The organism is Bradyrhizobium sp. TM233 (genome assembly GCF_036247965.1).
In the GTDB taxonomy this organism is placed as follows: Bacteria; Pseudomonadota; Alphaproteobacteria; order Rhizobiales; family Xanthobacteraceae; genus Bradyrhizobium; species Bradyrhizobium ottawaense.
This window is the reverse complement of sequence record NZ_BTIG01000004.1, coordinates 222,998-334,738: the sequence shown is the minus strand read 5'-3', so window position 1 is coordinate 334,738 and position 111,741 is coordinate 222,998. Positions and strand designations below refer to the sequence as shown.

The 111,741-nt window shown below is 65.4% G+C and carries 109 protein-coding genes (2 of these 109 only partly in view); 64 read left to right on the top strand and 45 right to left on the bottom strand.

The genetic code is table 11. The features are described 5' to 3' along the window. Positions 1–1,065: the 3' portion of a carbohydrate porin gene (locus tag AABA86_RS12780; RefSeq protein WP_338307033.1), read on the top strand. The gene continues 333 nt to the left of window position 1, outside the view; 1,065 of the gene's 1,398 nt are visible here — the last part of the coding sequence; its start codon lies beyond the left edge, outside the window; the stop codon is at positions 1,063–1,065. Here the strand turns inward: AABA86_RS12780 and AABA86_RS12775 are convergent. From AABA86_RS12775 to AABA86_RS12765, 3 genes are all read right to left on the bottom strand, one after another. Next, on the bottom strand, positions 1,062–2,357 hold the full coding sequence (locus AABA86_RS12775; protein WP_338307032.1) for an MFS transporter: 1,296 nt from the start codon (positions 2,355–2,357) through the stop codon (positions 1,062–1,064). The two genes, AABA86_RS12780 and AABA86_RS12775, sit on opposite strands and share 4 nt — an antisense overlap. Before the next feature lie 112 nt (positions 2,358–2,469). Next, a complete protein-coding gene (locus tag AABA86_RS12770; protein WP_338307030.1) occupies positions 2,470–3,666 on the bottom strand; it encodes an acetyl-CoA C-acyltransferase in 1,197 nt (398 codons plus the stop codon). A 265-nt stretch (positions 3,667–3,931) separates the two neighbouring features. Continuing rightward, positions 3,932–4,702: an enoyl-CoA hydratase gene (locus AABA86_RS12765; protein ID WP_338307029.1), complete on the bottom strand. Its 771-nt coding sequence runs from the start codon at positions 4,700–4,702 to the stop codon at positions 3,932–3,934. A 154-nt stretch (positions 4,703–4,856) separates the two neighbouring features. Between AABA86_RS12765 and AABA86_RS12760 the strand changes: the two genes are divergently transcribed. Together AABA86_RS12760 and AABA86_RS12755 are read left to right on the top strand one after the other, a co-directional pair. Continuing rightward, positions 4,857–5,390 (top strand): PaaI family thioesterase, encoded by a 534-nt coding sequence (locus AABA86_RS12760; RefSeq protein WP_212246410.1) that lies wholly within the window; start codon positions 4,857–4,859, stop codon positions 5,388–5,390. 64 nt (positions 5,391–5,454) lie between these two features. Continuing rightward, the gene (locus AABA86_RS12755) at positions 5,455–6,072 is read left to right on the top strand and encodes a TetR/AcrR family transcriptional regulator (RefSeq protein ID WP_212246409.1); all 618 of its coding nucleotides are present in this window, start codon (positions 5,455–5,457) and stop codon (positions 6,070–6,072) included. Between the two features lie 103 nt (positions 6,073–6,175). Here AABA86_RS12755 and AABA86_RS12750 read toward each other — a convergent pair whose 3' ends face one another. After that, positions 6,176–7,090, bottom strand: a complete 915-nt coding sequence (locus AABA86_RS12750) for a LysR family transcriptional regulator (RefSeq protein ID WP_338307026.1) — start codon at positions 7,088–7,090, stop codon at positions 6,176–6,178. 101 nt (positions 7,091–7,191) lie between these two features. Here AABA86_RS12750 and AABA86_RS12745 point away from each other — a divergent pair, with 101 nt between their 5' ends. From AABA86_RS12745 to AABA86_RS12710, 8 genes are all read left to right on the top strand, one after another. Further along, positions 7,192–8,688, top strand: a complete 1,497-nt coding sequence (locus AABA86_RS12745; RefSeq protein WP_094896561.1) for a CoA-acylating methylmalonate-semialdehyde dehydrogenase — start codon at positions 7,192–7,194, stop codon at positions 8,686–8,688. Positions 8,689–8,710: 22 nt separating this feature from the next. Further along, positions 8,711–9,856, top strand: coding sequence for an isobutyryl-CoA dehydrogenase (locus AABA86_RS12740; protein WP_212246405.1), 1,146 nt, complete (start codon positions 8,711–8,713; stop codon positions 9,854–9,856). Beyond that, positions 9,853–10,920 carry an enoyl-CoA hydratase/isomerase family protein gene (locus tag AABA86_RS12735; protein ID WP_212246403.1) on the top strand — a complete coding sequence of 356 codons (1,068 nt, stop codon included), beginning with the start codon at positions 9,853–9,855 and terminating at the stop codon, positions 10,918–10,920. The genes AABA86_RS12740 and AABA86_RS12735 overlap by 4 nt, the downstream gene beginning before the upstream one ends. Positions 10,921–10,926: 6 nt before the next feature. Beyond that, positions 10,927–11,835: a 3-hydroxyisobutyrate dehydrogenase gene (mmsB, locus tag AABA86_RS12730; RefSeq protein ID WP_338307191.1), complete on the top strand. Its 909-nt coding sequence runs from the start codon at positions 10,927–10,929 to the stop codon at positions 11,833–11,835. A gap of 128 nt (positions 11,836–11,963) precedes the next feature. Beyond that, positions 11,964–13,679: an AMP-binding protein gene (locus tag AABA86_RS12725; RefSeq protein ID WP_338307023.1), complete on the top strand. Its 1,716-nt coding sequence runs from the start codon at positions 11,964–11,966 to the stop codon at positions 13,677–13,679. Next, on the top strand, positions 13,680–14,156 hold the full coding sequence (locus AABA86_RS12720) for a MaoC family dehydratase (RefSeq protein WP_212246400.1): 477 nt from the start codon (positions 13,680–13,682) through the stop codon (positions 14,154–14,156). Positions 14,157–14,274: 118 nt separating this feature from the next. Continuing rightward, positions 14,275–15,192: an SDR family NAD(P)-dependent oxidoreductase gene (locus AABA86_RS12715; protein ID WP_338307022.1), complete on the top strand. Its 918-nt coding sequence runs from the start codon at positions 14,275–14,277 to the stop codon at positions 15,190–15,192. Beyond that, on the top strand, positions 15,189–16,409 hold the full coding sequence (locus AABA86_RS12710; protein WP_338307190.1) for an NAD(P)/FAD-dependent oxidoreductase: 1,221 nt from the start codon (positions 15,189–15,191) through the stop codon (positions 16,407–16,409). The genes AABA86_RS12715 and AABA86_RS12710 overlap by 4 nt, the downstream gene beginning before the upstream one ends. 166 nt (positions 16,410–16,575) lie before the next feature. Here the strand turns inward: AABA86_RS12710 and AABA86_RS12705 are convergent, their stop codons facing one another. The 3 genes from AABA86_RS12705 to AABA86_RS12695 all read right to left on the bottom strand — a co-directional run bounded on the left by AABA86_RS12705 (position 16,576) and on the right by AABA86_RS12695 (position 20,037). After that, positions 16,576–17,655 (bottom strand): D-TA family PLP-dependent enzyme, encoded by a 1,080-nt coding sequence (locus AABA86_RS12705; protein ID WP_212246395.1) that lies wholly within the window; start codon positions 17,653–17,655, stop codon positions 16,576–16,578. Positions 17,656–17,719: 64 nt separating this feature from the next. Then, the gene (locus tag AABA86_RS12700) at positions 17,720–19,531 is read right to left on the bottom strand and encodes an ABC-F family ATP-binding cassette domain-containing protein (protein WP_212246394.1); all 1,812 of its coding nucleotides are present in this window, start codon (positions 19,529–19,531) and stop codon (positions 17,720–17,722) included. A gap of 2 nt (positions 19,532–19,533) precedes the next feature. Beyond that, a complete protein-coding gene (locus AABA86_RS12695; protein WP_018319890.1) occupies positions 19,534–20,037 on the bottom strand; it encodes a YaiI/YqxD family protein in 504 nt (167 codons plus the stop codon). Positions 20,038–20,141: 104 nt separating this feature from the next. Between AABA86_RS12695 and AABA86_RS12690 the strand changes: the two genes are divergently transcribed. Further along, the gene (locus AABA86_RS12690) at positions 20,142–20,939 is read left to right on the top strand and encodes a hypothetical protein (protein WP_338307019.1); all 798 of its coding nucleotides are present in this window, start codon (positions 20,142–20,144) and stop codon (positions 20,937–20,939) included. 284 nt (positions 20,940–21,223) lie between these two features. On the opposite strand, the gene AABA86_RS12685 is transcribed toward AABA86_RS12690, so the two are convergent. Beyond that, entirely contained in the window at positions 21,224–23,596 is a 2,373-nt protein-coding gene (locus AABA86_RS12685; RefSeq protein WP_338307018.1) for a xanthine dehydrogenase family protein molybdopterin-binding subunit, read from the bottom strand. A 211-nt stretch (positions 23,597–23,807) separates the two neighbouring features. On the opposite strand from AABA86_RS12685, the gene AABA86_RS12680 reads away from it, so the two are divergent. Both AABA86_RS12680 and AABA86_RS12675 read left to right on the top strand, forming a co-directional pair. After that, positions 23,808–24,881, top strand: coding sequence for a Ppx/GppA phosphatase family protein (locus AABA86_RS12680; RefSeq protein ID WP_212246388.1), 1,074 nt, complete (start codon positions 23,808–23,810; stop codon positions 24,879–24,881). A 1-nt stretch (position 24,882) separates the two neighbouring features. Further along, positions 24,883–25,581: an RlmE family RNA methyltransferase gene (locus AABA86_RS12675; protein WP_212246386.1), complete on the top strand. Its 699-nt coding sequence runs from the start codon at positions 24,883–24,885 to the stop codon at positions 25,579–25,581. A gap of 127 nt (positions 25,582–25,708) precedes the next feature. On the opposite strand, the gene AABA86_RS12670 is transcribed toward AABA86_RS12675, so the two are convergent. Next, complete coding sequence (locus AABA86_RS12670; protein WP_338307017.1) at positions 25,709–27,199, bottom strand: MFS transporter; 1,491 nt, start codon at positions 27,197–27,199, stop codon at positions 25,709–25,711. Positions 27,200–27,657: 458 nt separating this feature from the next. On the opposite strand from AABA86_RS12670, the gene guaB reads away from it, so the two are divergent. The 3 genes from guaB (at position 27,658) to AABA86_RS12655 (ending at position 30,912) form a co-directional block, all read left to right on the top strand. Next, positions 27,658–29,148: an IMP dehydrogenase gene (gene guaB, locus AABA86_RS12665; protein WP_338307016.1), complete on the top strand. Its 1,491-nt coding sequence runs from the start codon at positions 27,658–27,660 to the stop codon at positions 29,146–29,148. A 271-nt stretch (positions 29,149–29,419) separates the two neighbouring features. Beyond that, entirely contained in the window at positions 29,420–30,442 is a 1,023-nt protein-coding gene (locus AABA86_RS12660) for an NADP-dependent oxidoreductase (RefSeq protein ID WP_338307015.1), read from the top strand. 170 nt (positions 30,443–30,612) lie between these two features. Next, the gene (locus AABA86_RS12655; protein ID WP_338307014.1) at positions 30,613–30,912 is read left to right on the top strand and encodes a hypothetical protein; all 300 of its coding nucleotides are present in this window, start codon (positions 30,613–30,615) and stop codon (positions 30,910–30,912) included. 15 nt (positions 30,913–30,927) lie between these two features. Here AABA86_RS12655 and AABA86_RS12650 read toward each other — a convergent pair whose 3' ends face one another. Continuing rightward, entirely contained in the window at positions 30,928–31,770 is an 843-nt protein-coding gene (locus AABA86_RS12650; protein WP_338307013.1) for a metallophosphoesterase family protein, read from the bottom strand. Between the two features lie 69 nt (positions 31,771–31,839). Further along, complete coding sequence (locus AABA86_RS12645) at positions 31,840–32,454, bottom strand: acriflavin resistance protein (protein ID WP_338307012.1); 615 nt, start codon at positions 32,452–32,454, stop codon at positions 31,840–31,842. 171 nt (positions 32,455–32,625) lie between these two features. On the opposite strand from AABA86_RS12645, the gene AABA86_RS12640 reads away from it, so the two are divergent. Both AABA86_RS12640 and AABA86_RS12635 read left to right on the top strand, forming a co-directional pair. Then, the gene (locus AABA86_RS12640; RefSeq protein WP_212246371.1) at positions 32,626–33,048 is read left to right on the top strand and encodes an MAPEG family protein; all 423 of its coding nucleotides are present in this window, start codon (positions 32,626–32,628) and stop codon (positions 33,046–33,048) included. Between the two features lie 37 nt (positions 33,049–33,085). After that, on the top strand, positions 33,086–34,387 hold the full coding sequence (locus tag AABA86_RS12635; protein ID WP_338307009.1) for an RsmB/NOP family class I SAM-dependent RNA methyltransferase: 1,302 nt from the start codon (positions 33,086–33,088) through the stop codon (positions 34,385–34,387). Positions 34,388–34,602: 215 nt separating this feature from the next. Here AABA86_RS12635 and AABA86_RS12630 read toward each other — a convergent pair whose 3' ends face one another. The 3 genes from AABA86_RS12630 to AABA86_RS12620 form a co-directional block, all read right to left on the bottom strand. Further along, positions 34,603–34,812: a cold-shock protein gene (locus AABA86_RS12630; RefSeq protein ID WP_008141931.1), complete on the bottom strand. Its 210-nt coding sequence runs from the start codon at positions 34,810–34,812 to the stop codon at positions 34,603–34,605. A gap of 265 nt (positions 34,813–35,077) precedes the next feature. Beyond that, positions 35,078–35,410: a DHCW motif cupin fold protein gene (locus AABA86_RS12625; RefSeq protein ID WP_338307007.1), complete on the bottom strand. Its 333-nt coding sequence runs from the start codon at positions 35,408–35,410 to the stop codon at positions 35,078–35,080. 163 nt (positions 35,411–35,573) lie between these two features. Beyond that, positions 35,574–35,945 (bottom strand): nuclear transport factor 2 family protein, encoded by a 372-nt coding sequence (locus AABA86_RS12620; protein WP_338307006.1) that lies wholly within the window; start codon positions 35,943–35,945, stop codon positions 35,574–35,576. A 150-nt stretch (positions 35,946–36,095) separates the two neighbouring features. Between AABA86_RS12620 and guaA the strand changes: the two genes are divergently transcribed. The 4 genes from guaA (at position 36,096) to AABA86_RS12600 (ending at position 39,835) form a co-directional block, all read left to right on the top strand. Continuing rightward, the gene (guaA, locus tag AABA86_RS12615; RefSeq protein WP_338307005.1) at positions 36,096–37,694 is read left to right on the top strand and encodes a glutamine-hydrolyzing GMP synthase; all 1,599 of its coding nucleotides are present in this window, start codon (positions 36,096–36,098) and stop codon (positions 37,692–37,694) included. A 67-nt stretch (positions 37,695–37,761) separates the two neighbouring features. Then, positions 37,762–38,664 (top strand): HNH endonuclease, encoded by a 903-nt coding sequence (locus tag AABA86_RS12610; protein ID WP_212246363.1) that lies wholly within the window; start codon positions 37,762–37,764, stop codon positions 38,662–38,664. Between the two features lie 146 nt (positions 38,665–38,810). After that, entirely contained in the window at positions 38,811–39,473 is a 663-nt protein-coding gene (locus tag AABA86_RS12605; RefSeq protein WP_212246359.1) for an SRPBCC family protein, read from the top strand. Beyond that, positions 39,473–39,835, top strand: a complete 363-nt coding sequence (locus AABA86_RS12600; RefSeq protein WP_104465384.1) for an ArsR/SmtB family transcription factor — start codon at positions 39,473–39,475, stop codon at positions 39,833–39,835. Before AABA86_RS12605 ends, AABA86_RS12600 begins: the two co-directional genes overlap by 1 nt. A 24-nt stretch (positions 39,836–39,859) precedes the next feature. Here the strand turns inward: AABA86_RS12600 and AABA86_RS12595 are convergent, their stop codons facing one another. After that, positions 39,860–40,210 (bottom strand): AraC family ligand binding domain-containing protein, encoded by a 351-nt coding sequence (locus AABA86_RS12595; protein WP_212246357.1) that lies wholly within the window; start codon positions 40,208–40,210, stop codon positions 39,860–39,862. Positions 40,211–40,734: 524 nt separating this feature from the next. On the opposite strand from AABA86_RS12595, the gene AABA86_RS12590 reads away from it, so the two are divergent. The 3 genes from AABA86_RS12590 to AABA86_RS12580 all read left to right on the top strand — a co-directional run bounded on the left by AABA86_RS12590 (position 40,735) and on the right by AABA86_RS12580 (position 45,221). Next, a complete protein-coding gene (locus AABA86_RS12590; RefSeq protein ID WP_338307001.1) occupies positions 40,735–42,738 on the top strand; it encodes a TonB-dependent siderophore receptor in 2,004 nt (667 codons plus the stop codon). Positions 42,739–42,856: 118 nt separating this feature from the next. Beyond that, positions 42,857–44,116: a serine hydrolase domain-containing protein gene (locus AABA86_RS12585; protein ID WP_338306999.1), complete on the top strand. Its 1,260-nt coding sequence runs from the start codon at positions 42,857–42,859 to the stop codon at positions 44,114–44,116. A gap of 223 nt (positions 44,117–44,339) precedes the next feature. After that, complete coding sequence (locus tag AABA86_RS12580) at positions 44,340–45,221, top strand: AraC family transcriptional regulator (protein WP_338306998.1); 882 nt, start codon at positions 44,340–44,342, stop codon at positions 45,219–45,221. Between the two features lie 57 nt (positions 45,222–45,278). Here AABA86_RS12580 and AABA86_RS12575 read toward each other — a convergent pair whose 3' ends face one another. Further along, entirely contained in the window at positions 45,279–45,779 is a 501-nt protein-coding gene (locus AABA86_RS12575) for a peptide deformylase (protein ID WP_338306997.1), read from the bottom strand. Between the two features lie 78 nt (positions 45,780–45,857). Here AABA86_RS12575 and AABA86_RS12570 point away from each other — a divergent pair, with 78 nt between their 5' ends. From AABA86_RS12570 to AABA86_RS12560, 3 genes are all read left to right on the top strand, one after another. Continuing rightward, entirely contained in the window at positions 45,858–46,442 is a 585-nt protein-coding gene (locus tag AABA86_RS12570) for a TetR/AcrR family transcriptional regulator (RefSeq protein WP_338306996.1), read from the top strand. Positions 46,443–46,530: 88 nt separating this feature from the next. Then, positions 46,531–47,109, top strand: coding sequence for a DUF308 domain-containing protein (locus AABA86_RS12565; protein WP_338306994.1), 579 nt, complete (start codon positions 46,531–46,533; stop codon positions 47,107–47,109). 305 nt (positions 47,110–47,414) lie between these two features. Beyond that, a complete protein-coding gene (locus AABA86_RS12560; RefSeq protein ID WP_338306992.1) occupies positions 47,415–48,635 on the top strand; it encodes an MFS transporter in 1,221 nt (406 codons plus the stop codon). A gap of 21 nt (positions 48,636–48,656) precedes the next feature. Here AABA86_RS12560 and AABA86_RS12555 read toward each other — a convergent pair whose 3' ends face one another. The 8 genes from AABA86_RS12555 to AABA86_RS12520 form a co-directional block, all read right to left on the bottom strand. Next, positions 48,657–49,043 carry an ester cyclase gene (locus AABA86_RS12555; RefSeq protein ID WP_338306990.1) on the bottom strand — a complete coding sequence of 129 codons (387 nt, stop codon included), beginning with the start codon at positions 49,041–49,043 and terminating at the stop codon, positions 48,657–48,659. A gap of 56 nt (positions 49,044–49,099) precedes the next feature. Then, on the bottom strand, positions 49,100–49,972 hold the full coding sequence (locus AABA86_RS12550) for a bifunctional helix-turn-helix transcriptional regulator/GNAT family N-acetyltransferase (RefSeq protein WP_338306988.1): 873 nt from the start codon (positions 49,970–49,972) through the stop codon (positions 49,100–49,102). 53 nt (positions 49,973–50,025) lie between these two features. Then, positions 50,026–51,207, bottom strand: coding sequence for a VWA domain-containing protein (locus AABA86_RS12545; protein WP_212246345.1), 1,182 nt, complete (start codon positions 51,205–51,207; stop codon positions 50,026–50,028). Then, positions 51,204–53,429 (bottom strand): DUF5682 family protein, encoded by a 2,226-nt coding sequence (locus AABA86_RS12540; protein WP_338306987.1) that lies wholly within the window; start codon positions 53,427–53,429, stop codon positions 51,204–51,206. The genes AABA86_RS12545 and AABA86_RS12540 overlap by 4 nt, the downstream gene beginning before the upstream one ends. A 16-nt stretch (positions 53,430–53,445) precedes the next feature. Then, complete coding sequence (locus AABA86_RS12535) at positions 53,446–54,522, bottom strand: ATP-binding protein (RefSeq protein WP_212246341.1); 1,077 nt, start codon at positions 54,520–54,522, stop codon at positions 53,446–53,448. Continuing rightward, the gene (locus AABA86_RS12530) at positions 54,519–55,949 is read right to left on the bottom strand and encodes a DUF5691 domain-containing protein (protein ID WP_338306984.1); all 1,431 of its coding nucleotides are present in this window, start codon (positions 55,947–55,949) and stop codon (positions 54,519–54,521) included. Before AABA86_RS12530 ends, AABA86_RS12535 begins: the two co-directional genes overlap by 4 nt. Further along, positions 55,942–57,330 carry an SWIM zinc finger family protein gene (locus AABA86_RS12525; RefSeq protein ID WP_338306982.1) on the bottom strand — a complete coding sequence of 463 codons (1,389 nt, stop codon included), beginning with the start codon at positions 57,328–57,330 and terminating at the stop codon, positions 55,942–55,944. Before AABA86_RS12525 ends, AABA86_RS12530 begins: the two co-directional genes overlap by 8 nt. Positions 57,331–57,412: 82 nt before the next feature. After that, the gene (locus AABA86_RS12520; protein ID WP_338306980.1) at positions 57,413–57,802 is read right to left on the bottom strand and encodes an MmcQ/YjbR family DNA-binding protein; all 390 of its coding nucleotides are present in this window, start codon (positions 57,800–57,802) and stop codon (positions 57,413–57,415) included. 195 nt (positions 57,803–57,997) lie between these two features. Here AABA86_RS12520 and AABA86_RS12515 point away from each other — a divergent pair, with 195 nt between their 5' ends. From AABA86_RS12515 to AABA86_RS12480, 8 genes are all read left to right on the top strand, one after another. Next, positions 57,998–59,662, top strand: a complete 1,665-nt coding sequence (locus AABA86_RS12515; RefSeq protein WP_338306979.1) for an acetolactate synthase large subunit — start codon at positions 57,998–58,000, stop codon at positions 59,660–59,662. A gap of 214 nt (positions 59,663–59,876) precedes the next feature. Next, positions 59,877–60,224, top strand: coding sequence for a Lin0512 family protein (locus AABA86_RS12510; RefSeq protein ID WP_026201886.1), 348 nt, complete (start codon positions 59,877–59,879; stop codon positions 60,222–60,224). A 4-nt stretch (positions 60,225–60,228) separates the two neighbouring features. Continuing rightward, positions 60,229–60,921, top strand: coding sequence for a GNAT family N-acetyltransferase (locus AABA86_RS12505; RefSeq protein ID WP_338306978.1), 693 nt, complete (start codon positions 60,229–60,231; stop codon positions 60,919–60,921). Positions 60,922–60,995: 74 nt separating this feature from the next. Further along, positions 60,996–62,180 (top strand): serine hydrolase domain-containing protein, encoded by a 1,185-nt coding sequence (locus tag AABA86_RS12500; protein ID WP_338306977.1) that lies wholly within the window; start codon positions 60,996–60,998, stop codon positions 62,178–62,180. A gap of 96 nt (positions 62,181–62,276) precedes the next feature. Then, the gene (locus AABA86_RS12495) at positions 62,277–62,486 is read left to right on the top strand and encodes a YgaP family membrane protein (protein WP_338306976.1); all 210 of its coding nucleotides are present in this window, start codon (positions 62,277–62,279) and stop codon (positions 62,484–62,486) included. Continuing rightward, complete coding sequence (locus AABA86_RS12490; RefSeq protein ID WP_338306974.1) at positions 62,483–63,004, top strand: RNA polymerase sigma factor; 522 nt, start codon at positions 62,483–62,485, stop codon at positions 63,002–63,004. Before AABA86_RS12495 ends, AABA86_RS12490 begins: the two co-directional genes overlap by 4 nt. A gap of 76 nt (positions 63,005–63,080) precedes the next feature. Further along, positions 63,081–63,746: a DUF429 domain-containing protein gene (locus tag AABA86_RS12485; RefSeq protein WP_338306972.1), complete on the top strand. Its 666-nt coding sequence runs from the start codon at positions 63,081–63,083 to the stop codon at positions 63,744–63,746. A gap of 360 nt (positions 63,747–64,106) precedes the next feature. Beyond that, on the top strand, positions 64,107–64,811 hold the full coding sequence (locus tag AABA86_RS12480; protein WP_212246320.1) for a glutathione S-transferase family protein: 705 nt from the start codon (positions 64,107–64,109) through the stop codon (positions 64,809–64,811). 2 nt (positions 64,812–64,813) lie between these two features. On the opposite strand, the gene AABA86_RS12475 is transcribed toward AABA86_RS12480, so the two are convergent. From AABA86_RS12475 to AABA86_RS12465, 3 genes are all read right to left on the bottom strand, one after another. Continuing rightward, on the bottom strand, positions 64,814–65,596 hold the full coding sequence (locus AABA86_RS12475) for a sulfite exporter TauE/SafE family protein (protein WP_338306970.1): 783 nt from the start codon (positions 65,594–65,596) through the stop codon (positions 64,814–64,816). 3 nt (positions 65,597–65,599) lie between these two features. Next, positions 65,600–66,232 (bottom strand): TetR/AcrR family transcriptional regulator, encoded by a 633-nt coding sequence (locus AABA86_RS12470; RefSeq protein WP_338306968.1) that lies wholly within the window; start codon positions 66,230–66,232, stop codon positions 65,600–65,602. 207 nt (positions 66,233–66,439) lie between these two features. Beyond that, the gene (locus AABA86_RS12465; RefSeq protein WP_212246315.1) at positions 66,440–66,811 is read right to left on the bottom strand and encodes a tRNA-binding protein; all 372 of its coding nucleotides are present in this window, start codon (positions 66,809–66,811) and stop codon (positions 66,440–66,442) included. Positions 66,812–66,915: 104 nt separating this feature from the next. Here AABA86_RS12465 and AABA86_RS12460 point away from each other — a divergent pair, with 104 nt between their 5' ends. Beyond that, entirely contained in the window at positions 66,916–67,275 is a 360-nt protein-coding gene (locus AABA86_RS12460) for an ArsC family reductase (RefSeq protein ID WP_338306967.1), read from the top strand. Between the two features lie 3 nt (positions 67,276–67,278). Here AABA86_RS12460 and AABA86_RS12455 read toward each other — a convergent pair whose 3' ends face one another. Further along, on the bottom strand, positions 67,279–67,926 hold the full coding sequence (locus tag AABA86_RS12455) for a hypothetical protein (protein ID WP_212246313.1): 648 nt from the start codon (positions 67,924–67,926) through the stop codon (positions 67,279–67,281). 342 nt (positions 67,927–68,268) lie between these two features. On the opposite strand from AABA86_RS12455, the gene AABA86_RS12450 reads away from it, so the two are divergent. The 7 genes from AABA86_RS12450 to AABA86_RS12420 all read left to right on the top strand — a co-directional run bounded on the left by AABA86_RS12450 (position 68,269) and on the right by AABA86_RS12420 (position 74,760). Then, a complete protein-coding gene (locus tag AABA86_RS12450) occupies positions 68,269–69,024 on the top strand; it encodes an ABC transporter ATP-binding protein (protein ID WP_018317619.1) in 756 nt (251 codons plus the stop codon). After that, on the top strand, positions 69,017–69,763 hold the full coding sequence (locus tag AABA86_RS12445; protein ID WP_212246312.1) for an ABC transporter ATP-binding protein: 747 nt from the start codon (positions 69,017–69,019) through the stop codon (positions 69,761–69,763). The genes AABA86_RS12450 and AABA86_RS12445 overlap by 8 nt, the downstream gene beginning before the upstream one ends. 58 nt (positions 69,764–69,821) lie before the next feature. Further along, complete coding sequence (locus AABA86_RS12440) at positions 69,822–71,042, top strand: ABC transporter substrate-binding protein (protein ID WP_212246307.1); 1,221 nt, start codon at positions 69,822–69,824, stop codon at positions 71,040–71,042. A gap of 63 nt (positions 71,043–71,105) precedes the next feature. Further along, positions 71,106–71,969: a branched-chain amino acid ABC transporter permease gene (locus tag AABA86_RS12435; RefSeq protein WP_212246305.1), complete on the top strand. Its 864-nt coding sequence runs from the start codon at positions 71,106–71,108 to the stop codon at positions 71,967–71,969. Between the two features lies 1 nt (position 71,970). Further along, on the top strand, positions 71,971–72,939 hold the full coding sequence (locus AABA86_RS12430) for a branched-chain amino acid ABC transporter permease (RefSeq protein WP_028145064.1): 969 nt from the start codon (positions 71,971–71,973) through the stop codon (positions 72,937–72,939). A 157-nt stretch (positions 72,940–73,096) separates the two neighbouring features. After that, positions 73,097–73,741 carry a DUF47 domain-containing protein gene (locus AABA86_RS12425; protein ID WP_014495845.1) on the top strand — a complete coding sequence of 215 codons (645 nt, stop codon included), beginning with the start codon at positions 73,097–73,099 and terminating at the stop codon, positions 73,739–73,741. A gap of 11 nt (positions 73,742–73,752) precedes the next feature. After that, positions 73,753–74,760: an inorganic phosphate transporter gene (locus AABA86_RS12420; protein ID WP_212246303.1), complete on the top strand. Its 1,008-nt coding sequence runs from the start codon at positions 73,753–73,755 to the stop codon at positions 74,758–74,760. Here AABA86_RS12420 and sugE read toward each other — a convergent pair. Further along, a complete protein-coding gene (gene sugE, locus AABA86_RS12415; protein WP_212246301.1) occupies positions 74,753–75,067 on the bottom strand; it encodes a quaternary ammonium compound efflux SMR transporter SugE in 315 nt (104 codons plus the stop codon). The two genes, AABA86_RS12420 and sugE, sit on opposite strands and share 8 nt — an antisense overlap. A 174-nt stretch (positions 75,068–75,241) precedes the next feature. On the opposite strand from sugE, the gene AABA86_RS12410 reads away from it, so the two are divergent. The 8 genes from AABA86_RS12410 to AABA86_RS12375 all read left to right on the top strand — a co-directional run bounded on the left by AABA86_RS12410 (position 75,242) and on the right by AABA86_RS12375 (position 83,954). Beyond that, positions 75,242–76,864 carry a peptide chain release factor 3 gene (locus tag AABA86_RS12410; RefSeq protein ID WP_338306963.1) on the top strand — a complete coding sequence of 541 codons (1,623 nt, stop codon included), beginning with the start codon at positions 75,242–75,244 and terminating at the stop codon, positions 76,862–76,864. Positions 76,865–76,961: 97 nt separating this feature from the next. Next, positions 76,962–77,540, top strand: coding sequence for a hypothetical protein (locus tag AABA86_RS12405; protein WP_212246297.1), 579 nt, complete (start codon positions 76,962–76,964; stop codon positions 77,538–77,540). 69 nt (positions 77,541–77,609) lie between these two features. Then, positions 77,610–78,194 carry an NnrU family protein gene (locus tag AABA86_RS12400; protein ID WP_028145059.1) on the top strand — a complete coding sequence of 195 codons (585 nt, stop codon included), beginning with the start codon at positions 77,610–77,612 and terminating at the stop codon, positions 78,192–78,194. Positions 78,195–78,266: 72 nt separating this feature from the next. After that, complete coding sequence (locus tag AABA86_RS12395) at positions 78,267–79,859, top strand: class I adenylate-forming enzyme family protein (protein ID WP_338306961.1); 1,593 nt, start codon at positions 78,267–78,269, stop codon at positions 79,857–79,859. 167 nt (positions 79,860–80,026) lie between these two features. Further along, positions 80,027–80,680: a tetratricopeptide repeat protein gene (locus tag AABA86_RS12390; RefSeq protein ID WP_212246295.1), complete on the top strand. Its 654-nt coding sequence runs from the start codon at positions 80,027–80,029 to the stop codon at positions 80,678–80,680. A 48-nt stretch (positions 80,681–80,728) separates the two neighbouring features. After that, positions 80,729–81,268 (top strand): hypothetical protein, encoded by a 540-nt coding sequence (locus AABA86_RS12385; protein WP_338306959.1) that lies wholly within the window; start codon positions 80,729–80,731, stop codon positions 81,266–81,268. A 50-nt stretch (positions 81,269–81,318) separates the two neighbouring features. Then, positions 81,319–82,701 carry a ribosome biogenesis GTPase Der gene (gene der / locus AABA86_RS12380; RefSeq protein ID WP_212246293.1) on the top strand — a complete coding sequence of 461 codons (1,383 nt, stop codon included), beginning with the start codon at positions 81,319–81,321 and terminating at the stop codon, positions 82,699–82,701. Next, the gene (locus AABA86_RS12375) at positions 82,698–83,954 is read left to right on the top strand and encodes a TCR/Tet family MFS transporter (RefSeq protein WP_338306957.1); all 1,257 of its coding nucleotides are present in this window, start codon (positions 82,698–82,700) and stop codon (positions 83,952–83,954) included. The genes der and AABA86_RS12375 overlap by 4 nt, the downstream gene beginning before the upstream one ends. A gap of 179 nt (positions 83,955–84,133) precedes the next feature. On the opposite strand, the gene AABA86_RS12370 is transcribed toward AABA86_RS12375, so the two are convergent. From AABA86_RS12370 to radA, 6 genes are all read right to left on the bottom strand, one after another. Further along, positions 84,134–85,360, bottom strand: a complete 1,227-nt coding sequence (locus AABA86_RS12370) for an ABC transporter substrate-binding protein (protein WP_212246291.1) — start codon at positions 85,358–85,360, stop codon at positions 84,134–84,136. A 166-nt stretch (positions 85,361–85,526) separates the two neighbouring features. Next, positions 85,527–86,663, bottom strand: a complete 1,137-nt coding sequence (locus tag AABA86_RS12365; RefSeq protein WP_338306955.1) for a hypothetical protein — start codon at positions 86,661–86,663, stop codon at positions 85,527–85,529. A gap of 91 nt (positions 86,664–86,754) precedes the next feature. Further along, complete coding sequence (locus AABA86_RS12360) at positions 86,755–87,495, bottom strand: SDR family NAD(P)-dependent oxidoreductase (protein ID WP_338306954.1); 741 nt, start codon at positions 87,493–87,495, stop codon at positions 86,755–86,757. A 183-nt stretch (positions 87,496–87,678) separates the two neighbouring features. Beyond that, positions 87,679–89,202 (bottom strand): amidophosphoribosyltransferase, encoded by a 1,524-nt coding sequence (gene purF, locus AABA86_RS12355; RefSeq protein ID WP_212246285.1) that lies wholly within the window; start codon positions 89,200–89,202, stop codon positions 87,679–87,681. Between the two features lie 27 nt (positions 89,203–89,229). Beyond that, entirely contained in the window at positions 89,230–89,859 is a 630-nt protein-coding gene (locus AABA86_RS12350) for a CvpA family protein (RefSeq protein WP_028145049.1), read from the bottom strand. A gap of 167 nt (positions 89,860–90,026) precedes the next feature. Next, on the bottom strand, positions 90,027–91,475 hold the full coding sequence (gene radA, locus AABA86_RS12345; protein ID WP_212246283.1) for a DNA repair protein RadA: 1,449 nt from the start codon (positions 91,473–91,475) through the stop codon (positions 90,027–90,029). Positions 91,476–91,664: 189 nt separating this feature from the next. Here radA and AABA86_RS12340 point away from each other — a divergent pair, with 189 nt between their 5' ends. Both AABA86_RS12340 and AABA86_RS12335 read left to right on the top strand, forming a co-directional pair. After that, positions 91,665–92,825, top strand: a complete 1,161-nt coding sequence (locus AABA86_RS12340) for an ABC transporter substrate-binding protein (RefSeq protein ID WP_212246279.1) — start codon at positions 91,665–91,667, stop codon at positions 92,823–92,825. After that, positions 92,825–94,891: a putative bifunctional diguanylate cyclase/phosphodiesterase gene (locus AABA86_RS12335; RefSeq protein WP_338306952.1), complete on the top strand. Its 2,067-nt coding sequence runs from the start codon at positions 92,825–92,827 to the stop codon at positions 94,889–94,891. Before AABA86_RS12340 ends, AABA86_RS12335 begins: the two co-directional genes overlap by 1 nt. Positions 94,892–94,901: 10 nt before the next feature. Here AABA86_RS12335 and AABA86_RS12330 read toward each other — a convergent pair whose 3' ends face one another. Beyond that, entirely contained in the window at positions 94,902–95,627 is a 726-nt protein-coding gene (locus AABA86_RS12330) for a sulfite exporter TauE/SafE family protein (RefSeq protein WP_338306950.1), read from the bottom strand. Between the two features lie 101 nt (positions 95,628–95,728). After that, positions 95,729–96,247, bottom strand: coding sequence for a hypothetical protein (locus tag AABA86_RS12325; RefSeq protein ID WP_338306948.1), 519 nt, complete (start codon positions 96,245–96,247; stop codon positions 95,729–95,731). Positions 96,248–96,462: 215 nt separating this feature from the next. Between AABA86_RS12325 and AABA86_RS12320 the strand changes: the two genes are divergently transcribed. The 3 genes from AABA86_RS12320 (at position 96,463) to AABA86_RS12310 (ending at position 98,741) form a co-directional block, all read left to right on the top strand. Continuing rightward, a complete protein-coding gene (locus AABA86_RS12320) occupies positions 96,463–97,224 on the top strand; it encodes a potassium channel family protein (protein WP_445083465.1) in 762 nt (253 codons plus the stop codon). 238 nt (positions 97,225–97,462) lie between these two features. Beyond that, positions 97,463–97,831 (top strand): GFA family protein, encoded by a 369-nt coding sequence (locus AABA86_RS12315; protein WP_338306946.1) that lies wholly within the window; start codon positions 97,463–97,465, stop codon positions 97,829–97,831. A gap of 94 nt (positions 97,832–97,925) precedes the next feature. Further along, a complete protein-coding gene (locus tag AABA86_RS12310) occupies positions 97,926–98,741 on the top strand; it encodes a DUF4886 domain-containing protein (RefSeq protein ID WP_338306944.1) in 816 nt (271 codons plus the stop codon). A gap of 104 nt (positions 98,742–98,845) precedes the next feature. Here the strand turns inward: AABA86_RS12310 and AABA86_RS12305 are convergent, their stop codons facing one another. Beyond that, a complete protein-coding gene (locus AABA86_RS12305) occupies positions 98,846–99,622 on the bottom strand; it encodes an exodeoxyribonuclease III (RefSeq protein ID WP_212246263.1) in 777 nt (258 codons plus the stop codon). A gap of 40 nt (positions 99,623–99,662) precedes the next feature. Here AABA86_RS12305 and AABA86_RS12300 point away from each other — a divergent pair, with 40 nt between their 5' ends. After that, positions 99,663–99,884: a cysteine rich repeat-containing protein gene (locus tag AABA86_RS12300; protein WP_338306942.1), complete on the top strand. Its 222-nt coding sequence runs from the start codon at positions 99,663–99,665 to the stop codon at positions 99,882–99,884. 130 nt (positions 99,885–100,014) lie between these two features. Here the strand turns inward: AABA86_RS12300 and alr are convergent, their stop codons facing one another. The 3 genes from alr to AABA86_RS12285 form a co-directional block, all read right to left on the bottom strand. Continuing rightward, positions 100,015–101,274 (bottom strand): alanine racemase, encoded by a 1,260-nt coding sequence (gene alr / locus AABA86_RS12295; protein ID WP_445083464.1) that lies wholly within the window; start codon positions 101,272–101,274, stop codon positions 100,015–100,017. A 64-nt stretch (positions 101,275–101,338) separates the two neighbouring features. Next, positions 101,339–102,847 (bottom strand): replicative DNA helicase, encoded by a 1,509-nt coding sequence (locus AABA86_RS12290; protein ID WP_212246260.1) that lies wholly within the window; start codon positions 102,845–102,847, stop codon positions 101,339–101,341. Positions 102,848–103,625: 778 nt separating this feature from the next. Continuing rightward, positions 103,626–104,876 carry an SAM-dependent methyltransferase gene (locus AABA86_RS12285; protein ID WP_338306938.1) on the bottom strand — a complete coding sequence of 417 codons (1,251 nt, stop codon included), beginning with the start codon at positions 104,874–104,876 and terminating at the stop codon, positions 103,626–103,628. A gap of 279 nt (positions 104,877–105,155) precedes the next feature. On the opposite strand from AABA86_RS12285, the gene AABA86_RS12280 reads away from it, so the two are divergent. The 3 genes from AABA86_RS12280 to AABA86_RS12270 all read left to right on the top strand — a co-directional run bounded on the left by AABA86_RS12280 (position 105,156) and on the right by AABA86_RS12270 (position 107,315). Continuing rightward, complete coding sequence (locus tag AABA86_RS12280) at positions 105,156–106,130, top strand: hypothetical protein (RefSeq protein ID WP_338306935.1); 975 nt, start codon at positions 105,156–105,158, stop codon at positions 106,128–106,130. A 109-nt stretch (positions 106,131–106,239) separates the two neighbouring features. Then, a complete protein-coding gene (locus AABA86_RS12275; RefSeq protein ID WP_212246254.1) occupies positions 106,240–106,836 on the top strand; it encodes a TetR/AcrR family transcriptional regulator in 597 nt (198 codons plus the stop codon). Between the two features lie 11 nt (positions 106,837–106,847). After that, complete coding sequence (locus AABA86_RS12270) at positions 106,848–107,315, top strand: PaaI family thioesterase (protein WP_338306933.1); 468 nt, start codon at positions 106,848–106,850, stop codon at positions 107,313–107,315. A gap of 36 nt (positions 107,316–107,351) precedes the next feature. Here the strand turns inward: AABA86_RS12270 and rplI are convergent, their stop codons facing one another. From rplI to rpsF, 4 genes are all read right to left on the bottom strand, one after another. Further along, positions 107,352–107,951: a 50S ribosomal protein L9 gene (gene rplI, locus AABA86_RS12265; protein ID WP_338306931.1), complete on the bottom strand. Its 600-nt coding sequence runs from the start codon at positions 107,949–107,951 to the stop codon at positions 107,352–107,354. A 51-nt stretch (positions 107,952–108,002) separates the two neighbouring features. Next, on the bottom strand, positions 108,003–108,989 hold the full coding sequence (locus tag AABA86_RS12260) for a hypothetical protein (RefSeq protein ID WP_212246249.1): 987 nt from the start codon (positions 108,987–108,989) through the stop codon (positions 108,003–108,005). Between the two features lie 127 nt (positions 108,990–109,116). Further along, on the bottom strand, positions 109,117–109,356 hold the full coding sequence (rpsR, locus tag AABA86_RS12255) for a 30S ribosomal protein S18 (RefSeq protein WP_007592020.1): 240 nt from the start codon (positions 109,354–109,356) through the stop codon (positions 109,117–109,119). A gap of 5 nt (positions 109,357–109,361) precedes the next feature. Continuing rightward, positions 109,362–109,871 (bottom strand): 30S ribosomal protein S6, encoded by a 510-nt coding sequence (gene rpsF / locus AABA86_RS12250; RefSeq protein WP_028145028.1) that lies wholly within the window; start codon positions 109,869–109,871, stop codon positions 109,362–109,364. Positions 109,872–110,208: 337 nt separating this feature from the next. Here rpsF and AABA86_RS12245 point away from each other — a divergent pair, with 337 nt between their 5' ends. Continuing rightward, positions 110,209–110,913: a TetR/AcrR family transcriptional regulator C-terminal domain-containing protein gene (locus AABA86_RS12245; protein WP_338306930.1), complete on the top strand. Its 705-nt coding sequence runs from the start codon at positions 110,209–110,211 to the stop codon at positions 110,911–110,913. Between the two features lie 3 nt (positions 110,914–110,916). Continuing rightward, on the top strand, positions 110,917–111,741 hold the 5' portion of the coding sequence (locus AABA86_RS12240; protein ID WP_212246247.1) for a fatty acid desaturase family protein. Its footprint extends 201 nt past the window's final position; the window shows 825 of its 1,026 coding nt (coding positions 1–825); its start codon is at positions 110,917–110,919; its stop codon lies beyond the right edge, outside the window.

The following is a 111,741-nucleotide window of genomic DNA, read 5'->3' as shown; positions in this document are numbered from 1 at the left end:
CAGGGCCTGTCCCGCAACTACGTCCAGAACCTCGCCACCATCAGCGAGATCGAAGCGCTGCCGGATCAGCGGCTCTACAACGCCTATTTCGAGCAGAGCTTTTTCAATGACCGCCTGAACATCCGAGCCGGCCAGCAGGCCGCCGATGTCGAGTTCTTCGACAGCCAGACCGACGACCTCTTCATCAACGGCACCTTCGGCTGGCCCGCGATCAAGGCGTCCAACCTTCCGGCCGGCGGCCCGGCGCCGCCGATCGCGGTGCCCGGCATTCGCATCAAGGCGGCACTGACCGACAGGATCACCGCCTACGGTGCGGTGTTCAACGGCGATCCGTCGGGGCCGGGCGATGTCGATCCGCAGCTGCGCGACCATCATGGCCTGGCATTCCGGGTCAACGATCCGCCGTGGCTGATCGGGCAGGTCCGCTTCAACTACGACATCGATATCGGCGGCCGTCCGCTCGCCGGCAATTTCACGCCGGGCGCGTGGAAGCATTACGGCTCGTTCGACAGCCAGCGCTTGACGGCGGAGGGGATGTCGATCGCCGATGCCGGCGGCAGCGGCATTCCCGCAAGGCTCAAAGGCAATTACGGCATCTTCGCCGTGATCGAGCAGGTGCTCTATCGCCCGCCTGAGGTCACCGAGAACAGCACCTCGGCTTCGCTGCCCGGCATCACCGCGTTCGGCCGCATCGCCTACAGCCCGCCGGACCGCAATCTGATCGACCTCTATCTGGACGGCGGCATCGGCTTCGTCGGCTTCACGCCGGGCCGTCCGCTCGACCGCTTCGGCGTGGCCATGGCCTACATGCGGATCTCGAACACCGCGCGCAATCTCGACGTTGATACGCAGGCCTTCACCGGCGTCCGAAGCCCGGTGCGCAGCAACGAGACGCTGATCGAGATGATCTACGAGGCGCACATCAAGCCGGGCTGGCTGATCGCGCCTTACTTTCAGTATGTGTTCCGTCCCTCGGGCGGCATCGCGAATCCGAACGATCCGAGCGGTATTTCGCGGATCGGTGACGCCGCGGTGTTCGGCGTCACCACCACGCTCCGGTACTAGGCCGAGGCCGTCGCCGGCTGTAGTTTCGGTTGCCGCGAGAGCGCCAGCACGATCAGCGAGGCGAACACGCAGAGCGCGCCGGCGATGAAGAACGCGGGCAAATAGCTCTCATAGACCGTCCGCGAGAGACCCGCACCGAACGCCGCAGCGCCGGCGCCGAGCTGATGGCCGGCAAAGATCCAGCCGAACACCAGATTGGCGCGCTCGGGTCCGAATTTCTGCGCGGTGAGACGCACCGTCGGCGGCACGGTTGCGATCCAGTCGAGCCCGTAGAACATCGCGAAGACGGAGAGGCCGTAGAACGAGAAATCGCTGAAGGGCAGGAAGATCAGCGAGAGCCCGCGCAGCCCGTAGTACCAGAACAAGAGATAGCGGTTGTCGTAGCGATCCGACAGCCAGCCCGACATGATGGTGCCGAAGAAGTCGAAGATGCCCATGGCAGCGAGCAGGCTCGCGGCCTGCACCTGCGGGATACCGAAATCGAGGCACATCGGGATCAGGTGCACCTGGACGAGACCATTGGTCGAGGCGCCGCAGACGAAGAAGGTCGCAAACAGGATCCAGAACGCGGATGATTTCGACGCGTCGCGCAGCGTGCCGAGCGCAACGCCGGTGATCGAGCCGTGGCTCACGGGCGGGGCGGGCAGGGGCTCGGTGCCCTCATCGCCGTACGGGCGCAGGCCGAGATCGCTCGGACGGTCGCGCATCGCGAGCAGGACGGCCAGCGCCGAGACGCCGAGCATGATGCAGACGAAGCCGAGCGCGAGCCGCCAGCCGTAGCGCTCGGTGAGGCTTGCGAGCAGCGGCAGGAACACGAGCTGACCAGTGGCGACGCTCGCGGTCATGATGCCGACGACGAGGCCGCGCCGTGCCGCGAACCAGCGCGTCGCGATGGTCGCGCCGAGCACCAGCGCGGTCATGCCGGTGCCGATGCCGATCACCACGCCCCACAGCGCGACGAGCTGCCAGACCTCGGTCATGCCGAGCGAGAGCACGAGCGCCGAGACGACGATGAGCTGTGCCGCCAGCGTGACGTTGCGCAGGCCGTAGCGGTTGAGCAGGGCGGCCGCGAAAGGCGCCATCAGCCCGAACAGGATGAAACGGATCGACAGCGCGGAGGAAATCTGCGCCGTGCTCCAGCCGAACTCCTTCTGAAGCGGAACGATGAACACGCCGGGCGCGCCGACCGTGCCGGCGCTGATCAGCGCGGCAAGGAAGGTCACGCCGACCATCACCCAGCCGTAATGGATGTTGCGGCGGGACAATGCTGCCGCGAGCCAGTTCGAGATCATTGGGCCTCAATGTGGGTTGGCGAGCCCGGTGGGACTCGCGTCATGGTTTCAGTCTGGCACGGGGAAGGGAAGTCTAAAATGACAGACTTCCCTCCATTTCGGACACCCGCGCTCAGCGCGCCGACCGCTCGACCGCGATCGCCGTGGCTTCGCCGCCGCCGATGCAGAGCGCGGCGATGCCGCGCTTGAGGTTGTTCGCCTCGAGCGCGTGCAGCAGGGTCACGATCAGCCGTGCGCCGGTGGCGCCGATGGGATGGCCGAGCGCGCAGGCGCCGCCATTGATGTTCAGTCTGTCGCGGGGAATGCCGAGATCACGCTGCGCCGCCATCGCCACCACGGCGAAGGCCTCGTTGATCTCGAACAGGTCGACGTCGGAGGCAGCCCAGCCGACCTTGTCGAGCAGCTTGCGGATCGCCGGGATCGGCGCCGTGGTGAACCATTGCGGCTCCTGGCTGTGGGTGGCGTGGCCCTTGATCTCGGCGAGGACGGGCAGGCCGCTCCGATCGGCCAGCGAGCGCTTGGTCAGCACGAGCGCAGCGGCGCCGTCGGCATTGGCGGAGGAGGCGGCCGGCGTGATGGTGCCGTTGGCGCGGAATGCCGGCTTCAGGCCCGGGATCTTCGCCGGATCGACCTTCAGCGGATGCTCATCATTGGCGACGATGCGGGGACCGGCCTTTTCCGCGAGCGTGATCGGCGCAATCTCGGCCTTGAACGCGCCGCCCTCGACCGCCTTGCGGGCGCGGCTCAGCGTCTCCATCGCGTAGGCGTCCTGGTCGTTGCGGGTGAACTGGTACGCCTCCGCGGTGGCCTCGCCGAAATCGCCCATGGAACGGCCGGTCTCGTAGGCATCCTCGAGGCCATCCATCATCATGTGGTCGATGATGCGGTCATGGCCAACGCGATAGCCGCCGCGGGCCTTGGCGAGGAGATACGGTGCGTTGCTCATGCTCTCCATGCCGCCGGAGACGACGATCTCGGCCGAGCCGGCGCGAATGATGTCGTGCGCCAGCATGGTCGCCTTCATGCCGGAACCGCAGACCTTGTTGACGGTGGTCGCGCCCGTGCCATCGGGCAGTCCGGCCGCGCGCGCCGCCTGGCGGGCGGGTGCCTGGCCCTGTCCGGCCGGCAGCACACAGCCCATGAAGACCTCGTCGACTTTCTCGGGTGCAAGTCTTGCGCGCTCCAGCGCCGCGCCGATCACGTGCGATCCGAGCTTGTGCGCGGGGAGAGGCGAGAGCTCGCCCATGAAGCGGCCGAGCGGGGTGCGGGCGGCGGAGACGATGACGACGGGATCGGCGGCTTCGGCCATGATGGGGCTCCCTGGCGGTGCTGTGTAGAATTACGATCATCATATGATGCGGCGCAAAAAATGCAACCGCGGCTGGGATGAGAAAATGTCGTGGGTCGGATGAGATTTGGTCGGTCGACCCTCGCTGTCATTGCCTGCGAAAGCGGGCAATCCAGTATATTCCAGAGGCCCGCGTTGGCGAACTCGCTCTTACCACTGCTGCTGCGGCGTACTGGATGCCCCGCCTTCGCGGGGCATGACACCGTTTTTGGGGTGGGCTTATCGCCTACCGTTTCCTGTTCACAAACGCCTGCATCAGCCGCGTCGGCTCGTCCGTCAGGAACGACTCGCCGAACACCTTGACGCTGAGGTTCACCGACTCCGTCAACGGCAGCTCCTCCCATTGCCGCAGCAGCGCCTTTTGCGACCTCAGCGCTTCGGGGCCGCATTCGAGCAGCGTGTTCACGAGATGCTCGACGGCGGCATCCAGTTCGCCCTCCGCCGCCACCTTGTCGACCAGTCCCCAGGCCAGCGCGGTCGGGGCGTCGATATTCTCCGCCGTCATCACCAGCCAGCGCGCGCGGGCCCAGCCGATCAGGCGGGGCAACAGCGCTGCGTGGATCACCGAGGGGATGCCGACGCGCACCTCCGGCATGCCGAAATGCGCATCATGCGCGGCAATCCGGAAATCGCAGGCGGCGGCGACCTCGAGGCCGCCGCCAAGGCACCAGCCGGGCATGCGCGCGATCACCGGGGCAGGGAAGGCGCGCACGGCCTCGCAGAGATCGCGCAGGCGGCTGATGAAGGCTTCGGCCGATCGTTGGTCGAGCTTGGCCATCTCCTTGATGTCGGCGCCGCCGATCATGCTCTTCTCGCTCTGGCCGCGCAGCACCACGACCCGGATGCTGCGGTCGGAGCTGAGCTGCTGCAGGCCTTCGCGCACGGCGTCGGTCACCGGCGAACCGAGAATATTGAGCGGGCCGGCGTTGCAGATCGCGACATGAACGACGCCGCGCGCATCGCGCGTCACGCCGCAGTGGTGGTTGAGCATTTCCATCGTGGCATCTCGAAGATTTCGTGGACCGGCGCGAGGCGCGCGGGTCGGTGCCACTTCCGGGCCGAAACGTCCTTATTGTCAAGCGGGCAGGGGGGCGAGTTGCAAGTGCGAAGTCCGCGGGATAGTATGACATGTATCATACAAAAGGAATCCCATGACTGAACCCGACCAACTCGATCTGTTTTCGTCCGCGCAGCGGCGCGAGCGCGTGGTGGATTGGCAGGTGCCGGCGCCGGTCGCGAAAGTGGCGATGGGCCTGTCGGGCATGGACGCCATGCTGGGCATTCGCGACGGCCGCCTGCCGCCGCCGCCTTTTGCAAAACTGATCGGCTTCACGGTGGGGGTGGTCGAGCCCGGCCGGATCGTCATGGAACTGGAGCCGCGCGAGGATCTCGAAAATACCATCGGCCTTATCCACGGCGCGACCGCAGCTGCGCTGCTCGATACCGCGATGGGATGCGCGATCTCGACCCGGTTGGAAGCGGGGCAGAGCTCCGTCACGCTCGACCTGAAAATGACCTTCCTGCGTCCGCTCTCGGTTCGCTCAGGCCTGATCTCGGCCGAAGGTAAGGTGATCAAGCTGGGGCGGCGGACCAGCTACGCCGAAGGCTTCGTCCGGGACGGCAGGGGCGCTCTTGCGGTGCATGCAACTGCAACGTTTTCCATGATCGGAAGCAACTTAACATGAATTAATGCACCCATTTCGTCATTTGCGTGTTATGAGATGACCCTCGACATCCAATGAGAACCGCATGCGCTACTCCCGGGAACACAAGCAGGAAACCCACGACCGCATCGTGAAAAAGGCCTCCGTGCGGCTGCGTGAAAAGGGTGCCCATGGCATCGGCGTGGCCGACCTCATGAAGGAGGCGGGCCTGACCCATGGCGGGTTCTACGCGCATTTCGATTCCCGTGAGGCGCTGGTGATCGAGGCATTCGGCTATGCGATGGACCGCTCGATGGACCACTGGCGCAAGATCACCGACGAGGTTTCGCCGGACAAGCGGCTGGCGCTGATCGCGGAGGCTTACCTCTCGGCGCTGCATCGCGACAACCCCGGCCATGGCTGCTCGATTCCCGCGCTCGGTGCCGAAATCGCCCGCGAGAGCCCGAAGGCGCGAAAGGCATTTGCCGGCAAGCTCGACGAGATGATCGAGCTGCTGGCCGACAACATCCCGAACGTGCCGCGCAAGGCCGCGCGCAAGCAGGCGGTTGCGACGCTGGCGACGATGGCCGGCACCATGCTGCTGGCGCGCATTGCCGGGTCGAGCGAGCTCTCGGACGAGGTGTTGAAGGTGGGCCGGGACAGTGCGCTGGAGGGCACGAAGCGCGAGCCGAAGGCGCCGGCGGTGAAGAAGGTGAAGACCTAGGCGAGGTGCCGTTGAATGCGTAGGGTGGATTAGCGAAGCGTAATCCACCTCTTCGATTTCCGCGGAGGCAGACGTGGTGGGTTACGCCTTCGGCTAACCCACCCTACGAAGTGCGCCCCGCGAACAACGCCCGCTCGCGCTCCACGATCTCGCCGATGTAATCGGCCACCGCCCTGATCCGTGCCAGATCCTTGCTGTCGGCGTGCATCAGCATCCAGAATGTCCGCGTGATCGAGATCTCCTCGGGCAGCACCGGAACGAGTTGCGGATAATCGCTCGCCATGAAATGCGGCAGCACCGCGATGCCGAAGCCGGACAGCGTGGCATTGAGCTGCGCGATCAGATTGGCGCTGCGGAAGCGCGCCGAGATCCGCGGCGACACCTGCGGCAGATAATCGAGCTCCGGCGTGAACAGGAGCTCCTCGATGTAGCCGACGAAGCGATGTTGCGGCAGATCCTGCCGCGAGGTGATCGCAGGGAAGCGATCGAGATAGCCAGGCGCGGCATAGAGGCCAAGGCCGTAGTCGAGCAGCTTGCGGCCGACGATGCGGCCTTCCTTCGGCATGGTCAGGCTGATGGCGATATCGGCCTCGCGCTTGGAGAGACTGAACAGCCGCGCGGTTGCCACAAGTTGCAGATCGAGATCGGGATACCGGTCCGCGAAGGGTGCCAGCCGCGGCGCCAGGAAAGCGGTGCCGAACCCGTCGGGCGCGCCGATCCGCACTGTTCCGGTCAGCCGCGCCACGGAGCCGCCGACCTGCTCCTGGTTGGCGACGATGGTCGATTCCATGGCTTCGGCGCTGTCGGCGACGCGCTGGCCGGCCTCGGTCAGCAGGTAGCCTGTCTTGCGCCGGTCGAACAGCTTTGCCGACAGGTACTTTTCCAGCCGGTCGACGCGGCGGATCACGGTGGCATGGTCGACGCCGAGCTGTTTTGCCGCAGCCGACACCGAGCCGCCCCGCACGATGGCCAGCACGAAGCGGAAGTCGTCCCAGTCGATGTGACCTTGATCCAGCATTTTCGCACATCTATGGTGCATTATCTCAGACTTGAATCCTATAAAATGCAGGTCGATAGGATTTGTCAAAGCGTTCAAGCTCGGCCTCAAGGAGATCATTCATGCGTTCAGTCGGACATTTCATCGGTGGCAAGGAGGTCAAGGGTACCTCGGGCCGCACCGCCGACGTTTTCGAGCCGATGACCGGTGACGTCCAGGCCAAGGTGGCGCTGGCGTCCAAGGCCGAGGTCCGTGCCGCCGTCGAGAATGCGCGCGCCGCCCAGCCGGAATGGGCCGCGACCAACCCGCAGCGCCGCGCCCGCGTCATGATGAAATTCGTCGAGCTGGTGCAGCGAGACTACGACAAGCTCGCCGAGCTGCTCGCGCGCGAGCACGGCAAGACCGTGCCGGACGCCAAGGGCGACATCCAGCGCGGCCTCGAGGTCGCCGAGTTCGCCTGCGGCATCCCGCATCTGATGAAGGGCGAATACACCGAAGGCGCCGGCCCCGGCATCGACATCTATTCCATGCGTCAGGCGCTCGGCGTCGTCGCCGGCATCACGCCGTTCAACTTCCCGGCGATGATCCCGATGTGGAAGTTCGCCCCCGCGATCGCCTGCGGCAATGCCTTCATCCTCAAGCCCTCGGAGCGCGATCCCGGCGTGCCGATGATGCTCGCCGAACTCATGATCGAGGCGGGCCTGCCGGCCGGCATCCTCAACGTCGTCAACGGCGACAAGGAAGCGGTCGACGCCATCCTCGACGATCCCGATATCAAGGCCGTCGGCTTCGTCGGCTCCACGCCGATCGCGCAGTACATCTATGAGCGCGCCGCCCAGACCGGCAAGCGCTGCCAGTGCTTTGGCGGTGCCAAGAACCACGCCATCATCATGCCTGACGCCGACATGGACCAGGCGGTCGATGCGCTGATCGGCGCGGGCTACGGCTCGGCCGGCGAGCGCTGCATGGCCGTCTCGGTCGCGGTCCCCGTCGGCAAGTCCACTGCCGACCGTCTCATGGAAAAGCTGATCCCGCGCGTCGAGTCGCTCAAGATCGGCACCTCGATCGATCCGTCGGCCGATTACGGTCCGCTGGTCACGCGCGAGGCGGTCGAGAAGGTCAAGGGCTACATCGACATCGGCATCAAGGAAGGCGCGACGCTCGCGGTCGACGGCCGCGGCTTCAAGATGCAGGGCTACGAGAACGGCTTCTATCTCGGCGGTTCGCTGTTCGACAACGTCACCAAGGACATGCGGATCTACAAGGAAGAGATTTTTGGCCCGGTGCTCTCGGTCGTCCGTGCGCACGACTACAAGGAAGCCCTGGCGCTGCCGTCCGAGCATGACTACGGCAACGGCGTTGCGATCTTCACCCGCGACGGCGACGCCGCGCGCGATTTCGCAGCCAAGGTGAATGTCGGCATGGTCGGCATCAACGTGCCGATCCCGGTGCCGATCGCCTATTATACCTTCGGCGGCTGGAAGAAGTCGGGTTTTGGCGATCTCAACCAGCACGGCCCGGATTCCGTCCGCTTCTACACCAAGACCAAGACGGTGACCTCGCGCTGGCCGTCCGGTGTCAAGGAAGGTGCGGAGTTCTCGATCCCGCTGATGAAGTGATCTCCTTGAGAGCGAGGCTCATATGCAGTTCGCTCTGAACGAGGATCAGATCGCGGTTCGCGACATGGCGTTGGCGTTTGCGGCGGAGAAGATCGCGCCGCACGCGCTGCGCTGGGACGAGGAGAAGCATTTCCCCGTCGACGTGATGCGCGAGGCGGCGACGCTCGGCATGGGCGGCATCTACATCCGCGAGGATGTCGGGGGCTCCGCCATGACGCGGTTCGACGCGGCGCTGATCTTCGAGGCGCTGGCGACGGGCTGCCCGACCACGTCCGCCTTCATCTCCATCCACAACATGGCGAGCTGGATGATCGATGCCTTCGGCAGCGACACCCAGCGCCACTCATGGCTGCCGAAGCTCTGCACCATGGAGCTGATCGCCAGCTACTGCCTGACCGAGCCGGGCGCGGGCTCCGATGCCGCGGCGCTGCGCACCCGCGCGGTGCGCGAAGGCGATACTTACGTTCTCAACGGCCAGAAGCAGTTCATCTCCGGCGCCGGCGGCACTGATCTCCTGGTCGCGATGGTGCGCACCAGCGGCGATGGCCCCGGCGGCATCTCGACCCTCGTCATCGACGGCAAGACGCCGGGCGTCTCCTTCGGCGCCAACGAGCGCAAGATGGGCTGGAACGCGCAGCCGACCCGCGCTGTGATGTTCGAGAACGCCCGCGTGCCTGTTACCAACCGCCTCGGCGAGGAGGGCATCGGCTTCAAGATCGCGATGGCCGGTCTCGATGGCGGCCGCCTCAACATCACCGCATGCTCGCTCGGTGGTGCGCAGACCGCGCTCGACAAGGCGCGCGCCTACATGAAGGAGCGCAAGGCGTTTGGAAAGCGCCTCGACGAATTCCAGGCGCTGCAATTCCGCCTTGCCGACATGGCGATCGAGCTCGAGGCCGCGCGCACCTTCCTGTGGCGCGCCGCCGCGGCGCTCGACCGCAAAGACCCCGATGCCACCATGCTGTGTGCGATGGCCAAACGCTTCGGCACCGATGTCGGTTTCGAGGTCGCCAATCATGCGCTGCAGCTGCACGGCGGCTACGGCTATCTCAGCGAATACGGCATCGAGAAGATCGTGCGCGATCTGCGCGTGCACCAGATCCTCGAAGGCACCAATGAAATCATGCGGCTCATCGTGGCGCGCAAACTGATCGAGGGCGCGCGATGAGTTCGGTGGAAGAGGGCGATCTGGTCGCCCGCGTCGAGGGCGCGGCCGGCGTAATCAGGCTCAATCGTCCCAAGGCCATCAACGCCGTCACGCTGGAGATGTTTCGCGACATCGACAAGGCGCTTGACCGCTTCGAGGCCGATCCCGCCGTCGCTGTGATCCTGCTGGAAGGTGCCGGCGAGCGCGGCCTGTGCGCCGGCGGCGACATCCGCACGCTCTGGGAAAGCTCCAAGGCCAACGGCGATCTCGGCAAAATCTTGTGGCGCGAGGAATACATCCTCAACGCCCGGATCAAGGCATTTCCGAAGCCGTATATCGCCTTCATGGACGGCATCGTGATGGGCGGCGGCGTCGGACTCTCCGCCCATGCGAGCCATCGCATCGTCACTGATCGCACGAAACTCGCGATGCCCGAAGTCGGGCTCGGCTTCTTCCCTGACGTGGGCGGCACCTATCTGCTGTCGCGCTCGCCGGGTGAGATCGGCACTTACTTCGGCCTGACCGGCCAGACCATGAACGGGCCCGACGCGATCCACGCCAAATTCGCCGACGCCGTGGTGCCGGCGGGCAAATGGCCGGAGCTGCGCGAGGCGCTGACCAGGGTGCGTCCAGGCGCGAGCGCGGCCGATGTCGGCAAGCTCATCAACGGCTTTGCGACCGGCGAAGCCGCGGGGCCGGTCGCCGCCAAGGAGCCGATCATCGATGCCCTGTTCGGCTTCGATCGCATGGACGACATTTTTGCTGCGCTCGAGCGCGACGGCTCGGAGTTCGCGCTGGCGACGCTGAAGACGCTCAACGAAAAATCGCCGCGCGGCATGGTGGTGACGCTCAAGCTGCTGCGGCTGGCGCGCACCGCGTCGAGCCTGGAGGAATGCCTGGTGCGCGAATACCGCGCCGCGCTGGAGGTGTTCCGCAGCGATGATTTTCGCGAGGGCGTGCGCGCTGCCGTGATCGACAAGGATCGCAGCCCGATCTGGTCGCCGCCGCGGATTGAGGACGTGACGCCGCAAATGCTGGCGCCGTATCTCGCCGAGATCGGCGCCGATGAGCTGAAGTTCAATTAATCAACGATTGAAGCGGAGGAAACGACAATGGCCACGATCGCATTCATTGGTCTCGGCAACATGGGCGGCCCGATGGCCGCCAATCTGGTCAAGGCCGGCCACAAGGTGGTGGCGTTCGATCTCGTCGAAGCCTCGCGCAATCAGGCCAAGGCCGATGGCGCCGGCATCGCCGACAGCGCCGCGGGCGCGGTAAAGGGCGCCGATGTCGTCGTCACCATGCTGCCGGCCGGCAAGCATGTGCTCGGCGTCTGGAACGAGATCCTTCCTGCGATGACCAAGGGTGCGCTGGTCATCGACAGCTCTACCATCGACGTCGAGAGCGCGCGGCAGGCGCATGCGCTCGCCGGCAAGCACGGCGTGCTCTCGGTGGATGCGCCGGTCTCCGGCGGCACCGGCGGCGCCAAGGGCGCGACGCTCACCTTCATGTGCGGTGGCGAGGAGAACGCATTCGCGGCGGCCAAGCCCGTGCTGGAGAACATGGGCAAGAAGATCGTGCATTGTGGTGGTGCCGGCGCTGGCCAGGCGGCCAAGATCTGCAACAACATGATCCTCGGCATCTCCATGATCGCAGTGAGCGAGGCGTTTGCGCTCGGCGAGAAGCTCGGGCTCTCGCACCAGGCGCTGTTCGACGTCGCCTCGACCTCGTCGGGCCAGTGCTGGTCGCTGACGACCTATTGCCCGGTGCCGGGCCCGGTGCCGACCTCTCCGGCCAACAACGACTACAAGCCGGGTTTCGCTTCCGCGCTGATGGTGAAGGACCTGACGCTGGCGCAGGACGCCGCGAAGGCGGCCGGCGCGGCGACGCCGCTCGGCAAGCATGCGCAGGAGATCTATCAGTCTTTCGATGCAGCGGGGCAAGGTGGGGTGGATTTTTCCGGAATTATCAAGCACGTTCGCAGCCTCGCTGGAAAATAGCGAGGCTTCGTAGCCCGGATGGAGCGAAGCGAAATCCGGGACAGCTGCTTCCAATGGCGTAGCCGGCCCCGGATTGCGCTTCGCTCCATCCGAGCTACGCTCGAACATCAATTCGACGGGCCCGGAACATGACGACATTTCAGGACGCGCGCGCGTTTCTGCTCGAGCACCGCACCGATTACGAGGCTGCGGTCAAAGGCTTCCGCTGGCCGGATCCGGTTCCCTTCAACTGGGCGCTCGACTGGTTCGACGAGCTGGCGAAGGACGCCGAAGCCAAGGACCGTCCTGCGCTCTGGATCGTCGATGCCGCGCAGGACCGGCAGACCAAGCTGTCCTTTGCAGCGCTCTCGAAGCGCTCCAACCAGGTCGCGAATTTCCTTCGTGCGCAGGGCCTGAAGCGCGGCGATCATCTCCTGTTGCTGCTCGGCAATGTGGTTCCGCTGTGGGAGACGATGCTGGCGGCGATGAAGCTCGGCGTCGTCGTGATCCCCGCGACCACGCTGCTCACCGCCGACGAGCTCCGCGATCGCCTCGATCGCGGCAAGGCCAAGGCGGTGGTCGCCGCCGAGGATCAGGTCGCGAAATTCGCAAGCCTGGGTGCGGAGAATATCGTGCGCATCGTGGTTGGCACCGCCTCCGACGGCTGGCTCGCCTATGACCAGGCGGCGAAAGATTCGGAGACCTTTGCACCGGACGGCCCGACCAACGCCGACGATCCGATGCTGCTCTATTTCACATCGGGCACGACGGCGAAACCGAAACTCGTGCTGCACAGCCAGCGCAGCTATCCCGTCGGCCATCTCTCGACCATGTACTGGATCGGGCTGAAGCCGGGTGACGTCCATCTCAACATCTCCTCGCCCGGCTGGGCCAAGCATGCCTGGAGCTGCTTCTTCGCGCCGTGGAATGCTGGGGCCACCGTGTTCGTGGTCAACCAGCCGCGCTTCGATGCCAAGGGCCTGCTCGCCACCATCGGCCGCTGCGGCGTCACCACGCTGTGCGCGCCGCCGACGGTGTGGCGGCTGTTCATCCAGGAGAACCTTGCGTCCTTCAAGGTCGCCTTGCGCGAGGTCTGCGGCGCCGGCGAGCCGCTGAACCCGGAAGTGATCGACCAGGTGCGGGCCGCCTGGGGGCTCACCATCCGGGACGGCTACGGCCAGACCGAAACCACCGCGCTCGCTGGCAACTCGCCGGGCCAGAAGATCAAGGTCGGCTCGATGGGCCGGCCGCTGCCGGGTTATCGCGTGCAGATCAGCGACGCCGACGGCAACAAGGCGAAGGAAGGCGAGGTGGCGCTGGTGCTCGGGGCGAGCCGTTCCGCTGGCCTGATGCAGGGCTATCAGGGCGACGACGGCAAGCTCTCGGGCGCGGAAGGCACGCTCTATCGCAGCGGCGACGTCGTGTTCGAAGACGAGGACGGCTATCTCACCTTCGTCGGCCGCTCCGACGACGTGTTCAAGTCGTCGGATTACCGCATCAGCCCGTTTGAGTTGGAGAGCGTGCTGCTCGAGCACGAGCTGGTTGCGGAAGCCGCGGTGGTGCCGAGCCCGGACCCGATCCGGCTCGCGATTCCCAAGGCGTTCGTCCTGCTGACATCCGGCGCGGAGCGGACGCCGGAGACGGCGCTGTCGATTTTCCAGCACCTGCATACGCGCCTTGCGCCGTTCAAGCGCATCCGGCGCCTCGAGATCGTCACCGAACTGCCGAAGACGATCTCTGGCAAAATCCGTCGTGTGCAGCTACGCAGGCTGGAGCGCGACGACGATCGCAACGATCCGCTGCGCGGCCGGGAATTCCGCGAGGAGGATTTTCCGGAGCTGCCGAAAACACGGAGTGAGACCTAAGTGAACCAAATCTGGAAGAAGCCGCCGATTTCCTTGGAAGCCTATCAGGCCCTGGTCGGCAAGGAGATCGGCGTGTCGTCCTGGCACCTGATCGACCAGCCCCGCATCGATGCCTATGCCGACGTGACCGAGGACCACCAGTTCATCCACGTCGATCCCGAGAGAGCGAAGGAGACGGCATTCGGCACCACCATCGCGCACGGCTTCCTGACGATGTCGATGCTATCGGTGATGTCCTACGAGGTGATGCCGGCGATTGCGGGCACCACGATGGGCGTCAATTACGGCTTCGACAAGCTGCGCTTCATCTCGCCGGTGCGCTCGGGCAAGCGCATCCGCGGCCGTTTCGTGCTGGCCGAGGCCAAGCTCCGCAAGGCAGGCGAATTGCAATCCCGCACCAACGTCACCGTGGAGATCGAAGGCGAGGACAAGCCCGCGCTGGTCGCCGAGTGGCTGGGGCTGATCTACTTCGCGTAACCCGAGGCGTCGTTGCCGGGCTTGACCCGGCAACCCATCGCTGCTCAAAAGCCTGTCGATTTTGATGGATGGTCGGGTCGAGCCCGGCCATGACGACTAGCATGTAGGAAACACACTCATGGCAATCAGGTTCGACGGACGCGTCGCCATCGTCACCGGCGCAGGCAATGGTCTCGGCAAGGCGCATGCGCTGGGGCTCGCCAGCCGCGGCGCCAAGGTCGTCGTCAACGATTTCGGCGGCGCGCGTGACGGCAGCGGCGGTTCGCTCTCGCCGGCGGAAGCCGTGGTCGAGGAGATCCGCAAGGCCGGCGGCACCGCGATGGCCGACGGCGCCGACGTCTCGAATTTCGAGCAGGTCACTGCGATGGTCGAGCGCGCGACCAAGCAGTGGGGCAGCGTCGACCTCTTGTGCGCCAATGCCGGCATCCTGCGCGACAAGTCGTTCGGCAAGATGGAAGCCGCCGATTTCCAGAAGGTGCTCGACGTGCATCTGGTCGGCACCTTCTATTGCTGCAAGGCCGCCTGGGCCGGCATGCGCGACCGCAATTACGGCCGCATCGTGCTGACGACGTCGTCCTCCGGCCTCTACGGCAATTTCGGCCAAGCCAATTACGGCGCGGCCAAATCCGGCATGGTCGGCCTGATGAACGTGCTCGCCGAGGAAGGCCGCAAGTCCGACATCCGCGTCAACATCATCTCGCCGACCGCGGCGACGCGCATGACGGAAGAGCTGCTGCCGCCGCAGGCGCTGCAATTGATGAAGCCGAACGCGATCACGCCGGCGGTCGAGTACATGCTCAGCGAGGATGCGCCGACCCGCACCATCATGGGGGCCGGTGCCGGCTCTTTCGCCGTGATCAAGATTTTGGAGAGCGAAGGCATCAACCTGCCGGAGTCCGAATGGACGCCGGACGCCGTCGCTGCGCATTTCGCGGAGATCAGCGACATGTCGAAGGCGAAGGCGCTGACGGGCGCGTTCGAGCAGACGCAGAAATACGTGGCGCAGGCCGCGGCGCGGGCGGGGATCAAGCTCTGACCGATGTCGCCGTCATTGGTGCCGGTCCCGCCGGGCTGATGGCGGCGGAGGTGCTGGCGCAGGGCGGCGCCCGCGTCACCGTTTACGACGCGATGCCGTCCGCGGGCCGCAAATTCCTGATGGCCGGCCGCGGCGGTCTCAACCTCACCCACAGCGAGCCGCTGCCGCAGTTCATGGCGCGCTATCGCGAGGCCGCACCGAAGCTGCAAGCGGCGATCGAGGCGTTTTCGCCTGAGGCGCTGCGCGCCTGGAGCGAAGCCCTGGGCGAGCCGACCTTCGTCGGCACCAGCGGGCGGGTGTTTCCGAAGGCGTTCAAGGCGTCCCCGCTGCTGCGCGCCTGGTTGCGGCGGCTCGATGCGAGTGGGGTGCGGTTCGCGTTTCGCCATCGCTGGACCGGCTGGGACGGGGAAGGGCGGCTGCTGTTTCGAACGCCCGAGGCCGCGGCGACCGTCGTTGCCAACGCCACGGTGCTGGCGCTTGGCGGCGCGAGCTGGCCGCGGCTGGGGTCGGACGGCGGCTGGGCCGAACTCCTCGCAGCCAAAGGCATTGCCATCTCAAAACTGCGGCCAGCCAATTCCGGCTTCACGGTCGCCTGGTCCGATGTGTTCCGCGACCGCTTCGAAGGCCAGCCGCTCAAGGGCGTGGCGCTGACGATCGGCGCGCACACGGTGCGTGGCGAAGCCATGATTACCCGCCGCGGCATCGAAGGCGGCGCTGTCTACGCGCTGTCGGCGGAGCTGCGCGAGGCGGTGCTGGGTCTCGGGCAGGCGACGCTGAGGATTGCGTTGCGGCCCGACCTCGATGCCGCCGCGCTGACCACGCGGCTATCAGGCACGCGTGGCAAGCAATCGCTCGCGAACTTCCTGCGCAAGGCGGCGCAATTGTCGCCCGTCGGCATCGGCCTGATGCAGGAGGCCGCCATTGCGTCCGGCCGGCCGCTGGCCGCGTTCTCGCCGGCCGAGCTTGCGCAACTGATCAACGCCATTCCGGTGCAGCTCACCGGCGTTGCTCCGATCGATCGCGCGATCTCGACTGCGGGCGGGATCACCTTCGATGAGCTCGACGGCCGCTTCATGCTGCGAAAATTGCCCGGCGTGTTCGCAGCCGGCGAGATGCTGGACTGGGAGGCGCCGACCGGCGGCTATCTGCTGCAAGCCTCGTTCGCGACGGGAGCCGCCGCGGGCCGGGGCGTGCTGAGCTGGCTCAAGCGTTCCTAGAACGCCGTCGCCCTTCGAGGGCCGCTGAAGAAGCGGCCGCCTCAGGGTGACGGCTACGAGAGATCGTCGCTTTGAGTACGTCCCAGAGAGAGCGTCATCCTGAGGTGCGAGTGGCGCGATGCAAAGCATCGCGCCGGGAGCCTCGAAGGATGCGCGGGCGCTTCGCCTACCGCAGCTTGCCCCGTGCCGCTACCGGCAGCGTGCCGATGATCTCCTCGCCGCGAACCATCACGACCTCGTCCATCATGTTGACGACGACGCAGACATGGTTCGGCACGATGCGGACGACGTCGCCGACGTTGGGGCGGGTGTTGCTGCGGGAGAGATCGAGGAAGCCGTGCTCCTCGGCGAACTTGGCAATCTTGGCCTCGGGGTGCTCGAGGATCAGGCCGTGGCCGTCGAGGCCGCCGGTATCAGTGGTCAGCGTCTTCGAGCCGGCATCGAGAATGCCGCGCTCGGGTGCGGCGCGGCTGACGACCGTCGAGTAGATGTGCAGCGCGCAATCGTCCCAGGTCGCCGAGCCCGCGGCGACCTGCATGCGATCGTTGTAGATGTAGGTGCCGAAGCGATGCTCGGTGCCGCCCTTGAGCTTGCCGATATTCTTCAGGTTCGGCGTGCCGCCGGTCGAGACGATTTTTGCGTCCAGCCCGTGCGCGCGCACACCGGCCAGCGCCTCGTCGTAGAATTTCTGCGCGTCCGCCCAGCCGGTCTCGGTCGGGTACAGCATGAAGCCGGCGAACTGCAGTCCCTTGGATGCCGCGATCTCGCGCGCCAGCGCGATCGCCTCTGCCGGCGTCTCGACGCCGGCGCGCTTGCGCCCGGTGTCGCATTCGACCACGACCGAGAGCGGACGGCCCGACGCCGCCGCAGCCTTGGGCAGGCCGGCGACGACGGTGGAATTGTCCGCGGCGACCGTCATGTTGGCCTTGGCCTGCAGCGCGCCGAGCCGCGCCATCTTCTCTTCGCCGAGGAGGTTGTAGCTGATCAGGATGTCGTCGATGCCGGCATTGGCCATGATCTCGGCTTCGCCGAGCTTCTGGCAGGTGATGCCCTTGGCACCGGCCGCGACCTGCATCTTGGCGATGGTCGGGTTCTTGTGCGTCTTGATGTGGGGACGGTTGGCGACGCCTGCATCGTCGCAGGCCTTCTGGATCCGCGCAATGTTGCGCTCGACCTTGTCCATGTCGATGACGGCGCAGGGCGTGCCGTATTCGCGGGCGATTTTTGCGGCGAGAGGAGTCGTCATGGGAGTCTCTTAGTTGGCGCGCATTCTGATCGCAAAACCGGTGCCCACTTTTGCGGAATGCGCGCTAGGCCTGCTCTATTTCTTCACGAAGCATTTCAAGTTCGAGCCAGCGCTCTTCGGCGGCGGACAGTTCGTCATGCGCCTTGGCGATGGCAGCCGACGTATCGTCGAATGTCTTGCGGTCCTTGGCATAGAGATTGGGATCGTCGAGTACGCGTTGCAGCCTGGCGATATCTGCCTGCAATTTTTCCATCGTCTTCGGCAGGGTGTCCAGCGCGTGCTTCTCGTTGAAGCTCAGTTTCCGTTTTGGCGCGGCAGCGGGAGCCGCAGCACGCTCCTCTTTCTTCTCTGCGGGGGCTTGGGCCTTCGCCGTTTCGCGCTTCAAATCCGCGCCGCGCTGGGTCAGCATGTCGCTGTAGCCGCCGGCATATTCGGTCCATTTGCCGCTGCCTTCGGGCGCGATCACGGAGGTGACGACGCGGTCGAGGAAGTCGCGGTCATGACTGATCAGGATGACGGTGCCCTCGTAGTCGCCGAGCATGTCTTCGAGCACGTCGAGCGTTTCGAGGTCGAGATCGTTGGTCGGCTCGTCCAGCACCAGCAGGTTCGACGGCTTCGCCAGCGCGCGCGCCAGCATCAGCCGGCCGCGCTCGCCGCCCGAGAGCACTTCCACCGGCGTGCCGCGCTGTTCCTGCGCGAACAAAAAGTCCTTCATGTAGCCGACGACATGCTTCGGCTTGCCGCCGACCATGATCTGGTCGCCGCGACCGCCGGTGAGTGCTTCGGCTAGCGTCGATTTGGGATCGAGGCTTTCGCGGTGCTGATCGAGGGTGGCTATCTCCAGATTGGCGCCGAGACGTATCGTGCCGGAATCCGGCTGCGCGCCGCCGGTGAGCAGATTGACCAGCGTGGTCTTGCCGGCGCCGTTCGGCCCGATGATGCCGAGCCGGTCGCCGCGCTGGATGCGGGTGGAGAAATTGTCGACGATCCTGCGCTCGCCATAGGCTTTCGTGACGCCCTTGGCCTCGATCACCAGCTTGCCGGATTGCTCCGCCTCTGCCGCCGCGAGATTGGCGGTGCCGGCCGTGCCGCGATAGTTGCGCCGCTGGTCGCGCAGCGCATGCAGATTGCCGAGACGCTTGACGTTGCGCTTGCGGCGGCCGGAGACGCCGTGGCGCAGCCAGTGCTCCTCGTCGACGATCTTGCGGTCGAGCTTGTGCTGGTCGCGCTCTTCCTCCGCAAGCACCTCGTCGCGCCAGCTTTCGAACGAGGCAAAGCCGCGGTCGATCTGCTTGATCTTGCCGCGGTCGAGCCACGCGGTGGAGCGCGACAGATTGGTGAGGAAGCGGCGGTCGTGGCTGATGATCACCAGCGCGCTGCGGCGGCTGTCGAGCTCCTGCTCCAGCCACTCGATGGTGGAGAGATCGAGATGGTTGGTCGGCTCGTCCAGCAGCAGAATGTCGGGCGAGGGCGCGAGCACATAGGCCAGCGCCGCGCGACGGGCCTCGCCGCCGGAGAGATTGTGCGGGTTCTCGTCGCCGGTGAGCCCGAGCTGCTCGAGCAGATAGCGCGCCTGATGCTGGTCGTCGCCGGGGGCGAGCCCGGACTCGACATAAGAGAGCGTGGTCTTGTGCTCGCCGAAATCCGGCTCCTGCGGCAAATAGCGAACGGTCGCGCCCGGCTGCACGAAGCGCGTGCCGCCGTCGGGCTCGACCAGGCCGGCCGCGATCTTCAGCAGCGTCGACTTGCCGGAGCCGTTGCGGCCGATCAGGCAGACGCGCTCGGATGGCGCGACATTGAGCTCGACACCGCTCAAGAGCGGCGTTCCGCCAAAGGTCAGCCTGATGTCTTTCAGTTGGATCAGCGGCGGCGCCATCGTCAGCCTTGACTCAAATTCTGGCTCGTCGCGGCCTGATCGGCGCGGCGGCGCTGGATCCGGCGTAGCGTCTGGTCGAGCGCCGAGAGGAAGGCGGAGCGGTCGCGCGGTGCGAACGAGCGCGGGCCGCCGGTGACTTCGCCGGCCGAGCGCAGATCGGTCATCAGATTGCGCACCGCCAGCGTCATCCCGATCGATTCTTCCGTGAACGGCTTGCCGTTCGGGGCGATCACGTCGGCGCCGGCCTTGACGCAGCGGCTCGCCAGCGGAATGTCCGAGGTGACGACGACGTCGCCGGGCTTGACGCGTTCGACGATCCAGTCGTCGGCAGCGTCCATCCCGGCGCCTGCGGCGATACGCTCGATCAGCGGATCGTGCGGCACGCGGATGAAATTGCCGGCGACCACGCTCACGGGCACGCCGTGCCGGAGCGCGACGCGATAAATCTCGTCCTTCACCGGGCAGGCGTCGGCGTCGACATAGATGCGGGTGGGGGTGTCGGTCATTCGCCGCGTGGTACCCCATTCGGGCCGCAAAGGCGAGGGGATTGACCGGTGTTCCCTGGGGCCTACGATCAGCCCGAAACAACAAGAACAGGGAAGATGACCCCATGCCGAACCGGCTCGAGACCTGGCGCGTCGAGGCCTACAACACCGCCAAGCAATCCGAAAACAAGATGCATGACGACACCGTGGCGCGCCGCTTTGGCTTTTCCGGCGGGCTGGTCCCGGGCGTCGATGTCTTCGCCTACATGATGCACGTGCCGATTGCTCGCTGGGGCCGCGATTTCCTGTCCCGCGGGCTGGTCGAGGCGCGCTTCATCAAGCCGGTTTATGATGGCGAGCCCGCCGATGTCGATGCGACCGAGCACAACGGCTTGCTGACGATCGAAGTGTTCAGCCGCACCGAGCTCTGCGCGACAGGCACGGCCTCGCTGCCGGCGGCAGCGCCGGCAGTGTCGCTGAGCGACTATGTCGCGGTCCCCGTGGCCGCCGAGCGCAAGCCGGTCAGTCCGGCGACGTTCGAGACGGGCAAATGGCTGGGCACCGAGCCGCGCCGGTGGGCCGGGCAGGACGCGACCGACTATCTCGCCGATGTCAGGGAAACCGATCCGATCTTTGCGCGCGAAGGGCTCGGCCATCCCGGCCTGATCCAGCGGGTCATGAACCGCGTGCTGGTCGACAACACCATTCTCGGCCCGTGGATCCACGTCGGCAGCCGCATGCAGCTGCTGTCGGCGCTGCGCGCCGGCGACGAGATCACTGCGCGGGCGAAAGTCACCGCGAACTACGAGAAGAAGGGCCACCGCTTCGTCGAGCTCGACGCACTCGTCGTCGCCAACGGCACGACGCCGATCGCGCACTGCCAGCACATTGCAATCTATCAGCCGCGCGAGCAGGCGGCATAGCATCAACCACTGTCATTCCGGGGCGGTCCGCAGGACCGCCCCCGGAATCTCGAGGTTCCGGGTTCGATGCTGCGCATCGCCCCGGAACGACTGGTGAGATTCAAAGTCGGTGTCATGCCCCGGCTTGACCGGGGCATCCAGTACGCCGCGGCTTATCGCTTCTAGCCGCGCCGTCACTGGAATACTGGATCGCCCGTTCCTAGTGCGCAATTGCGCACTGGCCGGGCGATGACAGTGTGCGTGTGGAGACGGCGATTGGACCGTCTGCGAAAGAAGGACGATGCTTACGCCGCCTTGCCCTTCGCATCCTGAATGGCCCGCCACACGCGCTCCGGGGTCAGCGGCATGTCGATGTGCTTGATGCCGTGGTCCGAGAGCGCATCGAGCACCGCGTTCACCACCGTCGACAGGCTGCCGGCGCAGCCGGCTTCGCCGCAGCCCTTGCTGCCGAGCGGATTGGTCGTGGCCGGCACCGGATGATCGCCGACCGTCATGTTGGGAACGTCCTCGGCGCGCGGCAGCGCGTAGTCCATCAGCGAGCCCGTGATCGGCTGGCCGCTCTCGTCGTAGCGGATGTGCTCCATCAGCGCTTGCCCGATGCCCTGGACCACGCCGCCATGGAGCTGGCCTGCGACCAGCAGCGGGTTGATCACCGTGCCGAAATCGTTGACGGCGCTGTAGCGCACGATCTGCACCACGCCGGTTTCCGGATCGATCTCGACCTCGGCGACATGACAGCCGTTCGGGAACGCCGAGGCGATCGGTTCGCTGGTGTGATCGACGTCGAGGCTGTCGGGCACGCCCTCCGGCGTCTTGCCGTCATGCAGCTTCCTGGCGAGCTCCATGATGTCGATGCTGCGATCGGTGCCGGCGATGGTGAAGCTGCCGCCTTCGAATTCGATGTCGGCTTCGGACGCTTCGAGCATATGGGCTGCTGCGCGCTTGCCTTTCTCGATGACGAGCTTTGCTGCTCCCACGATGGCCTGACCGCTCGCGGTGATCGAGCGCGAGCCGCCGGTGCCGTTGCCGGTATGGACGATGTCGCTGTCGCCCTGCACCAGCTTGACGCTCTCGAAGGGGACGCCGAGCTGCTCGCACAGCACCTGCGCGAACGGGGTGGCATGACCCTGGCCGTAATCCAGCGTGCCGGTGATCAGCTGCACGCTGCCGTCGGCGTCGAACACGATCTTGCCGAGCTCGGGGCTCGGCGGCGCGGTGACCTCGAGATAGGAGCCGACCGCGATGCCGCGCAGCTTGCCGGCCTTCTTGCTCTCCTTCTTGCGCTTGGCGAAATTCTCGTGGTCGGAGATTTCGAGCGCCTTGTTGAACACGGCCTGGAAGTCGCCGCTGTCATAGGTGACGCCGGAGGATGCCGCGAACGGCATCTGGTTCTGCTTGATGAAGTTGCGCTTGCGCAGGGTCAGCCGGTTGATGCCCATCTCGTCGGCGGCGCGGTCGATCAGTCGCTCCATGTAGTAGTTCGCCTCGGGCCGGCCGGCGCCGCGATAGGCGCCCATCAGCGTGGTGTTGGTCAGAACCACCTTGATGTCGACCGCCATCAACGGCGTGCGGTAGACGCTGGAAAAATTCTTGCCGGTGTTGAGCGAAAGCGGCCCCGGTGCGACGCCGGTGATGTAGGCGCCGAGATTGCCGTAGCCGGACAGCTTGGCCGCGAGGAAATGCCCTTCGGCGTCGAGCGCCAGCTCGGCGTGGATCTTCTGCGCACGGCCGTGGCTGTCGGAGAGGAAGGCGGTCGAGCGCTCGTCGAGCCACTTCACCGGCTTTCCCAATTCCTTCGCCGCATACAGGATGCACATGTACTCGGGGTAGTTGATGTTCTTCATGCCGAAGGAGCCGCCGACATTGGCGGTGAGGATGCGCACCTTCTCGTTCGGCACTTTCAGGTTCTTGGCGAGGTTGGCGCGGTTGCCGGCGACGCCCTGGGTCGGCACCTGAAGCGTGTAGCGCTCGGTCTTCTTGTCGTAGGAGGCGAGACCGACGCGCGGCTCCATCGAGACCACGGCGACACGGGTGTTCTCGATGTCGATCTTGGTGACATGGGCGGCGCTGGCAAAGGCCGCGTTGACCTTCTCCATGTCGCCATAATGGTAGTCGAGCGCGACGTTATCGGGAATGTGCTCGTAGAGTTGCGGCGCACCGGGCTTGGCGGCTTCTTCGGGGTCGGTCACCGCGGGCAGCGGCTCGATATCGAGCTCGACGGCCTCAGCGGCATCACGGGCCTGCGCCAGTGTCTCCGCCACGACGAAGGCGACGGGATCGCCGACGAAGCGGACCTTGTCGGTTGCCAGCGGCTGGCGGTTAGTCTGGAGCAACGGCGAGCCGTCGCGGCTCTTCAGCGGCAGGCCGCAGGTGAAAGGGCCGTAGCCGGCGGCATCGAGATCCCTGCCGGTCCACACGCCGAGCACGCCCGGCATCGCCTTGGCGGCATCAAGGCCGATGCCGCGGATGGTGCCGTGGGCGTGGGTGGAGCGGACGACCACGGCATAGGCCTGGCCGGGCAGGTTGAAATCGTCGGTGTAGCGGCCCTTGCCGCGCACCAGGGTGTCGTCCTCCTTGCGGCGGACGGGCTGCCCGACGCCATATTTTTGCAGTGCAATGGCGTTTTCGAGCGTGGACGATTTGGTGTGTTCTTGCATGGAATTGACCTGAAAAGCCGGCAAATGCGCGTTTTGGGGGACGCCTGGAGGACCGGACCCCTCAAAAATAGCCCACGGTCCCGTTCACGACAACGCACGAATGGGCATGGTCCCATGTGATGCGTTGTTGCGCAGGCCGGCCGCGCTGCTAATGTTTCAGGCGAAAAATCAATTCCAGACCGGCCCGACCGGCCGCGGAAAGACAGTTTGTATGAATGACCACACGCGGCTCCGCGACGGCCATGCGCCGCACGGTGAGCTGGAGGGGTCGATGGCGGCGGTGGCGTTGGCCACCGAACCGGCTGTCGGCGCGCAGGCGCCGGGAACCGGCGTCTATGCGGCGCTGGACCTCGGCACCAACAATTGCAGGCTGCTGATCGCTTGTCCGACCCAGGACGGCTTTCGCGTCGTCGATTCCTTCTCGCGCATCATCCGGCTCGGGGAGGGGGTCTCGTCGACGGGGTGCATCAGCGAGGCCGCGATCGACCGCGCCATCGCCGCGCTCAGCATCTGCCGCGACAAGATCAATTTGCGCAAAGCGCGCCGGTTGCGGCTGATCGCGACCGAGGCCTGCCGCGCGGCCTCGAATGCGGAGGGGTTCCGCAGCCGCGTCGCGGCCGAAACCGGCATCGAGCTCGAGGTGATCGACCGCGAGACCGAGGCCGCGCTCGCCGTGCTCGGCTGCTCGCCCCTGGTCGACCCCAGGGGACGCGGCGCGATCCTGTTCGACATCGGCGGCGGCTCCACCGAGCTGGTGCGGATCGAGCGCGATCCGCAAAATCCAGAGCCGCGGATCAAGGCCTGGATGTCGATCCCCTACGGTGTGGTCACGCTCGCCGAGCAGTTCGGCGGCCGCGACGTGACGCCGGAGATCTATGCCGCGATGGAGCAGGAGGTCGCGAACCACGTCGCGCCTTTCGCCGAAGTGCACGGCGGCGATCTCGCCGACATGCACCTGCTCGGCACCTCGGGCACGGTGACGACGCTCGCCGGTATCCATCTCAACCTCGTTCGCTATGACCGCCGCCGCATCGACAGCATCTGGATGAACGATTCCGACATCACCGCGACCATCAACAAGCTGCTCGGCATGAGCTACGAGGAGCGTGCCGGCAACAACTGCATCAGCGTCGAGCGCGCCGATCTCGTGCTCGCCGGCTGCGCCATCCTCGATGCGATCCGCCGCGCCTTCCCGCTGCCGCGCCTGCGCGTCGCCGACCGTGGCCTGCGCGAGGGCATGCTGGTCGAGATGATGCGCGAGGACGGCGCGCTCAGGAGCTGGTGAGATGGCCAAGGACACCACCGGCCGCTTGCACGTCCAAGTCAAGACCAAGGTCAAGACCGGCGGCAAGCGCAAATTGTCGTCGAAGCTGTGGCTGGAGCGGCAGCTCAACGATCCCTATGTCGCGAAAGCCAAGGCGGCGGGCTATCGCTCGCGCGCAGCGTTCAAGCTGCTCGAGATCGACGACAAATTTCGGCTCTTGAAGCCCGGCATGGCCGTGGTCGATCTCGGCGCGGCGCCCGGCGGCTGGAGCCAGATCGCGGCCAAGCGCGTCGGCTCGGTGGAAGGCAAGGGCAAGGTCGTCGCCATCGACCTGCTGGAAATGCCCGAGATTCCCGGCGTCGATTTCGCGCAGCTCGACTTCATGGACAGCGACGCGCCGGACAAGCTCACCGCGATGCTGGGGGGCGGCGCCGATTTCGTGATGTCCGACATGGCCGCCAACACCACCGGCCACCGCAAGACCGACCAGCTCCGCATCGTCGGCCTGGTTGAGACCGCGGCTGCGTTTGCCTGCGACGTGCTCAAGCCCGGCGGCGTATTCCTCGCCAAGACGTTCCAGAGCGGCGCCGACGCCGATCTGCTCGCCCAGCTCAAGCGCGATTTTGCGACGGTGCGCCATGTCAAGCCCGCGGCGAGCCGGCAGGATTCGTCGGAGCGTTACGTCCTGGCGACTGGATTTCGGGGCGCCGGAACCGCATAGCCTCGTACTCCGTCATTCCGGGGCGCCTCGAAGAGGCGAGCCCGGAATCCATGTTTCTACGGATTCTGTGGTGCGATGGATTCCGGGTTCGATGCTGCGCATCGCCCCGGAATGACCAAGGAGGTATTCACCCCAACCTTTGATCCCGCACGTCCTGGGTATCCTCCGTCGCGGTCTTCACCGCCGCCTTCTCTGCACCCTTGCCGGCGCCTTTGCGGCTGGCGATCTCCACGGCCTTGCGGCCGGAGATCTCATGGCCGGCATCGACGGGCATCTGCCAGAAGAACCAGCTCGACGCCGCCGAGGTCAGTGCGACGACGAGGAAGGCGGGGGCGAACACGGTGGCGTCGATCTCGCTGACATGGTTGAACCACATCGTCGTTTCCACGCAAGCCGCGCCGACGGCGACGCCGGCGGAGACCGCGAGCTGCTGGTTGACGCTGACGAGGGTGGTGGCGCGGCTCATTTGCGGCGTCTCGACGTCGGCATAGGCGACCGTGTTGATCGCGGTGAACTCCAACGATCGGAAGAAGCCGCCGACCACCAGGATGACCATGATGATGAGCAGCGGCGTCGTCACCGTGAACAGCGCACAGACGGCGAGGAAGAACGCGCTGACGATCGCGTTCACCGTCATGAGGTTGCGGAAGCCGAAGGTGCGGATGATGCGCGCCGCCAGCGTCTTCATGCCCATCGCGCCGAGCGAGGAGGCGAAGGTGACGAGACCCGAATGGAACGGCGACAGCCCGAAGCCGATCTGCATCAAGAGCGGCAGCAGGAACGGCAGCGCGCCGATGCCGAGCCGGAAAAGGAAGCCGCCGAACACGGCCGCGCGCAGCGTCGGCAGCTCCAGGAGCGAGAAATCGAGCACCGGCGAGCCCGTGCGCCGGGCGTGAATGACGTAGAGCGTCATCGAGATCGCGCCGCCCGCGATCAGCGCGGCGACGGTGCTCCACGGCAGCAGGTTGAGACCGGCAACCGACAGGCCGAAGGCGATGCCGGCGAGGCCGATGCCCGCCAGCACCATGCCGTAGAGGTCGAACGGCTCGCGCTCCTCGCTCTTGATGGGGTCGATGAAGCGCAGTGCCATGAAGATGCCGAGCAGCCCGATCGGGATGTTGATCAGGAAGATCCAGTGCCAGGACGCATAGGTCGTGATGAAGCCGCCGAGCGGCGGCCCGATCACGGGACCGATCAGGGCAGGGACCGTCACCCAGGCCATGGCGTTGACCAGTGCGCTCTTGTCGACCGAGCGCAGCAGCACGAGGCGCCCGACCGGCGTCATCATCGCCCCGCCCATGCCCTGCAGGATGCGCGCGAACACGAAATCGGTGACCGAACCCGAGAGCGCGCAGCCGACCGATCCCACCATGAACACGCCGACCGCGATCGCGAACACCATCCGCGCGCCGAACCGGTCGGCGGTCCAGCCGCTCGCCGGGATGAACACCGCGAGCGACAGCAGATAGGAGGTGATCGCGAGCTTCAACGTCAGCGGACTGGTGCCGATGTCGGCCGCGATCGCCGGCAGCGAGGTGGCGATCACCGTCGAGTCCATGTTCTCCATGAAGAGAGCAGTGGCCACGATCAGCGGAATGATGCGTTGCTTGTCGACCATGACGGATTGGTAATGAAAATCGGAAGAAGGAGCGAGAATTGCGGCTTATCACCGCCGTTGGTCCCCGACCATCGCGGATCGACGCATAGCACCTAAGTCTCGCGTAACAACGGTGTGACCCTTCTCGTCATTCCGGGGCGCGCCCCTTTGGCGCGAGCCCGGAATCCATCAGGCCGCAGGGATCGCTGCGGGATGGATTCCGGGCTCGCGACTTCGTCGCGCCCCGGAATGACGGTGGGGTGGGATAACGCCTGGCTGTCCATGCCGAATCTACCCCAAAAAAAGCCTGTGCATGGCTGGCCGGCGGTCCGAATTGCTTTGATTCGTCACGCGACCGTGCTATCGACCCGCGTCAACCCCACCGATGGGCTCCGATTCTCAAGGCGACGCCGCAAGGTACGCCGAGGGCGGCGCTCATCCATAGCTATTTGCGGCAGGGCCGCGGAAGGAGTTGGCACATGGCCACGGTGCAACAAGGCATTCGCGAAGCCTTTACGTTCGACGACGTGCTGCTGAAGCCGGGCCTGTCGGACGTCATGCCGGGCGAGGTCGACATCCGCTCCCGCGTCACCCGCGCCATTCCGCTCAACATCCCGATCATGGCCTCCGCCATGGATACCGTTACCGAAGCCCGCATGGCGATCGCGATGGCGCAGGCCGGCGGCCTCGGCGTCATCCACCGCAATTTCGATCCCGAAGGGCAGGCCGCGCAGGTGCGGCAGGTCAAGCGCTACGAGTCGGGCATGGTGGTGAACCCGCTCACCATCAGCCCCGAGGCCAGCCTCGACGATGCGCTCAAGCTGATGAGCGATCACGGCATCTCCGGCATTCCCGTCGTCACCGGCGCCGCCAAGAACATTCCGGGCAAGCTGGTCGGCATCCTCACCAACCGCGACGTGCGCTTTGCCACCGACCCCAGGCAAAAAGTCTCCGAGCTGATGACGCATGAAGGTCTCGTCACGGTGCGCGAGAATGTCAGCCAGGACGAGGCGCGGCGGATGCTGCACCAGCACCGCATCGAGAAGCTGCTCGTGGTCGACGAGCAATATCGCTGCGTCGGCCTCATCACCGTCAAGGACATGGAGAAGGCGGTCGCCCATCCGCTCGCCTGCAAGGATGCCCAGGGCCGCCTGCGCGTCGCCGCCGCTACCACCGTCGGCGACACCGGCTTCGAGCGGACCGAGCGGCTGATCGATGCCGGCGTCGATCTCGTCGTCGTCGACACCGCGCACGGTCATTCCCGTCACGTGCTGCATGCCGTGAACCGCATCAAGCGCCTCTCCAACTCGGTGCAGGTCGTCGCCGGCAACGTCGCCACCACCGAGGGCACGCAGGCTCTGATCGATGCGGGCGCGGACTGCATCAAGGTCGGCATCGGCCCGGGCTCGATCTGCACCACGCGCATCGTCGCCGGCGTCGGCGTTCCCCAGCTCACCGCGATCATGGATGCGGTCGAGGCGGCGAAGAAGGCCGACATTCCCGTCATCGCCGATGGCGGGATCAAGTTCTCCGGCGACCTTGCCAAGGCGCTCGCCGCCGGCGCCGACATCGCGATGGTCGGTTCGCTCCTTGCCGGCACCGACGAGACGCCCGGTGAAGTGTTTTTGTGGCAGGGCCGTTCCTACAAGGCCTATCGCGGCATGGGTTCGGTCGGCGCGATGGCGAGGGGATCGGCGGACCGCTACTTCCAGCAGGACATCAAGGACACGCTCAAGCTCGTGCCTGAGGGCATCGAAGGCCAGGTGCCCTACAAGGGTGCGGTCGGCCACGTCATGCACCAGCTCGCCGGCGGCTTGCGCGCCGCGATGGGTTATGTCGGCGCAAAGGACATGAAGGAGCTGCACGACAAGGCAACCTTCGTCCGCATCACCGGAGCAGGCCTGCGCGAAAGCCATGTCCACGACGTCACCATCACGCGCGAGAGCCCGAACTATCCGGGTGGGGGTTAGGCCTCAGTCGCGCCTGCAGCTTCGGTCTCGTGCCCCGGACGCAGCGCAGCACCACTTCGGTGATGCGCTGCAGAGCCGGGGCCCATGTCTCCGCATATTGCCGTGTTGCCTTCTGGGTCCCGGCTCTGCGCAGCAACGTTGCACGTTGCAGCGCGTCCGGGACACGAGAATTGCGTGCGTCTCTGCGTCTAACCACTCCACGCTTTTGTATTGACGTGCCTCGCTCCCTCCGCTTCCGTTCGCGCCGAAGCACAATCCGGAGGAAGCCAGCATGTCCCAAGCCAAGCGCATCGTTCTCGCCGCGCGTCCCGTCGGCGAGCCCAAATCATCTGATTTTCGCCTGGAGGAATTCGATGTCCCGGCGCCTGCGGCAGGCGAAGTCCTGCTGCGCACGATCTGGCTGTCGCTCGATCCCTATATGCGCGGGCGCATGAGTGATGGTCCGTCCTACGCTGCGCCGGTGCCGGTCGGCGGCGTGATGGAAGGCGAGGCGGTGAGCGAGGTCGCGGCCTCCAACAATCCGGATTTCGCCAAGGGCGACATCGTCCGAGCGCGAACCGGCTGGCAGTCTCACGCGATCTCGAACGGCAAGGGCCTGATCAAGGTCGATCCGAAGCTCGGTCCGATCTCGACCTCGATCGGCGTGCTCGGCATGCCCGGCATGACTGCGTACACGGGCCTGCTCGACATCGGCAAGCCGCAAGCCGGCGAGACCGTCGTGGTCGCCGGCGCCTCCGGCGCTGTCGGTTCGGCCGTCGGTCAGATCGCGAAGATCAAGGGCGCACGCGCGGTCGGCATCGCCGGCGGCAAGGACAAGTGCGACTACGTGGTGAAGGAGCTGGGCTTCGATGCCTGCATCGATCACCGCGATCCCGATCTCGGCGCCAAGCTGAAGGAGGCCTGCCCGAAAGGCATCGACGTCTATTTCGAGAATGTCGGCGGCGCCGTGTTCGAGGCGGTGTTCCCGCTGCTCAACCCGTTCGCGCGCGTGCCGGTGTGCGGCCTGATCGCGCATTACAACGACACCGAAGCCAAGCCGCCGAAATGGGCCGCATCGATGATGCGCGCGACGCTGACCAAGCGGCTGACCTTCCGCGGCTTCATCGTCTCCGACTTTGCCTCCCGCCATGGCGACTTCCTGCGCGACATGTCCTCTTGGGTCCGCGACGGCAAGGTCAAGTACAAGGAGTTCGTCACCGAGGGCCTGGAGAGCGCGCCCGGCGCCTTCATGGGCCTCTTGAAGGGCGCCAATTTCGGCAAGCAGCTGGTTCGGGTCGGGCCGGATAAGGCCTAGCGCGACACGGACTGGGGCTCCCGTGGCTCGGGAGCCACACGCCGCCCAGGGATAGTTAAGAAAGAGTCACCAAATGGTCACACCTGCCCGCAAAACCCGCAGGTGTGACCGGCTGTTCATTGACGCGACCGCGAAGGCATTGAATCATCGGGCATATTTTAGGTGCTGCGATGTTAGAGATCAGTGTTTTCTGCGTTATCCTGCTTGCCGCCGGCTATTGGCTGGCCATGTTCGTCATGGGCCGCCACGACGACGTCATTCATGGCAAGTTCGTCCATGTCGACGAGGAGGGCGATCTGACGCGCCCCTCGATGCCGACACCGCCCCCGCCATTCCCGAAGCGCCCGGTCAAGGCCGTGCCGCCTGTCAGGCAGCCGCCTGCCAATGATCTCGCGGCCAAGCCGGTGAACAGCGAGGCGCTGCAATCCTTGCTCGCGGCGATCCAGCAGGACCTCAAGAGCGTCGCCTGAGCCGATCGGCGCGCCTTAATGCTCGCCGCCCATCTGGGCGAGCACTTCCTCGATGTCGACATCGACCTGGCCCGCGGCCCTGACATGGCGGACTTCGAAACTGTCGGGCCGGAAGCGATATTCGACCAGCCCGACTTCCTTGATCGCGACCCGGTCCTGGCGCTGATCGTTGATGACGAAGCCGGCCGACGGCGCCCAGACATGGCGGGTGTGGCGCCAGGTGAAGTCGCGCCGCTGGTGAACGTGGCCACTGGCGATGAGGCGAAGATCGATCGTCCCAAGCATCTCGGTCAGGCGTGCCCGCGCCGGCTGCGGCACGTAGCGGATCGCGGTCTCCGGTATCTCGGGGTCATCCGGCAGGTTGAGAAACACCGGCTTGTGCAGGAACAGCGCGACCGGCCTGCCGTTCGTGCGCGCGATCTCCTGCGACAGCCAGTCGAACTGCTCGGCCTCGAAGGCGAGCCCGGAATTCATCACCAGCGAGTTGAGGCCGATGAAGCGCCAGCCTCCAGCCTCGAACGACCAATGGTCTTCGCCGATGAGGTCGCAGAATTGCTGGCGATGCGCTTCCGTGACCGGCGGTTTCGGCGCCGGGCCGACCGCGGTCGGATTGTCGCCGATGTCGTGATTGCCGGGGAGGTAGCGGCAGGCGACGGGCAGGGCGTCGTGCAGGTCCTTTGCGAAGACGACATCGTCGCGGCTGGTCGGCCCGTCGAAGGCGACGTCGCCGGTGTTGATGACGAGATCGGGCCGGTTGCCGTCGATATGTTCGCTGGTCGCCTGGAAGTTGGCGATCAGGCCGGGGAAGCGCCGGCCGAGGTGGGTGTCGGAAATCTGCGTCAGGCGAAATTCGGACATGCGATCACCGTACCCGTGCTTGCGCGTCGGAACGATGACGGCGCGGGGTGGATCGCAGGCGAACAAAGTTTAAAGCACGCGGTAGCGGATCGTGTAGGCGTCCTGCGGCGCGACGGTGTCGGCGAGCGGCGAGGCGATGCGGTCGGCGAGGTGCCAGGGACCGAACTCGACGGAGCGATGCGGCTCGGAGGGCAGACGGAGGCGGAACTCGAAAATGCCCTTGCCCGGCAGGTTCACGACCAGCACGCGGTCCGCGGTGCGGTGGTTGAGCGCGACCGCGCCGCGCAGCAGCGCGCGGCCGTCCGAGAGGTCGCGCACGCCGTCGACCAGCGCCAGCGTCTGGTTGCGGTCGGTATGCAGCTCGATCTGGCTGTCGGTCATCGCGGCCAGCATCGCCCGGGGCATGCGGATCTCGAACTCCACGGCGGGCTTGGACGGGTTGAGGCCGAGATAGGCGAGCGCGGCGTGGCGCATATCGTAGGCGGCGAAGGCGAACAGGGCAGTGGCGGCCAGAGTGGCGAGGCCATGCCGGACGACGTCGCGCCAGGTTCGGTAGCTCAGGCGAAAGTAGACCGTCATCGCCAGCGCGACCGCAAGCGCCATCGCGATACCTGAGAGGGCCGACATCAGAATACCGAGCTGGCCGTCGGCGGATTCGGTCCAGAGGCTGGACAGGGTGGTCATGGCGCCATCTCGCCTCTATCTCGCCTTGGGCCCCAGAACGGGGGCCGAAATCGCTTTAACTATCGGTGGTTGGTCGCAAGACCGGGAACGCCGGTTCAACTGGTTGATTGTCAGGACGAGGAGCGGCGGCTAATGACGGTTCGCGGCGTTCCGCCTTACGGGAAAGTTCCGATGTCCGTCCAAATGGTCCTGCTCCCTGTCTTCGTGCAGGTCGGCCTAACCTTCGCGCTTCTGATCGGCATGGTATTCGCACGCCGCAAGACGCTGGTCTCGGGCGAGACCAGGATCCCCGACATTGCGCTCGGCGAGCCGAACTGGCCGAAGGGCGCCACACAGATCGCCAATTGCTACCGCAACCAATTCGAGTTGCCGGTGCTGCTCTACGTCCTGATCGCGCTGGCGCTGCCCTTGCGCCATGCCGATCTCTTCATCGTGCTGATGTCCTGGGTGTTCGTGGTGACGCGCTTTGCCCATGCCGGGGTGTTCGTCTCCTCGAACGATCTCGGCCGGCGCTCCACGGTCTGGCTCGCCGGCGTGCTCGTGCTGCTGGCGATGTGGATCTACTTCGCGCTGAAGATGCTGTTGCTGATCTGATCCGCGCGCCCGCCAACACTGATCTGAAAGATAGAGAATGACTCCCGCCGCCAGGCTGTCCGCAGCCATCGAACTGATCGACATCATCGAGAAAGACCGCGTGCCCGCGGCGAAGGCGCTGAAGGAGTGGGGTACCGCGCACCGCTTTGCCGGCTCGGGCGACCGCGCCGCCATCGCCGGCCTCGTCTGGGACGTGCTGCGCCGCTACGCCTCGAGCGCGTTCCTGATGGAGTCCGACACCGCGCGTGCCAGGCTGATCGGCATGCTCCGGCTCGAGCGCGACATGGACACGGCCACGATGGGCGCGTTGTTCGACGGCAGCCGCTTTGCGCCGGCGCCGCTGACCGAGGCCGAAGTGGCCGCGCTCGCCTCGCGCTCGCTCGAGGACGCACCGGCCGCGATCGCCGGTGACTATCCCGAATGGCTGGATCCGCACCTGGCAAAAGTGTTCGGCGAGGACCGCGCCGCGGAGGCGGCCGCGATGGCGAGCCGGGCCCCGCTCGACCTGCGCGTCAACACGCTAAAATCCAACCGCGACAAGGCGCTGCAGTCGCTCGCTCATCTTCATGCGAAACCGACGCCCTGGTCGGCAACGGGCCTGCGCATCGCGCTTTCGGCCGATGCGCGCAACCCCGGGATCCAGGCCGAAGAGGATTTCATCAAGGGCGCCATTGAAGTGCAGGATGAGGGATCGCAGCTGGCGGCCCAATTCACCGCGGCAAAGCCCGGCGAGCAGGTGATCGACCTCTGCGCCGGCGCCGGCGGCAAGACGCTGGCGCTCGCCGCCCTGATGCAGGGCAAGGGCCGGCTGATCGCGACCGACAGCGACAAGCGCCAACTCGCGCCGATCCACGAACGGCTGTCGCGCGCCGGCGTCCACAATGCCGATGTCCGCACGCCCAAGGGTGAGGCCGATCCGCTGGCCGATATCAGCGCAACGGCCGACCTCGTCGTGATCGACGCGCCCTGCACGGGAACCGGAACCTGGCGGCGCAACCCCGACGCCAAATGGCGGATGCGGCCGGGCGCGCTGGAGATTCGCCTGCGCGACCAGGCCGAGGTGCTGGAGCGCGCGGTGCCGCTGGTGAAGGCTGGCGGCCGCATTGCCTACATCACCTGCTCGGTGCTGTCGGAAGAGAACGGCGAGCAGGTGAGGGCGTTCGTCGCGCGCCATCCCGAGTTCGCGGCCGTGCCGCCCGAGCAGACCGCGAGCGTGCTGTGGGACAAGGCGGAGGCTTTTGGCGAGGCCGCGCTGCAGTCGCCTGAGGGCTGGCTGATGACGCCGCGGCGGACCGGGACGGACGGGTTTTTCGTCTCGGTGTTGAAGAAGGCGGGCTGACAATACTCCGCCGTCATTCCGGGGCGCCCGCAGGGCGAGCCCGGAATCCATCGCGCGGCAGTCTCTGCGGTCCAATGGATTCCGGGCTCTCGCTTCGCGAGCCCCGGAATGACGGGGAGCCGAAACAAAAGCCCCGCGCACCGGATCCCGGTGGCGGGGCTTTCATTTTTCTAACGTTCTGCCGGTACGTCCGTGGTCAGAACGCTGCGTAGGCGTTAGCCGACGCGGAGATTGTCAGCCGAGGACTTGCCGCTGCGACGATCGGCGACGATGTCGAACGAGACCTTCTGACCCTCGTTGAGGGAGGAGAGGCCGGCGCGCTCGACGGCGCTGATGTGCACGAACACGTCCTTCTGGCCGTCGTCCGGCTGGATGAAACCATAACCCTTTTGGGTGTTGAACCACTTCACGGTGCCCATAGCCATGGGAATTTCCTTTAGTTAGTTAGAGAGGGTACGCACGTGGACCGGTACGCAGCATTGCGCCCATGGCCCTGTTCAGTCGATGTTTGGAGAAGTCATCTGAAGCGTGCGCGCCCGTCAGCAACGAAGCGAAGCGGCCCAGTCGTTCGGCCAAGTATCGATGATCACAATATAGCGAGAATTTGGGGCCAGTTCAAGGCACCACCCGTGGCCCGGCACGTCGCACGACTTTGCTATTTTGCGGTGCAAATTAACCGCCCGGCGGATCTCAGTCCACGATGAAGAGCGTGGCCCCGGTCGCGGTCGAGGACCGGTGCGCGGCGTCGCCGTGATCCGAGACCTGGTAGCTCATCCCGGCCGTGAGCTTGAATTTGCGCCCGTCGCGCAGCTCGCTGTCGAGCTCGCCCTTGAGCACGTAGAGCACGTGGCCGCGATCGCACCAATGGTCGGCCAGATAGCCCGGCGAATACTCCACCATCCGGACCCGAAGGTCGCCGATGTTGAGCATCCGCCATGTGGCCTGCCCGGTCTCGCCGGCATGCGTCGTCGGCGCAACCTTGCTCCAGTCGGTGACGGTGAAGGGTGAGGTGGGGAGCTTCATGGGGGGAATCCTATGGCGGAGCCGGCGGAGGGTTTGTTAGCGCAAGCTGTTTCCACAGTCTCCGTCATTGCGAGGAGCTCTTGCGACGAAGCAATCCAGACTGTCGCCGCGGAGGGATTTTGGATTGCTTCGCTGCGCTCGCAATGACGGGGAGCGAGCGGCGTCAATGCGCCAAATGGTTCGCCGATCCCTGCACGATCAGCCCCGCATCATTCACCCGCAGATACTCGCAGATCTTCTTGCCGCGCTCGTTGGCGTAGAACACCACGACGCTATCGGGGCTGACGAACAATTCGATCAGCGAAAAATGCAGCTCCGGGAGCAGGGCGAGCGCCTTGCCCCAATACGCCCGCAAGGCGTCCTTGCCGCGCACCGTGCCGCTGGCGTCGAACCCCATCGCCGGGATGCGGTCCGAGGTCATCACGGCCGCGTCGTCATAGAGCGCCAGCACGCGTTCGAGGTCGCGCGCATTCCAGGCCTCGACCCAGGTTCGGCCGAGCGCGGCAAGCGTTGATGGCTGATGATGCTGTGGCATGGCGTTCTCCCTGATCGGCCCCTGGGTTGAGACGCGGGGCAAATTAGGTCAATGATACTTACCTATATACATTTGTCCATGCCCAAAGAAGCATGTGGGCGTGCCGCCACCGCGGTTGCGGCTCGCGCGCTGCCAGCGTATTTGCTGGCCATGACAGCAGCACAGAACGACCGCTCCGCGTCGACGCCCTCGGTGGCCTCGGCGCATGACAAGATTCTCATCGTCGACTTCGGCAGCCAGGTGACGCAGCTGATCGCGCGTCGCGTGCGCGAGGACGGCGTCTATTGCGAGATCGTCCCGTTCAACAAGGCTGAAGCCGCCTTCAATGAGATGAAGCCGAAAGCGGTGATTCTCTCGGGCGGCCCCGAGTCGGTCCACGAGGCCGGCTCGCCCCGCGCCCCGCAGGCGATCTTCGATTCCGGCGTGCCCGTGATGGGCATCTGCTACGGCCAGATGACCATGGCGGCTCAGCTCGGGGGCGAGGTCGAGGGCGGTCATCACCGCGAATTCGGCCGCGCCGATGTCGAGGTGAAGGCGCCGAGCAAGCTGTTCGAGGACGTCTGGTCGTCAGGCGGAAAGAACCAGGTCTGGATGAGCCATGGCGACCGCATCACCAAGATGCCGCCGGGCTTCTCCGTCGCCGGCACCTCGCCGAACGCGCCGTTCGCGATCATCCAGGACGAGACGCGCAAATATTACGGCCTGATGTTCCACCCCGAAGTGGTGCACACACCCGACGGCGCGAAACTGATCCGCAACTTCGTGCGCAAGATCGCAGGGCTCACCGGCGACTGGACCATGCGCGCCTTCCGCGAGGAAGAGATCGCAAAAATCCGCGCCCAGGTCGGCAAGGGCAAGGTGATCTGCGGCCTCTCCGGCGGCGTCGATTCCGCCGTGGCGGCCGTGCTGATCCACGAAGCCATCGGCGACCAGCTCACCTGCGTGTTTGTCGATCACGGCATGCTGCGCCTCGACGAAGCCAAGACCGTGGTCGATCTGTTCCGCCACCACTACAACATCCCGCTCGTGCACGTGGATGCGTCCAAGCAGTTCCTCGTCGAGCTCGAAGGCGTCACCGATCCCGAAACCAAGCGCAAGACCATCGGCCGCCTCTTCATCGAGGTGTTCGAGCAGGAGGCCAAGAAGATCGGCGGCGCCGACTTCCTGGCGCAAGGCACGCTCTACCCCGACGTGATCGAGAGCGTCTCCTTCACCGGCGGCCCTTCGGTGACGATCAAGTCGCACCACAATGTCGGCGGTCTGCCCGAGCGCATGAACATGAAGCTCGTCGAGCCCCTGCGCGAGCTGTTCAAGGACGAGGTGCGCAAGCTCGGCTACGAGCTCGGCCTGCCCGAAATCTTCGTCGGCCGCCACCCGTTCCCGGGCCCCGGCCTCGCCATCCGCTGCCCCGGCGACATCACAAGCGACAAGCTCGACATCCTGCGCAAGGCGGACGCCGTCTACATCGACCAGATCCGCAAGCACGGCCTCTACGACGAGATCTGGCAGGCTTTTGCCGTGCTGCTCCCGGTGAAGACAGTCGGCGTCATGGGCGACGGCCGCACCTACGACTACGTCGTGGGCCTGCGCGCCGTCACCTCAACCGACGGCATGACCGCGGATTTCTACCAGTTCGATATGAAGTTTCTGGGCGAGACCGCCACGCGCATCATCAACGAGGTGAAGGGCGTGAATAGGGTGGTGTATGATGTGACGAGCAAGCCGCCTGGGACGATTGAGTGGGAGTAGGGGCTCCTCTCAAGGTTCAACAGAGCTGAATTAGCTCGTTACTTCTCGGAGAGGCGGCGCGGCATAAATGGGATTTGGGGTATTCATCCATCGATCGGACTCGATCTACGATGACAGCCCCGCTGAGCAATACCAGTTTCCCGGTCAATATCTGCGGCGCGTCGAGGCCTGCGTCGGCGATTGGATCATTTATTATGAGCCAAGCAAGGTCGCCGAGACGCGGGGCTACTTTGCGATCGCCCGGGTTCAGCGAGTCATTCCCGATTCCGGTACTTCGGGAATGTACCTCGCTCTGATCGAGCCCGGAAGTTATCTCGACTTTGCCAATCCGGTCCCTTTCAACACGGCGACTGGTCCGGTTGAGCGCGGTGTACTGAATGAGCAGGGACGAATCTCGGGGCGTGCTCAGTCGGCCGTCCGGCCAATCTCAGCGGACGATTTCAATAGAATATTCGAACTCGGTTTCGCGGAAGGCGCGCCGCTACTGCCCCGAGTCGATACCGATGTTCGATTGTCTCAACTCGACGAAAGTCAGCAGGCGCCGTTCATACTCGAGCAGCAGCGCGATCGCGTTAGCTTGACGGTATCGAGAGTCTTGCGTGACCGCGTCTTTCGTCGGATCGTCTTGCGAGCCTACGACGAGCGCTGCGCCATTACCGGGCTTAAGCTCATTAACGGAATGGGGCGCGCGGAAGTTGCTGCGGCGCACATTCGGCCTGTGGAGGCAAATGGGCCGGACATCGTGAGCAATGGGATCGCTCTCTCCGGTACCGCTCATTGGATGTTCGATCGTGGCTTGATCAGCTTGGCCGATGATCTGAAAATATTGATCTCGCGCCAGACAAACGACCTGGAAGGGGTCCGCTCGGTCATCAACAAGACCGGTCGTGCACTCGAGCCAAGAAGACCGTCGGATCGGCCTCATCCGCATTTTCTGCAATGGCACCGCGAGCATTGTTTTAAGCAATAGGCGCGCTCTCAGCCCGTAGGATAGGTAGAGCGCAGCGGAACCCATTGCGCGCGACGGCGAGGCGCAAGTCGCCTGTCGTAATATAAGTATTGACTTATATAAGACCATGCCGATATTCCTTCACGAAACCAGAAGGGAGGTCCGGGATGGAGATCGACGTTGCCAGGGTGTTGGGACTTGTCACGCGTTCGGTGCGAAATTTCGAGAAGGACGGGAAGCCGGCCAGCGCGGTCACCTTGACACGCCTTTACGACACCAGCGTCGACGATCTCTGGGACGCGCTGACGAGCAGGGAACGCATCCCGCGCTGGTTCCTGCCGGTCGAGGGAGACCTCCAGCTCGGCGGAAGGTATCAGCTCAAGGGCAATGCGGGCGGCACCATCACGGCCTGTGCGCCGCCCACCCATTTCGCGGCGACATGGGAATTCGCGGGTGCGGTCAGCTGGATCGACGTCACGCTGGCGGCAGAACGGAGCCAGGCGCGCTTGACGCTTGAGCACAGCGCGATGATCGAGGATCATTGGAATCAGTTCGGTCCGGGTGCGGTCGGCATCGGTTGGGACCTCGCCATCGCCGGGCTCGAGCGATACGTTGCGACGGGCGCATCGGTCGACCACGAGACGGCCGAGGCGTGGATGGGCTCGCCCGAGGGCAAGGAATTCATGACCGGGAGCGGCGAATTTTGGCGCGCAGCGCATGTCGCGAGCGGGGTGGATGAGGCCTCGGCGAAGCAACGCTCGGACCGTACCATTGCCTTTTATCGCGGCGAGATGCCGCCTGACATCGCGCACCCCGGCACAGGAAGCTGATGCACGTCTTCGAAGTCCTCGCCGATCCCGTGCGCCGACGCATCCTCGAACTGCTCGCCCCCGGAGAGATGGCATCCGGGGAAGTCGTGGAGGCGATCGGGGCCGAATTCGGCATCACGCAAGCCGCCGTGTCGCAGCATCTGAAGGTGCTGCGCGAGAGCGGCTTTGCGACCGTTCGGGCCGAAGCGCAAAGACGCCTCTACTCGGTCGACGTGGCCGGACTTCAGGCAGTGGATGCGTGGGTCGGTCGGTTCAGGACTTTCTGGGAGCCGAAGCTCGACGCGCTGGCGACGGAGATCGCGCGCGGCAAGCGGGAGCGACGCAATGCACCGCTGACCAAGCGGAGCGGCAAGAGGGCCTGAGAGCTGCGCCGAACCCGAACCGCCTCACTCAAGCGCCTCCTGCCAATGTGGATAGGTGACGTAGGCCGTGACGGCGCCTTGCTCGTGCGAGCGGATAGTGACCTTCTCGCCCTTGGGCATGTAGATGATCTCGCCGGGGCCTGCCGTGACGGTGCCGGCTTCACTCGACACCGACAGCTTGCCCTCCAGCACGAGCATGACATCGTCCACGGCGAGCTTTTCATCGAGGCTCTGGTTCGGCGCATAGCGGCCGAATCCGATGGTGATCGGGCCGCCGTGGCGCTGGTCGATCACATTGCCTGCGAAAATGTCTCCGTCCTGCCCGGGCGAGCGTTCGAACGACGCATCCGCCACGGCAAACTTGCGAACCTTCATGGGATCCTTCCGTTCCGCGCTTGAGTTGACAGGGTGGAACGGTAGACGCCTGACGCCGGTGTTTGTTCAACATCGCCGCGGGGCGGTTTGACGCAGCGCTCGCAGCGCCATCCATCAAGGGGTGCGATGTCCAGATTGTCGCACGCTGCGCATACGGGATCGGAGTCGCAACAATGCCACAGTCGCGACGAGACGACATTCTTTAGACCCATTCAATTTCGCTTCCTTGTTTCCGTGTGCCCATAAGTCCGCGTCTGATTTTTTGCTCACCGGGGATTGGAATGCTGAGTTTGAATGCCGTGAGGCATGGTTTTCTCGCGACCTGCAGTTTGTTCGTGTTGGATGCAGGACTTGACGGCAAGAGTTACGCTCAATCTCAGCTACCGCCAGTGACGGTCGATGCTCCAAAGCCGCAGCAGGCCCGCCGCGCGCAGTCCGCGCGGCCCGGTGCCGCAAGCGAGATGCGACGATCGGTGCGGCGGCCGAATCCGCGCAGGGAGGCGCAGATTGCTGCAGCAGCTCCGGTGTCGGTCACGACTCTTCAGAGTGCGATGGGTCCGGTCCAGGGCTTCGTCGCAACGCGCAGCGCCACCGGCACCAAGACGAATACGCCGCTGATCGAGACGCCGCAGTCCGTCTCGGTCGTGACGCAGGACCAGATCCGCGACACCGGCGCACGAACCGTCGGCGAGGCGTTGGCCTACACCGCCGGCGTGCAGACGCAGCCATACGGCTTCGACCCGCGTTATGATCAGTTTCTGATCCGCGGATTTGCGGCCAACCAGTACGGCAATTATCGGGACGGCTTGCGGCAGGGCAACGGCTCGTTCGCCTATTTCCGCAACGAGCCCTATGGCGCCGAGCGCATCGAGGTGATGCGCGGTCCGTCGTCCGTGCTGTACGGTGCCAATGAAGCCGGTGGCATGGTGAACTATGTGAGCAAGATGCCGCTCGACAAGCGGCTCAACGAGGTTGGCCTCGATATCGGCAATTTCGATCGCTATCAGGGACGTTTCGACTTCAGCGGACCGAGCCTTGATAACGACAAGCTGCTCTATCGCTTCACCGGGCTGGTGCGCGACAGCGGCACGCAGATTCCCGGGACGTGGGACGACCGCGTGTTTTTCGCCCCGAGCGTGACCGCCAAGCTGAACGAGGATACGACGCTGACCGTGCTGGCCGAGTACGAGCGCAGCAAGACGTCGATGTGGCCGTATTACCTTCGCAACCCGGTGACCGGCGTGGTCACCAATATTCGTCTCGGCGATCCCGCATTCGACGCGCTCACGCAGTGGCAGGCCTCGGTCGGTTACAGGCTCGAGCATCGCTTCAACGAGGCATTGGCGTTCCGGCAGCATGTCCGGCTCGAACATGTGTCGTTCGAGGGCAACATGGTCGATGCGCTCAGTTTGTCGCCGGATGGCCGCACCCTCAACCGCTACGCGGCGACCTTCCGTGAGCGGCTGAACACATTCAACGTCGACAACCAGATCGAGGCCAAGCTGGCCACCGGTCCGATCAAGCATACGGTCCTCGCGGGTGTTGATTATTTCCGGCAAAGCACGACGCTGGACTATTATGCCGGCTTGGCGCCGTCGCTCGATCTGATCAATCCGGTTTACGGCAGTTCGGCGCCGACGATGCCTCTGGGGCTCATGAGCACCAACAGCCAAACGCTCGGCCAGGTCGGGCTTTACGCACAAGACCAGATCGCGTGGGGCGGCTGGCGGCTGACCGTCGGCGGCCGGCAGGATTTTGCCGAGCTCTCGAACCGCAACGACCTGACGGGTGTGACGAGCAACAGCGAGCCAAGCAAGTTCACCGGCCGCGCCGGATTGTTGTATCTGTTCGAGTCGGGGCTTGCCCCCTATGTGAACTATGCGACATCGTTTCTGCCGCTAACCGGCACGACGGCACCCCAGCGCGGCGGTACACCATTCGCGCCAACGACGGGTGAATCGTTTGAAGCCGGTATCAAGTATCAGCCGCTTGGCTGGAACAGTTACTTCACCGCGACCTGGTTCAACCTCACCAAGGACAACGTGTTGACCATCGATCCGGCCTTTCCGACTTTTTCGGTGCAGACCGGTCAGGTTCGTTCGCGCGGCGCCGAGCTCGAGGCCGTGCTGTCGCTGGCCGAGGGTCTCAAAGGTGTCGCGTCCTACAGCTATACCGATGCCATCGTGACGCGCAGCAATGGCCTTGATCTCGGCAAGGTGCCGATCGGCGTGCCGTTGCAGCAGGCGGCGATCTTCCTCGATTACACCTGGCAGAATGGCCTGCTTGCAGGCTTTGGCGTCGGTGCCGGTGCGCGATGGATCGGGCAGACCTGGGCGGACGAGGTCAATACGATCAGGAATCCGGCCGTCACGGCGTTTGATGCGGGCGTGCATTACGACTATCGCGGCATGCGCTTGGCTCTGAATGCGCGCAATCTGTCGGATGAGCGCGTTCCGATCTGCAATGGTGGGACCTGCGCGTTCACGCAGGGACGGACCGTGCTGGGGAGCGCGACAGCGCGGTGGTGAGCAGGGCTGGCGCTGCCGCCGATCCGATCGGCGCGCAGGGACCCGGCGGAAACGTCGGATGTCCGTCTCGTTCGGCCGTGATACGACGCCCGCATCGTCCTCTCCGGAGCCAGCTTGCATGTCCACTGCGATCGCCCCCAGCCAACAGCCCGCCACCGCCGCCGAGACCGATCCCGAAACCGTCGGCTGGATGAAGGGCTTTCCGCCGGCGCCGGACCGCACCATCACCTTCCAAAACGGCTCCTTCCGCAATTTCCCCGAACTCCGCTGGGCCTGGAGCAACATCCGCCAGCTCGTGCCCACCGTGAATGTCTGGCGCGGAGCAGGGCCGGCCTCACCGCTGCCGCGGGCGGATCACGACATCGGCACGGTCGCCTCGACCACCATGGACGGGCGGCCGATGACCTTCGCGAAAATGCTGGAGGAGACGTACACGGACGGCATCGCCGTGCTGCATCGGGGCAGGCTGATCTATGAGCGCTATTTCGGCGCGCTGAAGCCGCACAAGCCGCATATCGGGATGTCCGTGACGAAGTCCTTCACCGGCGTGCTCGCCGGCATTCTGGTCAGCGAGGGCAAGATCGATCCCCAGGCTTCCGTGACCGACTATGTGCCGGAGCTGAGGGCCAGCGGGTTCGGCGATGCGCGCGTGCACGAGGTGATGGATATGACCACGGGGCTCGCCTACACCGAGGTCTACACCGACAAGAATTCGGATGTGTGGGGCCTTCGGCGCGCCAACGGCATGGCGCCGATTCCGCCTGACTATGACGGCCCGACCACGATCTTCGATTTCCTCATCGCACAAAACAAGCAGGGCGAGCACGGCAAGGCCTTTGCCTACAAGACCGTCAACACCGACGTGCTGGCCTGGATCATCAGGCGCGCCAGCGGCATGACGCTGTCCGCTCTTCTGTCGGAGCGCATCTGGATTCCCATGGGCGCGGAGGAGGACGCGTATTATCACGTCGACCGCATCGGCACCGAAAGCGGCGGCGGCGGTCTGTCCACGACACTGCGCGATCTCGCCCGCTTCGGCGAGACCATGCGTAATCACGGCCGCTTCAACGGTCGTCAGATCGTGCCGTCAACCGTCGTCGAGGACATCGCACGCGGCGGCGACCCTGAGAAATTCAAGCCGGCCGGCTACACCACGCTGCCCGGCGCGTCCTACCGCAATCAATGGTGGGTCACGCACAATGAGCACGGCGCCTACATGGCGCGCGGCGTCTACGGTCAGGGCATCTATGTCGATCCCAAGGCCGAGATGGTGATCGCGCGCTACGCCTCGCACCCAGTTGCCGGCAATGCCGCCAACGATCCCGTGACGCTGCCGGCCTACATGGCGCTGGCGAAAGCGCTGATGGCGGGCGGGTAGGGCGCCAGGCTGCGTAGGGTGGATTAGCCTGCGGCTGCGCGAAGCGCAGTCCGCCGGCGTAATCCACCATTCTCTCGGCACGCCGCAGTCAAAGTTGGCGGATTACGCTTCGCTAATCCGCCCTACGGGCCGGCGAATGCCGCGATATCCTCTCAAACCGCAAGATCGGTCGAGCGCTTCACGGCCATCACCGCCTAACTAAAGGCGCCACGGAGGAGGGACGATGAAGGCGGCGCTGCAAAACTATCAGGACCGGATGCGGCGGGTGCTGGACCATATCGACCGGCACCTCGACACGGATCTCGATCTGGACAGTTTGAGCGGCGTTGCGGCCTTCTCAAAGTTTCATTTCCACCGGCAGTTCACGGCGACCTTCGGGCTGTCCGTGCATCGCTATGTCCAGTTGGCCCGTATGAAGCGCGCTTCCTATCGGCTGGCCTACAGTGACGTCCAAAGCGTCACCGACATCGCGATGGACGCCGGTTACGAAGCCCCGGATGCCTTCGCCCGCGCCTTTCGGCAACGGTTCGGGCAGTCGCCGTCGTCGTTCCGCAACTCTCCCGACTGGGAGCCGTGGCTTGTGGCCTTCGGGCCTCTCGACAATGCGAGGAGCAAGCTCATGCAAAAGACTTTCACCAACGACGACGTGACGATCCGCGATGTGCCCGCGACGCGGGTGGCGATCATGGAGCATCGGGGCGACCCGGCAACGCTCGGCGACACCATCCGGCGGTTCATCGCCTGGCGCAAGGCAGCGGGCCTGCATCCCAGGACAAATCCGACCTTCAACGTCTGGCGGTCCGAACGACGTCCTGCCTCGCCCGCCGCTTACAGCGTGGACCTCTGTGTCGGGACCGACCAGCCGATCGAGGCGAATGGCGAAGAGGTCAAGGCCGGCGAAATCCCCGGCGGGCGCTGCGCCGTGCTGCGGGTCGTCGGCTACACCGACAATCTGGAGCCCGCCGCGCTCTACCTCTATCGCGACTGGCTTCCGGCCAGCGGCGAGGAAGCACGCGACTTCCCGATCTATTGCCAGCGGCTGAGCTTCTTCCCGGACGTGCCCGAGCATGAGACGGTGGCGGAGCTTTTTCTGCCGCTGAAATGATTGCCTAAGGTGGATTATGCCCGCGGCTGCGCGAAGCGCAGTCGCGGCCAACCCGCCCTACATATCCCGCCCCATCTTCTCGTACTTCTTCACCAGCCGCTCCCGCTTCAGTCGCGACAGTCGCTGGATCCAGAACACGCCGTCGAGCTGGTCGATCTCGTGCTGATGGCAGACGGCGCGCAGGCCGTCCGACTCCTCACTCTGCATGCTGCCGTCGAGATCCCAATAGCTGATCCGCACCCGCGCGTGGCGCTGCACCTCGTCATTGACGCCGGGCATCGAGACGCTGCCCTCGCGGTGCAGGATCATCTCGGGTGACGTCCATTCAATGACCGGATTGACGTAGGTGAGGGGGCCGTCCTTGGCGTCGAGCTCGAGCACGACGACGCGCAAGGGCATGCCGATATGCGGCGCGGTGATGCCGATGCCGGGCGCGGCGCGCATGGTGTCGAGCAAATCCGCTGCAAGCTCACGCAAGCCGTCGTCGAAAGCGGTGACGGTGCGTGCCGGCATCGCGAGCCGGCGGTCGGGATAGCGCACGATGGGGCGAATGGTCATGCAGGGCTCCTACCACTCACGGAGGGTTGAAGCACGCCGTTCTTGACTGCCTACCAACTGGAAGGTAGCTAACCTGCCATGACCAAGATATCCTCGACCGCCGACGACATTCTGGCCTGCGCCCGCACGCTGATCATTGCCGGCGGCTACAACGGCTTCAGCTACGCCGATGTGGCCGAGATCGTCGGCATCCGCAAACCGAGCATTCACCACCATTTCGCCAGCAAGGTCGATCTGGTCCGCACCCTCGTGTCGCGATATCGCGAGGAAGCCCAGGCGGGGCTGGCGGCCATGGAGCGCAACGTCCCGGACCCCGGTGAGCAGCTCAAGAGCTATGTCGCGTATTGGGAAGCGTGCATCAAGGACGCGACGGCTCCGTTCTGTGTCTGCGCGCTGCTCGCCAGCGAGCTTCCGATCCTGCCTGAAGAAGTCGCGCTCGAGGTCCGGGCTCACTTCCGCTCGCTGGCGTCGTGGCTGACATCGGTGATGGAGCGCGGCAAGCGGCAGGGGCGGCTTCAGCTCTCCGGCACGGCCCGGATCGAGGCTGAAGGATTCATGGCGACCGTTCACGGCGCGATGCTGTCGGCGCGAGCCTATGGCGATCCGAAAATGTTCGGGGTCATCGCGCGGCCGCTGCTGGATCGGCTTTCCCCCCGGCACTGACGCCACACCGGCACCGCTGCAATCGATCTGAACGGCGAGGCGATTTCGTTTCGCCAGAAAGCTACCAACTAGTAGGTAAGGAAAGAAGATGAGAGATCTTGAGATGGCTTCGGATACGTCGGGCCGTGCGCAATGGCTGAAGCAATACTATTTCCTTCGCGCGGCGTTTTCCCTCGCCTGGGTCATTGCGGCCTTTGCCGTCGCGCCGTCCTCTGCGATGATCGCGGCAACGTTGCTGATCGCCTACCCGGCATGGGACGCCGCGGCTAATTATCTCGACGCGCTCTGCAGCGGCGGATTGAACCAGAACCGCACCCAGGCCCTGAACGTGCTGGTCAGCCTGGCGACCACCGTCGCGGTCATCCTGGCCTTGCGGGTGAGCATGAACTGGGTGCTCGGGATCCTCGGCGCGTGGGCGATCCTTGCCGGATTGCTTCAGCTCGGCACGGCGGTCCGGCGCTGGAGGAGCTACGGCGCGCAATGGACCATGGTGCTCAGCGGAGGCCAGTCGGCGCTGGCAGGCGGCTTCTTCATCGTTCAGGCCACGATGCCCGCAATCCCGTCGATCGCGAACGTCGCGGGCTATGCTGCGGTCGGGGCGCTGTACTTCCTGGTCTCGGCGGTCTGGCTCACCGTCGGCACGTGGCGCCGTGGCGCGGCGCTGTGAGGCGGGCGCCTCCGGCAACGCATCTTGTCCGTCGGTGGCAGACGTTCGATGGTGATGAGATCAAGTTCGGCGGGATGATGCCATCGTGCCGGTGTTTTGCCTGACAGGTCAAATCGCGCGTCATTCCGCAAATCGCAGGCCTCGTAAGTCCTTGATCCGGCAGCGCCCGGCTACTGTGCATGGGGTTGTTTTCGACTTTTTTGTTGGCAGGTCACGAACCCGTGCGGCAAAAATGACGTGAGCCATGTCGGCCGGCGCAGTTCCCATTCGTCTTCCACGTGAGACAGACCTGACGGGAGACCGAAATGACTTCTTCCAACTATCGCTGGGTGATCGTCGCCGCCGGCGGCCTGCTCGGCTGCGTCGCGATCGGCGGCATGTTTTCGCTGCCGGTGTTCCTGCAGCCGATCGCCAAGGACACCGGCTGGTCGGTGACCGGCATCTCCAGTGCGATGACGATCGGCTTTCTGGCAATGGCTTTCACCAGCATGGCCTGGGGCACGCTGTCCGACAGGTTCGGGCCGCTGCCGGTGGTGCTGACGGGATCGACGGTGCTGGCGCTCAGCCTGTTCGCGGCAAGCCATGCGACCTCCCTGATCGTGTTCCAGTTCGTGTTCGGCCTGCTGGTCGGCGCCTCCTGTGCGGCGATCTTCGCGCCGATGATGGCGACCGTGACCGGCTGGTTCGATACCCATCGCAGCCTTGCCGTATCGTTGGTGTCGGCCGGCATGGGCGTGGCGCCGATGACGATGGCGCCGCTCGCGGCCTGGCTCGTCTCGCACCATGACTGGCGCACCTCGATGCAGATCATCGCGCTCGTCGTCGGCGCCATCATGATTCCGGTCTCGCTTCTGGTGCGCCGCCCGCCGGCGCTCGCCCATGCGGCGGTCGCACCAACGGGCGAGGGGACCGCGCAGAACGAGATGTCGATGGGCGAGGCGCTGCGCTCGCCGCAATTCCTGATCCTGCTCGCGACCAACTTCTTCTGCTGCGCCACCCATTCCGGTCCGATCATCCACACCGTCAGCTATGCCGTGAGCTGCGGCATCCCGCTGGTCGCGGCGGTGACGATCTACAGCATCGAGGGTTTTGCCGGGCTCGGCGGGCGCATCGCCTTCGGCCTGATGGGCGACCGTTTCGGGGCCAAGCGCGTGCTGGTCTCGGGGCTGCTGCTCCAGGCGTTCGGCGCGCTCGCCTACGTCTTCGCCCATCAGCTGGCGACCTTCTACGCCGTCGGCGCGGTGTTCGGCTTCATCTATGCCGGCACCATGCCGCTCTACGCCGTGCTGATCCGCGAGAACTTTCCGCTGCGGATGATGGGTACGGTGATCGGCGGCACGGCGATGGCCGGCAGCCTCGGCATGGCGACGGGCCCGCTCGCCGGCGGCCTGATCTACGACGCCTTCTCCAGCTACGCCTGGCTCTACATCGCTTCCTGGGCGATGGGCCTGGGTGCCTTCCTGATGGCGATGAACTTCAGGCCGTTTGCAAAGCCGCAAGGCGAGGTGGCGCCGGCGGCGGCGTAGGTTCGATATCGAGGCGCAGAGTCAGAGCTGCGCCTCGATCGCCGCCTTGTCGATCACCGACCACACCTGCCGGATTTTTCCGTCGTGGAACGCGTAGAACACATTCTCGCAGAACGAGATGCGCTTTCCGTTGACGGCAAGGCCTAGGAATGTCCCGACCGGCGCGCAGTCGAACCTCAGCCGCGCCGCGATCCTGGGCGGATCCGACAGCAGCATTTCGATGTCAAAACGCAGATCCGGGATCTCGCGAAAGTCCTGCTCCAGCATCGCGCGATAGCCGGACAGCCCGAGCGGCCGCGCGCTGTGGGCGACGTCGTCATGCACGAACTGGCCGAGGGCCGGCCAGTCCTGCCGGTTCAGGCAGGCGATGTAGGCGTGGTAGATGGCAGCGAGGTCGTCTCTTCTCATATCGAAGCTCCCGACGGCTTCGACCCTAACGCGCGAGGATCGCGAACCGGTCCAGCTCAGATGCGCTTCTCGAAGAACAGGTCCGGATAGGGATCGTCATTGTAGCGCGGGATCTCGCGCCAGCCCGTCGTGCGGTAGAGCTGGCCGGCCTCGGGCAGCGCGCTGTTGGTGTCGAGCCGCAGCAGCGTGATGCCGAGCGCGCGCGCGGCGCTCTCGGCGGCGTCCATCAGGCGCCGGCCGAGCCGCAATCCGCGCGCGGCGGGCGCGACCCACAGCCGCTTGATCTCGGCATAGCCGTGATCGGTGCCCTTCAGGCCGACGCAGCCGATCGGCAGCGTGTCCGACATCGCGACGATGAAGTTGCCGCGCGGGCGGCGCATGTCCTTGGCGTCAGGGTCGCGCGACAGTGAGACGTCGAAGCCTTGCTTGAAGCGGCGGCCGAGCTCGGCATAATACTCGCCGAGGCAGTAACGCGCTTCTTCGCTTCGCGGATCCATCTCCTCCAGCGCAACACGCTCGCGCGTCAATGCGGACGCGATCAGGTCCATCGCCGCCAGCAGCGTCTCGGCCTGCGAATGCTGCGCGAGCAAGCCCTCGGCCTGCGTGTTCGACAGTGCCTCATAGGCCGCGAACTCGCGCCGGCCCGCACGCGTCAATGTCGCGACCCGGCGGCGGGCATCGTCCTCATGCGCGGCGGTCTCGACCAGGCCGTCCTCTTCCAGGCTGCGCAGAAGCCGGCTCATCAAACCGGAATCGAGGCCGAGATAGTCGCGGATCTCGGCCACGTCCGAACGCCCGTGCCCGATCGCATTGAGCACGCGCGCCGCGCCGAGCGGGCGGCCGCGCCCGAGAAACGAGGTATCGAGCGCGCCGACGGCGGAAGTGACGGCACGGTTGAAGCGGCGAACGCGGGAAACGGGGTCGAGCATGATGTCTGACTTTAGTCAGATATCGCGGTCTGTCAATCGAGCGGGAGCTGATGCTAGGTTTCCGGCCGGATCAGCTTGATGTCCTGGTCGGCGGCCCAGCCGGCAACGTCCTCACGCTTCAGGGCGGTTGCCATCAGATCCGGAAACTGATCCGGCGTGCAGGCGAACACGGGAATGCCGAGACTTGCGACCTTCGCGGACAGCGCGGGATTATAAGAGGGATGGCCGGTGTCGGTCAGCGCCAGCAGCACGATCACGTTGATGCCGCGCGTTGCGAGCCGCGCCAGCCGGTCGACCAGCGCATCCGCATCGCCGCCTTCATAGAGGTCGGTGATCAGGATCAGATGCGCCTTCGCCGGCCGTTCGATGCGCTCCTCGCAATAGGCGACGGCGCGGTTGATGTCGGTGCCGCCGCCGAGCTGGACGCCGAACAGCACCTCGACGGGATCGGCGAGCTCTTCGGTCAGGTCGACGATCGCGGTGTCGAAACAGACGAGCTTGGTCGCGACCACCGGCAGCGAGGCCATCACCGCCGCGAAGATCGAGGCATAGACGACGGAGGTTGCCATCGACCCCGACTGGTCGACGCACAGGGTGACCTCTTCGAGATCGACGATGCGACGCTGCTGGCGCAGGAAGCCGATCAGCCGTTCGGGCACCACGGTGCGGTGCTCGGCCTGGTAGTGGCGCAGATTGGCCTTGATGGTGCGCGGCCAGTCGATGTCGGCAAAGCGCGGGCGATGGGTGCGCAGCGAGCGGTTCAAGGCGCCGCGGACCGCGTCCGCGGTGCGCCGCTCGAGCCGTTCCATCAGCTCGGCCACCACCTTGGCAATGACGATGCGGGCGGTATCCTTGGTCTTCTCCGGCATCACGCCGCGCAGCGCGATGAGATCGGCGATCAGGCTCACATCTGCCTCGACGGTCGCAAGGAATTCGGGCTCGACCAGCATCTGGCGCAGACCCTTGCGCTCGAAGGCGTCCTTCTGGATCACCTGCACCACGGGCGCGGGGAAGAACTCCCTGATGTCGCCGAGCCATTTTGCGACGCGCGGCGCCGAGCCGCCGAGCCCGCCGCGGCCCTTCTTCGGCGCCTCGTCGCCGTCGCCATAGAGCGCCGTCAGCGCCTCCGACATGCGGCGATCGCTGGCGGACAGGGCTGGGCCGTTCTCGGCGCCTTCCGCGTCGACGCCGAGGGCGAGCGTCCAGCGGCGGCCGCGTTCATCGGCTTCGCTCATCGCGCAGCTCCCGAGGTGAGAAGTTCGAGCACGCGGACCTGATGCGCGGACCAGATATCACCTGCGCCGGCGAGCAGCCGATATCCTTTGGCGGCATCGGTGCTGCGCGCGAACAGCGCGTCCATCAACCGCCTGCGCTCGGTTCGGTCCAGCGCCGAGAAGACGCGGCGGAACAGCGGCAGGCTGGCGGTGAAGGCGTCCTCGTCCAGCGTCATCAACCAGGCGTCGACGGCGCCGCGCAGCGTTGCATCGTGGATCAGCCGCTGGCCGGCGCCCTCGAAGAAGCCTTCGAAGAAGCCGGCGGCTTCCGCAACGGGCGTGCCGGGCGAGAGCATCCGCGTCAGCAGGTCGGCCGCGTGATCGGCAGTCAAGAGCTCGGCCTCGTAGAGCAACCGCGCCGCGGTGCCGGCGATCAACCGGGTGGCCTGATCATCGTTCAGCAGCGCGCTCAGCGCATCGCGCCAGCTGGCGACGATTTCGGGCTCGATCTGGGCAAGCTGGATCGCTGCGTCGGCTGCGAGCAGCGCGCCGCGCAGCTTGGCCGCCGCGGGTCCGTCCAGATTGCGCGCGGCATAGGGCAAAGCGAGTGCGGCCTGCACCACGATGCGCGGCATCAGCGCCGCCAGATGCTCGACCGTGCCGGCGCGCGCCTCGCCATAGCGCAGGATGTCGGCCATCGGCGGCAACGCACCGAGCAGAGACTGTCCGTCGCTGGTCAGCGCCGCCTTGGTCTCCAGCGCCGCGATGCCGAACGCGGTGGCGCGAGACAAGTCGGCGATCATGGCGTTGCGCACCAGCGTCGCGAGCGGAGCCAGTTCGGCTTCCTTGCCCATCGCTTCGATCAGGCGTCCGCCGGCAGCCTCGGCGATGGTCGAACCGTGGAGCAGATTCTCCACGAGCCTGACTGCGAATTCCGGCTCCCAGCGCAACTGCCAGTTCTCGCGAAACGTACCGCGGCTGCGACCCGCGTCGGTGAGCCGTCCCCAGGGCACGTCGAGCGCGTTCAGCCGGTGCAGCAGCGTGGAGCGCATCAGCCCGCTTTCGCTGCGCAGATCGAGCGTCAGCGGCCGATCGAGCGCCTCCGGCTTGAGCCGCGTCGCCTTCTGCTGCCGCTGGAGATCTTCGAGCAGCGGCGCGAGCGGTGTCGCGGCCGGGATCGCGCCGACACCTGCGCCGATCAACAGCTCGGCTGAAATATTCTCCCACATGGCGCGCTCGCCGTTGCACAGGCACGCGATCGCCGCCTCGCGCAGCTCTGCGAAACCCGGCGCAGGGCGGCCGCGCAGCGCCGCGAGGGCAGTGCCGAGCCGCTGCGCCTCGATCACCGAGGCGGTCGATACGAAGTGGCCGCGATCGCGCAGCACGCGCGTCGCCTTGGCAAGCCACACCGCGGCACGATCGCGGTCGCGCGTATCCCAGACATGGGCGCACCATCCCGGCGCCACCACGCCCGCGCCATAGCCGCTCGCGCGCGCCAGGCGCGGCGCGGTCCAAGGCGCCCAGGTCGCCTTGATCTTGGTCTTCGGCCGGCCCTTGAGCAATTCGCGATCCGCAGCAAGGCTGCGACGCTCGGCAAGCGCCGGCACGTGCCAGGCGCCGCAAAGGACCGCGATGGCGCCATCGTGGTCCTTTGCCGCCTTCGCGATCTCGATCCGCATATGCGCCTCGCGCGCGGCCTCGCGGGCCGACAGCGATTTCTCGTCTGCGCGCAGCGCCGTCATCGCATCGGCAACGGCGGCGAAGATCTGGCCCGTTGCAGGATTCTCCTCGATGACGTCGGACCACCAGGACTCGCCGTCGTCATAGCCTGCGGCGGTGGCGAGCGCCCCGATCGGGTCGTGGCTGACTGGATCGGCCTCCGCCCTTGCCGCAATCTCTTCCGCAATGTCGCCGTCGGTGGCACCCAGCCGGTCCGATGCCGGCAGGTCGATGAAGCGCAGGGTCGTGCCGTGGCGTACCGCCCAGCGTGCGGCCTGGTATTCCGGCGAATAGTCGGCAAAGGGAAAGAAGCTGGCGTTCGCCGGATTGTCCTCGGCGTAGGTGAGCAGCGCCACCGGCGTCACCATGTCGGGGTCGGCGAGCATCGGTAGTAGCTCCGATGCATCCGCCGGGCCCTCGATCAGCACCGCGACCGGCTTCAGCGCGTCGAGCGCTTCCACCAACCGCCGCGCGGAGCCGGGGCCGTGATGCCGGATGCCGAAGAGGGAGACCTGGCCTGCCATCGCTCGCGCCGCGCTGTCAGATCCGGTCGGTCAGCGAAGCATAATAGCCTTCGAAGCCACGCCGCTTCTTCAACACGGTTTCGAGATATTCGCCGAGCACGGCCGTATCCTGCACCGGATCCTTCACGACGGCACCGATCATGTTGCTGGCGAGCGTCTCCGGCGTCAGCTTGCCGTCGTTGAAGAAGGTCGCCTGGCTGATGCCGCCGATCATCACCGCGATCGCTTCGGCTGTCGACAGCCCGCCCGAGGGCGACTTCAGCGCGACCTTGCCGTCCTCGGTCGACCCGGAGCGCAGCTCGCGGAAGATCGAGACGACGCGCGCGACCTCGTCGGCGACGTTCTTCGGTGCCGGCAAATCGAGATTCTGCGCCATCTCGCCGACACGCTTGACGATGATCGCCACTTCCTCCTCGGCGCTGTCGGGCAGGGGCAGCACGACGACGTTGAAGCGGCGCTTGAGCGCGGAGGACAATTCGTTGACGCCCTTGTCGCGGTTGTTGGCGGTGGCGATGATGTTGAAGCCGCGCTGGGCATAGACGGCAGTGTTGAGTTCCGGAACCGGCATCATCTTTTCCGACAGCACGGTGATCAGCGTGTCCTGCACGTCGCTGCCCATCCGCGTCAGTTCCTCGAAACGGCAGAGCTTGCCGCCCTCCATCGCACGCATCAGCGGCGTCGGGACCAGCGCTTCGCGGCTCGGCCCGTGGGCGAGCAATTGGGCATAGTTCCAGCCGTAGCGGATCTGGTTCTCGTCGGTCCCGGCCGTGCACTGGATCACGAGCGTGGAGTCGCCGGTGATGCCCGCGGCGAGGTGCTCGGAGACCCACGATTTGGCGGTGCCGGGCACGCCCAGCAGCAACAAGGCGCGATCGGTCGCAAGTGTCGCGACGGCGGTCTCGATCAGCCGCTTGTCTCCGACATATTTCGGCGTGATCACGCTCCCGTCGGCGGCCTTTCCGCCCATGAGGTAAGTCACCACTTGCCGCGGCGAGAGCGCCCAGCCCGGCGGACGATGCCCGTCGCCCGCGGCAAGCGCCTTCAACTCGGCGGCATAGCTGTCCTCGGCGGGCAAGCGCAGTTTCTCGCTCATGGTTTCGCTCCGTTGTCGTCCAACGCGGCGTTGAGCCGCAGCATGTCGAGGCGCGGGTCTCCTTGCAGGAGGCCCGCAGCCGTCAGTCGTTGCAGTGATTGTCGCGCGCCGTCTCGCGAGGCGAGAAGGCCGAGCGCGTGAAGCTCCGAGACCTGATCGCCGGGCCTTGCGTCATCGCGATGAAGCGCGGCGAGCAGGGTCTTGCCGGCGGGCGCGGAGAGCGGATCGTCCAGCCGTGCCGCTGCGCCTGCGAGCTGTCGGGCCAGCTCGAAGCTGATGCCGTGGGTGCGCAGCGCCGCCTCGGCATGCCTCGTGCGTTCGGCGGGCGCAAGGCGTGGCGCGAGCGCGGCAACGAGGCCGGTGGCATCGCGTTCGCCGATGGCGTCCGCCGCTTGCGCGACCAGCGCATCCGTCCCGGTCGCGACGATCAGGTTGATCAGCGACATGTCGGCGGCATGGTCCACGTTCCAGTCCCAGGCGGCGATCAGCTCCTGCGGCGCAAGCCCCAGCGCGCCGGAAAACGAAGCGAGGTCGGCGCCGTCGAACAACGCCTTGCGGCGCTGCATCTGCGCCGGCGTCTTGAGTGGTTCGGCCTGGATCACGCGCGAGCGGCGTAGCAGCCCCTTGGTCTTGACCGAGAAGAAGCCGGCAAGCTCGGCGACGTCCTCGCCGGCCGCAGGGCCGCGGCCAAGACGCGCGAGCAGCGAGACGGCAAGCGCCTTGACCTTGGGGGCGCGATCGTCGGCCGCGATGCGCTCGAGAAAGGCGATGTCGTCGTCGGATAGCCGCTCCGACAGCAGCAACAGCAGGCGCAAGCGTGTGTCGGCAGTCTCGCTCGCGAGCTTGGCCTCCAGCACCGCGCGTGCGGCGGACGGGTCGCGCCGCCTGAGTTCGGCCAGTGCCGCCTTGCGAGCAGCGGGCCAGAAATCGTCCCAGTTCTCGGCGGTGAGGCTGTCGTTGGTTTGCCGCCGGGTGGCGCCGTCGGAGTCCGCAATCGTCGCCCAGTCGCGCCAGCTGGCATATACGTCCGGCGCGTCGTCATCGTCGGCTGCGGGCATCCAGTCGGCCGGATGCGTTGTCCAGCCGCGCGCCGCGAGGAAGTGGACGAGTTCGGTCCCGGCGTGCGCCTGCTTCTTCGCCGCGAGGATCCGACGCACGAGCGGACGCAGCTCTTCGGGCACCGTCGGCAGTGCAAGCGTCGGGATGTCGGGCAGGGCGCGGAGCACTGAAGCCGGCTCCATCGTTACCGAGGTGCCGAGAAACTGGCCGGAAAGCGCCAGCAGCCGCAATTCCGCTTCGGCGGGATCGTCGCCGAGCTCGGTACGCCAGAACGTGGCTGCGGGCGCGGCCGCGGATCCCATGGTCCAGCGCGTGAGGACTGAACCCATCACATCAAGGATCGTCTCGGCCCTGGTTGCCTCAGTCATGGCCGCCGATCCGCCCCCAGGGGGTCTGCGCGGCGAGGATCGCGAGCCGACTGCCCGACCAGATCGCGGCGGTGCGCGCGAGATCGGTGCCGCACAGAATGCCATTGACCTCGGAGGCCACCGGCAGCGTCGCGAGGCCATCGGCCGATCGCCACCATGTGTGTCCGGCAGCGTCACGCGCGATGCGCCCGTGCGGCAGCAGCAGCGGAATGTCGATCACCCAGGGCTCTGTCAGCAAGGGTCGCGTCAACGCCTCGGAAAGTGCTTCGTCTGGCACGGGCCATCCCGGTGCCGGCATCTCCTGTGCGGCGTCGCGCCGGACGAGCAGGGCGCGGAGCGGCTGCGCCGACGGATAGAAGACGAGCTCGCCGTGAAAGCGCTCGCCGGGCGTGAACACCGGACCGCGCCGTCCGGCGCTTGCCGGGAAAAAATCCAGCAGCGTGGCGAAGCGCGGACCGGTCGCGGCGAGATTGAGCAACCAGGTGGTCTGCGATACCAGGCCGTCGCGGCGCGTCTGCACCTGCTCGGCAAGGACCTCCCAGTCCGCATCGACCCGCAGCGCATCTGGATCGGCCAGCACCGTCTCGCGCGTCTCGGATGCCGCCACGGCGCGGCGGATCTCGGTGTTGCGTGGCGCGGCGCGGAAGGCGCGCGCGAGCAGTACCAGCTTGCCGAGCTCGACCACGGCGCCGCGCGGCCGGTCACCTGCAGAAAGCGCGAGGAGGCGGGACGGCAGCTCGTCGATCCGGCCTGCGAGCACCGCGGCCTTGCCGTCGACCAGCCGCGCCGCGATCCGCCGGCACCGTGCCGTGGCGTCGTCGATGAAGCCCGACAACCCCATGCGAAGCTGGTCGCCGATCCATTGCTCGAGCGCATCCAGCGCATCGAGAATGGCACGCTCGGTTTCCTCGTTGCGCTTGGCCGCCTGGGCCTCGCGCCGCGCCACGTCCTTCGGATCGTCGGCGACCTCAGGTTCGGCGGCGCGCGCGGCGCCCAGATCCTTCTCGCCGCCGGATGGCGCATTGGTCGCAGGCTTTGCCGCGGACGTGCCGCGCCGGCGGCCGAGCCAATCGCTGACCCAGGCCGGCGTGTCGGCGGGCGTGAACGGCACCACTGCTTCCGCATTCAGCCACAGCAGGCCGAGCACGTGCTTGCAGGGAAATTTGCGCGACGGGCAGGTGCACTTGTTGCCGAGGTCGCGCAGATCGGCCATCACGCGGTACGGATTGGCGCCGGAGCCCGCGCATTCGCCCCAGATCAGCGCGCCATCGCGGCTGCCGCCGACGCCGGACCATTTGGCGGGCTTGGCAAGGCCGGCGGCGGCCTTGAGCGAGGATTGATCGGTCGCGAGTTGCTCGACCGCCTTCAGATCAATCGCCACGCCGATGTCCTAAATCGAATCCACGACCGCCAGTATATCGGGGAAGAATGAAAGCTCAATGTTGCCGCGAGTGGCCGGCTGGCTACACGCGGTGATCGTCGCGCCGGCCGCTCCCCGGCGGGGCGAGCCCCAGTTCCTTGCGGGCCTTCCGCGTGAGCTTTGCCACGATCAGCGCATGCGCCTCAGTCAGATAGGCCGTGAGCTCGGCGTCGGGCAGCGCGCCGTTGCTGACGAGCTGCACCCATTTGGCACGCGCAAGGTATGGCGCCGGTCGCGCCACGCCGTGCTCGATCAGCATCGCATAGGCCATATCCGAGGTCTTGAACATGTAGCCACCGGTACCAGCGGCAAAGCCGCCGCCGAGCGCGAACATCTTGCCGCCGATTTTGAAGACGGAGGTGCCTTCCCACTGCACCACTTTGGTGACGGCGGGCAGGCGCAGGCAGCGGGTTTCGAAGGATTTGGGTGTCATTGCCGGAGCGATAGCAGGTTGCGTGCGGCTTGCAATGTGCATGCTGGCGGCCTTGCGGGCAGACGCTCGATTGTATCGCTCGGCAATGGCGAAGTTGATGCCGTGTGCCGCCCTTTGTGAGTTGTGCCGGGACCGCAGGTCGCTACCATGTGCCAACTGCCGTGGAACACGGGAGCGAGCACAAGCGGAGGCGACATGAGCGGACAGGAGCGCAAGGTGAAGGGATCGGACCTGTTTGTCGCCGCGTTGGAGAACGAAGGCGTCGACCGTATCTTCGGCGTCCCGGGCGAGGAGAATCTCGATCTCGTGGAATCGCTGCGCACCTCCAAGATCGAGCTGGTCCTGACCCGTCACGAGCAGGCCGCCGCCTTCATGGCCGCCACGCATGGGCGGCTGACCGGCAAGCCCGGCGTTTGTCTCTCGACGCTCGGCCCCGGCGCGCTCAATTTGTCCACGGGCGCGGCCTATGCGCATCTCGGTGCGATGCCGATGATCCTGATCACCGGCCAGAAGCCGATCATGAGCAGCCGGCAGGCGCGCTTCCAGATCGTGGACGTCGTCGCGACCATGAAACCGCTGACCAAACTGTCGCGGCAGATCGTCAGCGCCTCCAGCATCCCGACCGTGGTGCGCGATGCCTTTCGCGTCGCCATGGAGGAGCGCCCGGGGCCGGTGCATCTCGAATTGCCCGAGGACATCGCGGGTGACGAAGTGCCTGACGTTCCCGTGATCCCGGTCCATCCGATCGAAATCCCGGTCGCCCATCGCGCCGCGCTCGACCGCGCCGCCGAGATGATTCTGTCGGCGAGACATCCGCTGGTCATGATGGGCGCCGCGACCAGCCGGCCGCGCGCGACCCATGGTATCGCCAGCTTCGTGCGGCGGACCGGCATTCCGTTCTTCACGACGCAGATGGGGAAGGGCACCGTGCCCGGCGGCACCAATCTCTACATGGGGACGGCCGCGCTGTCCGAGCGTGATTATGTCCACGACGCCATCGACGCCGCCGACCTGATCATCGCGATCGGTCACGACCCCGTCGAGAAGCCGCCCTTCATCATGGGGCCGTCAGGGCCGAAGGTCATTCACGTCAGCTACACCTCGGCCAGCGTCGAGCTGGTCTATTTTCCGGACGCGGAGGTCATTGGCGACGTCGGCCCCAGCCTGGAGCTGCTCGCCGACCGGCTCGAAGGCAAGCTGCCGCAGGCTGCGGCGCTGCTGCCGTTGCGCGAAGAAATCCTTGGGCACATCGCCGACCGCGCCACCGAGGCGCGCTGGCCGCCGACGCCGCAGCGGATCGTGCACGACATCCGGCAGGTGATCCCGGAGAACGGCATCGTCGCGCTCGACAACGGCATGTACAAGATCTGGTTCGCGCGCAACTACCGCACCCGCCTCGCCAACACGCTGCTGCTCGACAATGCGCTGGCGACGATGGGCGCCGGCCTGCCGTCGGGGATGATGGCCGCGATGCTCTATCCCGACCGCCGCGTGCTCGCGGTCGCCGGCGACGGCGGCTTCATGATGAACAGCCAGGAGATGGAGACCGCCGTCCGCCTCAAGCTCAACCTCGTCGTGCTGGTGCTGGAGGACGGGGCCTACGGCATGATCCGCTGGAAGCAGGCCGTCGATCATTTCGCCGATTACGGCATGACCTTTGGCAATCCCGATTTCGTTCTCTACGCGAAGGCCTACGGGGCGAAGGGGCATCGGATCGAGAGCATCGACAGCTTCGGCCCGACGCTGGATGCCGCGTTCAGGGAGGGCGGCGTGCATCTGGTCGTGATCCCCATCGACTATTCGGAGAACGTGCGGGTGCTCGTGGACGAGCTGCGGGCCCATGAGAAGGCAAAGGGGTGATGTTTGGTCTCGTGCCCCGGACGCAGCGCAGCGCTTCTTCAGCGTTGCGCTGCAGAGCCGGGGCCCATGCGTCAGCCACCTTCGCGGCCTCCTGGGTCCCGGCTCTGCGCAGCAACGCAAAAGCGTTGCAGCGCGTCCGGGACACGAGAGGGGCTTGTCTGGAGAGACTCGATCACCCACACTCCCAAATACCGAACAAGCACAGGACAACAAAATGACTCGTGTTCGTTGCGTCACCGAGATGGGCATGGGCGTCGATGTCCACGGCAGGGACGCCACCAAGGCGGCCAAGCGCGCGGTGTCGGATGCCATCAGGCATTCGAGCCTCGGCTTCTTCCGGATGATCGGCAAGACCGCGAACGACATGTTCGTCGACGTCACGATCGCAGTGCCCAATCCGGAAGCCGTCGACAAGGAGGCCGTTGCCAAGGAGCTGCCTTACGGCACCGTCACCGTCACGGCGGTCAAGGGTGGATTGGAGATTCCCTCGGCGACCGAAGTGGCCAACGATCCCATCCTCATCGCCAATGCTGCCGTCATCGTCAGCTTCGACAAGGACTAGGCCGGTGTCCGACAGCGATGAGGTGCTGCTGGATCGTCCGATCTGGAGCGCGCTGACGACCAGTCACAAGCATCTGGCCGAGGGCGGGCCGCGGGCGCTACGGTATCCCGTCGACATGACGCCGTTTGCCGACATGGTCGACATGTCCGCGGCGAGCTTTGCCGCGCTCGGTGATCTGCTGTCGGGTTCGCAGGTCGCCGCATTGTTCACGCCGGATCCGGTCGACGTCCCCGCCGGTTTCAAGGTCGTGATCGCCGGGCCTTGCGAGCAGATGATCGGCTCGCCCGCGGCCAGTCCGCTCCGCGATGCCGAGATCGTCACGCTGGGGGCCGACGACGTCCCTGCCATGATGGCATTGACGGAGCTGACGAAGCCCGGTCCGTTCGCGCGCCGCACCCATGAGCTCGGTACGTTCCTCGGCATTCGCGCCGGGGGACAATTGGTCGCGATGACCGGCGAGCGCATGAAGCCGGGCAAGTTCACCGAGATGACGGCTGTGTGCGTGCATCCCGACTATCGCGGCCGCGGCTATGCGCAGGTGCTGCTTGCGGCCGTCGCGCGCGGGATCGAGGCGCGCGGGGAAATTCCGTTCCTGCACGTGTTTTCGAGCAACGCGTCGGCGATCGCGCTGTACCAGCGGCAGGGCATGCGCATCCGCCGCTGCCTGCATGTCACAGCGTTCATGAAGCAGCAATAGGCGCCCTCGGGGGCGCCCTTCATTTCCTGCCGATTTTCGCTATATCCGTCCCAACCACAATTTGGGGGAAGCACATGGACGCCAGAACGACCGATTTTTCCGCCGCACGGACGGCGATGCAGCGCTACGTCGATCAGGAGATCATTCCGGGCGCATCCTGGGCCGTGCTGCGCGGGGGCGAGGTGGTCGACCAGCAATGCGTCGGCTTTGCCGACCGCGAAGCCAAGACTGCGCTTCGTCCCGACCATATCTTCCGCGCGTTCTCCAATACCAAGATTTTCGTCACCTGCGCGATCATGCTGCTGGTCGAGCAAGGTCGCATCGGGCTCGATGACCCCATCGAGAAATTCCTGCCGCAGCTCGCTGGCCGCAAGGTGCTGAAGCCGGGCGCTTCGAGCCTTGCCGACGTCGAGCCGGCGAAGAGCCCGATCACGATCCGCCAGCTCCTGACGCACACCTCCGGCCTCAGCTACGGCATCTTCGATCCCGGCACGGTGCTGTTCAAGGGATACAACGAGGCGCGCGTGCTCAATCCGCTGACACCGCTATCTGACATGCTCGACAAGCTTGCCGATCTGCCGCTGTCCTATCATCCAGGCAGCGGTTGGGAATATTCGGTGGCCACCGACGTGCTCGGCCGTATCGTGGAGGTCGTCTCCGGCCAGGCGCTCGATGCCTACCTGAAGGCGCGCATCTTCGATCCGCTCGGCATGACCGATACCGGCTTCCACGTTCCGGAAGCGCAGCAGGGCAGGCTGGTTGCGCTCTACAATGGCGCTGATGTGCTCGATCCCATGAAGCCCGGCCTCACGCGGGCCGACAATCTGCCGTTTCCGCAAGCCTATCGGCGGCCGTTCCCGCGGCTCTCGGGCGGCGGCGGTCTGGTCTCGACCTTGCCCGACATGCTCGCGCTGGTCCGCGCGCTGCTGCCGGGTTCGGATGCGCTGCTGAAGCCGGAGACGCTGCGGCAGATGATGACGAACCAGCTGCCCGCTGGGCAAACCATCCGTTTTGCCAATCTCGGTCCGATCCCCGGCAAGGGTTTTGGGCTCGGCGGCGCGGTTACCTTCGCGCCGACGCCGTTTGATCCGCCGAACTCCATCGGCGAATTCCAGTGGGGCGGACTTGCCGGTACCCATTGGTGGATCTGCCCGCAGGCCAATACCGCGGGGGTCTTGATGGCCCAGCGTTACATGGGCTTCTGGAATCCGTTCTTCTTCGAGTTCAAGCGCCTGGCCTATCAGGCCGTCGGAGGCTGACCCGCGAAAAAAATTGTGCGCCCCGCGAATCCTTTCCGGCCGGCGCGCCCTCTTGATGGTCGAGGCATTCAGCCTCGGCTCATCTCGGAGGATGCAATGGCATTTTACAGGAAGAACATCGGCGGCCTGCACCAGATGGTGCGGATCGCCTCGGGTGTCGCGGTGGTGGTCGCGGCGTTCGTTTATCTGGCCGGCGCGACGGCGTGGCTGGTTGCGCTGGGCGGCGCAGGGGTCGCGCTGACCGGCTTCATCGGCTATTGCCCGATGTGCGCGATCGCGGGGATCGGGCAAGGAGGGGCGTCGTGAGCGCGGCGGCGATCTCGCCGAAGCTGTTCGAAGCGGCGCGGCTCGGCGATCCCAAGGCGATCGCCTCGCTGCTCGAGACGGCGCAGCCGAATATCCGCCGCTACGCCCGCGCAACCTGCCGCAGCTCGGCGGATGCCGAGGATGCGACGCAGGAGGCGCTGTGGATCCTGTTCCGCCACGTCGGCACGATCCGCTCGCTGCTGGCGTTTTCGGCCTGGCTGTTCAGCGTGGTCCGCCGCGAATGCCTGCGGTTGGCGCGCAAAGCGGGCCTCGCGCGGCCTATCGATGAGAGCGAGGCGGAAGCGCTGCTGCTGACGCGCCCCGAAGCCGATCTGCGGCTCGACGTGGCCGCGGCCTTCGAGGCGTTGCCGCCGCACTATCGCGATGTCGCGCTGATGCGCGACGTCAAGGAAATGACCATTGATGAAATCGCGACCGCGCTCGGCGCGTCCAGGCAGACCGTGAAGGCCCGCCTGCATCGCGCCCGCGCCTTGATGCGCGAATATCTGACGAGATGAAACGTGAGCGCTGTTCGAGCAACATCGAGGCAGCGGCATGGGATGAACGAACGTCGGCAGCGGCGGGGTCGCGCGCGTGAATAGATATCTCGGCCTCGACGGATTTCGCTACGGCTGGGTCGCGGCCTGGATCGATGAGCGCGGTGATCATGGCTTCGACTATTCGCCGGGCCTGACGCGCTTGCTCGCGATGCCGCATGCGCGCGCGATGATCGACATGCCGATCGGATTGAAGACGAGCGGGTATCGCATTTGCGACTTGCGCGCGCGTGAGCTGGTCGGTCCCGCCGTGTTTCTCGGCGCACGCCGCGACCTCTGGCGATTTCCCGACATGGCATCAGCCAATCGGTATTACTGGGAGCATGAAGGCAAGGGCCGGGGCGTCTCGGCGCAGCTCTGGAACATCAGAGACAAGATCAGGGACGTCGACGAGATCATGACGCCGGCGCGGCAGGCGACGATCGGCGAAGCACATCCGGAATTGATTTTCTGGAATCTCGCAGGGCGAGTCCGGCTTGCGAAGAAGGCATCCGTGCTCGGCCGCGAGCAACGCGTCGCGCTGCTGGCACAACATGGCTTTACGCGCTTGCCGAAATGGCTGACGCTTCGCCATGGCACCGGAATCGGCCGCGACGATCTCATCGACGCCTGTGCCTGCGCCATCGCGGCACGCGACAGCACGCAACGTGTCGGCGGGGAGGAGACCGATCCGCGCGGACTGCGTATGGAGATCAACTATTGAGGCTGCCGGCCGATGAGATGGAAGTCGGGAAAAAGTGGCAATTTATTTGACCTATGCAGGAACTGTCGATGGCCGGTCCGCGTTCCCCGTGCGGACCGACGACAGAGAAGCTCGTGCGATGAGGGATGTCAGTCAATTCGCGACCGCAATGCTTGCGCTCGTCTTCACCGGCGCGTTGCTCGTCACCGGACAGCTCTTCATCAAGCAGCGCGCACAGCGCGATGTGATTTACGCCACCAGTCATTTGCTGCGGCCCTTGTGATCTCATCCCGTGCGGGAAATGATGTGACCGCTCGACCTTGCGTCGTTCGTCTGCTCGCCTAGATTAGGCGGCATCGCATGAACGAAGCTGGAGTCCCGATGTCTGATCTGTCCGCCTTTCCCGTCACCAAACGCTGGCCGGCCAAACATCCCGAGTTGCTCCAGCTCTATTCGCTGCCGACGCCGAACGGCGTCAAGGTCTCGATCATGCTGGAGGAGATCGGACTTCCGTACGAGGTCCATCTCGTCGATTTCGGCAAGGACGACCAGAAGACGGCTGAATTCCTCTCGCTCAATCCGAACGGCAAGATCCCGGCGATCCTCGACCCCAACGGTCCCGGCGGCAGGCCGCTGCCGCTGTTCGAGTCCGGGGCGATCCTGCAGTATCTCGCCGAAAAGACCGGCAAGCTTCTGCCCGAGGATGCCGCGCGCCGCTACCAGACCATCCAGTGGGTGCACTTCCAGATGGGCGGCATCGGGCCGATGTTCGGCCAGGTCGGCTTCTTCCACAAATTCGCCGGCAAGGATTTTGAGGACAAGCGGCCCCGTGACCGCTACGTCGCCGAAGCCAAGCGCCTGCTCGGCGTGATGGAGGCGCATCTTTCGGGACGGCAATGGTTCATGGATGACGACTACACCATTGCCGACATCTCCATGCTCGGCTGGGTCCGCAATCTCATCGGCTTCTACGGTGCCGGCGATCTCGTCGAATTCACCCAGTTCAAATCGGTCGGTGCCTGGCTCGAACGGGGCCTCGCGCGTCCGGCGGTGCAGCGGGGGCTGAATATTCCGCAGCGGCCGTAAGATCAGGTCAGTGCCTTGTACGTCATGTAGAGCGCCATCAGCGAGACGAAGGCGATCATGACCCGGCGCAGCACCGATCTGCTGACGCCATTGGCCATGCGTGCGCCGAGATCCGTGCCGATCCAGAGGCCGGCCAGTATGCCGATGATGGCCGGCCAGCCGACCATCAGGCCCTTGCTCCAGTAGATCCAGGCCGCCGGCAGGTTGGTCGGGATGACCGAGAAGACGAGGCTGACGAGCTGCGCCTGATGCTGCGGCACGCGCAGGCCAGCAGCAAGGCCGACCGTGATCGCCAGGCCCCCGCCGATGCCCATGAAGCCGGAGGAAAATCCGGCAAGCAGGCCGATGAGGAACAGCGGCAGCCTCGGCAGTTGGTCCCGGTCGCCGGATTCGTGGCTGAAATCCTTGCGATCGCGGCGCAGGATCAGCAGGGCGATCAACGCGACGAGATAGACGACATAAGTCCATTGCAAGGCCTGGTCGGAAACCGCCGCCGCGGCGTAGCCGCCACCGGCGCCGCCGACGAGAAATCCGATGCCGATCCAGACGATCCACGGCAAGGGGCTGCGATTGCCGCTCTGCCAGTAGCGGCGGGCGCCGGCGAGGCCCGTCGGCGGGACCTGTGTGATCAGCGACGTCCCTTGCGCGACGTGCTGTTCCGCGCCGAGCAGCAGCACGCTGAAGATCACGAGTCCGCCACCCGGGCTCGTTCCCATCAAGCCCGACGTCAATCCGCTGACCAGGCCGACACCGGCGCCGGCAAGCAGGTCGTGGACCCCTGACATCGCTTACGTCCTGCTTCGCCGCTTGATGCCGGGCCGGGTCGTGCGAAAGCCGTCGATCACCCCAGCCACGGCCGCCATGCAGGCCTCGACGTCGAATGCGTCGCCCCAGCATTTTTGCAGCACAAAACCCTGGAAGATCGCGATCAGCACGCGCGCGATCGCTTCCGCACCGAGGTCGCGCCTGATGAGGCCGTCGTGCTGGCCGCGCTCGACCAGCGCCACGATCAGAGCGCGCGGCATGTCGATCCCCTCGACGACGCTGGTGCGGACGCGGCGATTGCGCAGGGCTTCGGCCCAGCCGTGAATGCCGACACGGCGGCGCGGTTCGCCGGCGGGGTCGGTCAGCCATTGCGCGTAGACGCGGATCAGCGCGTGAAGTCCTTCGATCGGATCGCCGGATCCTTGCGCGACCGAATTGAGCACGGCTTCGCGGCGATGCCGGTCGTCGGCGAGCGCCTCGATCAGATCGTCCTTGCTCTGGAAGTAGAGATAGACCGCGCCGTGGCTCAGTCCGGACCGTTTCACGATGTCGGCCATGCCGGTCTGGTGAAAACCGTCTTCGGAGAAGCAGGCGAGGGCGGCCTCGAGAATTTGCTGCCGCCGGCTTTCGCGTTGCTTGTCGCTGATCTTGGGCATCTGGCCGTCCTCAAATAACTGACAGATCGATCATTTTACCGTCCGTTCCGGCCGATCCTGCCGTAAGCAGATTGATATAAAAAACGATCAGTCAGTCATTTTTATTGTAGAGGAGGATTCTGGTCAAGTCCGCGGGGCCGGGAAGGAGGAGGATGATGTCGGTGCGAATGCCTCGCCAGAGGCGACGCTGCGCTCGATCGCGCGCGGCTAGAACAGCCGTCCGCCGTTCGGCACCGGCTTGCTCGGCTGCATCAGCACGACCTTGCCGTCGGCATCGGGGAAGCCGAGCGTCAGCACCTCCGAGATGACAGGTCCGATCTGGCGCGGCGGGAAATTGACGACGGCCGCGACCTGTTGTCCTACCAGCGTCTCGAGCGGATGGTTCTCGGTGATCTGCGCCGAGCTCTTGCGCACGCCGATCACCGGGCCGAAGTCGATCCACAGCCGAAAGGCCGGCTTGCGCGCCTCCGGAAACGGTTTTGCGTCGACGATGGTGCCGACGCGGATATCGACCGCGAGGAAGCTGTTGAAGTCGATGGTCGGCGTGGCGGCGGCTGCGGGATCGTGGGTGACGTGCATGGGATGTCCGTTCGGCGAGTTGGCGTCGTTCGCAATATTGTCGCGCGGGGCGGAGTTTCGTACAACGCTGCGAACATCACGATACGCCATGCGCGAGGAACATCTTGCCCAACACCATCTACGGCATCAAGAACTGCGACACCATGAAGAAGGCGCGCGCCTGGCTCGACTCCCATGGAGTCGCGTATGAATTCCACGACTACAAGACGGTGGGCGTGGACAAGGACAAGCTCAAGCAGTGGAGCGACAAGGTCGGCTGGGAGACTCTGCTCAATCGCGCCGGCACGACGTTCAAGAAGCTGCCCGATTCCGACAAGGAAGGCGTCACCGAGAAGAAGGCGCTGGCGCTGATGCTAGCGCAACCATCGATGATCAAGCGGCCGGTGCTGGAGATCGGCGGCAAGCTGCTGGTCGGCTTCAAGCCGGACATCTATGCCAAGGAAGTCGGCGCCAAGACGCGTTAGAGACTAGTTCAGCTCGATAATCTCGTTGGTGACGCCGGGAGCCGGCTGGTCCGCGAACTCGACGACGTCGGCCGTCGCGATGCGGCCAGGCGCGCGATGGAAGAGATCGCGATCGATCACGGCACGCAGTTTCGGGCGCGGCAGCGCGTCATTTCCGCGCATCAGATTCTTGATCTCGAAGCCGCCGTCCTCGCAGAAGGTCTTGACCGAGGCGATGACGTGGCAGACCTTGCCGTCGGTCTGGAAAGGCAGCAGCAGCCGTTCATACGCGACGATGCGTCCGTAGATGTCGTCGACGTCGGCAACGCTGTAGACGGGCAGCCCACGCGCCACGCATTCATAATAAACCGGCATCACGAAGGGGGCGAGTCGCGGCCCGAGATAGTCGTCGAGCAGAACGCCCTTGCCGGTATGTCCATAGGCGCGGGAGATGCGCGTGTTTTCGCTCTGGATGGTGAGGCGCGGCGCCGGCGTCGAAGCGTCCACCGTATAATAGATGAGATCGGACAGCTCTTCCTCGAGCCGCGCAGGCTGATATTCCCAGACCGCCGGCGCGATCTGCTGGCGCGCATAAAGTCGCAGCCACGTGTTCAGGAGATCACGCTGCCTGATCGACTTGACGACGGAAGGAGCGGCGCTTGCGAAATCCAAAACAATAATCCCGGAACGTCAAAACCCGCACATGATGCCGCCTGCGGGAAAATTTTCTATGAAGGCTGGCGCGCCGGACCAAAGACCGTTAACGACGGCTTGATGACCGGTGCCTTGCGAACCGGGAGGCCGGGCAGGCACGACATCAAAACATCTCCGACTAAGGGAGCATTTATATCCCGGCCGGAGACCTGATCTGCTCAGCTTTCCGCCTTGCCTAACCCCCGTCACCTCCGGCATATTCCGCGCCCGGAGGCGGCGTTCCGGATGGGCTTCAGGGCCTCCGGAAAGCCGAAGCAACAAGGATAGCCACGCGGCTGGCGCGGGCAGGGGGAAATCTGTTTGGCCGATGAGTTTATTCTCGAAACGGAAGGCTTGACCAAGGAGTTCGCGGGCTTCTTCGCCGTCCGCGACGTTGCGCTCAAGGTTCGCCGTGGGAGCATTCATGCGTTGATCGGCCCGAACGGGGCCGGCAAGACGACCTGCTTCAATCTTCTGACCAAGTTCCTCAAACCGTCTGCCGGAAAAATCCTCTACAAGGGGCAGGACATCACCGCGATGGCGCCGGCCGACGTGGCCCGCATGGGGCTGGTTCGTTCGTTCCAGATTTCGGCGGTGTTTCCGCATCTCACGGCACTGGAAAACGTCCGTGTTGCGCTTCAGCGCCAGCACGGATCTTCATTCGATTTCTGGCGCTCCAAGTCGGTGCTCAACCGCTTCAACGATCGCGCGCGCGAATTGTTGAACGATGTCGGCCTCAACGAGTTTGCCAACACGCCCGCGGTCGAAATGCCCTACGGGCGCAAGCGTGCACTTGAGATCGCAACCACGCTCGCGCTCGACCCGGAGATGATGCTGCTGGACGAGCCGATGGCCGGCATGGGCCACGAGGACATCGACAAGATCGCGGCGCTGATCAAGCGCATCTCGGCGAAATACACCATCCTGATGGTGGAGCATAACTTGAGCGTCGTGGCCAACCTGTCCGACATCATCACCGTGCTGACGCGCGGGCAGGTGCTCGCGCAGGGCCATTACAGCGAGCTCACCAAGGACGAGCGCGTCAAGGAAGCCTATCTGGGAGCCGGTCATGCCTGACACTGCGATCGCCGAGGCTCCGGCCAAGGCTGCGACCGGCGGAAACATTCTTCAAATCCGCAACCTGGAGGCCTGGTACGGCGAGTCCCACATCCTGCACGGGATCAACTTCGACGTGAACGCGGGCGAGGTCGTCACCCTGCTCGGGCGTAACGGCGCCGGCAAGACGACCACGCTGAAATCGATCATGGGCATCATCGGCAAGCGTACCGGGTCGGTGAAGTTCAACAACCAGGAGATCATCCGCGCGACCTCCGACAAGATCGCGCGCATGGGCATCGCATTCTGCCCGGAAGAGCGGGGCATATTCTCCAGTCTTGACGTGCGGGAGAATTTGATGCTGCCGCCGGTGGTCCGTGCAGGCGGGCTGCCGCTCGAGCAGATCTTCGACCTGTTCCCGAACCTGAAGGAGCGGCTCAACAGCCAGGGCACCAAGCTGTCCGGCGGCGAGCAGCAGATGCTCGCGATCGCGCGCATCCTGCGCACCGGCGCGAGCTTCCTGATGCTGGACGAGCCGACCGAGGGCCTTGCGCCGGTCATCATCCAGCAGATCGGCCACACCATTGCGCGGCTCAAGAAGGAAGGTTTCACGATCCTCCTGGTCGAGCAGAATTTCCGCTTCGCGTCCACCGTCGCCGACCGCTACTACGTGGTCGAGCACGGCAAGATCATTGACGGATTTTCCAATGCGGAGCTTGCCGCCAACATGGACAAGCTCCACACCTATCTTGGCGTCTGAGCGGCGCAGGCCGACTGGTCGTTACGTATAACTGCTGAAGGAATATTGGGAGCGGATCATGAAGCATAGCATTTCGGCCATGTTGCTTGGTACGGCGTTGGCCTTGGGCACGGCGGGCGGCGCGGCCGCGCAGGACAAGAACGTCAAGATCGGCGTGCTCACGGACAATTCGGGACTGTATGCCGACCTCGGCGGTCCCGGCTCGACCGTGGCGGCGCAAATGGCGATCGAAGATTCCGGGCTCGCGGCCAAGGGCTGGAAGCTGGACTTGATCTCCGCCGACCACCAGAACAAGCCTGACATCGGCACCACGATTGCGCGACAGTGGATCGACGTCGAGAAGGTCGACATCTTCATGGACGTACTGAACTCCGGCGTGGCGCTGGCGGTCAACAACGTCGTCAAGGAGAAGAACTCGATCCTGATCGACACGGGCGCGGCGACCTCGGACCTCACCAACGCGCAGTGCACGCCGAACACCGTTCACTGGGTCTATGACACCTACATGCTGGCCAACAGCACCGGGCAGGCGCTGGTGAAGGCCGGCGGCGACACCTGGTACTTCCTCACCGCCGACTACGCCTTCGGTCACGCGCTCGAGCGCGACACCACGGCGGTCGTGGTCAAGTCGGGCGGCAAGGTGATCGGCACTGTCAGGCACCCGCTCAACACCGCCGACTTCTCCTCGTTCCTGCTCCAGGCGCAGGCCTCGAAGGCCAAGATCGTCGGCATGGCGAATGCCGGCGGCGACACCACCAACACCATCAAGCAGGCCGCGGAATTCGGCATCGTCGCGGGCGGGCAGAAGCTGGCGGGCCTGCTTCTCTTCATCACCGACGTTCACGCGCTCGGCCTGAAGGTGGCGCAGGGGCTGAACTTCACCGAGACCTTCTATTGGGACATGAACGATGGCACCCGCGCGTTCTCCAAGCGCTTCTCCGAGCGCATGAAGAACAAGGCGATGCCCTCGATGGTGCAGGCCGGCGTCTATTCGGGCCTGCTGCATTATTTCAAGGCGCTGGAAGCCATGGGCGGCAATCCGCATGACGGCGCCAAGGTGGTCGCCAAGATGAAGGAGATGCCGACCGACGACCCGCTGTTCGGCCAGGGCTCGATCCGCGCCGACGGCCGCAAGCTGCATCCGGCCTATCTCTTCGAGGTGAAGAAGCCCGAGGAATCCAAGGGTCCCTGGGACTATTACAAGCTGGTCGGCACGACCCCGGCTGACCAGGCCTTCCGGCCGCTGTCGGAAAGCGCTTGTCCGCTGGTGAAGAAGTGAGACCTGCCGCGCCCCTCGGCGCAGCAGAGTGAAATGGCACGAGACCGGGTACGAGATTGATCGATGCAGGCTCTTTACGCTCAGCTACTGGTGGGACTGATCAACGGCTCGTTCTACGCGCTGCTCAGTCTCGGGCTTGCCGTGATCTTCGGCATGCTCAACATCATCAATTTCGCCCATGGCGCGCTCTACATGATGGGCGCCTTCGTCGCCTATTTCCTGTTGAGCCTCGGCGGCATCAACTACTGGTGGGCGCTGCTGATCGCACCCGTGATCGTCGGCATCTTCGGCATGATCCTGGAAAGGACCATGCTGCAATGGTTGACCGGGCTCGACCATCTCTACGGTCTGCTCCTCACCTTCGGCATCGCGCTGATCGTGCAGGGCTTGTTCCAGAACTATTTCGGCTCCTCCGGGCTGCCTTACGCCATTCCGGACCAGCTCAGGGGCGGCATGAATCTGGGCTTCATGTTCTTGCCGATCTATCGCGGCTGGGTGGTCGTGTTCTCGCTGGTCGTGTGCCTGGCGACCTGGTTCCTGATCGAGAAGACCCAGCTCGGCGCTTACCTGCGCGCCGCCACCGAAAATCCGACGCTGGTGCGCGCCTTCGGCATCAACGTGCCGCGCATGATCACGCTGACCTATGGTCTCGGCGTCGGTCTTGCCGCGCTCGCGGGCGTGCTCTCGGCGCCGATCAACCAGGTGCGGCCGCTGATGGGCGCCGACCTCATCATCGTCGTGTTCGCGGTGGTCGTGATCGGCGGCATGGGATCGATCATGGGCTCCATCATCACCGGCTTCGCGCTGGGCGTGATCGAGGGGCTGACCAAGTATTTCTACCCCGAGGCCTCCAACACCGTCGTGTTCGTGCTGATGGTGCTGGTGCTCCTGGTGAAGCCAACGGGATTGACGGGAAGGGCGGCCTGATATGACAACCCTGACGGACGACACGCTGCCGGTGACCCCTCGCGCGATGCGCGACGAGATGATCGCTTTCGTAGTGATGGCGCTGCTGCTGGCATCGGTGCCATTTACCGGCGTCTACCCGTTCTTCGTGATGCAGGCACTGTGCTTTGCGCTGCTCGCCTGCGCTTTCAATCTGCTGATCGGCTATGGCGGCCTGTTGTCGTTCGGCCACGCCATGTTCCTGGGGACCGCCGGCTATTGCTGCGCGCATGCGCTGAAGGTGTGGGCGCTGCCGCCCGAGCTCGGCATCCTCGTCGGCATCGCCGCGGCTTTCGTGCTCTCGCTCATCACCGGCTATATCTCGATCCGCCGCCAGGGCATCTATTTTTCGATGATCACGCTGGCGCTGTCACAGCTGCTGTACTTCATCTACCTCCAGGCCCCGTTCACCCACGGCGAGGACGGCATCCAGGGCATCCCGCAGGGACACATGTTCGGCGTGTTCGATCTGTCCAAGCCGACGGTGCTCTATTACGTCGTGCTGGTCGGGTTCCTCGCCGGCTTCCTGCTGATCTTCCGTGTCATCAACTCGCCATTCGGCGAGGTGCTGAAGGCGATCCGGGAGAATGAGCCGCGGGCGATTTCGCTAGGCTACCGGACCGACCAGTACAAGTTCCTGGCCTTCGTGCTGTCGGGAACTCTGGCCGGTTTTGCCGGTGCGCTGAAGGTGTTCGTGGCGCAGAACGCCTCGCTCACCGACGTCCATTGGTCGATGTCGGGCGAGGTCGTGCTGATGACGCTGGTTGGCGGCCTCGGAACCATCTTCGGCCCCGTGGTCGGTGCCTTCGCGATCATCGCCATGCAGCAATATCTCGCCGGCTTCGGCCAGTGGGTGACGGTGATCCAGGGCTCGATCTTCGTAATCTGCGTGCTTACCTTCCGCCGCGGCGTCATCGGCGAAATCGCGCATTACTTCCGGCGATCGCTCTAACCAACTGATTCAAAAACGATTTCCCGGCCGCTTGAAAGCGGTGGATGATCCGGCTCCGCGCGCGCGAGATGACACGCGCGCGGATCGAAAATGGTCTATGACAGTTTCATGACGGCCCTGACAGGGCCGGGCCATTTCCAACCGGTAACCTACCCCCATGATGCGATGGTTTCGTGCTTTCCTGCCCAAGGAAGAACGGTTCTTTGACCTGTTCGACCGGCATGCCCAGACGGTGATCCAGGGCTCCATCGCGCTCCAGGGCATGCTGAACGGGGGCGAGGAGACGCCGGTCTATTGCCAGCGCGTCAACCAGTTCGAGAATGATGCCGACAACATCACCCGCGAGGTGCTGACGGCGGTGCGCCGCACCTTCATCACCCCGTTCGACCGCGGCGACATCAAGAACCTGATCACGTCGATGGACGACGCCATCGACCAGATGCAGCAGACGGCCAAGGCGGTGATGCTGTTCGAGGTCCGCACCTTCGAGCCGCCGATGCGCGAGATCGGCGGGCTTCTGATCGAATGCGCCAATCTGGTCGGCCGCGCGCTACCGCTGATGCAGTCGATCGGCCCGAACGTCGCCATGCTGACCGCTATCACGGAAGAGCTGGGGAAGCTGGAAGGCCGGGTCGACGATCTCCACGACATCGGGCTGAAGGAACTGTTCCTCAAGCATCGCGATGGCAGCGCGATGGACTTCATCGTCGGCGTCGAGATCTACGACCACCTCGAGAAGGTGGCGGATCGCTTCGACGACGTTGCGAACGAGATCAACAGCATCGTCATCGAGCAAGTTTAGGGCAGGCCGCTGTGGATGCCGCGTTGGGTCTTCCCGTCCTGGTCGGCTTGATCGCCGTCGCGCTGCTGTTCGATTTCCTGAACGGCCTGCACGACGCCGCCAATTCGATCGCGACCATCGTCTCGACCCGCGTGCTGCGGCCGCAATTCGCGGTGATCTGGGCCGCGTTCTTCAATTTCGTCGCCTTCATGGTGTTCGGCCTGCACGTCGCCCAGACCATCGGCACCGGCATCATCGATCCCTCGATCGTCGACGCCCAGGTGATCTTCGCGGCCCTGGTCGGCGCCATCGTCTGGAACCTCGTGACCTGGGCGCTCGGCATCCCGTCCTCGTCCTCGCATGCGCTGATCGGCGGGCTCGTCGGCGGCGGCATGGCCAAGGCCGGGATCTCGGCTGCGGTGTGGAGCGGATTGACCAAGACGGTGCTGGCGATCGTGCTGTCGCCGCTGATCGGCTTCCTGCTCGCGATGATGCTGGTGGCGATCGTGTCCTGGGCCTCGGTGCGCTCGACGCCTTTCGCGGTCGATCGCGCCTTCCGTATCCTGCAATTCGCCTCCGCCTCGCTCTATTCGCTCGGCCATGGCGGTAACGACGCGCAGAAGACCATGGGCATCATCGCGGTGCTGCTGTATTCGCAGGGCCATCTCGGCAGCGACTTCTCGGTGCCGTTCTGGGTGGTGCTGTCCTGCCAGGCGGCGATGGCGCTGGGCACGCTGATGGGCGGCTGGCGCATCGTCCGCACCATGGGCCTGCGCATCACCAAATTGACCCCGATGCAGGGCTTCTGCGCCGAGACCGGCGGGGCCGCGACTTTGTTCATGGCGACCTATCTCGGGGTTCCCGTCTCCACCACGCACACCATCACCGGCGCCATCGTCGGCGTCGGTGCCGCCCGCCGCGTCTCGGCGGTGCGCTGGAACGTTGCCAGCTCGATCGTCTACGCCTGGGTGATCACGATCCCGGCCTCGGCCGTCGTGGCGGCGCTGACCTGGTGGGCGGTCGAGATCTTCGTCAGGTAACGAGCTTCAGCCCGACGATCCCGGCGACGATCAGCCCGATGCTGGCAAGGCGGAGGGCCGTGGCTGGCTCGCCGAACAGGATGATGCCCAGTGTTGCGGTGCCGACCGCGCCGATGCCGGTCCAGACCGCATAGGCGGTTCCAACGGGCAGGGATTTGAGTGCGAGCCCGAGCAGGATGACGCTGCCGGCCATGGCCGCGAGCGTGACGACGGACGGAACAGGCCTGGTGAAGCCCTCGGTGTATTTCAGGCCGATCGCCCAAATGATCTCGAGAAGGCCCGCGACGAACAGGATGCTCCAGGCCATGACGACCCTCCATTCAAGGCAGGGTCGTCCCCGCGTCTGACGTGCTGATGGCCGGGGAGGCCGTCCTCCCCCCAAGGCCAGTATGGCCAAGGCCGATATGGGGCTGGCCGGAAGGCTCCGCAATCACCAAATGAGGCTTGATCAGGCCCGTTTTCCCTGCCACACGCTCCCGCCATGTCCGACATCGCCACCACCACAGCCGAATCGCCGGCCCGTTCCCCGCTTGCCGCGGAAGTGGCGCGGCGGCGCACGTTTGCGATCATCTCCCATCCCGACGCCGGCAAGACCACGCTGACCGAAAAGCTGCTGCTGTTCGGCGGCGCCATCAACCTGGCCGGCCAGGTCAAGGCCAAGGGCGAGCGGCGCAACACGCGGTCGGACTGGATGAAGATCGAGCGCGAGCGCGGCATCTCGGTCGTGACCTCGGTGATGACCTTCGAGTTCGAGGGCCTCGTGTTCAACCTCCTGGACACGCCGGGCCACGAGGACTTTTCGGAAGACACCTATCGCACGCTCACGGCGGTCGATTCCGCCGTGATGGTGATCGACGCCGCCAAGGGCATCGAGGCGCGCACCCGAAAGCTGTTCGAGGTGTGCCGTCTTCGGGATATCCCGATCATCACCTTCATCAACAAGATGGACCGCGAGAGCCGCGACGTGTTCGAGCTGCTCGACGAGATCGAGAAGACGCTGGCGCTCGACACCACGCCGATGACCTGGCCGGTCGGACGCGGCCGCGACTTCCTCGGCACCTACGACGTCGTCAATGGCGGCGTGCGCCTGCTCGAAGGCGGCGGCGCCAAGACCGGCGCGGCGCAGCAGATCGAGATCGCCGAGCTCGCCAAGCTCAATGCCAATCTCGATGTCTCCGCGGTCAAGGACGAGCTCGAGCTCGTGACCGAAGCGTCAAAACCGTTCGACCTCGACGCGTTCCGCGAGGGCCATCTGACGCCGGTCTATTTCGGCAGCGCGCTGCGCAATTTCGGCGTCGGCGACCTCTTGGAGGGCCTCGGCAAGTTCGCGCCCGAGCCGCGCGCGCAGGACAGCGACCAGCGCAAGGTCGAGGCCACCGATCCGCGTATGAGCGCCTTCGTGTTCAAGATCCAGGCCAATATGGATCCGAACCACCGCGACCGCATCGCGTTCGCGCGCCTCTGCTCGGGCAAGCTCAGCCGCGGCATGAAGGCCAAGCTGGTGCGCACCGGCAAGAGCATGCCGCTGTCCAGCCCGCAATTCTTCTTCGCGCAGGACCGCTCGGTCGCGGACGAAGCCTTTGCCGGCGACGTCGTCGGCATTCCCAATCACGGCACGCTGCGCATCGGCGACACGCTGACCGAGGGCGAGGATTTCAACTTCGTCGGCGTGCCAAGCTTCGCGCCGGAAATCGTCCGCCGCGTTCGGCTCACCGACGCGATGAAGGCGAAGAAGCTGAAGGAAGCGCTGCAGCAGATGTCGGAAGAGGGCGTGGTGCAGGTATTCCGTCCGCGCGACGGTGCGCCGGCGCTGGTCGGCGTGGTCGGCGCGCTGCAGCTCGACGTGCTGAAGGCGCGGCTGGAGGCGGAGTATTCGCTGCCGGTCGAATTCGAGGTCAGCGAATTCCAGCTCGCGCGCTGGGTCTCCTCGGAGGACCGCAAGAAGCTCGACACCTTCATCGCCGCCAACACCTCCAGCATCGCCGACGATGTCGACGGCGATCCCGTGTATCTGGCGCGGAACGAGTTCTATCTCGGCTACACCAAGGAGCGTGCCGAGGGCATCGAGTTCACCAACGTCAAGGACGTCAAGAAGAAGGGGTAGGGGCGCCTGCCGCTCGTACGCGAGCATGTGAGCGCGCGCGCACTTGACGCGCTCATGGACAACGCCACTTTTACTCGTGATCTTGCGAGTTCATCCCATGTGGCGCGGCATTCTCGTCTTCATCCTGCTGGCGATCTCGACGACCACCGCCGACGCGCGCCCCCGCCAGATCAATCCGATCCCGTTCGCGCACGAGCCCTGCAGCGTGCTCGACGGCCGCCCCTGCACGCCGTCCTATTGCAGCCCGCTCGAGCCCGGTCCCTGCATTCCCGAGATCGACTATCCCTACGGCCAGAATCTCCAGCTCACCATCCAGAGCGTCCCATCAGAGGCCGATCGCGCCAAATATCAAAAGCCCGATCACGATCTCGACACGATCGGCGACCTCTTCGCCGAGTTGCGCAGCTGCTGGTCGCCGCCATCGGACAATGCGCGCGCGGGCATGCAGATGTCGGTGCGTTTCAGCTTCAACAGGGCCGGAGGCCTGATCGGCCCGCCGCGCCTCACATTCGCGACCGCCGGCGTCCCCGCCGACACCCGCACGACCTATCTGAAGGCGATCAACGCATCGCTGAATGCCTGCCTGCCGCTGAAATTCACTGGCGGGCTCGCCGGCGCCCTGGCCGGGCGGCCGATCGCGATCCGGTATGTCGACAATCGGCAGGTCGCTCAGTAGCGCGCGAGTTGCGGCCTGCGGTCAATCGATGATACGCCATTGGCGGGGGCTGCTTGAGGGGAGGATGTCGTGGGTCTGCTGGTCATGATCCTGGGGCTTGCGCTGTTTTTTGCGACCCATGTGTTCACCACCAAACGTGAGGCGCGCGCGCAGGCAATCGCAAGGCTGGGCGAGGGGACCTACAAGATCCTCTATGCCGTGGTCTCGCTCGCGGGGCTCGCGTTGATCATCTGGGGCTTTGCCCATTACCGCAGCTCCGGCTGGATCGACGTCTGGTATCCGCCGAAGGCGATGAAGCACATCACGCTCGCGCTGATGCTGCCCGCGGTCATCCTGGTGGTTGCCTCTTATCTGCGCGGCCGCATCTACGCGACGCTGAAGCATCCGATGCTGGCCGGCATCAAGCTGTGGGCGGCGGCGCATCTGCTCGCCAACGGCGATCTCGGCTCCATCATCCTGTTCGGCTCGTTCCTGGGCTGGGCGGTATACGACCGCATTTCGCTCAAGCATCGCACCGATAGCGGTGGCCCGCCGATCCCGGTGGGCGGCGTCAGCAATGATCTGATTGCAATCGTCGTCGGCGTCGTCGCCTATCTCGCGCTGGCCTTCGCGTTCCATCCGGTCGTAATCGGTGTTCCCGTGATCGGGGTCTAGCCGGTCAGCACAAGACGAAACCCGATGTCCATGCGCGGAAGGCAATAAGAGCAACAAGCCGAGGGCCCTTCGATGGACTGGTCGCAATCTCAGATCCCGCCGATGCGGTTCGAGGCGCGCTTTGGCGATCGGGTGGTGCCGGCCTTTTGCGACCGGCCGGCGAGCGTGTGGGAGATGATCGCGCAAGCCCGCGCCCGCAATGCCGATGGCGAGGCGCTGATCGCAGGCAATGTCCGGCTGAGCTGGCGGCAGGCCGCGGAGCAGGCTGCGCGGATCGCCGCGGGTTTCCGCAAGCTTGGCCTGCAGCGCGGCGACCGCGTCGCGATCCTGCTCGGCAACCGCATCGCATTTCCGCTGCTGCTGTTTGCTGCCGCGCATGAGGGGCTGGTCACGGTGCTGCTCAGCACGCGCCAGCAGAAGCCGGAGATCGCCTATGTCCTCGCCGATTGCGGCGCCAGGATCCTGATCCACGAAGCAGGGCTCGCAGAGCGGCTGCCCGATGCGCAGGAGGTGCCCGATGTGATCCACCGCATCGCCGTCGACGACGATCCGGCTCGCTCGCACTTCGCCGCGCTCGCCGACAACCCGCCGGCGCCAGCGCCGGTCGAGGTGAGCGAAGAGGACACCGCGATGATCCTCTACACCTCGGGCACCACAGGCAAGCCGAAGGGCGCGATGCTGGCCCATTGCAACATCGTCCATTCCTCGATGGTGTTCGTGTCCTGCCTGCAATTGACGCAAGCGGATCGATCGATCGCGGCAGTGCCGCTCGGCCATGTCACCGGCGTCGTCGCCAACATCACGACGATGATCCGCAGCAGTGGGGCGCTGATCATCATGCCTGAGTTCAAGGCGGCCGATTATCTCAAGCTCGCCGCGCGCGAGCGGGTCACCTACACGGTGATGGTGCCGGCGATGTACAATCTCTGCCTGCTGCAGCCCGATTTCGACAGCTACGATCTGTCGAGCTGGCGCATCGGCGGCTTCGGCGGCGCGCCGATGCCGGTCGCGACCATCGAGAAGCTCAAGACGACGATTCCCGGACTGAAGCTGATGAACTGCTACGGTTCGACCGAGACGACGTCGCCTTCGACGATCATGCCGGGCGAGCTGACCGAGAGCCACATCGACAGCGTCGGGCTGCCGTGTCCCGGCGCGCGCATCGTGGCGATGGATCCGGATGGGCGCGAGCTGCCCCATGGCGAGATCGGCGAGCTCTGGATCCAGAGCGCCTCCGTCATCAAGGGCTATTGGAACAACCCGAAGGCGACCGCCGAAAGCTTCACCAGCGGATTCTGGCACTCCGGCGATCTCGGCTCGGTCGATGCGGAAGGGTTCGTTCGCGTGTTCGACCGGCAGAAGGACATGATCAATCGCGGCGGGCTGAAGATCTATTCGGCCGAGGTCGAATCCGTGCTGGCCGGCCATCCCGCGGTGATCGAGAGCGCGATCATCGCCAAGGCCTGCCCGGTGCTGGGCGAGCGCGTCCACGCCGTGGTGGTGACACGCAGCCCGGTCGCCGACAGCGACTTACGGGCTTGGTGTGCGGAGCGTCTGTCCGACTACAAGGTTCCCGAGACAATGGCGATCACACCAGACCCGCTACCGCGCAACGCCAACGGCAAGGTGCTGAAGCGGCAGCTCCGGGAGCTCCTGGGCGCTTGAGCCGGGCAGGCGCCATCCGGGCTCTCCCGGGTGGTTAACGCCTTGATCGGGCTCGCTTTGCCTTGCCAGCGCCATATCGTTAGGGTACCCCGCCGCCACGTGGGGGACGGGATTCCTGACGCGAACGCTTCCGCGCGCGTACCCGGATGGGCATGGGATTAGCATAAGTGTCTGAATTATTTGACGAAGTCGACGAGGAAGTACGTCGCGAACAGCTCAAGAAGCTGTGGGATAGATATTCGATCTACTTCATCGCCCTGATGGTGCTGGTTGTGGCCGGCGTCGGCGGCTGGCGCGGGTATCAATATCTGGAGGCCAGGAAGGCCGCCGAGGCCGGCGCCGCCTTCGAGAAGGCCGCCGAGCTGTCCGACCAGGACAAGCATGCCGAGGCCGAGGCCGCCTTCACCGAGCTCGCCGCCAAGGCTCCCTCGGGCTATCGCACCCTGGCGCGGCTGCGTGCCGCGGCCGAGGCGGCCCCCCGCGACGCCAAGGCTGCTGCCAAGATGTATGACGACATCGCTGCCGACCGCAGCGTCGGTGGTGAGTGGCAGGATCTGGCCAAGGTCCGCGCCGCCGGCCTGCTGCTCGACAGCGCGTCCTATGCCGACATGCAGCAGCGGCTCGAGCCTTCCGCAGCGCCCAAATCGACCTTCCGCCACAGTGCCCGCGAGATGCTGGCGCTGTCGGCCTGGCGCAACAACGACATGACCGCGGCCCGCAAATGGCTCGACGCGATTAGCGAGGACGGCGAAACGCCGCCCGGCCTGCGCTCGCGCGCCGAGGCGCTCCAGGCCCTGCTTCCGCCCGTCGCCAAGAGCTGAGCAAAAAGAGCTGACGACGGGCCCTCAGACGTAAACGAGACACACAAGATGCGCCGTACGCCACGCTTGATCGCTGCCGCCGTCCTGATCGCCTTCACGGGTGTCCTGGGCGGCTGCTCCAGCTTCGATCCAAGCGACATGCTCGACTTTCTCGACACCAAGAAGAAGCTGCCGGGCGACCGCAAGCCGGTCTTCCCGGAGGGCGTGCCGGGCCTCGAGCAGGGCGTCCCGAAGGACATGTACAAGGGCGCGCAGCAACAGCAGCCCGATCCGAACGCACCTGCCGTCGCGGCTTTGCCCGCCGAGCCGCCGCCTGAGGCCAAGCCGGCGAAGGGAGCCAAGGCGAAGCACACAAGGCAGCCGGCCGCCGCAGCCGTCGCGCCCGCCGGCGAAGTCGACGGCGAGGCCCAGCCGGAGGCGGCGCCGGCCACGGCCGCTGCGCCGCCCAAGCACAAGATCGTCCGCAAGCGCACCACCGCACCGCCGCCGGATCAGCCGGTCCAGCAGGCGCAACCGACCCAGACCACGCAGCAGCAGACGCAGGGCGGCTTCCCGGCGCCGCTGCCGAGCGGCAGCTTCTCGCGCTAATAATTCCACCTGCATTGACAGGCGCAGCCCCGGCAGCGCACGAATGACCGATGTCCTTCACGATTGCCATTATCGGCCGGCCCAATGTCGGCAAATCGACGCTGTTCAACCGCCTGGTCGGACAGAAGCTCGCGCTCGTCGACGACCTGCCGGGCGTCACCCGCGACCGCCGCGAGGGTGAGGCGAGGCTCGGCGACCTCGAGTTCACCATCATCGATACCGCCGGTCTCGACGAGGGCGCCAAGGGCTCGCTGACCGCCCGCATGCAGGAGCAGACCGAGACTGCGATCGCGCAGGCGGATGCGCTGTTCTTCGTCATCGATGCCCGCGTCGGCCTCACGCCCACCGACCGCGCCTTCGCCGATTTCGCCCGCAAGGCCAACAAGCCCGTGCTGCTGGTTGCCAACAAGAGCGAGGGCAAGCACGGCGATGCCGGCGCGATGGAAGCCTTCGCGCTCGGCCTTGGCGATCCCATCCAGATCTCGGCCGAGCATGGCGAGGGCATGGGCGAGCTCTATGATGAGCTCGCCAAGCTGATGCCGGAGCCCGTCGACGACGACGAGACCGAGGACGACGAGCCGCTCACCGAGGAAGAGGCCGCGACGCGCCCGATCCGGGTCGCCATCGTCGGCCGGCCCAATGCCGGCAAGTCGACGCTGATCAACCATCTGCTCGGCGAGGAACGCCTGCTGACGAGCCCGGAGGCCGGCACCACGCGCGACTCCATCGCGGTCGAGATCAACTGGAAGGGCCGCGAGTTTCGCGTGTTCGACACAGCAGGTCTCCGCCGGCGCTCCCGCATCGAGGAGAAGCTGGAAAAGCTCTCGGTCGCCGACGCCCTGCGCGCGGTCCGTTTTGCCGAAGTCGTCGTGATGATGATGGATTCGCAGAACCGCTTCGAGGAGCAGGATTTGCGCATCGCCGATCTGATCGAGCGCGAGGGCCGCGCGGTGGTGCTCGCCGTCAACAAATGGGACCTGATGGAGAGCAAGGGGGGCGGCGCGATCTCGGGCCTGCGCCGCGATGCCGACCATTGGCTGCCGCAGATCAAGGGCGTGCCGATCGTCGCGGTCTCGGGCCTGATGGGCGAGGGCATCGATCGGCTGATGCAGGCAATCCAGGACGCCTACGCGCTCTGGAACCGGCGCGTGTCGACCTCGGCATTGAACCGCTGGTTCGAGCAGGCGGTTCAGGCCAATCCGCCGCCCGCCGTGTCCGGCCGACGGCTCAAGCTCAATTACATCACGCAGACCAAGGCGCGGCCGCCGAGCTTCGTGCTGTTCTGCTCGCGCGCTGACGCGGTGCCGCAGTCCTATCTGCGCTACCTTATCAATTCCATGCGCGAGACCTTTGAGCTGCCGGGCACGCCGGTGCGCATTACTCTCCGTGAAAAGGCCAATCCCTTCGCCCACAAGCGCAAGCGGCCGTCGTGAGTGACGGCGCCGGCGAGGCGACGGCGCAAGGCGCTGTGCCGGCGAGGCGCGGCGCGGTCGCCTTCATCTTCGTCACCATCCTCTTGGACATGCTCGCGCTCGGCGTGATCATGCCGATCCTGCCGAAGCTGATCGAGGGCTTCGTCGACAACGACACCGCGCATGCGGCCCGCATCTTCGGCCTGTTCGGCACCGCCTGGGCGCTGATGCAGTTCGTGTTCTCGCCGTTGCTCGGCGCGCTGTCGGATCGTTTCGGGCGGCGACCGGTGGTGCTGCTGTCGAATTTCGGCCTTGCCGCCGACTACGTGCTGATGGCGCTGGCGCCGTCCCTGGTGTGGTTGTTCGTCGGCCGCGTCATTTCCGGCATTACCTCGGCGAGCATCTCGACGGCCTTTGCCTATATCGCCGACATCACGCCGGCGGAGCGGCGCGCGGCGGTCTTCGGCCGGATTGGAGCGGCGTTCGGCGCCGGCTTCATCCTGGGGCCAGCGCTGGGCGGCCTGCTCGGCGATATCGATCCGCGCCTGCCGTTCTGGGCGTCGGCGGCCCTCAGTTTCGCCAATGCGCTCTACGGGCTGTTCGTCCTGCCGGAATCGCTCGCGCCCGACAAGCGCGCGCCGTTCCGCTGGAGGAGCGCCAATCCGGTCGGTGCGCTCCGCCTGCTGCGCTCCAATGCGGTGCTTGCCGCGTTGTCCGTCGTCAATTTCATTGCGCAGGTCGCGCATGTCGTGCTGCCCTCGACCTTCGTGCTCTATGCGACCTATCGCTACGGCTGGGATTCCAAGACCGTGGGACTGACGCTCGCGATGGTCGGCATCTGCGCCATGGTGGTGCAGGGGCTCGCGATCGGCCCGATCGTGCGCGTGCTCGGCGAGCGGAACGCGCTGTTGCTGGGCCTGTGTTGTGGCGCGCTCGGCTTCGTGGTCCTGGGCGCTGCGCCGACCGGGCCGCTGTCCTGGATCGGCATTCCCATTCTGGCGCTGTGGGGCATCTCGGGTGCCGCCTCGCAAGCGCTGATGACGCGGCTGGTCGCGCCCGATCAGCAGGGCCAGCTCCAGGGCGCGACCGCGAGCGTGCAGAGCGTGTCGCAGCTCGTCGGCCCGTTCCTGTTCACGCTGACCTTTTCCTATTTCATCAGCGCCGGCGCGCCGCTGCATCTGCCCGGCGCACCGTTCCTGCTCGCGGCTGTGCTGATGGTGGTCTGCGTAGCGATCGCGGTGCGGACGCTGGGTGGGGCGAAGACAGGATCGTAGTCTCGTAGGGTGGGGAAAGGCGCACAAGCGCCGTGCCCACCATCTCTCCGCGACTTCGAAGGGTGGTGGGCACGCTTCGCTTTGCCCATCCCACGACAGCGATTTCCATGGCCTCAAACGTGAATGCCCGGGACAAGCCCGGGCATGACGTCGGTGATGCTGTGCGCGACGCTACGCGGTCACTTCTTCACCAGCGGACAATCGCTGTCCTTGAGCGGCTTGGCCGCATCTTCCGCCGAGATCGTGGCGATCTGCTTGTAATAGTCCCACGGTCCCTTCGACTCCTCGGGCTTCTTCACCTCGAACAGGTAAGCCGGGATGAGGCGGCGGCCGTCCTGGCGCAGCGGGCCGTTGCCGAACAGCGGATCGTCGGTCGGCAGCTCCTTCATCTTGGCGACGACCTTGGCGCCGTCATGCGGATTGCCGCCGAGCGCATCCATTGCCTTGAGATAATGCAGCACCATCGCGTAGTTGCCGGCCTGCGTCATCGACGGCATCGCGTTCTTGTTGGCCAGCGCCGAGAAACGCTTGGACCATTCGCGGGTCTTGTCGTTCAGGTCCCAGTAGAACGATTCGGTGAAGGTCAGGCCCTGGGCGGTCTTCAGGCCCAGCGAATGCACGTCGTTGATGAACAGCAGCAATGCCGCGAGCTTCTGGCCGGCGGAGACGATGCCGAATTCGGCAGCCTGCTTGATCGAGTTCGTGGTGTCGCCGCCGGCATTGGCAAGGCCCACAACCTTGGACTTGGAGGATTGCGCCTGCAGCAGGAAGGACGAGAAGTCCGCGGTATTGATCGGATGCTTGACGCTGCCGAGCACCTTGCCGCCGTTGGCGGTCACGACCGCCGTGGTGTCGCGTTCGAGCGCGTGGCCGAAGGCGTAATCCGCGGTCAGGAAGAACCAGCTGTCGCCGCCGGCCTTGGTCAGCGCCTTGCCGGTGCCGTTGGCCAGCATGTAGGTGTCATAGGTGTAGGAGATCGTGTTCGGCGTGCAGGCCTTGCCGGTGAGGTCGGCGGAGGCGGCGCCGGAATTCAGCAGCACCGCATTCTTTTCCTTGACGAGGTTGCTGACCGCCAGGGCGACACCGGAGTTCGGCGTATCGGCGATCGCGTCGACCTTCTCGTTGTCGATCCACTGCCGGGCGATGTTGACGCCGACGTCGGGCTTGTTCTGGTGATCGCCGCTGATGACGTCGATTTTCCAGCCCTTCTTGAGCAGGCCGGAATCCTCGACCGCCATCTTGATCGCAACCACGGAATTGGGGCCGCCGATGTCGGCATAGAGGCTCGACATGTCGTTGAGCACGCCGATCTTGACGGTCTTGTCCTGCGCGTAGGCGGATGTTGCAAAACCGAAGGCGGCACAGGCCAGAAGGGCCGCGGAGCGGCGCGCGAACGTCGTCGTCATAAACGTTTCCTCCATTGTCAAATATGCGGACGGCTCTCTTGTGGAGCCTTGTTCCGGCTGATGGCTCTAGCCTGTCCCAGGGCCGGCGGCAATGCGCCTAAAGCCGGATGACGCTGCGTCGTAGCGTCATCCGTCCGTTAACTTTTGGGCAAAATGCGTTGAGACGCTATTTAAGCGCGTCCGATGTCAGCTTGAATTTCTGGATGCGCTTTCCGGTATCGACCTCGGCGGTATAGACGTTACCCCTCGCGTCGATCGCCATGGCATGCACCCAGTGGAATTGACCGGCGTTGCGGCCGTTGTGCCCGAAGCTGCCGACCACGCTGCCATCCTCGCGCTTGATGACCCTGATCTCGTTGTTCTCGCCGTCGGCGCTGAGCAGATAGGTCTGCTTCGGATCGGGCCAGATCGCGATGTCCCAGACCGCGCCGTTGCCGAGCGTGTTCTTCTCGAAGAAGAACTCCTTCACGAAGCCGCCGTCCTTCCTGAACACCTGGATGCGGTTGTTGATGCGGTCGCAGACATAGACGAGGCCGTCATTGGCAAGCTTCACGCAATGGACGGGATTGCCGAATTGCTGCGCGACCGGCGCCTTGGGATCGTAGGGCGCCTGCTTGTCGTCGTTGGGCTTGTTGCCATAGGCACCCCAGTGCCGCTTGTAGGCGAGTGTCGTCGCGTCGAACACGATGACGCGGCGGTTGCCATAGCCGTCGGCGACGTAGATCTCGTTGGCCTCCTTGTCGAGTGCGGTCTCGGCGGGCTTGCCGAGCTGCGTCGTGTCGTTGCTGCCGAGGCTGGGGGCGAACTTGCCGATCTGGGCGACGAACTTGCCGTCGAGCGTGAACTTCAAAATGGCGTTGTCGTTGTCGGCATTGCCGCCGACCCAGACGAAGCCGCGCTCGTCGACCTCGATGCCGTGCTCGCGGCCGACCCATTCATAGCCCTGGCCGGGACCGCCCCAGGACCGCAGCAGATTGCCGTCGACGTCGAATTCGAGCACGGGCGGCGCCGACACGCAGCATTTCGAGCGCGGCGGATTGAGGCTCGCGCCTTTCTCGTCGTCGGTGAGCGAGCGCGGGCGATGGATCACCCAGATATGGCCCTGCCAGTCGACCGTGATGCCGCCGACCTGGCCGAGGATCCAGTTGTTCGGCAGCTGCTTCGGCCAGGAGGCATCGACCGCGAAGGTCGGGACGTCGCCGGCGTTCGACGCAACCGGAAACGCGAAGGCCGCGATCAGAATGGAGAGAGCGTGACGTGCGAGCGCAGACGCAAAGCCTGCGCGATCATGCCATGGCGCCATGGCAACCTCCCTTTTTTGGCGCGCGGCTTGCTGCCGCTTGCGCGCGGGCAGTCAATCGCGGGGAGGCAGTCGAGTCAATCAGGCAAGGACATTACGCAGGCGAGCGGAAGCTCATCAGGCTGCGCGTCTTGTAGTCGTAGAACTTGCCGGTCTCGGTCCAGTCAGGTGCGCACATCGGCACGATGAATTCGGCGACCTGCTCGGGCGTGTCGAGTGTCGCAGGGTCTTCGCCCGGCATCAGCGTCGCGCGCATGCGGGTGCGGACCGGGCCGGGGTTGAACAGATTGACGCGCAGCTTCGTGTTCGCGGTCTCCTGCGCCCAGGCGCGCGCCAGTGTTTCCAGTGCGGCCTTGGAGGCGGCGTAGGGGCTGACATAGGCGGTCGCCTTGTTGGCAGCGCCCGAGGTGACGAACACGGCGCGGCCGGCGTCGGACTGCTTCAGCAGTGGCTCCATGCAGCGGATCAGCTGGAAGTTCGCGGAGACGTTGACGGCCATCACGTCGGTGAAGGTCTTCAGCTCGATATGACCGATTGGCGAGGAGGGGCCGAGCACGCCGGCATTGCCGACGAGGATGTCGAGCTTGCTGTAGCGTTCGTGGAGCCCTGCGCCGAGCCGCGCGATGCCGTCGGAATCGGTGAGGTTGAGCGGCACCAGGGTGGCGCTGCCGCCGTCTTTGCGGATCTCGTCGTCGAGCTCTTCCAGCCCGCCCTGCGTGCGCGCCACCGCCACGATATGCGCGCCGGCCCTGGCGAGCGCGATGGCTGTGGCATAGCCGATGCCGCGCGAGGCGCCGGTGACGAGAGCGATGCGGTCGGCGAGGGGTTTTGTCATGGCGGGGTTTTACAGGCGTGGATGGCTGGGACAAGCCCCCATCCGCATCTGTCATTCCGGGATGGTGCGAAGCACCAGACCTCAGATGCGCAATTGCGCATCGGGGAATCTCGAGATCCTCAGGTGCGCAATTGCGCACCACAGCTCGATGCTTCGCATCGCCCCGGGATGACGCTTTCAGCGTCAGCTCGCCTCCGCCAGCAGCGACAATTGCCGCGGCTGCTGCTCGGTCTGGGTCTGGTCGGTGAGGTGGGTCGGATAGGCGCCGGTAAAACAGTGATCCGAGAATTTCGGATTGGCGGGGTCGCGGCCGGGCTCGCCCATGGCGCGGTACATGCCGTCGATCGACAGGAAGGCGAGCGAGTCGGCGCCGATGATCTCGCGCATCTCCTCGAGCGAGTGCGTCGCGGCCAGGAGGCCGCCGCGATCGGGCAGGTCGATGCCGTAATAGTCGGGATAGAGGATCGGGGGCGAAGCGAGCCGGAAGTGCACTTCCTTGGCGCCGGCATCGCGCATCATGCGCACGATCTTCTTCGAGGTGGTGCCGCGCACGAGCGAGTCGTCGATCAGGATGATGCGCTTGCCTTCGATCGCGGCGCGGTTGGCCGAATGCTTCATGCGCACGCCGGATTCGCGGATCGCCTGCGTCGGCTGGATGAAGGTGCGGCCGACATAGTGGTTGCGGATGATGCCGAGCTCGAACGGCACGCCGGAATGCTGGCTGTAGCCGACCGCGGCGGGCACGCCGGAATCCGGCACCGGCACGACGACGTCGATCGGCACGTGGCTCTCGCGCGCGAGCTGCGCACCGAAGGCCTTGCGGACCTCGTAGACCGAGCGGCCGTGGACGATGGAGTCGGGACGGGAGAAATAGATGTATTCGAAGATGCAGGGACGCGGCGCCATCGGCGGGAACGGCTTGTGGATGTCCTGGCCGTTCTCGTCGAACACGATGACTTCGCCCGGCTCGATGTCGCGGATGAAGCGCGCGCCGATGATGTCGAGCGCGCAGGTCTCCGAGGTCAGAATCGGGCAGCCGTCGAGCTCGCCGAGCACCAGCGGGCGGATGCCGCGCGGATCGCGCGCGCCGACCAGCTTCTTGTTGGTCAGCGAGACCAGCGCATAGGCGCCCTCGATCTCGCGCAGCGCATCGATATAGCGCTCGATGAAACGGCTGCGCCGGGAGCGCGCAACCAGGTGCAGGATCACCTCGGTGTCGGTGGTCGACTGCATCATCGCGCCGTTCTTCACGAGCTCGCGGCGCAGCGTCAGGCCGTTGGTGAGGTTGCCGTTATGGGCGACCGCGAGGCCGCCGGCATTGAGCTCGGCGAACAGCGGCTGCACGTTGCGCAGGATGGTGGCGCCGGTGGTGGAGTAGCGGACATGGCCGACGGCCATATTGCCGGGCAGGCGGTCGATCACTTCGCGGCGGGAGAAGGTGTCGCCGACGAGGCCGAGGCGGCGTTCACTGTGGAAGCGGCTGCCGTCGTAGGAGACGATGCCGGCGGCTTCCTGGCCGCGGTGCTGAAGGGCGTGCAGACCAAGCGCGGTGATGGCGGCGGCGTCCGGGTGACCATAGATGCCGAAGACGCCGCATTCCTCGCGCAGCGTATCTCCTTCCAGGTCGTCCTGAACCTCTAGTGCGGCCGGGCCTGGGCCGGCGTTTGGATCGAGATCAAGTTGGGCGTCCTGGTCAGGGTATCGCATCTCGTCCGCGCCTCTCTTTAAGGGCAATCAACGCGCCGCAGGTTTCTCGATCAGTTTCTTCAAACTGTCACGAGCAGGTTTACTGTATCCGTCGCCACTGCCCGAAGGCTGCTGCTCGGATTCAGCTTGATCATCATCTGGTTTGTTTTTCTTGAATCTCTTCAAGATGGTGTTCTCGGGGTCGTCAGGCAAGAGGGCCATCAGCCAATCCCCGGTTCCCTGGAGCACCACGCGGGATTTGGCCCCCGTGACCCAGTCCGGGCGCTGCTTGTCCGGAACCAGCCAGGTGAAGAACAGGAAGGCGACCACCACGATCAAAAGCCCGCGAGCCAGGCCAAACAGGAAGCCGAGGGTGCGGTCCAGCGCGCCGATCCTGGAATCCAGGATCATGTCGGAGATCCGGACCGTGATCACGGAGACCACGACCAGGGTGCCGACGAAAACGCCGGCGACGACGACCACGCTCGCGACGGTATCGTTGTTGAAATAGCTCTTGGCGGTCGGCAGCAGCTTCGAGAAGGAGTACAGCGTCACGATCGCCGCAGCGCCCCAGGCCGCGATCGACAGGATTTCACGCATGAAGCCGCGGACCATCGCGAGCAGGCCCGAGATCAGCATCACACCGAGCAGGATCAGGTCGAGGAGTGTTACTGGCATCGGCTGGTCTGGTCCGCTCGTACGTCGAAGGTGCTCTAGCGAATCGGTGTTTGGCCGCTGCCCTAAAAGAGGGGCAGACGGCGTTCCCGGCAAGGCCGCAACCACGCAATCCCATGCTGCTTTTGTGACGGCTGTATAGCGGCGGGGGCCTCCGACGTCACCTCCACCTAACCCTCTCCACGGCGGAATCTTGCCGGTGTGGCATTTTTCTCTGCCGGCGCGTTCGATTCGCCCCGGCGGGAGCCGCGGGCGGCGATCTCGGCCACCAATGTCGTCAGGCTGTTGACCGCATTCAGCGTCAATCCGGCGTCACCGCCGGCATCGCCGCCTCGTGCCGATTCGGGCAGCACGGCGCGCTTGAAGCCGAGCTTGACCGCTTCCTTGAGCCGGGCCGGGGTCTGCGCCACCGGGCGGATGACGCCGGAGAGCGAAATCTCGCCGAAATAGACGGCATCCGTGGGTAACTGCGCGTTAACCAGGGACGACACCAGCGCGGCCGCGGCCGCCATGTCCGCCGCCGGCTCGTGGATGCGCAGGCCGCCGGCGACGTTCAGATAGACGTCATGGCCGGACAGCTTGACCCCGCAATGGGCCTCCAGCACCGCCAGCACCATGGAAAGCCGGCTCTGATCCCAGCCGACCACGGCGCGCCGCGGCGTGCCGAGCGAGGTCGGCGCCACCAGCGCCTGCAATTCGACCAGGACGGGCCGCGTGCCCTCGATGCCCGCGAACACTGCGGTGCCGGGCGTGCCGAGATCGCGCTCGGACAGGAACAGCTCGGAGGGATTTGTGACCTCACGCAGGCCAAGCCCCGTCATCTCAAACACGCCGATCTCGTCGGTCGGGCCGAAACGGTTCTTCACGGCGCGCAGGATGCGGAATTGCTGCGAGCCTTCGCCCTCGAACGACAGCACGGCGTCGACCATGTGCTCGACCACGCGGGGGCCGGCGATCTGGCCGTCCTTGGTGACATGGCCGACCAGGATGATGGCCGCGCCGGTCTTCTTGGCAAAGCGGATCAGCGCCTGCGCCGAGGCGCGCACCTGGGTCACCGTGCCGGGCGCGGACTCGACCGTGTCGGTCCACATGGTCTGGATCGAATCGATCACGATCAGCCGGGGCACCGCGCCCTCGGACAGCGTCGAGACGATGTCCTCGACCGAGGTCTCGGCCGCAAGCTGCACCGGCGCATCCGACAGCCCGAGCCGTTCGGCGCGCAGGCGCACCTGCGCGACCGCCTCTTCGCCGGAGATGTAGACGATGCGGTGGCCGGCGCGTGCCATCATGCTGGTGGCCTGCGTCAGCAGCGTCGACTTGCCGATGCCGGGATCGCCGCCGACCAGCAGCACCGAGCCGCGCACGAAGCCGCCGCCGGTGACGCGGTCGAGCTCGGTCATCCCTGAGGACAGGCGAGGCGCATCCTGGGTTTTCCCCGACAGGCTCTCCAGCGCAAACGTCCGCCCCTTGCGCTTGGAGCGGATCGACACCGGCACGCTGCCGGTCGCGTCCTCCTCGGCGAGCGTATTCCACTCGCCGCAGGACTCGCACTTGCCCTGCCAGCGGTTATAGGCCGCGCCGCAGTTCTGGCAGACGAAGGAAAGCGTGTTCTTGGCCATGGGGACAGATGAGTCGCGGTTTCGGGTTTGCTGATAGCACGGAAGGCCGATCGCCGGCGCTTCGATGATCTCAATTCGGCACGATAGATATACCTTTCATTAGCTCTGTGCCCCTGCGGCCGGGCGGATTTTGCGAAGTGTTAGCGGACCCGGGTCCAATCTCGGAACCATCAGGGGCGGCGAAGAGAAATGACGAGATTCCTGCGAATATTGCTCGCGGCGGGCACGGCCTGCGGCGCTTTCGCGTCCGCGGGCAGTAGCCTTGCCAAGCCCTTTGCCAAGCCCCTCGACATCGTCTTCGTCAATCCCGGCAAGACCGGTGAGGTCTACTGGGACATGGTCGCGCAGACCATGCAGGCCGCCGGCCGCAAGCTCGACGCGCATGTCGAGGTGCTGACCAGCGAACGCAATTATCGCACCATGCAGGAGCTCGGCTTCGGCGTGGTGGCGCGTCACGACAAGCCGGATTTCCTCATCCTGTCGAACGAGGAATCCGCCGCCGTGCCGATCGTGGAGGCGGCCGAGGCCGCGGGCGTCAAGACGCTGCTGCTCTCGAACACGCTGATCGGCGAGGATGCGGTGCGTCTTGGACCGCCCAGGCAAAAGCTCAAGACCTGGCTCGGCGACATCACGACCGATCTTCAGACCGCGGGCGCACGGATGGCCGATGCCCTGATCCGGACCGCGCGTGCCGAGAAATGGCAGAGCCCGGACGGCAAGATCCACATTCTCGGCATCGGCGGTGACGAGATCACGCCCGCCTCGATCGCGCGCAACGCCGGCCTCAAGCTCGCGGTAGACGCCGCGCCCGACGTCGTGGTCGACCGGCTGCTGTTCGCCAACTGGACGCAGTCGGAGGCCGAGCAGGTCACCAAGAATTATCTCGACTGGGCCTCGCGCAAGAAGATCCGGCCCGCCGGCATATGGGCCGGGAACGATCCGATGGCGCTCGGGGCGCTGCGCGCGGTGACCGCCGCCGGCCTTGTGCCGGGCCGGAACATCGAGGTGGTCGGCCTCAACTGGTCCGAGGATGCGCTGCGCGAGATCAAGGCGGGTCGCCTGCTCTTGAGCGACGGCGGCCACTTCCTGCTCGGCGGCTGGTCGATCGTGCTGTTGCGCGATTACGCCGATGGCTGCGATTTCGCTGCGGTCTCACCCCGCGTCGAGGTCAAGACGTCTGCGATCACGCGCCAAAATCTCGCCTCGGTCGGCGACCTCATCAAGACGCGCGCCTTCGACCGGATCGATTTTACGCGGTTTCGGGCCAAGGCCGGACGCTGCGGCCAATATGATTTCTCCCTCGATGCGCTGATCTCGTCGCTGGCGCGTCCCGAAGGCGTCGCGGACTGATGCGCGATGATGAGACGATGACCGATCCGGATCGCAACCAGCAGGCCGCGCCAACGCGCTTGCGCTCGGTCGTCCGCGCGATGATCTGGGCTACCGTGCCCGTTCTGCTGCTGGTGCAGCTGCTCGCCTCCGCCGGCGTCGAGGCCTCGAGCTTCTGGTCGCAGACCAGGCAGCTCGACGCCCGCATGGCCCGCGTCGCCGAGAGCCGGGCCGAGCTGATCGCCGAGCCGCTCTGGAAGATGCGCTACGACCAGGTCACGGGCGTGCTCAACGAGATCATGCACGACGAGACCATCGCGGCGGCGGCCGTCTATGACGACACCGGCGCTGCGATCGCCCGCGTGGTGGCGCGCCCCGAAGGCGAGGCGGTCGCGGAGGTCTCGCGCCCGATCCACTACAGCAACGGCAACATGGCCGTTCAGGCCGGCCGTATCGCGATCGCCTATTCCCACGCGACGCTATACGCGGACGCGGGCAGCCGCCTGGTGCTGTTGCTGGTCGTCGGCCTGCTCGCGACGTTCGCGACCCTGATCGCGATGCGGATTTCCGCCAACGTCTTCATCGGCAGGCCGCTGGCCGCCATGATGTCGGCAATCCAGCGCAGCAAGCAGGACGGCCGGGCCTATCCGGCGGACGTCAGATCCTCCAACGAATTCGGCCAGCTCGCGCGCGCCTTCAACGCCATGCAGCATACGACATCGGGCGCGCTCGACCGGCTCGGGCACATGGCCGGGCACGATCCGCTCACGGGGCTGCCCAACCGGCGCTCCCTGACCGAGCGGCTGGCCGTGGCGAGCCGCGATGGAGGCAGGCCGGACGCGCTGGTCGCGTTCTGCTTCATCGATCTCGACGACTTCAAGGGCATCAACGACACCTTCGGCCACGAGGCCGGCGACAATTTCCTGGTTCATATCGCCGAGCGTCTTCGCAGCGCGGTCGAAGCGGAGGATTGGGTCGCCCGGCTCGGCGGCGACGAATTCGTGGTCATTCGGCCTGAAGTGAGCAACGAAGCCTCGGCGCACGCATTCGCGCAGCAGGTGCTGGACGCCATTTCCGAACCGATCCGGCTCCACGACAAGCAGGTCGTGCCGCGCGCCAGCATCGGCCTTGCCGTGCGCCGCGCCGACGATCCGGAGCTGTCGCATCTGCCGACGCTGGCCGACATCGCGCTCTACCATGCCAAGAGCAAGGCGCCCGGCACGGTCGCCGTGCTCGACGAAGCGCTCCAGCGCGACTACCGCCGCCGCAGGGATCTCGAGCTCGCCATTCCCACGGGCTTTGCCGAGGGGCAGTTCGAGGTCTGGTACCAGAGCCAGGTCGACCTCGAAAGCCACGATGTCGTCGGCCTGGAAGCGCTGATCCGCTGGCGCCATCCCGATCACGGCGTGATCGGTCCGGCCGAATTCCTGCCGCTGATCGAGCGCAGCGGCAACAATGCGCGGCTGACGCGTTACGTGCTCACCGATGCCTGCTGGGCGCTGCAACGCCTGGCCGCCGCCGGCAGGCCGCAGATCCGGATCGCGATCAATCTGCCGCCGTCCGAGCTTGCCGACCATTCGCTCGCCGCCGAGCTGCGCGCGACCTGCGCGCGCTTCGACGTTGCTGCCAGCTCGCTCGAGCTCGAGATCACCGAGGGATCGCTGATCAACAACATCGCCAGCGCTACCGCGACGCTGCATCGCCTGCGCCGCTTGGGTGCCACCATCGCCCTCGACGATTTCGGCACCGGCTACAGCTCGCTCGCTCATCTCAGGCGCTTCCCGCTCGACAAGGTCAAGATCGACAAGGCCTTCATCAGCGAGATTCCCGATAGCGCGGAAGACAAGGCGATCGTCGGCGTGATCGCATCGCTCGCCGGCACGCTGGGACTGACTTTGGTCGCTGAGGGCATCGAGCGGCCCGAGCAGGCCGAGGCCATGCGCGAGATGGGCGTGAGGTTCGGGCAGGGCTATTTCTACCAGCGGCCGCAGCCGCTCGATGCCGTGCTGCAATGGCTCGAAAAGCCGCTCGCGCCGGACAGCCGCATCCTCGCCGACAGCCCGCCGATCGCACCCGAATTCGCCTGATCGCGGCGGCTTATGGCTGCGTCGCGTTCCACAGCATCGAGAGCCCGGCTGCGACCATGATCGCGTCCATCAGCAGGCGGAACATGTCCGGCTTCAGGTGCAGCACGAAGCGCTTGGCAATGAAGGCGCCCGACATCAGCGAGGCGCCCGCGATCAGGCCCTTCATGAAGACCTCGCCGGTCAACGCGCCGAAACGTTCGAAAGTGACGGACTTTGCGAAATAGAGGCCGAGCGAGCTTGCGGCCTCAGTGGCGAGGAAAGCGCCCTTCGAGAGGCCGTAGAACAGGAACAGCGGCACGCTGAGCGGACCGGTCGAGACCACGATGCCGGTGAGATAGCCGATCACCGCGCCGCCGATCGCCAGATGCCAGAGATTGGCCTTGAGGTCGTGTCGCGCCAGCCAATGCCGCACCGGCACCATCGCGATCAGGAAGATGCCGATGGCGAGATCGACGGCGTGCGGGGGCAGCGCCAGCAGCGTGCGCGCGCCCAGCACCGCGGCCGGAATCCCCGTGACCGAATAGGCCGCGCAGGCCCGCCAGTCGACCTCCCGCCACCAGGCCAAAATGCGCGAAAAGTTCGCCATCACGGACGCGACCGCCATGACCGGCACCGCTTCCTTCGGCCCATAGGCATAGACCAGCACCGGCATCAGCATGATCGACGAGCCGGTGCCGACGATGCCTGAGATGGTGCCGGCGACGAGGCCGACGATGAGGACGAAGAGAAAGGCCAAAACGGTCTCCACGAATCGAGAGAGTTTAGCCGTGGCCGTCAACCCGGGCGATCCCTCCTAAGCGAAGGAGCCGATTGCGCTGCGCCCTCGCACCGACTGGCTTAGGGCTTTCCGCCGCAGTCCTGCCGAACGCGCTCACGCCGGATCATGCACCGCGGCTTGCCCCGACTGTCGGTATGGCAGACGTTCGTTTCGGTCGTCCCCCAACATGAACGGCCACGAGGGGAGGGCTGCGGGGTCTTTTGAGGTGGGATGATGGTCGGGGGACAATAGTGGTCGCGGTTTGGCGCTAGCTCTTCCCGGGTGCTCTTGCACTCATATCGGTAGCTGAACCCGATATCGTTGAGCTGAGTTTGCGCATCGGCAAGAAGGTGCTTTTCTCCTCCCTTGTCTTGGACCGGGGGAATGGCAACGCCGGGCGAGCATACCGTTGCGCGGCCCAGCCCGTTGGTCTGATCTGCTTCGCAGCGATACTGACACCACCTCCATTGCGGGTCGGAGTTCTGGAAGCGCATCTCGAAGAGATGGTAATTGTTCACGTTGCACTTGAACGTCACGTTCTGCGCCTGTACGGCACCAATGCAGGCGAGCGACATCGCCGCAATCAGAATAATTCGCATCGTGAGCAATCTCGGAATAGATCTGGTGGGCTAAGAATTATCGCGAAACTGGCGAAACCATAGCTTTCGTGTCGAACACCGTCCAGTCCCTCAGGGTTCGCAAACCTTCTCCTGTTCGGCCAAAGACGGCAGCGATTGTGTTCGATCTTGCGGCGCGCTCTCCCAGTTGCAATCATCCCTGCAAACCGGATTATGATGCAGTGACCCTGACGTCCATGAGAAGCAGCGTTCGCGGCCTTTACGAGGGTGCAACGCCGAGCGGCGTGCGCTTCCGCTACGCGCTGCTTGCCTTCGATATCGTGACGGTGCTGTTCATCATCGCAACCTCGTTCCTGCCTCCCAGTGAGATCATCGAGACGCTCGACGTTCTGTTCGGCATGCTTCTGCTTGCCGATTTCTCGGCACGACTCCTCGTCGGTCGGCATCCCTTTCGGAAGTTCCGTCAGATTGCGATCTGGGCTGACATGGTGGCAATCGTATCTTTCCTGGCACCGCTTGCCGGCGAGGCGGGCGGCTTTCTCCGGATCCTGCGAACGCTGGGGCTGCTTCGCGACTACCAGATGCTGGCGAGGCTCCGCATCGATTCTTCGTTCTTTCGTCGCAACGAAGAGGTCATCTTCGCGGTGACGAACCTCGCCGTTTTCATATTCGTCATGACCGGGATCGTCTACGAGACCCAGAAGTTCCGCAACAATGAGATCCACAACTATGCCGATGCGCTGTATTTCACGGTCACGGCGCTGACGACAACCGGTTTCGGCGATATCACCCTGCCGGGCACGCTCGGTCGTCTCATCACGGTCGTGATCATGATTTTCGGGGTCACACTGTTCTTCAATCTTGCCCGCGCACTCCTCAGTCCCAGTAAGGTGCGATTTCCCTGTCCGGCTTGCGGGCTCCAGAGGCACGATGCCGACGCCGTGCATTGCAAGGCTTGTGGCACGGTTCTCAATATTCCCGACGAAGGCGCGACCTGAACAGCTTTCACGCCCGGCAACGCCGGTGGACGTCTCTCATGCCGATATTGCGGCGGGGTTTTGCCGGGGCGAGGGCAAGCCGACATTCGGCCACCGTAAGTCATTGAATCGACAGGGGGTGGCTACTGTGCATGGGGTTGTTTTTCATATTTTGGTTGAGGAGGCGCCCCGCTGCTGACAGCATGTTGGCAGCAGGCACCGGCTACGACCACCTCCTGACAAACGGAGGGAGCGGGTCATGCCGATCGAGGCAAGCTGTCATTGCGGTGAGACGGTGTTCGAGGTGACGGAGGCGCCTTTGAGCGTCACGCGCTGCACCTGCTCGCTTTGCGCCAAGCGCGGCGCGCTGTGGGCCTATTACACGCCGGCGCAGTTTCGCCTGCTGTCGCCGCCAGACGACGTCGCGACCTATCTCTGGGGCAGCCGCACGGTCAAACATCATTTCTGCGCGACGTGCGGCTGCGGCACCTATTCGGAGTCCCCGGACTGGTCGACCGGCAAGCCCGATTTCGACAATCCCAAGGTCGCGGTGAATGCGCGCCTGTTCGACGATTTCGATCTGGAGGCGGTGCCGGTGAACATGATCGACGGAAAGAATCTGTGGTGAGCACGCAAGCGCGGGGACTTCCGTTGCACGCTCGTACTCTTGAGACCGTTCTGAAAAGCTGATTTGGTTCCGGCCCTGGAAAAAGGAGGAAGCCATGATGCGTCTTTTTGCGCGAGTGATGCTCGCAATGTGTCTGGCCGTTGCAGCCGGCTTCAACGCACAGGCGCAGACCAAGCCGAAGATCACTTCGCTCGGACCAGACTTCCCCAAGGCCGCGCTGTTCGTCGGCAACAGCTTCTTCTACTACAACAACGGCATGCCCGGGCATCTCACCTTCATGGAGCGGGCCGTGGATCCCGCCAACAAGGCGGTGTACCGCAACACCATGGTGACGATCGGCGGCTCCGGCCTCGACTGGCACGACATGGACAATCTGCTGCGTCCGGGCGGCCTCGGCGCTTATTCCTTCGACGAGCAGAACAACGTCATCTTCAGCAAGCCGGGCCGGCAGTACGACGCCGTCGTGATGATGGATTGCAGCCAGTGCCCGATCCATCCGCAATTGAAGGACGCGTTCGTGACTTTCGCAAAGAAGGACAGCGAGATCGTCCGCGCCCACGGCCTGCGGCCGGTGCTGTTCATGTCCTGGGCCTATGCCGACAAGCCGGAAATGACGGAAGCGTTGGCCGAGGCCTATACGATCGCGGGCAATGCCAACGATGCGCTGGTCATTCCCGCAGGTCTTGCCTTCGCGCGCGTGCGCAAGCTGCAGCCGGAGCTCAATCTCTACGCGCCCGACAAGCGGCATCCGAGTCCGGCGGGGACGTATCTTGCGGCATGCGTGACGTTTGCCGCGTTGACGGGCCGTTCGCCCGTCGACAATTCCTATATCATGGGCCTGGATGCGGAGACGACGCGGCTTCTGCAAAGGGCGGCGTGGGACACGGTGCAGGACTATTACGGGCGGTGAAGCTGCGTGATCTCGTAGGGTGGGCAAAGCGAAGCGTGCCCACCAACGGTTTATCGGCTCGGAACGGTGGGCACGGCGCTAGCGCCTTTGCCCACCCTACGGCATCAACGTTCTTTCAACACCACCCATGCCGGCGCGTGATCGCTGGCACCATCCTCGCCGCGAACCTTCTTGTCGACACCAGCCTTCGCCAACCGTGAGACCAGCGCAGGGCTGAGCAGGAGATGATCGAGCCGCAGCCCCGCATCGCGCGGCCAGCGGTTCCGCTTGTAGTCCCAGAACGTGTAGATGCGCTGGTCCGGATGCAATTCGCGGATCGCGTCGCACCAGCCTTGCTCGACCAGCGAGGCAAAGGCCGCGCGGCTCTTCGGCTGGATCAGCGCATCCTTGTCCCATGAGCGCGTCGGATAGATGTCGATCTCTTTAGGCGCGACGTTGTAGTCGCCGGCGAGCACGACCGGCAGATCCTGCTTGATGAAGCCCTTGGCGTGGCGCTTGAGGCGCGCGAACCAGTCCAGCTTGTAGTCGAATTTCGGTCCCGGCTGCGGATTGCCGTTCGGCAGATAGATGCTGGTGACGATGATCCCGCGCACCGCCGCTTCGATATAGCGGGCTTCGAGATCGCTGGGTTTTCCAGGCAAGCGGTCGCGGGTCAGAATGGGCTCCGCATTGCGGGCGAGGATGGCGACACCGTTCCATGTCTTCTGTCCGCGCCACACCGCGCCATAGCCGGCCTTTTCGATCTCGGCCGCCGGAAATTCGCCATCACTTGCCTTCAATTCCTGAAGCGCGACGACATCGGGCTTTGCCGCGCGCAGCCATGCCAACAGATTGGGCAGGCGGCGGTTGACGTTGTTGATGTTGAATGTCGCGATCTTCATGTAGAGCTACCGGCTCCTGCCTTCCGTACCCGGAGATACAATGCCCAAGTTGAACTTTGCCGCTCTCGTCGTCGCCCTCGCGTTCTCCGGGGCCGCGTCGGCACAATCGTCCGACCCGCGCGGTGCGTGCAAGGCAGACTATGACAAATTCTGCGCCGGCATCGCGCCCGGCGGCGGCCGCGTCGTCGCCTGCCTCACCGAGAAGCGCGACCAGCTCAGCGCGACCTGCAAGGCGGCCCTGGACAACAGGAAGAAGAAGTAAGCCTCGTGTCCCGGACGCGCGCAGCGCGAGCCGGGACCCAGAAGGCGGTACGATCCGATGTTGAGAGATGGGCCCCGGCTCAGCAGCGCACCGTCGAAGCGACGCTGCGCTGCGTCCGGGGCACGAGAGTTCAGCCCGGCAGCGGCGGCGGGGCTGCCGGCTGCTCGATCGGCGGCGGAGAGGGCGGTTGCTCGGCGGCCTGCGCTGGCTCCGGCTTCACCAGCGGCTCCTCCACATTGCCGCCCTTGTAGAGTCGGGCGTAGCGGTGGCCGAGGCTGGTCAGCACCTCATAGCCGATGGTGCCGAAATGATGCGCGAGCTCGTCGACGGTGATGCCCTCGCCGAGCAGCGTCACCATATGGCCGCGCCGCGCCGCGTTTGGCGGCAGATCGGTGATGTCGATCGCGATCAGATCCATGGAGACGCGGCCCGCGACCGGGCAGCGCTTGCCGGCCACGATCACCTCGGCGCCGCGGGTGCCGTCATTGGAGCTGGCGGCTCGGAAATAGCCGTCGGCATAGCCGACCGCGATGATCGCGAGCTTGGTCGGCCGCCGCGCGGTCCAGGTGCCGCCATATCCGACGCTCTCGCCGCGCTCGACATTGCGGATCTGCACGATGCGCGCCTTGAGGTCGACGACCGGCTGCATCGGATTGTCGGCCTCCGGCGTCGGGTTGACGCCGTAGAGCGCGGCGCCCGGCCGCACCAGGTCGAACTGGAAGGGCGCGCCGAGGAAGATTCCGGATGAATTGGCGAGCGCCGCCGGCACGCCGGAGAATTCGCTGGCGATGGCGCGGAAGGAAGCGAGCTGCTTGGCATTCACCGGGCTGTTGAGCTGCTCGGCCGAGACCAGATGGCTCATCACCAGCGTGATGCCGTGATCGCCGGCGTTGATGCGGGGGATGATGGCCTGCGCTTCCGACAGCGTCAGGCCGAGGCGGTTCATGCCGGTGTCGATGTGAATCGCGGCGCCGCCGGTCCAGCCGGTGCGGCGGCAGAACACGTCCCATTCGGCGAGCTCGTTGAGGTCGCCGATCACCGGACGGCAATTGATCCTGGCGTAGTGCTCACCGGTGTTCTGGAAATAGCCGCCGAGCACGTAGATCGTCGGCTCCGGCACGGCTGCGCGCACCTTGCGCGCTTCCTCGATGGTGGCGACGAAAAAGGTCTTGCAGCCGGCCTTGCTCAGCGCACGCGCGACCTCGGCAGCGCCGCAGCCATAGGCGTCGGCCTTGATCACGGCCGAACACTCAGCCGGCACCGCCGTCTTCTCGAGCTTGCGCCAGTTGGCGATGATGGCGTCGAGATCGACGGTCAGCACGCCGCCATAGGCAGCGAGCGCGGCAGCCTGATTGGCCTCCACGGAAAGAAGGACGGATTGCGGGTTCATTTTCGGGTCGGACGCCATTGTCATGGCGTCGTTTTACGCAAGAGGCAGGTCCTGTTCAAGGAACTCAGTAGTCGTTGCCGCTGCGAGCCGGCAACTGACTGTCAGGCGCGAGGTCGCCGAACCGCGTGATCGAGGCCTCGAAGGCCAAGTCAACGGTGCCTGTCGGGCCGTGGCGCTGCTTGCCGATGATGACTTCGGCCTTGCCGTGCGCAAGACTCATGTCGAGCTGCCACTTCTCGTGTTCAGGCGTGCCCGGGCGCGGTTCCTTCATGGCGAGGTAATATTCCTCGCGATACACGAACAGCACGACGTCGGCGTCCTGCTCGATTGATCCGGATTCACGCAAGTCGGAGAGCTGCGGTCGTTTGTCGTCGCGGGATTCAACCTGGCGCGAGAGCTGGGACAGCGCGATGATCGGAACGTTGAGCTCCTTGGCGAGCGCCTTCAGGCTGGTCGTGATCTCCGTGATTTCCTGCACGCGATTATCGCTCCGCTTGCCCGAGCCCGACAGCAGCTGGATGTAGTCGATCACGAGCAGATCGAGGCCCTTCTGTCGCTTCAGCCGGCGCGCGCGCGCCATCAGCTGCGCGATCGACAGGCCGCCGGTCGCGTCGACATAGAAAGGCAGCGATTGCAGCTCGATCGAGACCTCACGGATCTTTTCGAAATCGGCTTCCGAGATGCCGCCGCGGCGGATGTGGGAGGAGGGAACGCCGGTGCGCTCGGCCACGATACGCGTGGCGAGCTGGTCGGCCGACATTTCGCAGGAGAAGAAGCCGATGACGCCGCCATTGGCGGCCTTCGTGGTGCCGTCGGCCTGGAGTTCCGGAACATAGGCTTGCGCGACGTTGTAGGCGATGTTGGTCGCCAGCGACGTCTTGCCCATGCCGGGACGGCCCGCGACGATGATGAGGTCGGAGTGCTGCAGGCCGCCCATCTTGGTGTCGAGGTCGCGCATGCCCGTCGAGATACCCGACAGCTTGCCGTCGCGCTGGAACGCCTTTGCAGCGAGATCGACCGCGACCGCCAGCGCCTGCGAGAATTTCTGGAAGCCGCCGTCATAGCGACCGGATTCGGCGAGCTCGTAGAGGCGGCGCTCGGCGTCCTCGATCTGCGCGCGCGGCGCGAAGTCGACCGGAGCGTCATAGGCGACGTTGACCATGTCCTCGCCGATGCCGATCAGGTCGCGGCGCAGCGCCAGATCGTAGACGGTGCGGCCGTAGTCCTGGGCGTTGATGATGGTGGTCGCTTCGGCCGCGAGGCGTGCAAGATATTGCCCGATGGTCATACCGCCGACGTCGGTGTCGGCGGGCAGGAACGTCTTCAGCGTCACGGGCGTGGCGATCTTGCCCATCCGGATCAGGCTGCTGGCGGTCTCGTAGATGGTCTGGTGCAGCGGCTCGAAATAATGCTTCGGCTCGAGGAAGTCGGAGACACGGTAGAACGCATCGTTGTTGACCAGGATCGCGCCCAGAAGGCTCTGTTCCGCCTCGATATTGTGCGGCGCGCTCCGGTAGGTGGGAGTGCCGGGCTCGGGCGCGAGTTTGAGGACGTTCGAATCAGTCAGGGCCATGGTCGGACGTGCTTAGCAATTTTGTTGGGCGGATGCGGGGCCGGGATAAAGCGCCGCCTGGGTGCAAAGCGGAAGCGAAAGCTGACCGCTATCAACCGCTCAGTTAAAATGGTGGATGATTAGCCCTCGCAGCACCCGCCACGCTTGACGGATTTTCGCGGAACCGGCTCCGGCGCTGGAAGCGGCCGCGACCGTGCCATGGAAAATCCTGAAACCATGAGCCTGATGGCGTGAACCTTATGGATTGGCGCGCAGACGAATCCAGAAGCGCGCGAAATGACGCACGCTGGCGGCTTTGGGCTCGCCTTCAGACCAGCAGGAGGTAGACCAGCGCAACCAGAGCCGCCCCGACGCCGGTAACGATCAGGGCGTAATCGGTGCGGAGGTCGTCCTGCACGTCGAATGAGGTTTGGGTCTCTTTGCTCATGGCGACGGTCTAAGCCAGGCCCGACCAGACTTATGTGAATTGGATCACATCTCCCCGGATTCTTTCGGGGGTATGACGGGAACAGGAAGGCGGGGAAGGGAATTGTCTCCCGCGATCCGCCAACAGGGAACGAGGCAGGCGATGCGGCCAGAACGGCAGCACCAGATTTGGCGGAGCGAGGCAGGTAGCCGGCTTTGGCTCTCGGGGCTGATTGCGGCCATGGAGCACGCGGAACGGCCCGAAATACGTCGCCAGCCTGTCGCCCCCGAGATCCTGGTCGAGCTGAGGGCGCAACTGGCGTTAACGGCCAGTTTCCGCTCCTCCCAGATGTCGACCCTGCGTCACTAGGATCTATTCACCAGCCAATTTCAGCCTGGGCTTGCTCGCGCGTTCGCGAGCTCGCAGCCGGGCTTCTTCACGCGGCATGTAGTCGCGGGTCATCGGCACCACGCCCTGGCGCCGGGTGAGCTGGATCTGGAAGTTCATCATGGCTTGCTTGCGGAACGTCATCTCGCAGGCCGCCAGATAGAATTCCCACATCAGTGCGAAGCGCTCGTCGTAGAGCTGCACGGCCTCCTCGCGCCGCGCCATGAAACGCTCGCGCCAGGCTTTCAGCGTCTCCGCGTAATGCAGGCGCAGGATCTCGATATCGCAGACCAGGAGGCCGGCGCGCTCGATCGCCGGCAGCACCTCCGACAGCGCCGGGATGTAGCCGCCGGGGAAGATGTATTTGGCGATCCATGGATTGGTCGAGTCCGGGCCCTGCGAACGGCCGATCGCGTGCAGCAGCATGATGCCGTTCTCGCCCAACAGCTCGGCGCAGCGTTGGAAGTAGGTGTCGTAGAAGCGGGCGCCGACATGCTCGAGCATGCCGACCGAGACGATGCGGTCGAACGGGCCTTCGGTGTCGCGATAGTCCTGGAGCAGGAATCTGGCCGAGCCGGCCAGGCGCTTTTCGGCCGCACGCGCATTGGCGAGCTGCAGCTGCTCGCTCGACAGCGTCACGCCGGTGACGTTGGCGCCCGCGATCCCGGCGAGATAAAGCCCGAGCCCGCCCCAGCCGGAGCCGATGTCGAGCACGCGCTGGCCGGGCTTGACGAGCAGCTTGGCGGCGATGTGCCGTTTCTTGGCGAGCTGCGCGTCGTCGAGTGTCGTCTCCGGCGTCTCGAAATAGGCGCAGCTATATTGCTTGTCGGCGTCCAGGAAGAGCGAATAGAGCCGGGCGTCGAGATCATAGTGATAGGCGACGTTGTGGCGGGAGCGCGAGCGCGGATTGAACTGCTTCAGATGCCGCGTCAGATAGCGCAGGCACCACCAGGGTTTTGCCCACTGCGGCAATAGGTCGGGTTGATCGAGCAGGATCGCGAGGGCATCAGCTATGGTGCCGCGCTCGACGACGAACTCGCCGTCCATATAGGCCTCGCCAAGCCCGAGCTCGGGATTGAGGAGGATCTTCCGCTCCGCCTCTGCGGTGACGAAGCGCACCGCGACCGGCGCGCCAGTGCCGTCGCCGACGGTGAATTTCGATCCGCTCGAGCCGGTCACCGTCATCGACCCGCGGCGGATGAATTGAGACAGGAATCTACGCAACAAGAGGTCCATCGACACCTTCCTCTCGAGCGAACCCGAAGAGATGCGACTAACCCGGCCTTCACTTCTGACGCCCAGGTGACGCAGCGGTTCCTATGCGTTTGCATCCAAATCTAGGGAGGCAGGATCGGCTGCGCTAATGCGCTGAGTTCACAGCCGATATTCGCAAACCGCTTAATCACATCCTTGCGCGTGGTGCCTGCTTCCATTCGCGGCTCAATCGGATAAAAGGTGACCGCTGCCGCGCCGGATGCCGGCTGCAACTCTCGGAATTCAATGGAGATGATGGGAATGTCGAGCCGAGCGCTCAGCCTCGCGACGGTATTGCTTCTGATCGGCTTCGGCACGGCCGATACCGTTTTTGCGCAGGCGACCAACCTCGAGGCCGGCAAAACCCCGTCTCAGCTTTTCGCGCAGACCTGCAATGCCTGCCACAAGAGCCCGCGCGGACTTCTGAAATCCGTCGCGCCGGGTTCGCTGCCGGGCTTCCTGCGCCAGCACTACACCACGAGCTCGGACATGGCGGGTATCCTCGCCTCCTATCTCGTCTCCAACGGTGCCACCGACGCCCGCTATCAGGCCAAGGACGGCAAGAAGGACGGCGCCAAGGAGAAGGACGCGAGCTCCACTCCCGAACATCAGGGCCGCCGCCCGCGCGCCCAGGACGCCGCCAAGCCGGACGGCGAGGCTGCTGCTCCCGCAGCGGAAGGTGCGCGCCAGAAGCGCGCCGCACGTCCGGCCGAGGAGGGCACGAAGCCCGAGGGCCAGGCTGCGCCCGAGGGACGCAAGGGCAAGCGCCGCGGCAAGCCCGGCACCGAGGAGGCGCCGAAGGTCGACGCCGCCGCGCCAGCCACTGACGAGAAGAAAAGCGAATCCAAGCCCGAGTCCAAACCTGAGTCCAATCCCGACACGGCCAAGGTCGAGCCCGGTCGCGACGAGGCCAAGCCCGACAGCGGCAAGGCGTCCGAGAAGCCGGTTGAGACCCGGCCTGACAGCGCCAAGGTCGAGCCCCGCGGCAGCGAAGCTCCGGCGCTGCGGCCCGATCCGGTCCCGGCAGTGACGCCGGCTGCACCGGCCGCCGCGAAGCCTGCCGAGCCAGCCGCACCCAAGCCGGCGGAAGAGGCTGCTCCCAAGCCGGCCGCGCCTGCGGCCAGCTCCGAGCCGGCGGCCAAGCCGCAGCAGCCGGCGCCACCCGCGACCGCTGCAGCCCCGCCTGCCGCGCCGGCCGAGCAGTCCGGTCCGCCAACGCCGCCGATCTCGCGCTAAGCCGGCGACATTTTTGATCGACATGCGGAGGCCGCGTTTCATCGCGGCCTCCGCATTGCATTGACCGCGTCTAGAGTATTACTCTAGAGTATTGCTCTAGGAGAGGTCGATGGTGGCGAGCGTGCGCGACGATCTGTTGGCAGCCGGGCTGATCGTGTTCGACCGCGTCGGCTTCGAAGCCGCGACGGTGGCCGCGATCCGCACCCGGGCCCGCGCCTCCAATGGCAGCTTCTTTCACGTCTTCGGCTCGAAGCAGGAGCTCGCCGGTGCGCTGTTCCTGGAGATCCTGCGGCACTATCACGCCGCGCTGCTGGCGGCGCTCGATCCCGTGCCCGATGCGGCGCAGGGCATCGATCGGCTGATCCGGGCCCATCTTGACTGGGTCGTGACCAGCCGGCGCGAGGCGCGCTACCTGTTCGAGATCTCGCGAAGCGAGTGGGGCGAGGACGTTCGCGACGCCCAGCGCGCGCAGAATGCGCGGCTCGCCGACGGCATCGAGCGCTGGCGCGCGCCGCTGGTTGCAAACGGCGAGCTCTTGCCGATGACACCGGTGATGTTCGTGAGCCAGCTCATCGGGCCGGCGCAGATCTTCTGCCGCGCCTTCCTGTCGGGACGCGACCGCGCCGATCCGCGCGTCGAGGCCGACACGCTGATCGCCTGCGCCGGCCGTGCGCTGCGGCCGCCCGAACGCATCAACAGGACATAAGGAGAGGTCTCATGCATGCCGCAGCAGATCCCGAATTCGCCGCCGTGGCCGAACGCATCCACGCCAATGTCGGCCGGCAGGGCTTCATGAACCTGGTCGGCGCCGAGCTTTCGGAATTGTCGCGCGGCATCTGCACGATCGCTGTGGATCGCCGGCCGGAGCTGCTGCAGCAGCACGGCTTCTTCCACGGCGGGGTCACCGCCTTCCTGGTCGACAACGCCACGACGATCGCAGCCGCGACCTCGCGCGGCCAGCCGGCGCTGACGGCGGAATACAAGCTCAACCTGCTGTCGCCCGCGGTCGGCGAGAAGCTGATCTGCCGTGCCCGGGTGATCAAGCCGGGCCGCCAGGTGTCGGTGGTGGCGGCCGACGTGTTCTGCGTCAGCGACGGTGTCGAGAAGCACACGGCAACGGCGCTGGCCTCGATCGCGATGTTGAGCGAGGACGTCGCCGCCAAAACGAAAAGCCCGGCCGCCTGAGGCGACCGGGCTTCGCTTCGCGCAGGAATGCGAGGCTTACTTCTCTTCCGCGGCCGGCGCCGGCTCGGTTTCGTCGGGCTCGGCTTCCGGATCGAAGAACTCGCCGGCGGCGGCGATCGCCTCGGCGGCCGCATCGCGGTCCTCGTTGCGGGTCGAGATGTCCTCGCCGCGGTTGATGCGCTCGGCCTCGTCCTGGCTGCGTGCGACCGTGACGGTGATCTCGACCTCAACCTCGGGGTGGACGGCAACGGTGATGGAGCGCTTGCCGATGGTCTTGATCGGCGCGTCGAGCTGGACCTGCGGGCGGGCCAGCGAGACGCCGTCCGCTTCGAACGCGACGACGATGTCACGCACGTTGACCGAGCCGAACAGCTGGCCGGCTTCCGAGGCCTGGCGGATCACGATGATGTTCTTGCCCGCGATCTTCTCGGCGACCTTTGACGCCTCGCCCTTGCTCTGGAGGTTGCGGGCCTCGAGCTCGGCCTTCATGCCGTCATACTTGGCTTTGTTGTCGGCGGTGGCGCGCAATGCCTTGCCGCGCTTGAGCAGGAAATTGCGGGCATAGCCGTCGCGAACCTTCACGACTTCGCCCATCTGGCCGAGCTTGTTGACGCGTTCCAGCAAAATGACTTCCATATTCGTTCTCCTTTTGAAGTGCTCTGTAGGGTTTCGGTTTCGGGGTTGAACTCAAGGGGCCGGCAGCGGCGGCGGTTGCCGGCTGCGCAGGAAGCGTTCGCGGAAGCCGAACACGGCGTCCGCCAGGCCGAGGATCACCATCGCGATCACGGGCCATCCGAACACGACCACGACGGCGTAGGTCGAGCCGAGCCAGAAGGTGCGGCTCTTCAGCGTCAGCGTGAGCGTATGCAGCACGGCAAAGCCGGTCAGCGCATAGCCCATCATCAGCGCGGCCGCGGTGATCTGTGCCGCGATCGCGAGCAGCCCGCCGGTGAAGCAGAAGGCGAGCGCGATGCAGAGCGCCACCAGCGTCATCGGCGGCAGCTCCGCCGTCATCATGTCCGGCCACGGGCGCCGTAACCGGCCCGAGGTCGCCGTGATCTTGGCGCTGAGCCAGAGGTTGAGCGTCAGTGTCATCATCGCGATGATGGTCGCCGCGGCCGGTGCGATCCGCACCAGCGCGTCGACGAACTGGCCGGCTTCGCCGGAGCTTTGCGGGTCGGTGGCCCGGAGGAGGCGCATCAGGCCGCGCCGCAGCGTGCCGATGATGGTCTCGGCGTCGGTCCCGAGCGTGAGCAGGGCGGCGATCGTGGTCAGCGTGGCGAAGCCGGCGAGCCACAGCAGGATGCGGCCGACCGGATACCATTCGAGTTCAGGTTCGGCGGGCGCGGCGCCGTCTGGCGCGGCATGTCCCACGGCAACCTTTCCCACAGGACGGCTGAGCAGCACGAGATGGCCGAGCCACCAGGCCGGCAGCGCGACGGTGACGGCGAATGCGATGCAATAGGGCAGGCCGAACAGGGCACCGAGGCCGATCGCAGCGGCGATGCCGCCGAGGCTTGCGCAAAGCGGTCCCCAGCCGATCGCGGCGACCATCAGCGGCAGCGGTGCGAGATAGAACAGGACGAGCGAGATCAGCGCGCCCGAAATGATCGAGGCGAACATCAGAGCCGACGCAGCGCCGGCGATCAGGGCTATCAGCACAAAGGCCATCATCAGCTGTCCCGCTCCCTTCGAGCGGTTAGAGGCGTCTTGCCCCAACCATCGGCGACCGGACGACCCGGAAGCCTTATGAAATCAAACAGTGCAGCCGGCGGCGATGTCGCCGCCGGCTGAATTCGTCTTAGCGAATGACGTAGGGCAACAAGCCCAGGAACCGCGCGCGCTTGATGGCGCGGGCGAGCTCACGCTGCTTCTTCGCGGACACCGCAGTGATGCGGCTCGGCACGATCTTGCCGCGCTCGGAGACGTAACGCATCAGCAGCTTGGAGTCCTTGTAGTCGATCTTGGGAGCATTGGCGCCCGTGAACGGGCAGCTCTTGCGACGACGGAAAAATGGGCGGCGTGCACCAGCTTCAGCCATTGTTCTTACTCCCCGTCCGTCGTGGTGGTGGTTTCAGCTTCTTCGCGCGGACGGCGCGGGCCGCGGTCACCGCGGAAGCCACCACCGTCACGATCGCCACCACGGAAACCACCCTCGCGGTCGCCACGGAAGCCACCGCCTTCGCGATCGCCACGGAAGCCGCCGCCACGGTCGTCGCGCTCGCGGTCACGGTCGGCCTTGCGCATCATCGCGGACGGGCCTTCCTCGAGCTCCTCGACGCGGACGCTGAGATAGCGGATCACGTCTTCGCTGATGCGCTCCTGGCGCTCGATCTCGGCGATCGCCGCGGACGGCGCGTCGATGTTGAGCAGCACGAAGTGCGCCTTGCGGTTCTTGTTCATGCGGTAGGTGAGGGAGCGTACGCCCCAATTCTCGGTCTTGGTGACCTTGCCGCCGAGACCCTCGACGATACCGGTCATCTGCGCAGTCAGCTCTTCGACCTGCTGCGTGCTCGCGTCCTGACGCGCGAGAAAGACATGCTCATAAAGAGCCATGGTGGTCCTTTCCTCGTGTTGGCGCATCGCCCGGCGTCAAGCCCTTAAGAGGCCTTCGGAAAGGACTCTGGGATTAAGCTCAGAAGGCGGAAACACGGGACGACGGGCCGACTGGCCCTGCCACACCAAAATCACGAATGATTTGCTGAGACCGTCCGTTCAGCTCCCGGCCGGGGTCTGCGGATGCGCGCCTTATACGGATTTTGGCGGACTTGGCAAGGTTGGAGCGCCTCGTTTCGGCCAGACGATGTCAGCAGCGGCGGCCCAAACCCACCCTCCCGTACCTGCTTGACCTCTTTGTTTGTATGTCATACAAATAAGGGGTCGGGAGGTGCTGATGACGGGTGAATCGGTCCAGGCTCCATTTGAGGCGTCGGCGGGCGACCCGAAGCACGCTGCCCGGGCCACACGGTCGGCCGGCCGCAAGATGCGCTCGCTGCTGCTGGATGCGGCAAGCCCGCTGTTCCGGGAGCGGGGTCTGTCTGGCACGGCGATCGCCGACATCGCGGCCGCCGCGGACGCATTCCCGAGCCAGATCACCTACTACTTCCGCACCAAGGAGGCGCTATTCGTCGAATGCGCCTGCCGCGAGCTCCTGTATCTGGCGCGTGCGACCGAGCAGGCGGCGCTGAAGGCGCGCACGCCTCGGGACTACACGCATGCGCTGGCGGAGACCGTGACGGCGAGCGATTCAGTGGCTTTCTTCGCCGAAGCGCTGACATTGACGCGGCGCCGCCAGGATCTCGCACCGCTCGTCGAGCGCACGATCGAACGCCTGCACGGCGAAGGCGCTCGCGCCTATGCGAGCCAGGTGGCGCGGCACGGCTGGCGCTCGTTGCGCGCGCCCGACGAAAGCTCGCGACGGTTCTGGGCCGTCGCCATCGGCGTCATTCTCGAAGGCTACGCCATGGGCCGTTCGCCCGAGGCGCTCTGCGCCGAGATGCTGCGCGTGCTCGGCGAGCAGGCGAAATCCGATGACACGGCGCGCTTGCGTCTCGTCGAGAGCCGCGACGCGTCAAGCCATTCGAACGAGGAAGGCTAGGCCATGACCGCGCTTCGCATGCGTGCCCGCGATTTCCTGACCGACGACCAGCTTGCCGACGTGCGAGAGCGTGTGACCTGGAAAGGTGTTGCGCTAATCGCGCATGCCTGGGCGCTGATCATTGGCGCGATCGCCTTGGTCGCGTGGTGGCCCAATCCGGTCACCTATGTCCTCGCCGTCGCGATCATCGGCTCGCGTCAGCTCGGACTTTCGATCCTGATGCACGACGGCGCGCATGGCTGCCTGTCCCCTGATGAGAAAACCAATCTGGCCCTGAGCCAGTGGTTCTGCGCCTATCCGCTGTTTGCCGAGACGCGCAGCTACCGGCGTTACCACCTTCAGCACCATGCGCGCACCCAGCAGGAGGATGATCCCGATCTCGTGCTGTCGGCGCCGTTTCCGATTACCAAGCTCAGCTATCGCCGCAAGTTCATTCGCGACATCACCGGGCAGACCGGCTACCAGCAGCGCAGGGCGCAGCTGCTTAATGCGCTCGGTCCGAAGGACTGGCCGTGGCGGCAGCGTCTGGCGCATTTCTGGGACAAGCTCGGCCCGCAATGCCTCCTCAATGCAGCGATGTTCGCCGCGCTTGCGGCGGCCGGCGTGTGGTGGGCCTATCCGCTGCTATGGCTGGTGCCGCTTCTGACCTGGATGATGGTCATCACCCGCATCCGTAACATTGCAGAGCATGCCGTCGTCCCCGACAGCAGCGATCCCCTGCGCAACACCCGCACCACGCACGCCAATGTTCTCGAGCGCCTGTTCATCGCGCCGTACTACGTGAACTATCACCTCGAGCATCATCTGCTGTTCTACGTGCCCTGTTAC

Excerpts from the sequence above, each read along its gene's own strand:
- AABA86_RS12775 (WP_338307032.1), bottom strand. The coding sequence starts at position 2,357 with ATGATCTCGAACTGGCTCGCGGCAGCATTGTCCCGCCGCAACATCCAT.
- AABA86_RS12770 (WP_338307030.1), bottom strand. The coding sequence starts at position 3,666 with ATGGCCGAAGCCGCCGATCCCGTCGTCATCGTCTCCGCCGCCCGCACC.
- AABA86_RS12765 (WP_338307029.1), bottom strand. The coding sequence starts at position 4,702 with ATGGAAATGCTCAACCACCACTGCGGCGTGACGCGCGATGCGCGCGGC.
- AABA86_RS12760 (WP_212246410.1), top strand. The coding sequence starts at position 4,857 with ATGACTGAACCCGACCAACTCGATCTGTTTTCGTCCGCGCAGCGGCGC.
- AABA86_RS12755 (WP_212246409.1), top strand. The coding sequence starts at position 5,455 with ATGCGCTACTCCCGGGAACACAAGCAGGAAACCCACGACCGCATCGTG.
- AABA86_RS12750 (WP_338307026.1), bottom strand. The coding sequence starts at position 7,090 with ATGCTGGATCAAGGTCACATCGACTGGGACGACTTCCGCTTCGTGCTG.
- AABA86_RS12745 (WP_094896561.1), top strand. The coding sequence starts at position 7,192 with ATGCGTTCAGTCGGACATTTCATCGGTGGCAAGGAGGTCAAGGGTACC.
- AABA86_RS12740 (WP_212246405.1), top strand. The coding sequence starts at position 8,711 with ATGCAGTTCGCTCTGAACGAGGATCAGATCGCGGTTCGCGACATGGCG.
- AABA86_RS12735 (WP_212246403.1), top strand. The coding sequence starts at position 9,853 with ATGAGTTCGGTGGAAGAGGGCGATCTGGTCGCCCGCGTCGAGGGCGCG.
- AABA86_RS12725 (WP_338307023.1), top strand. The coding sequence starts at position 11,964 with ATGACGACATTTCAGGACGCGCGCGCGTTTCTGCTCGAGCACCGCACC.
- AABA86_RS12715 (WP_338307022.1), top strand. The coding sequence starts at position 14,275 with ATGGCAATCAGGTTCGACGGACGCGTCGCCATCGTCACCGGCGCAGGC.
- AABA86_RS12705 (WP_212246395.1), bottom strand. The coding sequence starts at position 17,655 with ATGACGACTCCTCTCGCCGCAAAAATCGCCCGCGAATACGGCACGCCC.
- AABA86_RS12700 (WP_212246394.1), bottom strand. The coding sequence starts at position 19,531 with ATGGCGCCGCCGCTGATCCAACTGAAAGACATCAGGCTGACCTTTGGC.
- AABA86_RS12695 (WP_018319890.1), bottom strand. The coding sequence starts at position 20,037 with ATGACCGACACCCCCACCCGCATCTATGTCGACGCCGACGCCTGCCCG.
- AABA86_RS12690 (WP_338307019.1), top strand. The coding sequence starts at position 20,142 with ATGCCGAACCGGCTCGAGACCTGGCGCGTCGAGGCCTACAACACCGCC.
- AABA86_RS12685 (WP_338307018.1), bottom strand. The coding sequence starts at position 23,596 with ATGCAAGAACACACCAAATCGTCCACGCTCGAAAACGCCATTGCACTG.
- AABA86_RS12680 (WP_212246388.1), top strand. The coding sequence starts at position 23,808 with ATGAATGACCACACGCGGCTCCGCGACGGCCATGCGCCGCACGGTGAG.
- AABA86_RS12675 (WP_212246386.1), top strand. The coding sequence starts at position 24,883 with ATGGCCAAGGACACCACCGGCCGCTTGCACGTCCAAGTCAAGACCAAG.
- AABA86_RS12670 (WP_338307017.1), bottom strand. The coding sequence starts at position 27,199 with ATGGTCGACAAGCAACGCATCATTCCGCTGATCGTGGCCACTGCTCTC.
- guaB (WP_338307016.1), top strand. The coding sequence starts at position 27,658 with ATGGCCACGGTGCAACAAGGCATTCGCGAAGCCTTTACGTTCGACGAC.
- AABA86_RS12660 (WP_338307015.1), top strand. The coding sequence starts at position 29,420 with ATGTCCCAAGCCAAGCGCATCGTTCTCGCCGCGCGTCCCGTCGGCGAG.
- AABA86_RS12655 (WP_338307014.1), top strand. The coding sequence starts at position 30,613 with ATGTTAGAGATCAGTGTTTTCTGCGTTATCCTGCTTGCCGCCGGCTAT.
- AABA86_RS12650 (WP_338307013.1), bottom strand. The coding sequence starts at position 31,770 with ATGTCCGAATTTCGCCTGACGCAGATTTCCGACACCCACCTCGGCCGG.
- AABA86_RS12645 (WP_338307012.1), bottom strand. The coding sequence starts at position 32,454 with ATGACCACCCTGTCCAGCCTCTGGACCGAATCCGCCGACGGCCAGCTC.
- AABA86_RS12640 (WP_212246371.1), top strand. The coding sequence starts at position 32,626 with ATGTCCGTCCAAATGGTCCTGCTCCCTGTCTTCGTGCAGGTCGGCCTA.
- AABA86_RS12635 (WP_338307009.1), top strand. The coding sequence starts at position 33,086 with ATGACTCCCGCCGCCAGGCTGTCCGCAGCCATCGAACTGATCGACATC.
- AABA86_RS12630 (WP_008141931.1), bottom strand. The coding sequence starts at position 34,812 with ATGGCTATGGGCACCGTGAAGTGGTTCAACACCCAAAAGGGTTATGGT.
- AABA86_RS12625 (WP_338307007.1), bottom strand. The coding sequence starts at position 35,410 with ATGAAGCTCCCCACCTCACCCTTCACCGTCACCGACTGGAGCAAGGTT.
- AABA86_RS12620 (WP_338307006.1), bottom strand. The coding sequence starts at position 35,945 with ATGCCACAGCATCATCAGCCATCAACGCTTGCCGCGCTCGGCCGAACC.
- guaA (WP_338307005.1), top strand. The coding sequence starts at position 36,096 with ATGACAGCAGCACAGAACGACCGCTCCGCGTCGACGCCCTCGGTGGCC.
- AABA86_RS12610 (WP_212246363.1), top strand. The coding sequence starts at position 37,762 with ATGGGATTTGGGGTATTCATCCATCGATCGGACTCGATCTACGATGAC.
- AABA86_RS12605 (WP_212246359.1), top strand. The coding sequence starts at position 38,811 with ATGGAGATCGACGTTGCCAGGGTGTTGGGACTTGTCACGCGTTCGGTG.
- AABA86_RS12600 (WP_104465384.1), top strand. The coding sequence starts at position 39,473 with ATGCACGTCTTCGAAGTCCTCGCCGATCCCGTGCGCCGACGCATCCTC.
- AABA86_RS12595 (WP_212246357.1), bottom strand. The coding sequence starts at position 40,210 with ATGAAGGTTCGCAAGTTTGCCGTGGCGGATGCGTCGTTCGAACGCTCG.
- AABA86_RS12585 (WP_338306999.1), top strand. The coding sequence starts at position 42,857 with ATGTCCACTGCGATCGCCCCCAGCCAACAGCCCGCCACCGCCGCCGAG.
- AABA86_RS12580 (WP_338306998.1), top strand. The coding sequence starts at position 44,340 with ATGAAGGCGGCGCTGCAAAACTATCAGGACCGGATGCGGCGGGTGCTG.
- AABA86_RS12575 (WP_338306997.1), bottom strand. The coding sequence starts at position 45,779 with ATGACCATTCGCCCCATCGTGCGCTATCCCGACCGCCGGCTCGCGATG.
- AABA86_RS12570 (WP_338306996.1), top strand. The coding sequence starts at position 45,858 with ATGACCAAGATATCCTCGACCGCCGACGACATTCTGGCCTGCGCCCGC.
- AABA86_RS12565 (WP_338306994.1), top strand. The coding sequence starts at position 46,531 with ATGAGAGATCTTGAGATGGCTTCGGATACGTCGGGCCGTGCGCAATGG.
- AABA86_RS12560 (WP_338306992.1), top strand. The coding sequence starts at position 47,415 with ATGACTTCTTCCAACTATCGCTGGGTGATCGTCGCCGCCGGCGGCCTG.
- AABA86_RS12555 (WP_338306990.1), bottom strand. The coding sequence starts at position 49,043 with ATGAGAAGAGACGACCTCGCTGCCATCTACCACGCCTACATCGCCTGC.
- AABA86_RS12550 (WP_338306988.1), bottom strand. The coding sequence starts at position 49,972 with ATGCTCGACCCCGTTTCCCGCGTTCGCCGCTTCAACCGTGCCGTCACT.
- AABA86_RS12545 (WP_212246345.1), bottom strand. The coding sequence starts at position 51,207 with ATGAGCGAAGCCGATGAACGCGGCCGCCGCTGGACGCTCGCCCTCGGC.
- AABA86_RS12540 (WP_338306987.1), bottom strand. The coding sequence starts at position 53,429 with ATGGCAGGCCAGGTCTCCCTCTTCGGCATCCGGCATCACGGCCCCGGC.
- AABA86_RS12535 (WP_212246341.1), bottom strand. The coding sequence starts at position 54,522 with ATGAGCGAGAAACTGCGCTTGCCCGCCGAGGACAGCTATGCCGCCGAG.
- AABA86_RS12530 (WP_338306984.1), bottom strand. The coding sequence starts at position 55,949 with ATGACTGAGGCAACCAGGGCCGAGACGATCCTTGATGTGATGGGTTCA.
- AABA86_RS12520 (WP_338306980.1), bottom strand. The coding sequence starts at position 57,802 with ATGACACCCAAATCCTTCGAAACCCGCTGCCTGCGCCTGCCCGCCGTC.
- AABA86_RS12515 (WP_338306979.1), top strand. The coding sequence starts at position 57,998 with ATGAGCGGACAGGAGCGCAAGGTGAAGGGATCGGACCTGTTTGTCGCC.
- AABA86_RS12510 (WP_026201886.1), top strand. The coding sequence starts at position 59,877 with ATGACTCGTGTTCGTTGCGTCACCGAGATGGGCATGGGCGTCGATGTC.
- AABA86_RS12500 (WP_338306977.1), top strand. The coding sequence starts at position 60,996 with ATGGACGCCAGAACGACCGATTTTTCCGCCGCACGGACGGCGATGCAG.
- AABA86_RS12495 (WP_338306976.1), top strand. The coding sequence starts at position 62,277 with ATGGCATTTTACAGGAAGAACATCGGCGGCCTGCACCAGATGGTGCGG.
- AABA86_RS12480 (WP_212246320.1), top strand. The coding sequence starts at position 64,107 with ATGTCTGATCTGTCCGCCTTTCCCGTCACCAAACGCTGGCCGGCCAAA.
- AABA86_RS12475 (WP_338306970.1), bottom strand. The coding sequence starts at position 65,596 with ATGTCAGGGGTCCACGACCTGCTTGCCGGCGCCGGTGTCGGCCTGGTC.
- AABA86_RS12470 (WP_338306968.1), bottom strand. The coding sequence starts at position 66,232 with ATGCCCAAGATCAGCGACAAGCAACGCGAAAGCCGGCGGCAGCAAATT.
- AABA86_RS12465 (WP_212246315.1), bottom strand. The coding sequence starts at position 66,811 with ATGCACGTCACCCACGATCCCGCAGCCGCCGCCACGCCGACCATCGAC.
- AABA86_RS12445 (WP_212246312.1), top strand. The coding sequence starts at position 69,017 with ATGCCTGACACTGCGATCGCCGAGGCTCCGGCCAAGGCTGCGACCGGC.
- AABA86_RS12440 (WP_212246307.1), top strand. The coding sequence starts at position 69,822 with ATGAAGCATAGCATTTCGGCCATGTTGCTTGGTACGGCGTTGGCCTTG.
- AABA86_RS12435 (WP_212246305.1), top strand. The coding sequence starts at position 71,106 with ATGCAGGCTCTTTACGCTCAGCTACTGGTGGGACTGATCAACGGCTCG.
- AABA86_RS12430 (WP_028145064.1), top strand. The coding sequence starts at position 71,971 with ATGACAACCCTGACGGACGACACGCTGCCGGTGACCCCTCGCGCGATG.
- AABA86_RS12425 (WP_014495845.1), top strand. The coding sequence starts at position 73,097 with ATGATGCGATGGTTTCGTGCTTTCCTGCCCAAGGAAGAACGGTTCTTT.
- sugE (WP_212246301.1), bottom strand. The coding sequence starts at position 75,067 with ATGGCCTGGAGCATCCTGTTCGTCGCGGGCCTTCTCGAGATCATTTGG.
- AABA86_RS12410 (WP_338306963.1), top strand. The coding sequence starts at position 75,242 with ATGTCCGACATCGCCACCACCACAGCCGAATCGCCGGCCCGTTCCCCG.
- AABA86_RS12405 (WP_212246297.1), top strand. The coding sequence starts at position 76,962 with ATGTGGCGCGGCATTCTCGTCTTCATCCTGCTGGCGATCTCGACGACC.
- AABA86_RS12395 (WP_338306961.1), top strand. The coding sequence starts at position 78,267 with ATGGACTGGTCGCAATCTCAGATCCCGCCGATGCGGTTCGAGGCGCGC.
- AABA86_RS12385 (WP_338306959.1), top strand. The coding sequence starts at position 80,729 with ATGCGCCGTACGCCACGCTTGATCGCTGCCGCCGTCCTGATCGCCTTC.
- der (WP_212246293.1), top strand. The coding sequence starts at position 81,319 with ATGTCCTTCACGATTGCCATTATCGGCCGGCCCAATGTCGGCAAATCG.
- AABA86_RS12370 (WP_212246291.1), bottom strand. The coding sequence starts at position 85,360 with ATGACGACGACGTTCGCGCGCCGCTCCGCGGCCCTTCTGGCCTGTGCC.
- AABA86_RS12365 (WP_338306955.1), bottom strand. The coding sequence starts at position 86,663 with ATGGCGCCATGGCATGATCGCGCAGGCTTTGCGTCTGCGCTCGCACGT.
- AABA86_RS12360 (WP_338306954.1), bottom strand. The coding sequence starts at position 87,495 with ATGACAAAACCCCTCGCCGACCGCATCGCTCTCGTCACCGGCGCCTCG.
- purF (WP_212246285.1), bottom strand. The coding sequence starts at position 89,202 with ATGCGATACCCTGACCAGGACGCCCAACTTGATCTCGATCCAAACGCC.
- AABA86_RS12350 (WP_028145049.1), bottom strand. The coding sequence starts at position 89,859 with ATGCCAGTAACACTCCTCGACCTGATCCTGCTCGGTGTGATGCTGATC.
- radA (WP_212246283.1), bottom strand. The coding sequence starts at position 91,475 with ATGGCCAAGAACACGCTTTCCTTCGTCTGCCAGAACTGCGGCGCGGCC.
- AABA86_RS12340 (WP_212246279.1), top strand. The coding sequence starts at position 91,665 with ATGACGAGATTCCTGCGAATATTGCTCGCGGCGGGCACGGCCTGCGGC.
- AABA86_RS12335 (WP_338306952.1), top strand. The coding sequence starts at position 92,825 with ATGCGCGATGATGAGACGATGACCGATCCGGATCGCAACCAGCAGGCC.
- AABA86_RS12325 (WP_338306948.1), bottom strand. The coding sequence starts at position 96,247 with ATGCGAATTATTCTGATTGCGGCGATGTCGCTCGCCTGCATTGGTGCC.
- AABA86_RS12320 (WP_445083465.1), top strand. The coding sequence starts at position 96,463 with ATGAGAAGCAGCGTTCGCGGCCTTTACGAGGGTGCAACGCCGAGCGGC.
- AABA86_RS12315 (WP_338306946.1), top strand. The coding sequence starts at position 97,463 with ATGCCGATCGAGGCAAGCTGTCATTGCGGTGAGACGGTGTTCGAGGTG.
- AABA86_RS12310 (WP_338306944.1), top strand. The coding sequence starts at position 97,926 with ATGATGCGTCTTTTTGCGCGAGTGATGCTCGCAATGTGTCTGGCCGTT.
- AABA86_RS12305 (WP_212246263.1), bottom strand. The coding sequence starts at position 99,622 with ATGAAGATCGCGACATTCAACATCAACAACGTCAACCGCCGCCTGCCC.
- AABA86_RS12300 (WP_338306942.1), top strand. The coding sequence starts at position 99,663 with ATGCCCAAGTTGAACTTTGCCGCTCTCGTCGTCGCCCTCGCGTTCTCC.
- alr (WP_445083464.1), bottom strand. The coding sequence starts at position 101,274 with ATGAACCCGCAATCCGTCCTTCTTTCCGTGGAGGCCAATCAGGCTGCC.
- AABA86_RS12290 (WP_212246260.1), bottom strand. The coding sequence starts at position 102,847 with ATGGCCCTGACTGATTCGAACGTCCTCAAACTCGCGCCCGAGCCCGGC.
- AABA86_RS12285 (WP_338306938.1), bottom strand. The coding sequence starts at position 104,876 with ATGGACCTCTTGTTGCGTAGATTCCTGTCTCAATTCATCCGCCGCGGG.
- AABA86_RS12280 (WP_338306935.1), top strand. The coding sequence starts at position 105,156 with ATGTCGAGCCGAGCGCTCAGCCTCGCGACGGTATTGCTTCTGATCGGC.
- AABA86_RS12275 (WP_212246254.1), top strand. The coding sequence starts at position 106,240 with ATGGTGGCGAGCGTGCGCGACGATCTGTTGGCAGCCGGGCTGATCGTG.
- AABA86_RS12270 (WP_338306933.1), top strand. The coding sequence starts at position 106,848 with ATGCATGCCGCAGCAGATCCCGAATTCGCCGCCGTGGCCGAACGCATC.
- rplI (WP_338306931.1), bottom strand. The coding sequence starts at position 107,951 with ATGGAAGTCATTTTGCTGGAACGCGTCAACAAGCTCGGCCAGATGGGC.
- AABA86_RS12260 (WP_212246249.1), bottom strand. The coding sequence starts at position 108,989 with ATGATGGCCTTTGTGCTGATAGCCCTGATCGCCGGCGCTGCGTCGGCT.
- rpsR (WP_007592020.1), bottom strand. The coding sequence starts at position 109,356 with ATGGCTGAAGCTGGTGCACGCCGCCCATTTTTCCGTCGTCGCAAGAGC.
- rpsF (WP_028145028.1), bottom strand. The coding sequence starts at position 109,871 with ATGGCTCTTTATGAGCATGTCTTTCTCGCGCGTCAGGACGCGAGCACG.
- AABA86_RS12245 (WP_338306930.1), top strand. The coding sequence starts at position 110,209 with ATGACGGGTGAATCGGTCCAGGCTCCATTTGAGGCGTCGGCGGGCGAC.